We start from the raw sequence: 108,951 nt of genomic DNA, 5'->3' as shown, positions 1-108,951 counted from the left end.
CCGCGCGCCTGCCGATGATGGGCTGGTGGCGGCAGGCGGCCCCGCTCGGCCTGCGCAGTTCGGCGGTGCGACGAGGCGCTCGCGTTCCTGACCGCCCGCTGCTAGTCTGACCGGGTTCTCCGCTCGGGGGCGGGGACGGGCAAAGGATTTCGGTTCTCGGGGGTTCCTGAGGCATACTGGGAGGACCTTGCCCGATCAGGTGCGTTACGAATCTGCTCCCTGGGTCGGGTATCCTCTACGGGGCTGGGTCCGTACCGGCCCAAAGGCGGAGTAGCTCAGTCAGGCAGAGCAAACGGCTCATAATCGTTGTGTCGCCGGTTCAAGTCCGGCCTCCGCTACTGCCCAATCCCAGGTCGACCGACCTGGGCATGGGCGTGTCCATGTCCCGAACGTAGAAAGGCACTCCCAAGTGGCTGCCACCGACGTTAGGCCGAAGATCACGCTGGCCTGCCAGGAGTGCAAGCACCGCAACTACATCACGCGGAAGAACCGGCGCAATGACCCGGATCGGCTTGAGCTGAAGAAGTACTGCCCCAACTGCCGCACGCATCGCGCGCACCGCGAGACCCGATAGCGCTCTGGGCAACTTCTCCATCCTGCATATCGCACAACCGGCGTCCTCGACTGGGCGCCGGTTCGTCGTGTCCGGCCCCTCGTAAAAACCCGGCCATCACCGGCGACAGCCGAACCTTGTTCTGTTACCGTCTGCGTCAGCAGCGCTCGGACGAAGGACATTTGCGAGGGAGCACTGATGGCCTTGAACCGTGACTTCGTGGGCAGGAACTACCCGCCCAGCGCCCCCTACGAGGTCAGCCGGGTGAAGATCAGAGAGTTCGCGGCCGCGATCGGCGACAGCAACCCGGTCTACCGCGACAAGGAGGCCGCCCAGGCCGCCGGATACCCCGACGTGATCGCGCCGCCGACGTTCCCCATCGTGTTCAGTCTGCAGAGCGGCGGCGAGGCGCTGGTCGATCCCGACCTGGGGCTGAACTTCGCCATGGTGGTCCACGGCGAGCAGCGTTTCGAGTACGTACGCCCCATCCACGCCGGCGACCAGCTGGTCACCACTGCCACCATCACCGACATCCGGACCGCCGGGCGCAACGAGCTGCTGACCGTGCGCAGCGAGGTCGCCACCGTCGAGGGCGAGCCGGTCTGCGTCACCTACAACACGATCGTCGAGCGCGGAGGGGCCGGCTGATGGGCGCCACGGTGAAGTACGACGACGTCGAGGTCGGGCAGGAGATCCCGGCCGTCGACTACAACGTGCGCAGGCTCAACCTGGTGATGTACGCCGGGGCCTCCGGGGACTTCAACCAGATCCACTGGAACGAGCGGTTCGCCAAGATGGTCGGCCTGCCCGACGTGATCGCGCACGGCATGTACACGATGGCGCAGGCCGGGCGGTTCGTCACCGACTGGGCGGGGGATCCCGGGGCCGTGGTGGACTTCGGGGTGCGGTTCTCGTCCATGGTGGTCGTGCCCGATGACGATCAGGGGGCGACGATCTCGGTGATGGGGGTCGTGGAGGAGAAACTCGAGGACAAGCGGGTGGTCATCGGGCTGACGGCCAGATCGGGCGAGGCCAGGGTGCTGTCCAAGGCGCGGGCGGTCGTCCAGCTGGCCTGACGGGTCATGATATGTCGGGCGGCTCTCGGGTACCCGTGTGCCTATGAGCGAAGCTGCGCGACAGGCATGGCCAACGGTCCGGTCGATTCCCGTGTCCGCGGTGACCGACGCCAAGTCTCCGGGCCGGCTGCGGCCGGCCCGGCTGGAGCAGGTGGCGGGCGGCTCCGGGACCGGACGTGACACGGCGGGCGGCGCCGCGGCCGGTGAGGCGGGCCGGGCCCGCAGGGACGGCGTGGCGACCGGCGTGGGAACGGCGGGGGCCAAGCCGTCCGGCACGCACGCGCGCCCCAATCCCGCCGCCGAGCTGGGTTTCTCCGGCGACCCGGGCCAGCGCGGCGATCCGGGCTCCGACATGCTGCACGCCCAGCGCGCGTGGGACGCCACTTTGGCCACGAACCGCCTCGACGACCTCGGTGTCAACATCGAGCGGCAACGCGTGGAGATCAGGGACGTCACGGCCGCCGTGGGGCTGCTCGTGGACGGCTGGCCCGCGGACGTCCGCGCGTGCGTGCAGTCGGTGATGGACCACACAGGAGCGAACGTGCTCGCGCTCGATCTGGGCGACATCGACGGCGTCGGCGACGTGCTGGACCGGCTGGCGGAGCAGTACCCGGACCGGATCGCCGTCTGGCACGTGATCGAGCGGCCGCACTGGCGTGGGGGCACGGCGACCTGGGGTGAGAGCCGGGCCAAGCTGCTGCGCCTGGACGAGTCGGACGTGCACGTGCTGATGGAGACTTCCGTCATGTTGCGCGGCGACGCGCTGACGCCGTTGGTCGCCGCCGTCGCGGAAGGGGCGGTGGCGGCCGGGTGGCGGGGCGCGGAGCCGTCCGGCGGAGGCGTCCACGAGGCGGGTCCCGGGCGGGTGCGGGCGCTGACCGGTGAACTCATGGCGGTACGCAGGTCGGCGGCGCTCGGCGCGCTGCCCGAGGACGCCCACTACGGCCGCAACGCCGACCTGGAGCTGTCGCTCGGTCTGCGTGGCGAGCTGGTCGTGCCTCCTGGACCGCTGCCGGTGGAGCGGCTGGGCGCCCATGACGTTCCCGCCGACTACCTGGAGCGGGAGTCGCGGCGCAACTATGACGGTGTGCGGCGCATCCTGGGTGCCTCCTAAGCTAGATGCCCATGGAGATGCTCGCCCCGTATACCACGCTGCGCTTGGGCGGTCCCGCCCGCGAATTCGCCGAGGCGACCACGGCGGAGCAGCTCGTGTCGCTGATCGCCGAGGCCGACAAGAAAGCGGTGCCCACGCTGGTGCTCGGCGGGGGCAGCAACGTCGTGGTGGCCGATGAGGGATTCGACGGGCTCGTCGTCAAGGTGGCGACCTCGGGCGTCGCCGTCTCGCGCGATGGCGAGCAGGCGGTGGTCACGGTCGAGGCGGGCGAGGACTGGGATCCGCTGGTGGCCCGGGCGGTGGCGGAGGGCTGGTCGGGCATCGAGTGCATGTCCGGCGTTCCGGGTCAGGTGGGGTCTACGCCCATCCAGAACGTCGGGGCGTACGGGCAGGAGGTCTCCCAGACCATCAGGTGCGTGCGGGCCTACGACCGGCTTACCCGGCATGTGGTCGATCTGGAGGCACGGCAGTGCGGGTTCTCCTACCGGAACAGCGCGTTCAAGCGTGATCTGGCGCGGTATGTGGTGCTGGCGGTGACGTACGCGCTAGATATTTCCGACATGTCAGGACCCGTGGCGTACCAGGAACTGGCCGGAAGGCTCGGAGCCGAGCTCGGCGGCCGGGTGCCCCTGGCGCAGGCCCGTGAGGCCGTCCTGGGGCTGCGGCGCGGCAAGGGCATGGTGCTCGACCCGGACGATCCCGACACCCGCAGCGCCGGCTCGTTCTTCACCAACCCGGTGCTCACGGCGGAGGAGGCGGCGGAGCTGGCGACCCGCGCGCCCGATCATCCGCGCTGGGAGACGCCCGACGGGTCGCTCAAGGTGCCGGCCGCGTGGCTGATCGAGCAGGCGGGCTTCCCGAAGGGATACGAGCGCGGACCCGTGCGCATCTCCACCAAGCACACCCTCGCCCTGACCAACCCCACCGGCACCGCCGCGACCGCCGACCTGCTGACGCTGGCGCGTGAGGTGCGGGACGGGGTGCGCGAGAAGTTCGGCGTCACGCTCGTCAACGAGCCGGTCCTGGTCGGCTGCGCCCTGGACGACTAGTCGTGCGCGGCCGGCGTCCGCTGAACCGGTCATTCGCAGCGCGGCGGCGCACCTGCTGCCGGCCGCGCTGATCCGCTTCGGCCGCCGCCATCCGAAGATGACCGTCGACGTGCGCGTCGTGCCCGACCTCGGCAGGGGGATCGCCGGGGAGGTGCTCGACGGCCGCGCCGACGTCGGCATGGTCACCCTGCCCGTCCGGCTGCCCGGGCTGGTGACCAGGGAGCTTTTCACCGAGCCGTACGTGTTGGTGCATCCGGCGGGCCACCCCGACCCCCGGGCACTGCCGATGATCGCCTGGCACGAGAACTGCTCCACGCAGACGCGGCGCCGGCTGGCCGCTCAGGACTGGATCCCGCCCGGGGACATGACGGTCCAGGACGATAGCGTGGTGCTCTCGATGATCGGGCACGGGCTGGGCGCGGCGATCGTCCCCCGCCTGACGGTGGCCGGCGCGGGCGGCAAGGTGGCCTTTGCCGACCTGGGAGCGGATGCGCCGATGCGGCGCGTGGGCAGCGTGACGACACCCGAGACGGCCGCCTCCGCGGTCGTGCGCGACCTGATCGCCGACCTGGCCTCGGTCAGGCCTTCCTTCTCAGGTTCGGGCTCGCGGGGCGATTCACCCATGAAGGCTCGCGGGGCGATTCACCCATGAAGTACGTGGAATAGGCGCCCGGTCCGGGCTGTTATGGTGGCTTGGAATACCCGAAGGGGAGTAGTCCCAATCGTGTGATCGACATACTGGCGCGACATCGCGCCCGGTCACATGGGCCTTCACGGGCGGACGAGACCTTCGGCCTGGTAGTGATGTCGACAAGACGCTGCCGGGCCGAAGCCGTGCCCGAAACTCCCCGGGTTCCTGCTTCCGGCCCGGCTGCGCGGAAGAGGACCGTTGGAAGCGTTCTGGATCAGCCTCGCCGTCATCTTCGTGGCCGAGCTCGGCGACAAGAGTCAGCTGATGGCGATGACGTTCGCGACCCGTTTCAAGATCTGGCCCGTGCTCCTGGGCATCACGATCGCCACGACCGTCGTGCACCTGGTGAGCGTGGCGCTCGGCGGTCTCATCGGGGACGCGTTGCCGATGACGGCGATCTCGGTGGTGGCCGGGCTGGCGTTTCTCGGGTTCGCCCTGTGGACGCTGCGCGGCGACGAGCTGAGCGAGGAGGAGTCGCGCAAGGCCCAGCGCGTCACCAGGAGCGCCCTGATCGCGGTGACCGTGGCGTTCTTCCTGAGCGAGCTGGGCGACAAGACGATGCTGGCCACCATCACCCTGGCCACGCAGCACGGCTGGGTCGGCACCTGGATCGGATCGACGGTCGGCATGGTGGCGGCGGACGCCCTGGCCATCCTCGTGGGGCGGCTGCTGGGCAGGCACCTGCCGGAGAAGGTCATCCGGTACGGTGCCGCCGCGGCGTTCGCGATCTTCGGCGTGGTGTTGCTCGCGGAAGCGATCTATCGGTGATAGCGATCTGTCGGTGATGACGCCGGATCGTTGGTCACCATGGAGTCATGGAAATCTGGATCAACCCTCGCTGCTCCAAGTGCCGGTCGGCACTCTCGATCCTGGACGCCGAGTCCGCCCAGTACACCGTGCGCCGTTACCTCGACGATCCGCCGACCGAGGACGAGCTCCGCGAGGTCCTGGGGCGGCTGGGCCTGGAGCCGTGGGACATCACCAGGACGGACGAGAACGTGGCCAAGGAACTGGGCATGGACACCTGGCCTCGCGACCGAGCCGCTCGGGAGCGCTGGATCGCCGCTCTGGCCGAGCACCCGATCCTCATCCAGCGCCCGATCATCACCGCGGACGACGGGTCCGCGGTGATGGGGCGCACCGAGGAGGCGGTGCGCTCCGTGCTGCCCTGAAGGACTACGAGATCAAGGAGAGACGGTGGGCGGCGGCGGCCGCCTCGCCGCGGGTCGTGACGCCGAGCTTGGCCAGGATGTTGGACACGTGCACGCTGACCGTCTTGGCGGAGATGAACAGCTCGGTGGCGATGTCCCGGTTGGTCCTGCCCAGCGTGACCAGGCGGAGGACCTCCACCTCGCGGGGCGTCAGCAGTTCCGACGTCTCCTGCGCCTGCTGGGCGCCGCCGCCCACGCGCCGCGACAGCGTCTCGATCTCCTCGATCAGCGGGGTGGCCCGCAGTTCCTGGGCGAGCGGCAGGGCCGCCTTCAGCCGGGTCGCCGCCCCCTCGCGGTCGCCGCTCCGCGCCGCCGCCATGGCGGCCCGCAGGAGGGCCTTGGCCTGGTTGTGCGGGCGCTTGAGCCGCTCCCAGCCGGCTGCCGCGGCGTCGAAGTCGCCGATGTAGAACAGGCGGTACGCCTCCACGACCGGCCCGATGACCGACAGCTCGGACGCCACCTCGGCGGCGTGCGCGCGTACCGCGGCGGCGCGCTCCGGCTCGGTGGCCTCGGCGGCGTCGCAGACACCGCGGAGCAGGGCCAGCAGCCGCCAGCCCAGCATGGCCTTGCTCGACTGCCGTGGACGCGCGAGCACGCGCTCGGCCACCGCCAGGGCGTCGCCGGGCTCGCCCCTGAGCAGGTGCCAGCCGATGCGCAGGCGCGCGTTGCTGGTGATGTCCTGGACCCAGTCCTCCGCGCGGTCCTTCAGCACCCCGATCTCGGACAGGATGCTCTCGACCAGCTGCAGCTCGCCCCTCGCCAGCGCGATGTCGGCGCGGACGCGCAGCAGGGCGTATCTGGTCTTCAGGTGGGGGCCGTGGTTGAGCGCGGTGTCGACGATCTCGATGGCCGCGTCCCAGCGGCCGAGCGATTCCAGCGCCTCGGCCCAGTTGTTCATGATGAACAGGCCGCTGCCGCGGAGCCTGCCGTATTTCTTGGCGATCTCCCAGCCCTGCTCGGACAGGCGCTCGGCCTCTTCCGAACGGCCTATGTCGATCAGCGCGTCGATGTTGTTGCCGATGGCCCGAGTCATGATGCGCCCGGAGCCCTCCTGCCGGCCGATCTCCAGCGCCTGCTCGTTCACCATGATCGTGGATTCGAGCTCGCCGCTGAGGGAGTGGCCGAGCGCCAGGTTCAGCAGCAGGTCGGCCTCCAGGCACCGGTCGCCGTGCTCCCTGGCCAGTCTCAGCCCCTCGGCGATGATCTCGCCGGCCTCCTCGATCTCGCCGCGCAGCATGAGGTGGCGGCTCAGCGGGGTGAGGACCTCGGCCCGGTCGAGGCTGTCCTCGGGGACGAGCCGGAGGGCGTGCCTGAGGTCATCGGTGACGTTCGTATGGCCCTTGGACGTCTTGAACCCGGCTCGCCGCACGATCAGTTGCGCGACGCGTCCCGGCTCCCTGGTTTCGTCCAGCTCAGACAGGGCGGCCTTGACGAACTTCATGCCCTTGTCGACCTCGCCGCCGGCGTTCGCGGCCTCGGCCGCCCGCTCGAGCACGCCGGTGTGGTCGGCGCCGATGCGCTCGGCGGCGTCGGGCACCCGGTCCCAGAGCATGAGCACGCGTTCGAGCAGCGGCACGGCCTCGGTGTAGGCGAACGCCTTGAACGACTTCCGCGCCGCCTCCCACGCGGATATCAGCGCCCACAGGTCGTTGCGGGCCCCGTACCAGTGGTGCGCCAGCTCGACGGGGGCGCGGCCCATCGGGACGAGCTTGCGGTCCTTGGAGATCTCCTCGGCGTACCTGGCGTGCAGGCGCTGGTGCTCGCCGGGCAGCAGTTCCTCGTGCACGGCCTCGCGGATGAGGGAGTGCCGGAAGACGTACGCGCGGTTGTCGGCGACCTGCAGGACGTTTCCCGCGATGGCCGGGCGTAACGCGGTCTCCAGCTCGACGTCGGACAGGCCGCTCACGGCGGCCAGCAGCGCGTGGCCGACTCGGATGCCGCCGGCCGCGGCCATGCGCAGCACCCGCTGGGTCTCTTCGGGCAGCCGCTCGACGGAGTTCAGGATGAGGTCCTGCATGGATTCGGGGAACGCGCAATCGACGCCGGACTCCAGGATGGCCTCGACGAACAGCGGGATGCCCTCGCTGCGCTCGTAGACTTTCGCGGCGCTGCCGTATTCGGGGACCCTGCCGAGGATCCCGGTCATCTGCTGGGCCACCTCGTCGCGCGACAGGCGGGGCAGGTCGAGCCGGTGCACACCGTTGACCCTGCCCAGCTCGGCCAGCACGGGCCGGAGCGGGTGCTGCCGGTGCAGGTCGTCGGAGCGGTACGTCATGACGATCAGCACCTGCGGGATGTGCAGGTTGCGGCTGAGGAAGGCGATGAGGTCGCGGCTGGACCGGTCGGCCCAGTGGATGTCCTCGATGACGAGGACAGTGGGGCGGCTGTCGGACAGTCGCTCCAGCAGGGTGAGGAACTGCTCGAAGAGCCGGGCGCGGCCGGTGTCGGTCTCGCCGTCGCCGCTGGGCTCGCCGAACTCGGGCAGCAGCCGGGCCAGATCGCGCTCGGCGCCCTCAGGGAGGAGCGCGGTGACCGCGGCCGGGCCCTGCTCCCTGACGAGCTGCCGCAGTGCCGCGGTGAAAGGCGCGTACGCCAGGCCCTCGGTGGACAGCTCGACGCACGCGCCCAACAGCACATGAGCGCCGTCGGCGGCGCATCGTTCGGTGAAGCGCTGCACGAGCCTGGTCTTGCCGACGCCGGCCTCGCCCCCGAGCAGGACGGCTGTCACTTTGCCTTTTCGCGCCTCGTCGAAGCTTTCCGAGAGGGCCGCCAGCTCCTCTTCCCGCCCGACGAAGACGGGACTGACATAACGTCCCCGCATGTCATCCAGCATGTCATGCCTCATTGATTGCTTTCGACGCATTTAGCGGCTATTTGGCGGGCTCTATGGGGGCATGGAGGCCCGGCCACGAGGGAGGTAGTGGCCGGGCTCTCGTGGGGCGCTCATGAGGAACGGCGCTTGCCGAAGATCGAGCGGCGCTCGGACTTGTTGCCCTTCTCCGCCTCGCGTACGCGCCGGTGGTCGGCCGCGGCCTTGCGCAGCTCGCTCGCGTTGTTCTTCATGAGTTCGTATTCGATCTCGGGATGCATCGCATGTCTCCTGATATTTCGTGCGTCTTCCTGACACCTTTAAGACTCCTCCTAAGGCCCCGTACGCCACATCGGATGGATGCCTTATCTCTGGGCGCCGGTAAGGCCCGGCATACCTAGGACCTGCGGCGCGAGCGCTCTAGGACCCCCTAGGGCGGTCCGGTTTGGAGGACATGGCCCTGGTCGGCGATGCTGTGATGGTGTCAACTATGACGACTTCGCTCGCGGAGGTCGCCGCCTCAGGCGCGACACTGCGGGCATTCCTGCACGGCCTGCCCGGTGTCGACCGGGTCGGCGCGGACCAGCGGGCGGCGACGCTCGGCACCCGATCGATCAAGACCACCGCCAAGGCCAAGGCCATCGACCTGGCCATTTCCATGGTCGACCTGACCACGCTGGAGGGCGCCGACACGGCCGGCAAGGTGCGCGCGATGTGCACCAAGGCCGTGCGCCCCGGCGGCGACGCACCGAGGGTGGCGGCCGTCTGCGTCTATCCCGACCTGGTCGCCGTGGCCGCCGAGGCGCTGCGCGGATCGGGGGTGAAGGTGGCCTCGGTGGCGACCGCGTTCCCGAGCGGGCGCTCGTCGCTGGAGGTCAAGGTGAGCGACACCGCGCTGGCCGTCGCCGCGGGCGCCGACGAGATCGACATGGTGATCGACCGCGGAGCGTTCCTGTCCGGCGACTACCTGAAGGTCTTCGAGGAGATCGTCGCGGTCAAGGCCGCGTGCGGCGCGGCGCACCTGAAGGTGATCCTGGAGACCGGCGAGCTGGCGACCTACGACAACGTGCGGCGGGCGTCGTGGCTGGCGATGCTGGCGGGCGCCGACTTCATCAAGACCTCGACGGGCAAGGTGTCCCCGGCCGCGACGCTGCCGGTGACGCTCATCATGCTGGAGGCGGTACGGGACTTCCGCGACGCGACGGGACGGCAGGTGGGGGTCAAGCCGGCCGGCGGCATCCGTACGACCAAAGACGCGATCAAGAACCTGGTGCTGGTCAACGAGACCGCCGGGGACGACTGGCTGACGCCCGAGTGGTTCAGGCTCGGCGCGTCCTCGCTGGTCAACGACCTGCTGATGCAGCGGCAGAAGCTGGCCACCGGACGGTACGCCGGCCCCGACTACTTCACCCTGGACTGATGATGGCGATCTTCGAGTACGCACCCGCGCCCGAGTCACGCGACGTCGTCGACATCAAGCCGTCGTACGGGCTGTTCATCAACGGCGAGTTCACAGACGGCTCCGGTCCCTCCTTCAAGACGATCAACCCGGCGACCGAGGAGCCCCTGGCCGAGATCGCCGCTGCCACGTCCGACGACGTGGACCGGGCCGTGCAGGCCGCGCGCAAGGCGTTCGGGGTCTGGAGCGCGCTGCCCGGCGCCGAGCGGGCGAAATACCTGTTCAGGATCGCGCGCATCATCCAGGAGCGGGCCCGCGAGCTGGCCGTGCTGGAGTCGCTGGACAACGGCAAGCCCATCCGCGAGTCGCGCGACGTGGACCTGCCGCTGGTCGCGGCGCACTTCTTCTACTACGCGGGATGGGCGGACAAACTGGCCTATGCCGGGTTCGGCCGGAGGACGACCAATGGGCAGGGCGGTGCCAAGGCGCTGGGCGTGGCCGGGCAGGTCATCCCGTGGAACTTCCCGCTGCTCATGCTGGCCTGGAAGATCGCGCCCGCGCTGGCCTGCGGCAACACGGTGGTGCTCAAGCCGGCCGAGACGACGCCGCTGACCGCGCTGCTGTTCGCCGACATCTGCCGGCAGGCCGACCTGCCGCCGGGCGTGGTCAACATCGTGACCGGCGCGGGCGAGACCGGCGCGGCCGTGGTCGCGCACCCCGACGTGAACAAGGTGGCCTTCACCGGCTCCACCGAGGTCGGCCGGATCATCGCGCGCTCGGTGGCGGGCACCGACAAGAAGCTGACGCTGGAGCTGGGCGGCAAGGCCGCGAACATCGTGTTCGAGGACGCCGCCATCGACCAGGCCGTCGAGGGCATCGTCAACGGGATCTTCTTCAACCAGGGCCACGTCTGCTGCGCGGGCTCGCGGCTGCTGGTGCAGGAGTCCATCCGCGACGAGCTGCTGGAGGCGCTCAAGCGCCGGATGGGCACGCTGCGCGTGGGCGACCCGCTGGACAAGAACACCGACGTCGGCGCGATCAACTCCGCCGACCAGCTCGCCAAGATCCGGGAGCTGTCGGAGATCGGCGAGTCGGAGGGGGCCGAGCGCTGGTCACCGGCGTGTGAGCTGCCCGAGCGCGGGTTCTGGTTCCCGCCGACGCTCTTCACCGGCGTCGCGCAGTCGCACACGATCGCCAGGGACGAGATCTTCGGCCCGGTGCTGTCCGTGCTGACCTTCCGCACCCCGGCCGAGGCCGTCGAGAAGGCCAACAACACCCCGTACGGGCTGTCGGCCGGGATCTGGACGGAGAAGGGCTCGCGCATCCTGTGGATGGCCGACAAGCTCCGGGCCGGCGTGGTCTGGGCCAATACGTTCAACAAGTTCGACCCCGCCTCACCCTTCGGCGGCTACAAGGAGTCCGGGTACGGCCGCGAGGGCGGGTTGCTCGGGTTGGAGGCCTACCTTGACGTGTGAACACCGCCGCCCGCGACGGAGCAAACGGCGGGCGCAGGCCACCCGCGGCCATGCCTTCGCCCGGGCCGGGCGTCCCGTACGCACCGGCTGGTTCGCCCACCGCTGCGGCGTGAGCCGGTGCGGCCAGGTCTTCGTGCCGGTCCAGATGTCGCAGGAGTCCACGTGGAGAGGTCGGGGCGATGAGTAGGTTGTCCGTCAGAAAGACCTACAAGCTGTACATCGGAGGGGCGTTCCCGCGCTCTGAGAGTGGGAGGTCCTACCCCGTGACCTCGCCGAAGGGCGAATTCCTCGCCAATGCCTCGCAGGCCTCGCGCAAGGACGCCCGCGACGCCGTGGTGGCCGCGCGCAAGACGTTCCCCGGCTGGTCGGGGGCCACCCCGTACAACCGGGGGCAGATCCTCTACCGGGTCGCCGAGATGCTGGAGGGGCGGCGCGCGCAGTTCGCCGAGGAACTCGCCCCGGCTGGACAGGGCGGCAAGAAGGCGGCGCTGGAGGCCGTGGACGCCGCGGTGGACCGGCTGGTCTGGTACGCGGGCTGGTCCGACAAGATCGCCTCGGTGCACGGGGCGGCCAACCCCGTCGCGGGTCCGTACTTCAACCTGTCCTCACCCGAGCCGACCGGCGTGGTCGCGATCGTCGCGCCCGCCGATCCGCTGCTCGGGCTGGTGTCGGTGGTCGCGCCGGTGATCGCCACCGGCAACACCTGCGTCGTCGTGGCCTCCGAGCCGGCGCCGCTGGCCGCGATCACCCTGGCCGAGGTGCTGGCCACCTCCGACCTGCCCGGCGGCGTCGTCAACGTGCTGACCGGGCGGCAGGCCGAGATCGCGCCCTGGCTGGCGGCGCACATGGACGTCAACGGGCTCGACCTGACCGGCGTCGCCGACGCCGACCTGGCGCTGACGTGCGAGCAGGCGGCGGCGGAGAACCTCAAGCGGGTCCTGCGCCCCGCCCAGGAGGACTGGGCGGCCGATCCGGGGATCGGGCGGATGACGCGGTTCCTGGAGACCAAGACCGTCTGGCATCCGGTCGGCATCTGAACGCGCGCCCGAGGCTTCAGCCGGCCGGCAGGCCTCGGGCGCGCAGATCGGACATGTGTCCTGACTATCCGATCACTGCGCGGGAGGGATGTTGTGGTTCAGGCGGAACGTGTTCCGCGGGTCCCACTCGGCCTTGAGCCGCCTCAGGCGTTCGTAGTCCTCCGGTTCGTACGCCTTGCGCACCTGATCTGGTGCGGCGTTGTCGCCGTACAGGAAGTTGAGCACCTGCCCACCCGTCGCCCACGGCTGCAGCGCACGCGCGACGCGGTCGTGAGCCGGGCGTAGAGCGCTGGTGTCCGTGCCCGGGGCCAGACCGGGCGACAAGGCGGCGGCGAAGTAGGCCGCGTCCCGGTTGCCGACCGAGTTGGGGTGGCCCTGCTGCTTGGCCAGCGCGCCGCCGAGGTGGCGAACCTCGACCACGAGGTCGCGGGCGTCGAGCAGGCCGTCCGGAGAGGGGGGCTCGCGGAGGAGCGTGTGCGTGGCGAAGTACCCGGCCGGGCCGGTGGGGTCGTTGTGGATCGAGTCCGAGGCCGTGTACGGCAGCTCGCCGACCGCGTCCACCAGCCGTGGGCCGGCCGCGCGCAGGGGGCGCAGCAGTTCCTCGCCCTCCTCGGCGCCGCCCGTGTACGCGACGCGGACGTGGGCCACGCGCCGGCCGCGGAACGGCGGCGGGGCCTGCGGGACGTCGGGGAACGGGATGATCGCGATCGACGAGGTCATCTCGTCGGGCAGCGAGCCCGTCCAGTCCAGCCACGTCCGCAGGACGGCTTCGAGGTGGTCGGTGTCGTACCAGAGTGCTCCGCCGTACAGCGTGGTGACCGGGACGAGGCCGATCTCCATGGCCGTCACGACGCCGAAGTTGCCGCGCCCGCCGGCCAGGGCCCAGAAGAGGTCGTCGTCCGGAGTGACGTGGCGCGACTCGCCGTCGGCGGTCACCACGTCGACGGCGCGGACCTGGTCGGCCGCGTACCCGTAGCGCCTGGCCATGAGGCCGATGCCGCCGCCCAGCGTGTAGGAGACGGCGCCGACGTTCGGGGACGAGCCGGACAGCGGGGCCAGCCCGTGGCGGGCGGCCTCCTCGATGACCCGCTCCCACTTCGCGCCGGCCTCGACGTGGGCCGTGGCGGTGACCGGGTCGACGCGGACGCCGTTCATCCGGCCGGTGGTGATCAGGAGTCCGCCGGTGGCCGCGACGGGGAGGCCGTGGCCGGTGGCCTGCACGGCGACGGGCAGGTCCGCGGCCGCGGCGCGGGCCACGGCCTGCCGGACGTCGTCGGGGTCGGTGGCGGGGACGATCAGGTCGGGCTCATGCGTGACCAGGAGCTGGAAGCCGCTCCGCTCCGCGTCGTACGCGGCATCGTTCCGCTCGATTATGGATTTCATGGGTTTTGTCCCTTTTTTGACGTCTCCTTACCAGGATGATGAGACGAAACCCAGAAGTCCAAGAGATAGATCGACTGACAGCCAGAAGCCTCAGTTATAGCCGGGTGGCCGCACGTAAGGGTGGGCCGCCTGGAGCTGCGCGGCCAGACCGAGGAGAAGCGGCTCGCCGCCGGGCGGCGCGACGAGCTGGACGCCGATCGGCAGGCCGCTGGAGTGCGTGGCCATGGACACGGTGATCGCCGGCCAGCCGCACATGTTCCAGGGGCCCGTGGCGGGGGCGAACCTGACGTTGGCCAGCGTGTTGCGGAGGAACCCGCGATCGCCCCACCGCTCGGCCCTGGGCGGAATGGTGCCCAGCGCGGGAGTGATCAGCACGTCCGCCTCGCCGAACCACTGATCGGCCCGGTAGCCGCTCCACCGCTCGCGGCCGCGTACACCGTCCAGCTTCAGCTTGCCCAGCATCCGGCCCGCGCGAGCCAGCGACCGGGTGCGCCGCTCCAGGCTCCGCCGGTCCAGGTCGTCCGCCGTGGCGGCGGCCTGGACGAGCCAGGTGGCGATCGTGGCGGGGCCGAGCCAGAACGGCAGCCTGCCGCCGTGCTCCACCACCGTGTGCCCGGCCACGCGCAACGTCTCGGCCGACGCCCGCACCGCGGCCTGGAACTCCTTGTCCACGGGCAGGCCGACCGGCAGCGGCTGGGGCGCGTACGCCACCCGCAGGTCGAACGGCTCCGGGCTGTCGTGCGGCGGCTGCGGCTCCCACACCTCGTCGTCGTCGGCCCACACCGAGCGCAGCATGGACGGCCGCGGCTCGACCCGCCGTCCGCCCCGCCACGCCTCCGCCAGCGCCGGGTCCGCGGCCAGCACGGACAACGCCAGCGACAGGTCGGCCGCGGTCGTGGCCAGCGGGCCGCTCTCGGTCAGCCGGTCCCAGTCCTCGGACGGCGCGGGCACCAGGCCGTGGCCCGGCTTGATGGCCAGCACGCCGCAGGCCGCCGCCGGGATGCGCAACGAGCCCATGCCGTCGGTGCCGAGCGCGATCGGCACCATGCCGGCCGCCACGGCGGCGGCGCTGCCCGACGACGAGCCGCCCGGCGTGCGCTCCGGGTTCCACGGGTTGCGCACGATGCCGTACGCGCTGTCGCCGAACGCGGCCAGCCCCAGCTCGGGCATGTTGGTCAAGCCGACGATCACCGCGCCCGCCGCCCGCAGCCGCGCGACCGTCTCGTGGTCCTCGACCGCGGGCGCGTCGGAGGTCCCGGCCGACCCGCCGCGGGTGGACTCCCCGGCGACCTCCAGGTTGTCCTTGACGGCCACCGGCACGCCGGCGAGCGGCAGCTCCGCCAGGTCCCGGCGTTTGTGCACGGCCCGGGCCTCATCAACGGCCTGCCCCCTGACCAGCCGGAACGCCCCCACCTGGGGATCCCGTTGGGAGATGGTGTGAAGGTGCTCCTCGACGACCGTCGTGGCCGAGACATCGCCGTGCCGGACGGCCGTCGCGATCTCGATGGCGGTTCTGCCTGCCCACAACATGACTAGAGTGTGCAGCTTTTCGCACCGCGTGGCGAGAACAGCGTGGTAACGCCTCTAGCCCTTCAGCCACACGCGCATCTCCCAGGCGGCCGGCGCGGTGATGGTCATCTGCGCGTCCGGTTCGTGGGGATGGCCGTCAGCGGATCTTCCGGCCACGGGTGTTTCGGGTAGCGGCCGCGGAGTTCCGCGCGTACGGAACGGTAGGCGTCGCGCCAGAACGACGCCAGGTCCGCGGTGACCGCGACCGGGCGGCCCGCGGGGGAGAGCAGGTGCACCAGGACGGGCACGCCGGCGATCCTGGGCGTCTCCTGCCAGCCGAACAACTCCTGCAGCTTCACCGCCAGCACCGGCTGCTCGCCCGTGTAGTCGACGCGGACACGGGAGCCGCTCGGCACCTCGATGCGCTCCGGGGCCGTCTCGTCCAGGCGTTCGCTCCACGGGATCAGGCGTTTCAGCGCCTGGGCGACGTCGATGCGCTCCAGGTCGGCGCGGCGGCGGGCCCTCGACAGCTCGGGCTCCAGCCACCGGTCGGCCAGGTCGATGAGATCGTCCATGGACGGCCACGGGTCGCCGATCGCGCGATGGCAGAAGGCCAGGCGCTCCTTGAGGTCTTTGGCCTGTTTTGTCCAGGTCAGGACGTCTTCCGTGCGGAGGCCGTACAAGATGGCCGCGCGGACGTCGGCGTCCTTGAGCGGGGTGGACGACAGCTCGATGGCGCCCAGGCGCTCGACCGTGCGGGCGGACACGTCTCCGCGACGCTCGCCCGGCGGGACCCGCCATTCGACCTCGTCCTCGAGGGTCGTGGGGTGGGCCAGCCTGGCGATGTCCTCGTCGATCACGACCGCCTGCCGGACGCGGGCCGACGCCGATCCGGTGGGGCGGTCGGCGACCGCGATGGCCAGCCACTGCGCGCTCTGCAGCCTTGAGCCCTCGGGGAGCTGGGCCTGGGTGCCGGAGGCCATGAGGTACCCGCCGCCCCTGCGCCGCGCCACCCGCTCGGGAAACGCCAGCGCCACGGCCATCCCGGCCAGCACGTCATCCGGCACGTCCGGTGCGGGCATGGTGGTGTCCTGATATGCCTGGCTTGCCGTTCGCCGCAGGCGCTGGGCCTCCTGGCGCCAGCGGGCGGCGAAGCCGGTGCCGCCGCGGCGGGCCGTACGCCAGATTTCCGCCAGGTCGTCGCCCGCGTCGCGGGGCAACTGCTCGGACAGGAGCGCCACCACCTCGGCGGCGCGCGGGCCGAGGTCGAGCAGGGCCCTGGCCAGGCGCGGGTGCACGCCGGCGAGCGCCATCCGCCGGCCACGCCCCGTCACCCTCGCGTCCTCCCCGAGCGCGCCGAGCTCACCCAGCGTGCGGGTGGCGGCGGACATCGCGGCCGCCGGAGGCGGATCCAGGAGCGCCAAGCCGGAGGCGTCGGGATCGCCCCAGCAGGCCGCCTGCAACGCGAACCCGGTCAGGTCCGCGAGCGCGATCTCCGGGCGCGGGTGGTCGGCGAGCCGCTCGTGCTCGGCCGCCGCCCAGCACCGGTACACCGTGCCGGGGGCCTCACGGCCGGCCCGCCCCGCGCGCTGGCCGGCCGCCGCCTTCGAAGCCCGGACCGTGGTGAGGGATCCGAGGCCGCGGGCATGGTCGGTACGCGGCTCGCGGGCCAGCCCGGAGTCCACGACCACCCGGACACCGGGAACGGTCAGGCTCGACTCGGCGACGGACGTGGCCAGCACCACGCGGCGGGTCACGCCGGGGGACAGGATGGCGTCCTGGACGTGCGCCGGAGCCTGACCGTGCACCTGGAGGACGTCCGTGGAGACGCCGGCCAGCATCGCCGCCACCTTGGCGATCTCGCCCACGCCCGGCAGGAAGCACAGCACGTCACCCTCACGCTCGGCCAGGGCGCGGCGTACCACCGAGGCCACGTGGGACAGGAACGCGGGATCGACGCGCAGGCCGTGCGGCGGCGCCACCGGGCGCGGGGGCGGGGCCCAGACGGTCTCGACCGGGTGCGTGGTGCCGGTCGCCGCCACGACCGGGCCGCCGAGGAGGCGGGACCACGGGGCGGCGTCGGCGGTGGCGGAGGTGGCGATGAGACGCAGGTCGGGGCGGAGCGTCTCGCGCACGTCGAGCAGGAACGCCAGCGCCGTGTCCGCGTCCAGGTGCCGCTCGTGGCACTCGTCCAGCATGACCGCGTCCACCCCGGCCAGTTCCTGGTCCCGCTGGAGCCGCTGGAGCAGCACCCCGGTCGTGACCACCTCGACCATCGGATTCGCTCCGGTGTGACGCTCGCCGCGGATCGTGTAGCTCACGCCCATCCGCCTGGCCGCCGCCCGTACGGCCAGCCGCCGCGGCTCGGCCACCAGCACCCGCATCCCGGCCGCGGCCAGCGCCAGCGGCACGACGGTCGTTTTGCCGGTGCCCGGCGGGGCGGTCAGCACAGCGGCGCCGTGCCGGTCGAGCACGGCGAGCAGTTCGGACAGGACATGCCGGATGGGCAGCGCGTCGGGACGGGACATGGGCGTGTTGTCCGGTTCAGTGCCGGTCGCCGGTCAAGGCGGGATGCAGTGTCGCGCGCAGGATCGAGTCGAGCAGGCCCGGGAAGCGGGCGTCCAGGTCGGCGCGGCGCAGGCTCATGTACTTGAGCCGGCCCACCTGCTTGGTCAGGACCACGCCCGCCTCGCGCAGCGTCCGGTAGTGGTGCGAGGCGGTCGATTTGTGCACCCCGAGGTCGTCACCGGCGACGGTGCAGGTCATCTCGCCGGCCACGGACAGCCGGGCGACGATCTCCAGCCGGACGGGGTCGGCCAGCGCCCGCAGGACCTCGGTGAGCTCGATGTCCTCGGTGGCGGGATGCGGTAGCAGGCGCATGGGTGAAACCCTACCTCCGTCTTATTGTTTGACAACGATCCAACTATAAGACAATTTGATGGGCATCCAACCTTTCTGGAGGCTTCATGAGGTCGCGGCTCTACCCCTTGGCTGTCGGAAATTTCGCGATCGGTACGGGCATGTTCGTGACCGCCGGGCTGCTGCCGCCCATCTCGGCGGATCTGGCGATCTCATTGCCGGCGGCCGGGCAGCTGATGACGGTGTTCGCGCTGGCGTACGCGGTGCTGTCGCCTCTCCTGGCCGCCCTGACCGCGCGCCTGTCGCGCAAGCGGTTGTTGCTGCTGGCCATGGGGATCTTCGTGCTGGGCAACGTGCTGACCGCGCTCGCCCCGACGTACCCGCTGGTTCTGGCCACCCGGGTGATCGCCGCGGCGGGGGCGGCGATGTTCACGCCGACCGCGTCGGGCGTGGCGACCGCGCTCACCGCGCCCGAGCGTCGCGGCCGCGCGCTGGCGCTGGTGATGGGCGGGCTGAGCGTGTCCTCCGCGATCGGCGTGCCGCTCGGCACCTGGCTGGGGACGGCCATGAGCTGGCGGGCCACGCTCTGGCTGGTGGTGGGGCTCGGGGTGGTCGGGCTCGCCTGGGTGGCGGCCGTGGTGCCCGACGCCCGGATCCCGGTGTCGGGCCGGCTGAAGGAGCGTTTCACGCCGCTGGGCGACCGGCGGGTGCTGGCGGTGCTGGCGACGCAGTTGCTGATGTTCGCGGCGGGGTTCACCGCGTACACCTACATAGGGTCGCTGTTCGATCTGCCGTTGCCCGCCGTGTTGTGGGCGTGGGGACTCGGCGGCATCGTGGGCAATCAGCTCGGCGGGCGCCTCACCGACGCGTACGGCCCCCGCAGGATGATCCTGGCAAGCCTGGCCGCGTCCACCCTCTTCATGGCCCTCATCCCCGTCGCGAACCTGGCGTTGCCCGTCGCGCTCGGCTGGGCGTTCCTGTGGGGCGCGCTCGGCTGGCTGATGGCGCCCGCCCAGCAGTTCAGGACCGTCGCCGCGGTGCCGGACAACGTGTCGATCGGGCTGGGCCTGCTGTCGTCCGCGCAGTACCTCGGGCTGTTCGTGGCGGGGCTGGCCGGCGGCGCGGCACTCGACTGGTACGGCCGGGCGGGCGTGATCGTGCTGGCCACCGGGCTCGGGCTGGCGGCGCTGCTGTTCACGGTGGCGACCTACCGCGAGGCGGCGATCTCCTCCAGGGAGAGCGTGCCCGTCAGGTAACGCTCGAGATTCGGCGCGATGGCGGCGGCGAGCACGTCGGCGGGCATCGAGGCCGGCGGCTCGACGGCCTGGTCCTGCCGGGCGTCGCGGCGGGTGCCGTCCAGAGTGACCTTCGCCACATTTCGCAAGGCGCATCCCTCGCGCTGTGGGCCATCGCGTTCTCACCGACTACTAGGTGACCCCACGTCGAGGCCATCGATGCCACCCGAACGCAAAAAATGGTATATTTAAGACTTTAAGCGGACAAACTACCCTGGAGGTTCCGTGAGCAGACTGGTGACTCTGGCCGCGTCGGTCGATGGTCGGCCGACGCTCGCCCAGGTGGATGAGATGCTGGCCGAACTGCGGCAGATGCCCCGGGATCAGGCCGTCGCCACTCTGATCGACGATCTGCTGGAATACCGGTCGATGTTGCCCATCTGATCCCGAGTCGTCATCCTGGCGGCCGGGGCCGGCCGCCTCACCCCCAGAGGCGCCCGCCCGATGCACTGGCCAGGGACGTGTGCGATATCGACCGCATCTGTCTCACCTGACCAGCGCATCGTCTTATCTCCTACGGGCTCGCGGCGTTACTGGGCGCCCCCGAACGGCTGACCGCCCTGCTGCTGTGTGCCCTGCTGGCCCGTCCCCCCCATGGGCGTGCCGAACTGCTGCCCCTGCGGCGTGCCTCCGACGCCGACGAGTTCGAGCAGTCGCGTCTCGACGTACCGCGTGGAGTGGTGCGACTTGTCGGCGATCCGCTCGATCAGATCGTTGACGTTGCGGGCGAAGTCGAGGTCCACTCGGCTGACCTCCGCGAACTGGTCCAGAATCCGGTATCGGATCTGCTGCCAGTTCTGCCGCAACTGCTGCTCGACCTGCTGGGCTTGCTGCTGCTCCATGAGCCGTCCTTTCTAGTTGGAACCGTCGTGAACCTACCCTCCGTATCCAGTCGGTCACTCATTGTATTGATAAGGACCTCTTAGATCATTTCGGTCCGGCCGCTCGCCGGGCGCAATCGGTCCTGTGTCCCAGCTGCCTAGTGGTCCAGCAGGCGCTGGATGTCCTCCAGGAGTTTCGCGTCGGCGGCCAGGTGGGCCTCGGCGTTCTCGAACAGGGCGTCGGCCGGCGGCGACAGCCCCGCCTTGGCCTCCCGTCCGGCGGCGATCGCCGTCCGCCGGGCCTCCAGCGCCCGGGACGAGGTCGTCACCAGGTCGCGGGCCTCGCCGGACTCCAGCAGCGCGTGCCAGCGAAGCCCCAGAGCGAAGTCGGACCTGGTGGAGTGCGGGGGCGCGGACAGTGCCCTGCGGGCCGGCCGTGACCGTCCCGCCGCGTGATCTTCTCCACCCAGCAGTGGACACGCGGTCGTCCCGCAGGCGGACGACGGCGCGGACGGCCGCCGCTTACCGTCAGCTCATGTTGAAAGACCAGGTGACCTTCCGCCGTGTCACAGCGGGCGTCCTGCTGATCGTGGCCCCGCTGCTCCAGGCCGTCGCCGTCGCCGTCGACCCGGGCACCTGGGGGGACGACCGCGAGGCCGTGAGCTTCGGCGACAATCCCGCGCTCGCCCAGACCCAGTCCGTCCTCTACCACTGGAGCTGGATGCTCATGGCCGTCGCCGTGCTCGGCCTGGTGCATCTGACCAGGCGCCGGGCCACGGCACTAGGCCACGTGGCGGGCGGGCTGACGATCATCGGCTATCTCTCCCTGTCGGCCCTCCTCATGGGGGATCCCGTGGAGTGGTGGCTGGGACAGCGCTACTCCGCCGAGCAGGCGACGAAGATCTTCGACGAGATGATGGGCCTGCCCGGCGTGGTCTTCGGCTTCCAGCTCCCGTGGATGTTCTTCGGGCTCTTCGGGTTGCCGGTGCTCATGGTCGTGGTGTGGCGGGCCGGGTTCGTGCACTGGTGGGTGCCGCTCGTCGTGGCCGCCGGCTATCTCGGGTCCTTCGCGGTCCCGTACGGCCCCGCGACCGTGCCGTTCTGGGCCGCCCCCGTCGTCGCCCTCGGCTGGACGGGGCTGAAGATCCTCAGGATGGGCGACGAGGCGTGGGCGGCGTACTACCCCAGCGGCGGGATCCAGCCGGCCGTGACCGCGAGTATGACGAAGAACCCGAGCGCGATCCGGTAGATCACGAAGCCGGTGAAGCGGTGGGTGCTGATGTACCGGAGGAACCAGGCCACCGCCAGGTAACCGACGATGAACGAGATGATCGTGGCGAGGATGGTCGGCCCCCACGCCGGCGCAGCCTCTTCGCCGATCTCGCTCAGCTCGAACAGTCCTGAGGCCAGGACGGCCGGGATGGCCAGCAGGAACGAGTATTTGGCGGCGTCCTCCCGGCGGTAGTCGAGCAGCAGGCCCGCGGTCGTGGTGCCGCCCGAGCGGGACACGCCGGGGATCAGGGCGAGCGCCTGGGCGAAGCCGTACACGATGGCGTGGGTGAAGCTGAGGTGCTTCTCCAGGGTGAGCTTGTTGCGGGCGGTGCGGTCGGCGAACCACAGGATCAGGGCGAAGACGATCAGCGTGGTGCCCACCACGCGCAGGTCACGGAAGACGGTCTCGATCTGGTCCTTCAGCACCAGGCCCAGCACGCCGATCGGGAGCGTGCCGACGATGACGTACCAGCCCATGCGGGCCGCCCAGTGGCTGCGCAGCTCCTTGTTCCACAAGGATCTGGTCCAGGTGGAGATGATCTCCCAGATCTCCTTGCGGAAGTAGATGATCACGGCCGTCTCCGTGCCGATCTGGATCACCGCCGTGAACGCCGCCCCAGGGTCCTGCCATCCGGCGAAAGCGGAGACCACGCGGATGTGGGCGCTGGAGGAGATCGGCAGGAACTCCGTGAGCCCCTGGACCAACCCCAGCACCACCGCTTCCAGCCAGCCGATCACGAGCACACCTTTCGAGAACGCGGGAGTGACCAGGGTGAGGCTAGCGGAATCTGGGACCGAGCAGTTGTTCGCGGAGCGCGCTCAGCTGGTGTGAGTGCTCGACCGAGCGGGACTCGTCGAGCGAGTCGAGGGCCAGCAGCAGCGCGTCGGCCACGATGATGCCGGTCAGCGGCTCGGCCGTGATGCCGGTGGGCGTGTGCGGGGCCGCCAGGACCGCGTTGACGCGCTCGGCGAACTCGCCGCCGAGCTCGTCGGAGATCAGCACGATGCCCGCGCCCACCGCGTGGGCCCGGTCGATCAGCACGGTGATCTCCTTGAGCCTGCGGCCGGGCTGGAAGATGACCAGCACCTCGCCGTGGCCCAGCCAGAGCAGGTCGTCGGCCAGCGAGAAGCCCGTCGCCGCGGTGGCGCGCACGCGATGCCCGCGGCGGCCCAGTTTCAGAGCCAGGTGGCGGGCGGCCGGCTCCGAGGCGCCGGTGCCGAACACCAGCGCCGCGGGCGCGTTGACCAGCAGCTCCACCGCCTTCTTGAACGCCTCCGCGTCGATCAGCCGCCGGCAGTGGTCGACCCGCTCGCGGGCCTCGTCGAAGACCCGCTCCCAGATGCCCGTCAGGTCCTGGCCGACATGGCTGATGCGCTGCCGCAGGCGCACGTCCGGGGCCACCGCCGAGGTGAACTCGGCCGCCAGCGCCCGCTTCAGCCCCGGCAGGCCGCCGAAGCCCAGCCGCTGCATCGTGCGCACCACGGTGGCGTTGCTGGTGCCCGTCGCGTTGCCCAGCTCCTGGGCACTGGCGAAGAGGATCTGCTCGGGCGAGGCGGAGATCAAATAGTGACACACGGCCCGCTCAGCGGGCGACAACTCCTCCCACAGCTGCCGGACCATGGCCCTGAGCTGCTCGATCGGACTGTGTGAATTTTCCATTACGCTTCTTGACTCCTCTGTAGCGCTCATTACTCTTGCTTGGAAACGACCGCTACAAGACTCGCCGCCTCCCGAAACGAACGTTACAGGGCCCCGGCCGGTCCAAGGAGCACCATTGAGCCTCACATCCCTGCCTCTCGTCGAGATCTCCGGTTCCCCGCGCGAGCGCGGGCGTCAATACGGTGAGCAGGCCCGCGACCGCGTCCAGCGCGCGCTGGCCTACTACGCCGAGGCGTTCGCGCACTCCAGCGGCCTGACCTGGGAGCAGGTCGCCGGGCGCGCGGCCGGCTGGGTGGAGCCCAGCAAGGCGTTCGCACCGGAGCTGGTGGAGGAGATGGAGGGCATCGCGGAGGGCGCGGGCGTCGGGTTCCTGGACGTCCTCGCGCTCAACGCCCGGGGCGAGATCATCTACGACACCACGTTCAGCACCATGGAGCCGGAGGGGTGCACGTCCTTCGCGCTGATGGGGGAGGCCTCCGGCGACGGCCACGTGTACGCGGGCCAGAACTGGGACTGGCGCGACGGCGTGTCGGACACGCTGATGGTGCTCAGGGTCGTCCAGCCCGGCAAGCCGACGGTGATCATGCATGTGGAGGCGGGGCAGGTCGGGCGGCAGGGGGCCAACTCGGCAGGCATCGCGCTCAACGCCAACGGGCTCGGCGGCCGCTTCGACGACGCCGTCGGCGTGCCGCAGACGCTGATCAGGCGCCGGGTGCTCGACAGCGACAACCTCAACGCCGCGCTGGAGGCGCTGACCAAGTCCCGGGCCCACATCGCCAGCAACGCGCTGATCACCCACCGCGAAGGGTTCGCGATCGACCTGGAGACCACGCCGGGCGCGGTCGGGTGGATGTATCCGACCGGGGGCCTGCTCGTCCACGGCAACCATTACCAGGCGTTCGTGCCGCCGCAACTCGCCGCGACCTACCGCCCCGGCTCCGCTGACTCGCTGTTCCGCGTGCCGAGGGCCGAGGGCGGGCTGCGGGCCGTACGCGAGGCGTCCGGGACCGACGAGGCCCGCAAGCGGATCAAGCTCGCCATGTCCGACCACCTGGGCTACCCCGAGTCCCTCTGCACCCATCCCGATCTCACCCAGCCCGCCGTCAAGCGGTGGGCGACCCTGCTGTCGAGCTGCGTCGACCTCACCTCGGGCGACTACTTGATCGCGGCCGGCACGCCCTGCGACCACGAGTACGAGCGCGTGCCATGGAACCTCTACGACGGGCCCCATGGAGAAGTGACCCCTTGACATCCTCCCCCTCGGCAAATGAGGGGGATTCCCACCCATCCACTCAAGCTGAGAGGAGGACAGGTTGAGGTTCGCGGTGCACCGGCCCGGCAACCCATGGCCCTTCCCGCGCAGACACGGCATGCCCTGCCGCCTGTTCGATGTTGCCGGCCGCGTTCACATCGGCGTTGCAGGCATATCCGCAGGACCGACAGCGGAAGACGGCTTGGCTCTCGCGCGCCTCCCGATCCACGATCCCGCACGCCGAGCACCGCTGACTCGTGTACGCAGCATGGACCTTCACGACCCGGCCAGGAGCTTTGTGCTCCAGTCGCTCGACGAGCCGGCCCCAACCAGACGCCAGGATTCCCCGGTTGAGACCGGCCTTCTGCCGGACGTTCCGGCCGGGTTCGGCACGGGTGCCCCTCGCCGACCGCGTCATGTTCCGGATCTTCAAATCTTCCACGGCGATCACATCGAAGCGGCGGGCCAGATCGGTGGAGGTCTTTTCCACCCAGTCCTTGCGCCGGTCCGTCTCACGTCCCCGCAGGCGGGCGATGGCCCGCTTGACCCTGGCACGACGGATCGATCCACGCTTGGCCCTGGCCGGCTTGCGCAGCAGCCGCGCCAGACGCCGCCTCTCCGTCTCGCGCAGGGTGGGAGCGTTCAACATCTCGCCTGTGGACAGCGCCGCGCTGACCGCCACGCCCCGGTCCACCCCGACCACCGCGCCTGTGCCCGGCGCCGGGATCGGGTCAGGGATGGCGGCGAAGGCCACATGCCAGCGACCGGCCGGGTCGCGGGTGATCCGGAACGACTTGACGCCTTCGGGGACAGCGCGGGACCAGCGGAACCGCACCCATCCCACCTTGGGGATCCTCACCTCGCCCACGTTGCGGGAGACGCGGCGCACATCCCAATGCAGGCCTCGTTTGCCGACGATGCGAAATCCGTCCCCTTGCCCTCGCTTGCGCCATGTCGGCTTGCGGTGGGTGCCGGCGAAGAAGTTGGCCATCGCCTGGGCGAAGTCCTTCAGCGCCTGCTGCTGGACGGTGATCGACCCTGCCCGCAGCCAGGCGAACTGCGCCCGCGCTTCGGTCAGCTGGCGGCATTGCTCGGCGAACCCGGGCGCGCTTTTTCGGCCCGGCCGCCAATACTCATGCTGCTCCACCGCCAGATTCCAGATGAACCGGGCGTGCCCGCAGTGCTCGGCCAGCGCCGCTTCCTGAGCGAGTGTGGGCTGCAGCCGGTAACGGGACATGACCAGAAGATTACCCACCGCCACTGACACTATTGGGAGTTTCAAGTGACCCACCGTTTCGCGTTTCCTCCCCGCTCCGATGGACGGGGCGTCCACGCTGTAGGTGACCGGTGAAGAAGACACTCGCCCTCGCAGGGCTGATCGGGCTCACCGCGGCCTGCGGCGGGCCGGCCGCCACCACCAAGGCCCCCGACCCGGCCAAGCTCACGCTGGTCGACCGCACCGCCAAGGCCGCCGGCCCGCTCGACAGCGCTGTCTGGATGCTCGACGAGGAGCCCGGCACTCTCGACCTGGACGCCGACGGCGGCACCAACAACCGCACGATCCTGGCCAACGTCTGCGAGCGCCTCATGCAGACCCAGCCCGACATGACGGTCAAGCCGTGGCTGGCGGAGAAGGCCGAGCAGCCCGACCCCAAGACCATGGTGCTCACGCTGCGCCAGGACGCCACGTTCCACGACGGCTCCCCGGTGACGGCCGACGACGTGGTGTGGAGCCTGAAGCGGCACGCGGGCGAGGGCATGGACGAGTCCGACGAGTTCGAGGACGTCGAATCCGTCACCAAGACCGGCGACCAGCAGGTCACGATCGCGTTCAAGAAGCCCAACGCGCTGTTCGTCCAGGCCCTCGCCGGCGGCGCGGGCATCGTGCTCGACAAGGAGACCGTGGAGAAGTTCGGCAAGGAGTACGGCACGCCGGGGCACGAGGACGCCTGCAGCGGGCCCTACCGGCTCAAGGAGTGGACGTCCGGCAGCCGGATCACCATCGAGCGCTACGACGCGTACTGGAACAAGGACGTCAAGCCGCTCACCAAGAGCGTCACGTTCCGGTGGGCGGAGGAGACGGCACTGGTCAACAGCCTGGTGACGGGGGAGGCGCAGGGGGCGTACCTCTCAGAGACCGGGCCGGCCGCCGCGCTGCAGTCCAACCCGGCGGTCACCGTCGCCTACGGCCCGACCACGCGGGTGTTCGTGCTGCTGCCGACCGATCGGGGGCTGATGAAGGACCCGAAGATCCGCCGGGCGCTGTCGCTGGCCGTGGACCGGGCCGGGATCGCGAAGTCCGGGTTCGCCGGGCTGGCCAGGCCGTGGAAGGTGCCGGTCGGGGCCGGGGCGTGGTCGTACGAGAAGCAGGCCTTCCAGGCGGCCTACGACGAGCTCCAGGGCGCGCCCGAGTCGCCGCGGCTGGAGGAGGCCAAGAAGCTCGTGCAGGAGGCCGGGTCACCGAAGGAGCCGATCATCGTGGCGACCAACGGCGAGCAGGCCCGCACGGTCATCGCCAACGCGGTGGTCGACGCGGCCAAGAAGATCGGGCTGACGGCACAGATCAAGACCGTCCCGGCGTCGGAGTTCGGCAGCTTTTATACCGACAAATCGGTGCGCGCCCAGGTCGATCTCGTGCCCGATGACTGGTACATCACCAAGTCCGACCCGATCGGCTTCTACGACAACGGCCTGACCGGCTCGTCCAACAACTGGGTCGGCTACAGCTCGCCCGACTACGACAAGCTCGTGGCCAAGGCACTGGAGACGACCGACGACGCCGCCCGCGCCAAGGACGTCATCGAGCTGCAGAAGATGTTCACCGCCGACATGGTGTGGATCTCGCTGGTCGAGGTGCCCAACGCGGTCGTGCTCGGCGGCAAGGTGACCGGCCCGCCCGCCTCTCAGGTGCACATGGGCTACCCGTGGGCGGTCGACCTCGGGGCCAAGGGCTGAGCCGTGATCCGCAAGCTGGCCGGGCTGCTCGCCACGTTGCTCGCCACCTCGTTCGTGATCTTCGGGGCGTCGTACGCGGCCCCCGGTGACCCGGTCACGTTCCTGGCGGGCGGCAAGGAGAACCTCACGCCCGAATACCTCGCCGCGATCCGCGCCCAATACCACCTCGACGACCCCTTCCTGGTGCAGTACGGCCGGTGGCTGGGCGACGCGGTGACCGGGAACCTCGGCCGGTCGTTGCAGTACAACGATCAGGTCGCCGACCTGATGATGGCCCGGCTGCCGAACACGCTCGTCCTGGTGGCGTACGCGTCGGTGTTGTTCGTGGTGTTCGGTGTCGCCCTCGGGGTGCTGGCGGCGGTGCGCGGCGGGCGCACGGACGCGGCGGTGGTGGCGGGCACGACGTTCGCCACCTCCGTGCCGCCGTTCGTGGTCGCCACCGCGCTGATCTCGCTGTTCGGCGTGCAGCTCGGATGGTTTCCCGTCATGGGCGGCGGGTCGCTGTGGCACCTGACGCTGCCCGCCGTGACGCTGGCGCTGGGCGCGCTGGCCATCATCAGCCGTGTCACCCGGCAGTCCATGGTCGAGCAGCGCGAGCTCGACCACGTGACCGTGGCCCGCGCGTCCGGGCTGTCCGAGCGCTCGATCGTGGTCAGACACGTGTTCAGGGGCGCGCTCGGGCCGATCGTGACCATGTGCGGGCTGGTCACGGCGGGCATGCTGGCCGGGACGGTGACCGTGGAGACCGCTTTCGGGCTCAACGGCATCGGCTCGCTGCTGGTCAACGCCATCAACACGCACGACTTCCCGGTGACGCAGGCGGTGCTGCTGCTCATGGTCGCCGCGTACGTCGCCGTGACCACGCTGGTCGACCTGCTGCAACCGTTGATCGACCCCAGAGTGAGGAGGCGGGCATGACGGCCGTCGCGACGCTGTCCCCGAGGGCGGCCAGCCCGTTCGGCTACCGGCTGGCCGCCGCGTTCCTCGGGCTGGTCGTGGCCGGGGCGGCGCTGGCGCCGCTGGTGACGCCGTACGAGCCGGACGCGGTCGACTTCGCCGCCACGCTGGCGCCGATGTCCCCGGAGCACCTGCTCGGCGCCGACCAGTCCGGTCGCGACCTGCTCACCAGGGTCCTGTACGGCGCCCGCACGTCGCTGATCGGCCCGCTGGCGCTGCTGGCCATCGCCTCGGTGCTCGGGGTGGCCCTGGGCACGCTGGCCGCCTGGCACCGGGGCTGGGTGGACGCCGTCGTCTCCCGGGTGACTGACGTCATGTACGCCTTCCCCGGGCTGCTGTTCGTGGTGCTGATCGTGGCCGTGTTCGGCAACGGCATGACGACGGCGGTCATCGCGCTGGGCCTGGCCTACGCGCCGACGATCGCCAAATACACCAGGAGCGTCGCGCTCGGCGAGTGCGCCAAGCCGTACATCGACGCCTACCGCGTCCAGGGCATGGGCGGCCTGACGATCTGCGTACGGCACCTGGTGCCGAACATGGCGCGATCGATCGTCGGCTACCTGGTCGTGCTGTTCGGCGAGGGGCTGATGAGCCTGGCCACGCTGAGCTTCCTCGGCTTCGGCGCGCAACCGCCGTCGTCCGACTGGGGGCTCATGGTCAAGGAGGGGCAGCCTGCGATCGTGCAGGGCGCGTTCCTGCCCGTGCTGGTGCCGGGCGCGGCCATCGCGCTGGTGGTCGTGTCGTTCAACGTGATCGGCGTGCGCCTCGCCGACCGCATGGGCGTGAGGGGGTCGTGATGCTGCTGTCCGTCGAAGGGCTGACGATCGAGGCGGGCGGCCGGCGGCCGATCCTGCACGAGGTGTCGCTCACCGTCGGCAAGGGCGAGATCGTGGGCCTGGTCGGCGAGTCCGGCTCGGGCAAGTCCACGATCGCCCGCTCGGTGCTGCGCCTGCTGCCGGAGGAATCCCGGATGTCCGGGCGCGTGCTGGTCTCCGGCGAGGACGTGCTCACCATGGGCCCGGCCGCGCTCAGGGACCTGCGGGCGTCGCAGGTGTCGATGATCTACCAGGATCCGCGCTCGTCGCTCAACCCGGTCCGCAGGATCGGCGACTTCCTGACCGAGCGCATGGTGCTCACGCTGGGCCGGCCCAAGGCGGAGGCCCGCGCGCGGGCGCTGGAGCTGCTGGCGGCGGTCGGCATGCACGATCCCGAGTTGCGGATGCGGCAGTACCCGCACGAGTTGTCCGGCGGCATGCTGCAGCGCGTGGTCATCGCCGCCGCGCTGGCCGCCGACCCCGCGCTGCTGCTGGCCGACGAGGCGACGAGCGCGCTCGACGTGACCACGCAGGCCGAGACGCTCGCCCTGCTGCGCCGTATCCAGGCCGAGCGGGAGCTCGGCATGTTGTTCATCACCCACGACCTGCACCTGGCCGCCGCGTTCTGCGATCGGGTGCACGTGCTGTACGCCGGGACGGTGGTGGAGTCGCGGCCGGCCAAGGAGTTGTTCGACGATCCGCGGCATCCGTACACGGCGGGGTTGCTGGCCTGCACTCCAGAGCTGACCGACCCCCGGCCGATCCGGCCCATTCCGGGGCGGCCGCCGTCGCTGGACGACGCGTTCGACGGATGCCCGTTCGCGCCGCGGTGTCCACAGGCTGTGGACGCGTGCGCTGAATGGCGGCCGGAGCCCATTGCCGTGTCGGGCGGGTTCGCCGCCTGCTTGGAGGTCTGATGCTGGCCGTAGACGATCTGTGCAAGTCCTTCCACGGGACCGTGGCGGCCGACCGGGTCTCCTTCGAGCTGCCCTCCGGCGGCTCGCTCGGCCTGGTGGGCGAGTCGGGGTCGGGCAAGACGACCATCGCCCGCATGCTCGTCGGCCTCGTCACCCCGGACTCGGGCACGATCACCGTGGACGGGCGGGTGCGGGGCCCTCGCGAGCGGGGCAAGGAGGCGCGGCTGCGCCGCGCCAGGGAGATCCAGATGGTCTTCCAGGACCCGTACGTATCGCTCGACCCCCGGCTCACCGCGGCCGAATGCCTGCACACCGCGCTCCGGCTGCACGGCGGGGACCGTTCACGCGCCGCCGAGCTGCTGGACCAGGTCGGGCTCGGCACACGTGAGGCCGGGGCGCGGCCGCACCAGCTCAGCGGCGGCCAGCGCCAGCGCCTGGCCATCGCGCGGGCGCTGGCGGTGGAGCCGTCGGTGCTCGTGCTGGACGAGGCGGTGGCCGCGCTCGACGTGTCGATCCAGGCGCAGATCCTGGAACTGCTCGCCCAGGTGCGCCGGGACTCGGGGGTCGCCCTGCTGTTCGTCAGCCACGATCTGGCCGTGGTGCGGCATCTGTGCGAGCAGACGCTGGTGCTGCATCGGGGCGTGGTGGTCGAGCGGGGGCCGGTGGAGCGGGTGCTGGCCGAGCCTGAGCATTCCTACACCCGGCTGCTGCTGGATTCGGTGCCGCGGCCCGGGTGGGATCCGGCGAAAGTGGTCCGGGCCGGCTGACATATGTCACGTCGGCCCGGCTGACGTACGGCACTACAGCTGGGACCATGCCCTCGGCCAGACGTGGCCGAGTCCCGCGGCCGGCTCTGATCATTCAGCCCAGATCTTGGCGTTGGCCCTGGCGAAGTCGGCGAAGTCCCGGGCAGGGCGGCCGATCGCCTGCTGTACGCCGTCGGCCACACTGGCGTTGCGGCCGTCGAGGATCTCGGTGAACATCGCGGACAGGTTCTCTGCCTCATCCTTCGTGGCCCCCTGCGCGGCGGCGGCGGCGACGAACTCCTCACGTGTCACGCGGACGAACGTGATCCGCCTGCCGGTCGCCTCCGACAACTCCTCGGCCACCTGCGCGAACGTCAGCAGCCGCGGCCCCGTCAGCTCGTACAGCTTGCCCGCGTGGCCGTCCCGGCTGAGCGCGACCGTCGCCACGTCGGCGATGTCCTCCACGTCCAGGAACGGCTCCGGCACGTCTGCGGCGGGCAGTGCGATGACGCCCTCGCGGACCGCGCCCAGGAGGAAGTCCTCGCTGAAGTTCTGCATGAACCAGCTGCAGCGGAGGATCGTCCACTCCGCGCCCGACTCCCGCACCGTGCGCTCGCTCGCCAGCGCCCCCTCCTCGCCGCGGCCCGACAGCAGCACCAGCCGCCGGACGCCGCCGCGTACCGCGAGCTCGGTGAACGCCCTGATGTCCTCGTACGCGCCGGGGAAGGTCAGGTCGGGGTAGTAGGCGAGGTACGCGGCCGTGACGCCGTCGAGCGCGGCCGGCCAGGTGGAGCGGTCGTTCCAGTCGAAGGGCGGGGTGGAGGAGCGGGACCCGATCCGCACGGGCAGGCCGAGAGCGGTGAGCCGGTCAGCGATGCGGCGGCCGGTCTTGCCCGTGCCGCTCGTAATCAGAATCGTCATGCGTCCAGTAAGCCGCCATACCCATCAGACTCTCCATGGTTGAGAGGCGCATTCCCATATGCGATCGTCTACGCCATGGACCAACTCGCGGCACTGCTCGACGGCCCGCGCGCCCGCGGCGCCTTCCTGCTCCGCAGCATCCTGGATTCGCCGTGGTCGATGCGCATCCAGGACGAGTCCCCGCTGGCGTTGACGGCGGTGGTGCGCGGGGGCGCGTGGATCCTGCCCGGGAAGGGCGAGCCCGTGCGGCTGCGGCCGGGCGATGTGGTGATCAACCGGGGGCCGGATCCGTACGTCGTGGCCGACGACCCCGCCACCGAGCCGCAGATCGTCATCCACCCCGGCCAGCACTGCACCACACTCGACGGCGAGTCCCTCTACGAGGCCATGGACCTGGGCGTGCGGACGTGGGGCAACAACCCGGACGGCGACACCGTGCTGTTGACCGGCGCGTACTCGATGGAGGGCGAGGTCAGCCGGCGGCTGCTGGAGGCGCTGCCCCCGATGATCGTCCAGCCCGGCGGGCTGCTCATCTCGCTGCTCGGAGCCGAGATCGTCAAGGACGAGCCGGGGCAGGAGGCGGTCCTGGACCGGCTGCTCGACCTGCTGCTCATCGCGGTCCTGCGATCGTGGTTCGCCACCCATGAGGCGCCGGGCTGGTACCGCGCCATGGGCGACCCCGTGGTCGGCAAGGCCATGCGCATGCTGCACAACAACCCCGCCCACCCGTGGACGGTCGCCTCGCTGGCCGCCGAGGTGGGCGTCTCCAGGGCGTCGCTCGCCAGGCGCTTCACCGAGCTGGTCGGCGAGCCGCCGATGGCCTTCCTCACCGACTGGCGGCTGGCGCTGGCCGCCGACCTGCTGCGCGAGCCCGACGCCACGGTCGGCTCGGTGGCCAGGAAGGTCGGGTACGGCAGCCCGTTCGCGCTCAGCGCGGCCTTCAAGCGGGTGCGGGGGATCAGCCCGCAGAAATTCCGCGCCGGAGCCGCCCCGTGAAGCCGCTGCTGCTGCTCGACGTGGACGGCGTCCTCAACCCGATGGGCCGGCCCACGCCCGACTACCGGCGCTATCGGTGCACGATCGCCGGCGAGGTCTACACCGTGCACCTCAACCCCCGGCACGGCCGCCGGCTCCTGGAGCTGGCCGAGGCCACCGGCGCCGAGCTGGTCTGGGCGACCACCTGGGAGCACCACGCCAACGACTGGATCGCCCCCAGGATCGGCCTGCCCTCGCTGCCCGTCATCCCCGTCAGCACCGACGTCCTCAGCGAACGCGGGGAGATGTTCAAGACCCCGCACGTGGCGGCGTACGCGGGGCGGCGGCCGTTCGTCTGGTTCGACGACCAGGTGTGGGCCGAGGACGAGGAGTACCTCAGGGTGCATCAGGGTCTCGACGATTTCCTGCTCGTGCACGTGGACCCCACACGCGGACTGACCAGCCATCATCTGGGCATGGCACATGAATGGCTGACCCTTACAGGGTTTTCTCAGGGTTCCTGACGGGAGTCCTGCGGCCTTGCTGTCCGTTTTTGAGGTAGGTCGAAAAACGGAGGGAACATCATGTACCGCTCACGAGAGCACAGGATCATAGCCGGGGTATGCGGGGGCCTCGCCGACAAGATGGGCCTGCCGCCCACGCTCGTCCGGATCCTCTGGCTGCTCCTGTCGCTCATTCCTGGGCCGCTGTGGGTCGTCTACGTCGTCATGTGGATCCTCATCCCGGAGGAGCCGAAGGAATACCGCGCCGCGTAGCTTCTCCTGGACCGGCCCCCGGCGCGTGTGGCCGATCCTCGCATCGGCCACCACCCGGGCCTCGCCCGAGCTGCCCGCGGCGGCAGACGTCACCGACGCCGCCGCGTGTGCCGATGGCCGGTGTGAGGTCCGGGTCGGCGCCTCGGCGCGAACCCTAGGAGAGGAACTCAGCGATGATCTTCACGAACCGGTCGGGGGCGTCGAGCCAGGGGTAGTGGCCCGCCTCGGGCTGGACGACCAGTGTGGCGTTGGGGAACAGCGTGGCGAATTCGGCCATGACAGCCGGCGGGGCGGCGATGTCCAGTTCTCCGGCAAGCACCAGGACCGGCGCGCCGAACGCGGCCAGCGCCGCCCGCGTGACGTCCGGGTCGAAGGCGCCCTCGGCGGCGAAGCCGGCCGCGGCCTCGCGGTTCTGATCTTCGCCCTCGGCCACATGGTGGGCCTGCGCCGCCGAGTCCCATCGGCCGTACGTGAACGGCGTGATGGCCGTCCAATCCGCCTCGGTGGCCCGGCCCGCCCCGATGGCCTCCAGGGCGGCGAATGCCGCCGGGAACCAGGGCTCGCCGGCACGCAGCCGCGCGACCGCGCGTCGCAGCTCCCCGCTGATCGGGATGTCGACGGCCTTGGTGCTCGGCGTGACCAGGGCGAGTCTGGAGACGCGGGCGGGATGGCGGGCCGCGTACTGCACCGCCAGGTTCGCTCCGCCGCAGTGCGCGAGCAGATCCATGCGCTCGAGACCGAGATGCGCGCGGAGGGCTTCCACGTCCTCGACCATGCGGTCGCAGCGATAGGAGGTGACGTCGTCCGGCCTCGCGGACCCGCCGGTGCCCCGAAGATCCAGCGCGATCATCCGCCGGTGTGCGGGAAGGCCGCCGAGGTCGCCGAGATAGGCCACCCGCGTCGGGCCGCCCGGCAGGCAGATCACCGGAGGTCCGTCGCCGTACGCGTGGTAGGCGAGTTCGGTCCCGTCGGGCGCGGAGAAGGTGGGCATGCCCGGGATCCTGACAGCATCGTTCCGGCCGGGCAACGGGGTTTCCGCGCCCTTCGTCCCCGTCGGCAGGGTGAAGGGGCACCGCTCGCAGGTCGTGCGCCTGCGGCTCGGGACGCGGCTTATCCTCGAAAGCATGAGGGCAAGGCTGCTGACACTCATTCAGGACGATCTCGTCGAGTACGACACGGCGATGGAGCGCATGACCGACCTCGTCGGGCAGCGCCAGCGGGACGAGCGGCCCGACACGCTCTGGCTGCTCAGCCACCCGTCCGTCTACACCGTCGGCCGCCGCACGCCGATGACCCACCTGCCGGACCCGTCACGCGGCATCCCCGTGGTCGAGACGGGCCGCGGCGGCCAGCTCACCTACCACGGGCCGGGCCAGCTCGTCGGCTACCTGATCGTCAAGCTGGACGAGGACCAGGGCATCGTCGACTACGTACGCGAGGTGGAGCTGCGGCTGGTGGAGGCGCTGGGCAAGCTGGGGTTGCCGGCCGAGCGGCGCGACACGCCACCGGGTTCCGAATTGCTCACCGGCGTCTGGACCGTGGAGACCGGACGCAAGATCGTCTCGATCGGCATGCGGCAGAGCCGGGGCGTCACCAGCCACGGCTTCGCGCTCAACGTGGACGGCGACCTGACACCGTGGAACTGGGCGGTCGCCTGCGGGATGCCGGACGTGGACATGACCTCGCTCAAGCGTGAGCTGGGCTCCATCGCCATGAGCGAGGTGCGGGCGGCCGTGGCCGCCGCCTTCGAGGCCTCCTGACCGCCGGGTCAGCTGTGCGGAAACAGCTGCACGTCGGCGTTGTGAGCGCGAGCAGCCTGCAAGCAGATGGGTACGGCTCGCGCGGAGCCGTACCCATGTGCGAAGGCGTCAGGCCGACGGGACCTCGTCGACGGTGCGGCGCGGGCCGGTGAACCAGTGCTTGGCCGACAGGGTCCACCACAGGGCGATGCCGATCAGGACGACGCCGACCGCGATCGGCGCGTAGTTGACCGACGTCCAGGCGAAGTCCTTGTTGCCGGGCACGCCGGCCGGGGAGAACGGCATGATGAAGTAGATCGAGACGATCACGATCTCGATGCAGGCGATCCAGCACAAAACCCGATATTTCCGGCCGAGGGTCCACGGGCCGGGCTCGAACTTGTCGCCCATGCGCAGCCGTAGCCAGATCGGGATGAGGAACGCCAGGTAGAGGCCGATGACCGCGATCGACACGACGGCGTAGAAGGCGACCGGGGTGGTCAGTCCGGGAGGGGCGTACAGGGCAGGCAGGGTGATCAGGGCGGCCACCACGCATCCCATGAGGATCGCGTTGACCGGGGTGCGGTTGCGGTCCACCTTGGACCACAGTCGCCAGCCGGGAATGGCGCCGTCACGCGAGAACGCGTACGTCATCCGCGACATCGACGTCACGCAGCTCATTCCGCAGAAGAACTGCCCGATCGTGGAGATCGCGAAGATCGCCGTGGCCAGCGGCGAGGAGAGCGCGGTCTCGAAGATGGTCCCGACGAACCCGCCGCCCTTGTTGATCGCGTCCACGTCCGTCGCCGCGAACAGGAACGCCAGCAGCAGGATCCAGCCGCCGATCGCCGAGTAGAAGATCGACTGCCACAGGCCGCGCGCCGCCGACTTGGCCGCGCCCTGGGTCTCTTCCGACACGTGGGCGCAGGCGTCGAAGCCGGTGATCGTGTACTGGGTGAGCAGGAAGCCGAGCGGCAGCACGTACAGCCAGAAGGGGAGCCCCTCGGAGCCGTCGCCGAAGCCGGAGGTGTTGTTGGTGCCGAAGAAGACGAAGTCGGCCGACTGGTGCTGGCTGGGTGCGAAGACCAGGATGGCGACGATGATCACGGCGCCCGCGACGTGCCACCAGACCGAGACGTTCTGCAGCAGTGAGATGAGCTTGTGGCTGTAGATGTTGATCAGGGCGTGCAGCGCCAGGATGATCACGAACAGCAGGAACGCCTGGGGGAGCGTGGCCTCCCACGCGCCGCCGGTCAGCCGGTTGAGGGTGATGTTGAGGAACGTCGCGCAGCCGTAGTCGACCGACGCGGTGACGGCGATGAGGCCGATGAGGTTGAGCCAGCCGGTGAACCAGCCGTGGATCGGCTTGCCCATCTTGGCGGCCCACCAGTAGATGCCGCCCGCCGTCGGGTACGCGGACACCAGTTCCGACATGCAGAAGCCGATGATCAGGATGAACAAGGAGATGATCGGCCAGCCCCATGAGATGGCGACGGGGCCGCCGTTGTTCCAGGCCTGTCCGAAGGTCGTGAAGCAGCCGGCGAGGATCGAGATGATGGAGAAGGAGATGGCGAAGTTCGAGAATCCACTCCAGGTGCGGGCCAGCTCCTGCTTGTAGCCGAGCTCGGCAAGTCGCCTGGAATCCTCGTCAATGGTCATGAGGTCTCCTTGGGGGGCGCGGAGGACGCTCCAATTGGACTACATCTAGACCATTTCCTGTCGGGTGACAAGGTGTTACAGGCGAGTTTCGTTGCCGTCATGACACCCGTGGCCCGGAGGCCACGGGTGTGATCTCACTGGCCGAACGCGTCGGTCGCCGCCTGGCAGAACGCCTTGAGGTCGTCCGGCTTGCGGCTGGTCACCAGCGTGTTCGGGCCGGCCGTGCATACCACGACCTCCTCATCCACCCAGGTGGCCCCGGCGTTGCGGAGGTCCGTCCGGAGGCTGGGCCAGGACGTGAGCGTACGTCCGCGCACCACGTCCGCCTCGACCAGGGTCCAGGGGGCGTGGCAGATGGCCGCCACCGGCTTGCCCGCGTCGAAGAAGGCGTGGACGAACCGCACGGCCTGCGGCACCGTACGCAGGAAGTCGGGGTTCGCGACACCCCCGGGGAGCACGAGGCCGTCGAAGGAGGCCGGATCGGCGCCGTCCACCGTGTCGTCCACGGCGAAGGTGTCCGCCTTGTCGAGGTGACTGAACGCCTGGATCTGGCCGGAGCCGGTGGAGACGAGCGTCGGCGTCCCACCTGCCTGCTTGACCGCCTTCCACGGTTCGGTGAGCTCCACCTGCTCGACTCCCTCGGGAGCGACCAGGAACGCGATGGTCTTGCCGTTCAGCATGTGAACCCTCCCTCTCACGTGTTTTCCTCCACCTATCCGGCCGGGTCCAATGTATGCGCCTTTACCCCTATGGGGTATATGATGGGCGTCATGACTGTGACGACGTTCCACGTTGAGGGCATGACCTGCGGCCACTGCGTCAACTCCGTGACCGAGGAGGTCGGCAAGGTGGCCGGGGTCCACGGAGTCGAGGTGGACCTGGCGTCCGGGGCCGTGACCGTGACGACTTCGGCGCCGCTGGACTGGGCGCTGGTGGACGCCGCCGTGACCGAGGCCGGCTACACGCTGGTCGGCACGGCTGAACTCCTGCCGCAGGCCGGCGGGTCGTGCTGCGGCTCCGGCGGTTGCCACTGACGATGTGCTCTCAGGCCTCCGCCGGCTTCGCCGTGAGCCGGCGGAGGCCCATCAATGTGTAACCCACGGCGGCGCCCTACTCGCCCAGATGATCGAGCAGGGTCCGGCTGATCTCCTCCAGCTGGCGCAACTGCTCCGGGCTGAGCGCGTCGATCAGGTGGGCGCGCACGCTGGTGACGTGCCGGGGAGCCGCCGCCCGCAGGGCCTCCAGACCCTCGTCCGTGAGCACGGCCAGCCATCCGCGCCGGTCCTCGGTGTAGTGCTCACGCCGGATCCAGCCGGCCTGCTCCAGTTTGTTGACCGCGTGCGAGATGCGGCTCGGTTTGGACCTGGTCCACCGCGCCAGCTCCGCCATCCGCAACGTCCCGTCCGGCGCCTCCGACAGCATGACCAGCAACTCGTAGTAGGTGAGCGGCATGCCCGCGGCCTGCAGATCGCGATCGAGGCGCTCGTTGAGCAGACGGGTCGCCGTCCCGAACGCCCGCCAGGCCTGCTGCTCCTCCTCGCTGAGCCACTTCATGGACCCGCAACCTATCAAATGTTGCGCGCTGAAATACCTCCATGTATTGTCGCGCCGGATCTTTCAGTGCTGAACTGAAAAAGATGCTGAGCGATGATCAACCTGGTCGAGGGCGTCCGGGCGGTCGCCGCCTGAGCCAGAGCGTGTGCGCGGCCCACGCGGCGGCCGCGCCCACCGCGTACCAGAGCAGGTCGGGAGCGTTGAACGTGCTGCCCAGCACCGGCCGAAGCACCGCCGGGATGTCCCCGAGCTGAGCGAACTCGATCGCCCAGCTCAGGCCGGCGGCGAGCAGCGCCGCTACCCGCGGTCGTACGCTGGGTCGGGCGAGCAGGACGAGCGTGTAGATCAGCACGGTGTAGAGCGCGTCCCCGGCGTACTTCGGGACCGGTCCGTCCCACAGCAGCCGCGCCCCCAGCCCGGCCGCCACGGTGAGGGCGGCGGCGACAAGGACGGGCAGGCGGGGCACCAGCTCACGGTAGTCCCAAGCGCACTGAAAATTTACACCGCCAAAGGAAACGAAGATGAAACAATTTTCCGGAGCGCGTTGACACGCGGTCTTCGTATGGTGTGCCTTTCTCTACACAGGAACCCCCTGCCTGAAGGTGAGGCACTCATGAGGAAATGGTTCGCGCGCCTGGCGACGCTGGGCGTAGCGCTCTTAGTGGCAGGTCAGGGCACCACAGCGGCCCTTGCCCAGGACCCGGCGGCGGGGAAGAAGACGGTACGGGTCGGCGCGACGCAGTCCATGGACTCGATGAACCCGTTCCTGGCCGTCCGCCTGGTCTCGACGTCGATCCACCGCTGGATGTACGGCTACCTCACGGTTCCCGACTCCAAGACCCTCCAGCCCAGCGCCGACCTGGCCGAGTCGTGGGACACGTCCGAGGACGGGCTGACGTGGACGTTCAAGATCCGCGCCGCCAAGTGGTCGGACGGCAAGCCGATCACGGCCGAGGACGCGGCCTGGACGTTCAACAAGATGATGACGGACGAGGCCGCCAAGACGGCCAACGGCCCGGCGGTGGAGAACTTCGAGAGCGTCACGGCCAGCGGCCAGGACCTGACGATCAAGCTCAAGTCCCCGCAGGCGTCCATGCTGGAGAACCCGGTCCCGATCATGCCCAAGCATGTCTGGGAGTCGGTGACCGACATGGCCAACTACGACGCCGAGAAGTACCCGAGCGTGAGCAGCGGCCCGTACATCGCCGTCGAGCACAAGAAGGACCAGCACGTCAAGCTGCAGGCCAACCCCAACTACTGGCGGGGCAAGCCGAAGATCGACGAGCTGCAGGTCATCTTCTACGACAACCCGCAGGCCGCCATCGCGGGCCTGCAGAAGGGTGACATCGACCTGATCGGCCGCCTGCAGCCGCCCGAGTTCGAGGCCATCCAGAACAACGCGAACATCGAGGCGTGGAACACCCAGGGCCGGCGCGCGGCGTACCTGCAGATCAACCACGGCGCCACCACCACCGACGACAAGCCCGTCGGCGACGGCCACCCGGCGCTGAAGGACGTCAAGGTCCGCCAGGCACTGCACCACGCCATCGACAAGCAGAAGCTGGTCGACGAGGTCCAGAACGGCCTGGCCAAGCCGGCCGACGGCTCGATCGTGCCGCCGATGTACAAGGACTTCTTCTGGGAGGCCTCCGGCGACACCAAGGTCACCTACGACCCCGCCAAGGCGAACCAGATCCTCGACGACGCCGGCTACAAGAAGGGCGCCGACGGTGTCCGCACGATGCCCGACGGCGAGCGCAAGCTGGAGTTCCGCTTCACCATCCACACCGACACGCCGATCGAGGACAAGCTCGCCGAATATCTGGCCGGCTTCTTCAAGGAGGTCGGCATCACGCTGACCACCGTGAAGCTCGACTCCAGCAAGTTCAGCGAGCAGACCGGCATCGCCGGCACGTTCGACATCGCCATCAGCGGCTGGTCGGTCAACCCCGACCCCGAAGAGGTCATGGCCACGCACCTGTGCAGCCGCAGGCCGGCCCCGAACGGCGAGGGCGGCGGCACCGAGTCGTTCTTCTGCGACAAGACCTTCGAGAAGCTCTACCAGGATCAGCTGAAGGAGCTCGACCGGCCCAAGCGCGCCGAGATCCTCAAGCAGATGCAGGAGCGGCTCTACACCCAGGCCCCGATCATCGCCATCTACTACCCGAACGACCTCGAGGGCTACCGCAAGGACCGCATCACCAGCATCACCCCGATCCCCGAGGACAAGGGCCTCCTGTACGGCGGCAGCGGCTACTGGCCCTTCTACACCGTGGACGTCAAGGCCACGGCGGCGGGCGGCGGCGCGGCCGGCGGCGGCTCCAACACCGGCCTCATCGCCGGGATCGTCGGCGGCGTGGTGGCCGTGGGCCTGGTGGCCTTCCTCGCGACCAGGCGGCGCAAGGGTGCCGCGGACGAGCGCGAATGACAACACCGCTAGAAGCAGCAGAGCCCGCCGTCCAGGCGGCGGGCCCTGGTGATGAGCGCCCCACCCACCGCGGCACGCTGCAGTACGCGCTGTCGAAGGCCGGTGGGGCGCTGTTCAGCATCGCCATGGTGATCGTCGGCACGTTCTTCCTGTTCCGGCTGCTTCCCGGCGATCCCGTACGCAACCTCGCGCAGGGCCGCAACATGACCCCCGCGCAGCTTGACCTGGAACGGCGACGGCTCGGCCTGGACAAGCCGCTGATCGAGCAGTTCTTCGACTTCGTCGGCAAGACGCTCCGCCTGGACCTCGGCACGTCGTACGAGTACAAGCGGCCGGTGCTCGACCTGATCGGCGAGCGGATCGGCCCGACGCTGCTGCTGGCCGGCACGGGCCTGGTCATCGCGGTCAGCCTCGGCATCTGGCAGGGCACGCGGGCCGGGTGGCGGCACGGCAGCAGGTTCGACCGCTTCTCCACCGGCGCGTCGCTGCTGCTGTGGTCGGTGCCGACGTTCTGGCTCGGGCTGCTGCTGATGATGGTGTTCGGGGTCGGCATCGGGCCGATCCCCGGCCTGTTCCCGTTCAGAGGCATCGAGAGCGTGGACGCGCCCGACGGGTTCGCGTACGTGCTGGACGTGGCCTCCCACATGGTGCTGCCGTGCCTGACGCTGGTGGCCGTGGTGTACGCGCAGTACCTCCTCGTCATGCGGTCGTCGCTGCTGGAGGAGGTCAGCCAGGACTACGTCACCGTGGCCCGCGCCAAAGGGCTGCGCGACGACGAGGTACGCCGCCGGCACGCGGTGCCCAACGCGCTGCTGCCCACGGTGACACTGGTCTTCCTGCGCATCGGCTTCGTGGTCGGAGGCGCGGTCACCGTCGAGACGATCTACACCTGGCCAGGGCTCGGCCAGCTGTTCTACGAGGCGGTCCGGGTGCCTGACTTCACGCTCATGCAGGGCACGTTCTTGCTGATCACCGTGGCGGTGGTCGTCATGAACACGCTGGCGGACGTGGTCTACCACGTGCTCGACCCGAGGGTGAGGTCGGCATGACGAGCGTCGCCGCCGCCCGCAGGCGGCTCGCGATGAGCCGCTTCTGGGCCGAGTTCCGCCGCCACCGGGGCGGCATGATCGGCTTGGTGACGCTCGTCGTCGCCGTGGCACTCGCCCTCTTGGCACCGCTGTTCATCGGCGAGGACGTGACCAGCGTCGTGCGCGGAACCGGGCAGAAGTGGGCGTCACCGAGCCTCAGCGAGCCCTTCGGCACCGACGAGTCGGGCCGCTCGATCCTGCTCATGGTGTGGTGGGGCTCGCGCACGTCGCTGCTCATCGGCTTCCTCGCCGCGCTGCTCAGCGTCGTGATCGGGCTGCTCGTCGGCGTCGCGGCAGGCCATTTCCGCGGCTGGCTCGGCGGCACGCTCATGCGGGTGACCGACTGGTTCCTGGTGCTCCCGTCCCTGGTCACGGCGCTGGTGCTGGCGGCCATCCTGGGCGGCAGCACATTCACGATCATCATGGCGATCGGGATCACGACGTGGCCCGCGACGGCCCGCCTGATCAGAGCGCAGACGCTCGCCGTCGAGGCGCGGCCGTACATCGAGCGGTCGAAGGCGCTCGGCGCCGGACACTGGCACATCACGACCAGGCACGTGCTGCCCAACGTGGCGCCGCTGCTGCTGGCCAGCACCACGCTGGAGGTCGCCAGCGCGATCGTGACCGAGTCCACGCTGGCCTTTCTCGGTGCCAGCGCGAACAAGACCTCCTGGGGGACCATGCTGCGCGCCTCCTACGACTTCGGCGCGGCCACGAAGGGCGCGTGGTGGTACATCCTCATCCCCGGTCTGGCCATCCTCGCCGTCGTCATGGCGTTCACCCTGGTGGGACGGGCACTGGAGGCCGTGCTCAACCCACGGCTCAGGAGGGTCACGTGAGCGAGCGAAGCGAGAGAACAATTAGATACAGCAGTTTCAAACTCATGCGAGCGACGGAGTCGGTCGCATGAGTTTGCTCGAACTCGACGACGTGTCGGTGACGTACCGCATAGCCTCGGGCGAGGTCCCCGCGGTGCGGGGCGTGTCGCTGAGCCTCGGCTCCGGAGCGGCACTCGGAGTCGCCGGCGAGTCGGGATCCGGCAAGTCGACGCTGGCCATGGCGCTGCTCCGGCTTCTGCCCCGGGACGCGCGCGTCGGCGGCCGGATCCTGCTCGACGGTGAGGACGTCCTCACCATGAAGTGGGGCCGCATGCGGGCGGTGCGCTGGGCGGAGGCCTCGATCGTGTTCCAGGGCGCCCAGCACGGGCTCAACCCGGTACGCAGGATCGGGGAGCAGATCGCCGAGCCGCTGCTCGTCCACAACCTGGCCAAGCCGGACAGCGCCCGCAAGCGCGCGGCCGAGCTGCTCGAACAGGTCGGCCTGCCGGCCTGGCGGGCCCGCAGCTACCCGCACGAGCTGTCGGGAGGGCAGCGGCAGCGCGTGATGATCGCGATGGCGCTGGCCTGCTCGCCGCGGCTGATCATCGCCGACGAGCCGACCACGGCGCTCGACGTGATGGTGCAGGCCCAGGTCCTGACGCTGATCAAGGAGCTGGTGGCCGAGCACGACATCTCGCTGATCATGATCTCGCACGACCTGTCGGTGCTCGCCGACGTCTGCGACCAGCTCGCGGTCATGTACGCCGGCCGCGTCGTCGAACACGGCCCCTCTCACGAGGTGTTCCACGACGCCAAGCACCCCTACAGCCGGGCGCTGGCGGCGGCGTTCCCCACGGTGGGCGACCCGGCCTCGCGGCTGGCGCCCAAGGGGCTCGGCGGCGACCCGCCCGACCCGATGGAGCTCCCGGCAGGTTGCTCGTTCCACCCGCGTTGCCCGGTCGCGCTGGACGGGTGCGCGACCATGGACGTGGAGCTGTGGCCGGCCGGCAAGGGCCGTACGGCTGCGTGCGTGCATGTACAGGAGGCCTCTTGACCGAGACCCAGACCGCCGCTGAGGCGGTCTCGACAACCCGGCCGACCCTGCTGGAGGCCCGCGACCTGCACGTGGAGTTCGCCTCGCGCGGCCGCCGCGCCCGTGCCGTGGACGGCGTGAACCTGGCCATCGGCGAGGGCGAGATCGTCGCGCTGGTGGGCGAGTCCGGCTGCGGCAAGACCACGCTGGCCCGCACGCTGCTCGGCCTCGAACGCCCCACCTCCGGCGAGGTGCGCTACGCCGGCGCCGCGCTGGACTACCGCAGCAAGGCGCTCAAGGCCTACCGCAGGGAGGTGCAGCTCGTCCTGCAGGACCCGACGGGCTCGCTCAACCCCCGGCACACGGTGTACGAGGCCGTCGCCGAAGGGCCGCGCATCCACGGCCTGCCGGACGAGCGGGAGGTCGTGGCCTCGGCCCTGTCCAGAGCGGGCCTGCGGCCGCCGGACCGGTTCTTCCTGCGGTACCCGCACGAGCTGTCCGGCGGGCAGCGGCAGCGCGTGGTGATCGCCGGCGCGCTGGCGCTCGACCCGAAGGTGCTGATCGCCGACGAGCCGGTGGCCTCTCTCGACGCCTCCGTACGCGGCGAGATCCTGGCGCTGCTGCTCAAGCTCAGGGAGGAGTTGGGGCTGTCGGCCCTGGTCGTCACCCACGACCTGGGGCTGGCCTGGAACATCGCGGACCGGGTGGCCGTGATGTACCTGGGCAGGATCGTCGAGTCCGGGCCGGTCGAGCAGGTGCTGACCGCGCCGCGGCATCCCTACACGCAGGCGCTCATGTCGGTGCTGCCGGAGTCTCCGGAGCGGGTGGTGCTGACCGGCGAGCCGCCGGACCCGACGCGGATCCCCGGCGGGTGCCGCTTCCACGCTCGCTGCCAGGTGCTCGCCTCCGGCCGGGCGGCAGAGGTGGGGGTGGACGCCAAGTGCCGCGCGCAGCCGCTGGCCATCCTGCCCGCGGTGCCCGAGGCGCAGGCGGCCTGCTATTACGCCGACACGGCCGGTGAGGCCTGACTTCAGTACGGGTGATGGTCGGGCTTGTTCGCCCAAGCCGCGTACGCTTCGGCGCCGAGCTCGGGATGAATCTGATCCAGCTCGATCTTGCGCTGGTCGTAGGGTTTCGTGAAGTCTTCGTACTGGAAGGCGTCGTCGAAACCTATCTTCCGGGTCGCCTCCAGGTCCGCGCTGAAGTGCACGGCGTCGATCCTCGACCAGTAAATGGCGCTCATGCACATCGGGCACGGATAGCCGCTCGTGTAGAGGGAACAGCCCATGAGCATCCTGGCCCGCTCGGGCAGCGGGTCGGGCGACCCTTCTGGGCGCGGTACGAGCTCGAGCGTCGACTCGTTCTGGTGTTCCTCCGGGACGGAGGGCGCCTCCGGATTCAGGACCTGAATGGCCTTGCGGATCGCCTCGACTTCGCCGTGCGCGGTCGGATCGCCGGTGAGAAGGACGCGATTCTGCCCGCGGGCCAGAATTTCTCCGTCCTTGACGATGACCGCGCCGAACGGACCGCCCCAGCCATGCGTCACCGATTCGGTGGCGAGCCGTACAGCTTCGGCCATGAAATCCTTGGGCGTCATTTGATGACCTCCGGCAGGTAAAAGGCGGCTGAAAATTTGACGTGATCAACCGTTGTGGACGATTCGTCGCCGCATTTCTTCCCTGAGTGCTCTGGACTACACTTGCCCAGGTGAAGCCTCATGTGCACCGCGGACCCGGAGGTGGCGTCGCCACCGTGGTGATCTCCTCGAAAGTCCGCGAAGGCCGCGAGGAGGACTATCGGCGGTGGCAGCAGAAAATAAATGACACCATGCGCTCCTTTGCCGGTTTCGAGGGCTCGGAAGTTTATCCGCCAATTTCTGGTGAGCAGCATGCCTGGGTGGTCGTGTTCCGCTTCTCGAGTACCGATGAATTGACGCGATGGCTCGACTCGGAAACGCGAAGAAGACTGCTCGACGAGGTTCGCCCGCTGTTGGAGGAGCCGTCGGAACTGGAGGTCCTGGCAGGGGAACGGCCGGCCCGGGAGGCGGTCACGGCAGTGATCTCCCATAACGTGCGGCCGGGCCGTGAGCGTGATTTCCTGCGATGGCAGGACAAGGCGCGCAAGGCGCAGGAGAGGTTTCCCGGATTCCTGGGGTTCGAAGCGTTCGAACCCGTGCCGGGTGTTCAGGAGCACTGGGTCGTCATGTTCCGCTACGACACCCGCGAGCACCTCGACGACTGGCTGGGGTCCGGCACCCGTAAGAAACTCCTGGACGAGGGGCACGACTACTTCGCCGACTACGACGTGCGTACGGTCAAGTCGGCGTTCAGCGGCTGGTTCCGGTTCGACGGCGGGAGGACGGCGCGAGAACCCCCGCCCAACTGGAAGCAGGCCATGTCCGTGCTGCTGAGCCTCTATCCCACGGTGATGATCCTGAATTTGACGATCGGCCGCGCGTTCGAGGCGGCACGCCTGCCCGGATACCTCGCCATGTTCATGAGCAACGTATTGAGCGTCGCCCTCCTCACGTGGGTGATGATGCCTCTCGTCAACAGAATCTTCGCGTCCTGGCTGTCGCCCGGCGGGCGCGGCTCGGTCTTCACGAATCTGGCGGGCGCCTTGGTGATGGTGCTGTGCTTCGCGCTGTTCATCGCCGCCTTCGGCCTGATCGCCGGCTGGACGTGAGCGTGGGTGACGGTGATGCCGGCGTCGATCAGGGTGCTGACCGACCGGCATCGCGGTCAGCCCAGGTCGGCGTCGTGGACCAGGATGGCCGCCTGGACCCGGTTGGCCAGGCCCAGCTTGGCCAGCACGCGGCTGACGTGCGCCTTCACCGTGGCCTCCGTCAGGCGTAGCTCGCGGCCGATCTCGGCGTTGGACAGGCCGCGGGCGAGCGCCCTGATCACGTCCTCCTCCCGGCCGGTGAGCCCGGCCAGCTGCCTGCGGGCGGCCTCGGCGCGGGAGGGGGCGCGGTTCGCGTATGAGGCGATCAGGCGCTTGGTGACCGAAGGGGAGAGCATGGCCTGGCCGTCCGCGACCGTGCGGACGGCGGCGGCCAGCTCCCTGGGCGGGGTGTCCTTGAGCAGGAACCCGACCGCGCCCAGACGGAGCGCCTCGTGCACGTACTCGTCCAGGTCGAACGTCGTCAGCATCACCAGCTTGGGCGCGCCGGGGCGGGACAGCAGGCGCGCGGCGGCGGTCAGGCCGTCCATGCCCGGCATGCGCACGTCCATCAGCACGACCTCGGGCCGCAGCCGGTCCGCCGCCGACACCGCTTCCGCCCCGTCGCGGGCCTCGCCGACGACCACGATGTCGCCGGCCGCCTCCAGGATCAGCCGCAGCCCCGACCGCACGAGCTCCTCGTCGTCGACCACGAGCACCCTGATCATGCCGGCCGCCGGTCGCCGGTCACCGGGAGCGCCGCCCCGCTCGCCGGGATCCTCGCGCTGACCAGGAAGCCGCCGCCGTCCTGGGCGCTGGTGCGCAACGTGCCGCCGAGCAGCTCGACCCGCTCGCGCAGTCCCACGAGCCCCCAGCCCGCGCCCGGAAGCTCCTGGCGCGGCGACCGCGACGCCTGGTTGCGCACCTCCACCTCCAACTCGCCGGCGCCGTAGCGGATGCGCACGTCCGTGCGGGCGTCCCCGGCGTGCTTGTGCACGTTGGTGAGCGCCTCCTGGACAACCCGGTACGCGGTCCGCTCCACCGCCGGCTCCATGGCCCGCTCCTCACCCTCGTCGTGCCTGGTCACGGCGATGCCGAGCGCTCTGGACTGGTCGAGCAGCCGGTCGAGGTCCGCGAGCGTGGGCGGCGGCTCGGTGTCCGTCGCGGACGAGCGCAGCACGCCGAGCACGTCACGCAGGTTGGCCAGCGCCTCCCGCCCGATCCCACCGATCATGGCGGCCGTCCGCACGGTCTCCTCGTCGGCCGCCCGCACCTCCAGGGCGCCGGCGTGCAGCACGATCAAGGAGACCCGGTGCGCGACGACGTCGTGCATCTCCCTGGCGATCCTGGCCCGCTCCTGTGCCCTGGCCTGTTCGGCCCGCATGACCTGCTCGCGTTCCGCGCGCCGCTGGACCTCGACGCGGGCGCGTACCCAGAGGCCGAGCGCGAACGGCAGCCCGATCACGGCCAGCGCCATGAACACCGCGTTGCCCAAGCCCGCGGTCAGGACCTCCTGCAGGCCGTCCTGCCACTCGCCGACCAGCGCGGAGATCCCCCACACCACGAGGCAGCCGCCGAGGTAGGCGGCGATGTGGCGCCTCCCGCTCAACGAGCGGCCGGCGTAGTAAGAGGCGACCAGCAGCGGCGGCCACATCACCAGCCACGCGTACGTGACGGCGCCCACGGCGGCCAGCGGCCACCAGGACCGCCGTGCCCACCAGGCGGCCAGCCCAGCCGCCGTGGCGACGGTCACCAGCACCGGGAGGGGGAGACTCGACGGTACCCCGGCCTGCCCGTGCAGGACGGGCAGCGAGAGAGCGAACACACCCGCGCCGAGAAGAACGAACCGCATGGGCCCAGCGTATGGGTCCGACCGGAAAGGGCTTTACGACGAAAGTAGTAAGCGCTGATCGACGATCGGAGCGGACGGCCGGGAGTCGCGGGCCGCCAGCCTGGGACCCATGCTCAAGATTCTCACCACGTCATTGATCGTCCTCAGCACGCCGGCCGCGCCGGCGACCGATCTCGCCCTTCCGGAGCCGACCGGCCCGAAGCCCGTCGGCATGACCAGCCTGCACCTGATCGACTCCAGTCGCCCCGACCCCTGGAACCCCGAGGCGGACAAGCGAGAACTCATGGTCACGCTCTGGTACCCGGCTCTGAAGGCCGGCGGGAAGCGGGCGCCGTACCTGACCCCGCAGGAGTCGGCCGCGGTCCTCAAGTCCTACCCTGACGTCGCCCCGGACGCGCTCACCAAGGTCAGGACGCACGCCGGGCTCGACGCCCCCGTGCGGAAGGGCCGCCTGCCGCTCGTCGTGATGTCGCCCGGATTCAGCTTCCCGCGCGCCACCCTGACCTCGCTGGCGGAGGATTTCGCCAGCAGGGGGTACCTGGTCGCGGCTGTGGAGCACACCTACGAGTCGGTCGGCACCACGTTCCCCGACGGCCGGACCACCACCTGCCTGGCCTGCGTGAAGGGCCAGGACGGCGCAAAGGTCGCGGCGAGCCGGGTGACCGACGTGCGGTTCGTGCTGGACGAGCTGGTCAAGGGCCGTTGGGGCCGGTCGATCGACCGGTCGCGCATCGCCATGGTCGGCCACTCGATGGGCGGCAACAGCGCCGCCCACGCCATGGCGGCGGACACGCGGATCAAGGCCGGCGTCAACCTGGACGGCACGTTCCAGCCGCTCGTGGAGCGGCTGGAACGACCGTTCCTGCTCATCGGGGCCCCGAAGTCGCACGCCCCCGACGGGACCGACGATTCGTGGAAGAAGTCCTGGGCCGGGATGACCGGCTGGAAGCGCTGGATCACGGTGACGGGGAGCGATCATTCGGCCTTCGTCGACTACGCCGTGCTCAGGCGGCCGCTCGGCATCCCCTCGCAGGAGCTCGACGGCGCGCGGGCGCTGGAGATCACCCGCGCTCACCTGTCGAGCTTCCTCGACCGGCACCTGCGGGGCAGGAACACACCGGTCGAGGACTTCCCCGAGGTCACCGATCACTCGCGGAACGCGTCGGCGTTCTCCGCCGCCCACTGAGCGAAGCCGCGCGCCTCCCGGCCGGTGATCTCCTTCACGGTCGGGAGCACGGTGTAACCGATTTCGGGCGTGTTGCCGAGCGCGTCGACGAGGAACTCGACGGTCTCCTCGCCCATGCCGTCCGCGAGCCACTTGGCTCGCGCCTCGTCCACGGTCAGCTCCACGAACCGCACGTCCCTGCCGATGGCCGCGGCCAGGATCGCGACCTTCTCCTTGAGCGTGATCGCCTCCGGCCCGGTCAGCGGGAGCGTCTCCCCGTGGTGTCCCCCCTCGACCAGCACCGTCGCGGCCACGGCGGCGATGTCGCGTTCGTGCACCAGCGAGCTCAGCCGGTCGGCGAACGGCTCCCTGATGACGCCTTCCTTCTTGATCGTCTGCGCCCACCAGCGCAGCGTGTTGGACATGAACTCGCCCGGCTGGAGCAGTGTCCACTCGATGCCCGCGGCGTCCAGCGCCTGCTCCAGCTCGCCCTCGGCGCGCCCGCCGAGCACCGTGATCCTGCGCACGCCCGCCTCGGCGACCAGCTTCACCAGGCCGGCGCCGTCCGGCAGGGGCGAGTAGTCGTCGCCCGCGAAGTTGATGAGGTGCGCGGCCTCGACGCCGTCGAAGACGCCGTCCAGTGAGTCGAGCCGGGCGAGGTCGCCGGCGACGACCTCGACACCCTCGGGAAGTGCGGCCTTGGCGGGGGTCCTGGTCAGGGCGCGCACCTGCTGCCCGGCTGCGAGAAGCTCCTCGACGACGAGACGGCCGACGGTCCCGGTGGCACCGGTGACGAGGAAGGTCATGACGAACCCCTTTGCTATGCGGAACGGAATGTTCTGATCTAAGAGTATCAGAACGGAACGGTTCATTCCACATAATTCTTGAGCGAGATGGCGTTCGCGGCCCGATGGATCGGCCCGGCGATCCGCTCGACCATCCGATCCCGGCCCGGCAGGTGCGGAATCAGCTTGATCGCCTTGATCTGGAACCAGAGGGCGATCCGCGACGGGATCACCATGCCCTTGAGGTTGGCCTCCGCGAGTGCCTGGTTGGCCGCTGCGAACTCGCGCATCTCCCGCTCGTAACCGTCCGCCCCGCCGCCGGAGGCCAGCTCGCCGGCCAGCACGTACGCCCCCACGACCGCCAGACTCGTGCCCTGCCCCGAGGCCGGCGAGGCGCAGTACGCCGCGTCGCCCACGAGCACGACCCGACCCTTCGACCAGTGATCCATGTGGATCTGGCCGACCGAGTCGAAGTAGAAGTCCTCGGCGTCCCGTACGGCGTCGAGCAGCCCGGGCACCTCCCAGCCCACTCCGGCCATGGCACGCGTCAGCAGTTCCTTCTGCTCGGCCACGTTCCGGTGGTCGTAGGCCAGCGGCTGCGACGACCACATGAACAGCGCCTTGGCGCCCATGTCCTGGCGAGTGCTGTAGACGTTCGCGGTCCTGCCTGGGGCGGCGTGGACGGCCTCCTCGCGGTCCAGGCCCAGGGTGTTGGGCACCGTGCAGATCGAGATGTAGTGGCCGAGGTGGCGGGCGAAGCGCGACTCCTCCCCGAAGACCAGCCCGCGGGTGTTGGAGTGGGCGCCGTCGGCTCCGATGACCAGGTCGAACGTCCGTGACGGCGAGCGCTCGAACGTCACCGTGCCGTCCTCGGCGATGCCGGTGATCGAGTCGTCGAAGATGTACTCGACCTCGTCGCGGGTCAGGTCGTACAGCAGCTCGTTGAGGTCGCCGCGCATGATTTCGACGTCGTCGCCCGTGCGCCCGCCGAAGAGGGCGGCGTCCATGGTCGCGACCGGTTTGCCGGCGGTGTCGTAGTGGGTGGCGACCCGCATGTCCGTGCTCCTGGCGCGGACGGCGTCCATGAGCCCCATGCGATCGATCACCTGGAGCGCCGCGCCGCGGATGTCCACCTTGTAACCGCCCTCGCGGATGGCGGGGGCCCGCTCCACCACGGTGACGGTGAAGCCGTGCTCGCGCAGCCAGTAGGCCGTCGACGTGCCGGCGATGCTGGCGCCGGAGATCAGGATGTTCGTCATGCCGATGACGGTACATACGTCTCAGACACTTGTCTAGTACAGAATTCTCAGACAGTTGTGCTATTCTCTGGGCATGGGAAACAGAGAAGATCTGCTGGCGGGGGCGAAGCGGTGCCTGATCGAAAAGGGCTATTCACGCACCACGGCGCGGGACATCGCCAACGCGTCCGGCGTGAGCCTGGCGGGCATCGGCTACCACTTCAAGTCGAAGGAAGCGCTGATGAACGAGGCGCTGTTCGAGGCGATGCGGGAGTGGGGGGACGAACTGGCCGCGACCCTGGCGGGTGACGTCGAGCCGGACATGACGCCGCTGGAGCGGTTCGCGGCGGCCTGGGATCGGGTGGCGGAGTCGTTCGCGAGGTTGCGGCCGCTGTGGGTCACGCAGTTCGAGCTGCTCGGGCAGATCGACCATGTGCCGGATGTGCGTGAGCAACTCGTGCGGGGGATCGAGGAGGGGCGGCTGGGGCTCGCCGCGTTGTTCGAGGGCATCGAGCCGGGAGAAGATCCCGAGCGGGAGCGGTTGGCCGGGACGCTCTACCAGGCTCTGTTGACCGGATTCCTGTCCCAGTGGCTGCTCGACCCGGACAGCGCGCTGTCGGGCCGCGAGGTGGTGGAGGCCCTCCGGATGGTCGCCTCCTGACGACGTCGAGCAGGCCCGGCCGCATGATCGGCGACCGGGCGGATCTGTCCTAGAAGGCGCTTATGGTGGCCGGGGCCCGCTCGGCCCGGCTCAGCGTGCGGATGACCGCCGTCGCCCCGTGCCGGTGCACGGCCAGCCGCGCCAGCAGTTCGACCACGGGCTCGATGACCGACTCCGGCAGGGCGGGCGTCTCGACGCCCACGCTGGCGGCCAGGTCGTCGGAGTGCACGACCAGCTCCACCAGCCGGGTGAGCAGGAAGTCGTCCAGCATGAGCGGCCAGTCGGCCCACGGCAGGTGCACGACCCGGTCGGCGGGCTCGGCGGGCAGCGTGGTGGTCAGCAGGTCGAGCAGCACCTGCGTACGCTCCACCAGCGTGGCCGGCCCGTCGGCGGCGGCCGCCTCCCCGCCCCGCCGGACGAACACGTTGCTCTCGTGCTCGAGGCCTGCCTGCACCCACGGCGACCTCGAAAAGTGCTCCAGGAGGTCGATCGGCTCCTGGACGGCTCCGTTGTCGGCCGCCAGCGCGTCGCGGACCCTGACGATCTGGTGGGCCAGGTGCCCGGCCAGCCCGCCGACGCTGAACTCCGTGAGCGCGCTCGGCTTGTCCCATGCCGCGGCCACGGCCGGGTCGCGCAGGAGCGACACCGCCGACGCCGCAGCCACCAGATAGGACTGCCTGCTCTCCCCCATTTGTCGCCCTTCCGCTGGTTCAGGTGGTAACTCGCGCCAACAGTATCCCGCCGACAATGAGAGCGAGTGCGGCCATTCTGCCCACTGAGACGGGGTCGTCGTTGAGCACGATGCCCAGGGTGATCGCGCCGGCCGCGCCGATGCCGGTGAAGACCGCAGGACCAGCCGGCTCATCGGGCCGCCTCCTTCAGCGCGGCCGCCAGGGACTCCTCGTGCCGGTCGCGCAGATGCGCCAGCGCCGGGTCGAGGCGGGCGTTGACCAGCTCCGCGTGGATGAACGTCACGTCCTCGACGCGGAGGTGGCCCTTGAAGAAGTCGCGCAGGTAACGCTCCTGGTGGTCGTACGGCTCGCGGGGCGTGCCCGGGCCGTACGCGCCGCCGCGCGCGCTGGTCACCACGAACGAGCGGCCCTCCAGCGACATCTTGGGGAACGTGATCTGGTCGAGCCAGGCCTTGAGCGACGACGGGATCGAGTAGTTGTACATCGGCGTGCCGATCAGGACCACCTCGGCGGCCACCACCTCGTCCAGCAGCGGCTCCACGATGGCCCACGCCTGGCGCTGGGCGGGGGAGCGGACCGCCTCCCGATACCGCGAAATATCGGTTATCTCGTGCTCGAGGATGTGGTCGCACAACTCCGTCCAGGCCTCGCCGATGTGCGGCACGGGGTTCGCGGCCAGGTCACGGTAGACGTACCCGGCGCGTGGACGGGCCGCCCGCCACGTTTCGGCGTACACGTTCGACAACCTCCGCGAGAACGACGCCCGCCGGGCACTGGCGTCCAGGTGCAGCAGCATGATCTCTCCTCAACGCGATATGTGGACATGCTGTCCACTTAACTATAACCGGACGATATGTCCACATACAATGAAGCGCATGGAGAGAGCCGACGCCGCCCGCAACCGCGCCAGGATCCTGGAGGCGGCCGCCCTGCTCTTCGCCGAGAAGGCGCCGCAGGACGTGACGATGGACGACATCGCGAAGAAGGCCGGGGTGGGCCGGGGCACGCTCTACCGTCGTTACCCGGACCGGGCCTCGATCGCCGTCGCGCTGCTCGACGAGCACGAGCGGGAGCTGCAGGAGAAGCTGCTGCGCGGCCGGCCGCCGCTGGGTCCGGGCGCGCCGCCCGCCGAGAGGCTGGCCGCCTTCTACGCGGCCATGGTGCGCCTGCTGGAAGATCACCGGCACCTGGTGCTCGGCTCGGAGGTGGGCCGCTCGCGCTTCGAGACCGGCGCGTACGGCTTCTGGCGCGCCCATGTGCGCGCGCTGCTGGTCGCGGCCGGCACGCCCGGCCCGGACGCGCTCGTCGACGTCCTGCTCGCCCCGTTGGCCCCCGAGGTGTACGGCTACCAGCGCTCGGTGCTCGGCCTGACCCCCGGCCAGATCGCCGAGGCGCTGGCCAGGCTCACGGCGACGCTGGCCCCAGCGTCCTCGTGATCGTGTTCCTGATGAACGCGCGGGCCAGCTTGGCCCTCCTGAACCGGCTCAGCACCGGCGCCGGCGTGCCGTACCTGCGGGCCCGCACGTCGGCCACCACGTTCGGGGGCGCGCCGAGCTCGTGCAGCACGTCGAGGGCCTCCCGCTTGCTGATCAACCGCCCGTCCCGCAACGTGACCGTGGCCCTGGCGACCGTCACCGTGCCCAGGTCCACCCAGATGTCGCGCAACCACCGCCGCCGCCCCCGCGTCATGACGAGCCAGAAGTCGCGAAGGTCCGCGCGTACGAACTCGGCCAGCTCCTCGTCCGACACCGGCGGCAGCAGCCCGGCGGGCGGCGGCCCGTACAACTCCAGGGCCCTGGTGTGCAGCTCGCGCCGGGTGACGGCGGTGACGGGGCGGCGGAAGATGCGCTCGTGCGCCCACGTCACGTGCTCCGCGGAGAGGTCCGCCAGCTCTTGCCGGGCCATGTACGAGCAGTGCAGCTTGTCCGCCAGCGGCAGGTCGATGCCCCGGTGCATCCTCTTGATCCGCCGCCACTGCTCCATCGTCACCGGCTCATCGAGGATGGCGATGAGGTCCAGGTCGCTGCGGCCAGGCTGGTAGTCGTCCGTCGCCAGCGATCCGTGGGCCCATAACGCCACGAGGGGGACGGTCGGCTGCGCTGCCTCCAGAAAATGCCTTAGCAGGCGGTCCGTCGCTGCGTGCATGATGGCCACTATGATCGATACACGGCTGGCTGGAAAGGTTGCGTTGATCACTGGCGCCAATCAGGGCATCGGCGCCGCGACCGCGATCGCGCTGGCGGCCGAGGGGGTCTCGGTCTTTCTCACCTGCAAACGGCTCGCCCCGCTCAACCATCCGGCCTACCCGGAAACCTACGATCGTGTGCGCGCGGCCGGGACCGATGACGTGGTGCGCCGCATTCGCCAGGCCGGCGGCGCGGCCGGGTCCGCCGAGGCCGACCTGGCCGACCCCGCGGCCCCGAAGGCCCTGTTCGACCAGGCGGAGAAGGCGTTCGGCCCGGTCGAGATCCTGGTCAACAACGCCAGCGGCTGGCTCAGCGACACGTTCGCGCCGAGCGAGCACGACAGTTTCGGCCGGCCGCTCCGGCCGGTGGACGCCGAGACGCACGACCGTCAGTTCGCGGTTGACGTGCGCGCGCCGGCGCTGCTGATCGCCGAGTTCGCCAGGCGGCACGTGGAGCGCGGCGCAAGCTGGGGCCGCATCATCGGCCTGACCTCCGGCGGCCCGCAGGGCTTCCCGACCGAGGTCTCGTACGGCGCGGCGAAAGCGGCCCAGGAGAACTACACGATGTCGGCCGCGCACGAGCTGGGCCCCTACGGCGTCACGGCCAACATGGTCCACCCGCCCATGACGGACACCGGCTGGATCAACGAGGAAGTGGAGAAGGCGGCCCGCGGCTACGGGCCGCTGCGGTCCGTCGGGCAGCCGGAGGACGTGGCCGAAGTGATCACTTTCCTGGCCTCCCACCAGGGACGACGCGTGACGGCGCAGGTCGTCAAGATGTACTGAACAGGGCGCTCACCGACTCGCCGTCGTGGATGCGGCGCATGGCCTCGGCCAGGGCGGGCGCGATCGACAGCACGGTCAGCTTGTCCCCGGCCTTGGGCGGCGGCACGGTGTTCGTGCACACGATCTCCTCGACCTCCGGAAGCGCGCTCAGCCGCTCCACCGCACCGCTGGAGAACAGCCCGTGCGTGCAGGCCACGCGCACTGAGCGCACGCGGAGCTCGCGCAGCCGGTCGAGCAGCTCGATGACCGTGCTGCCCTTGGCGATCTCGTCGTCCAGGATGATCACGTCCTTGCCGGTCACCTCGCCGATGACCGAGCTGATCACCACGCGGTCGTCGCTGAAGCGCTGCTTGGCGCCCATCGCGACGCCGGTGCCGAGCAGGCGGGCGAAGTGGGCGGCCTCCTTGGCGTTGCCGAGGTCGGGGGAGACGACGACCGTGTTCGACAGGTCGTACTGGCGGAAATACGCCGCCAGCTCCCGCAGCGCGTGCAGGTGGTCGACCGGCACGCTGAAGAAGCCGTGCACCTGCGGCGAGTGCAGCGTCATCGCCAGCACCCGGTTGGCGCCCGCGGCCACCATCAGGTCGGCGACCAGCCGCGCGCCGATGGAGATGCGCGGGGCGTCCTTCTTGTCGCTGCGGGCGTAGGCGTAATGGGGGAGGACCACCGTAGTCCTGGCGGCCGAGGCGCCGCGGGCCGCGTCGAGCATGAGCAGCAGCTCGACCAGGTGCTCCTGCACGGGCGGTACCAGGGGCTGGATGAGGAAGACGTCACGCTCGCGGCAGTTGGCCTGCAGCTGCACCTCGAGCGCGTCGTTCGCGAACCGGCTGATCTGGACCGGGTGCAGGGGCGTGCCCAGGTGGGCACAGATCTCCTTGGCCAGCTCGGGGTGGGCGGAGCCGCTGAAAACCGTGATGTCTCGCACGATTCCCAGAGCATAGCCACCGGGTGCGTCAGGTCACGAGAGCAGGTCGGGCGTGAGCGCGTCGAGATTCGGCAGCACCCGCCAGGCCAGCGCCAGCGCGTCCGGCGCGGGCGGGTAGCGGGGGTGGGGTATGGCGATCACCCGCATGCCGGCCGCGTGCGCGGACCGCAGCCCGTTGCTCGAATCCTCGACCGCCACGCAGCCGCGCGGATCCAGCTCCATGCGCCGCGCCGCCTCCAGATACCCGTCGGGGGCCGGTTTGCCACGCTCGACCTCCTCGGTCGACACCGTGGCCGCGAAGCACTCCTTCAGCTCGGCCGCATCCAGCACCACGTCGATCAGCCGCCGCGGCGACGAGCTGGCCAGCCCGAGCGTGAGGTGCCCGGACAGGCGCCGCACGGCCTCCACCGCACCCGGCATGAGCGGCACGTCGTCGCGGTAGCGCGCCGCCATCTGGTCCACCACGCCGCGGGCGATCTGGCCGGGTGCCGGCCGCACCCCCAGCTCGTGCAGGTAGGCGGCCCACTCGGCGGTGCTCATGCCCATGAGCCTGGACTGGGTGTCCGGCTGCCACGTGCCGCCGTGGCCGGCGACGAACGCCCGCCGCACCTCCTCCCACACCGGCTCGGAGTCCACCAGAACGCCATCGAGGTCGAACACGCACGCTTCCACGCCCAACATCATTGCATGTCCTTATTGCCCGAGATTCATCCTCTTGGGGGCGTTTGTTGGGCTATCTGGGGCCGATTCCCGGGCATGCGGCTAGGCATGGCAGATCTTCCCTTTCACGACAGGGGCGACTTCGCGAACGCGGACCGCGGGTTCATCGCCAAGCTCAGCCCCGGTGTGATCAAGACGGCGGACGGCAGGGTCATCTGGGACAACGACTCCTATGACTTCCTCCAGGGGGAGTGCCCCGAGACGGCCCATCCCAGCCTGTGGCGACAGTCCCAGCTGTGCGCCAGGCAAGGTCTGTACGAGGTCGCCGACGGTGTCTACCAGGTACGCGGCCTGGACCTGTCCAACATGACGCTGGTCGAGGGCGACGCCGGCGTGATCGTGATCGACCCCCTGATCTCCACCGAGTGCGCCGCCGCCGCGCTGAAGCTCTACCACGCCCACCGCGGCCGGCGCCCCGTCACCGGCGTGATCTACACGAACTCCCACGCCGACCACTTCGGGGGCGTACGCGGCGTCACCCGCGGCGGCGTGCCCGTCCTGGCGCCCGCCGGGTTCATGGAGCACGTCGTGTCGGAGAGCGTGTACGCGGGCCCGGCGACGACTCGCCGTGCCGTCTACATGTACAGCCCCGGCCTGCCCCGCTCGCCCGAGGGCCAGATCGGCTGCGGCCTCGGCATGACGGTCTCGACGGGCACCCTGTCGCTCATCCCGCCCACGGTCGATGTCACCGGCACCGGCCAGGAGGAGACGGTCGACGGCGTACACATGGTGTTCCTGCCCGGCACGGGCGCCGAGATGACCTTCCTCCTGCCCGAACGCCGCGCGCTGTGCCTGGCCGAGAGCGCCACCCACGGTCAGCACACCGTCCTGCCCCTGCGCGGCGCCATGGTCGGCGACGCCCGGGCCTGGGCGCGCAGCCTCGACGAGGTCGTCTCCCGGTTCGGGGACCGGGCCGACGTCGCCTTCGCCTCGCACCACTGGCCCATCTGGGGCAGTGACGACATCGCCCGCCTCCTCACGCAGCAGCGCGACATGTACGCCTACCTGCACGACCAGACCCTCCGCCTGCTCAACAAGGGCCTGACGGCCACCGAGATCGCCGAGGCCGTACGACTGCCACCCGAACTGGAGCGGTCCTGGCACGCGCGCGGCTACCACGGCTCGACCAGCCACAACGTGAAGGCCATCTACCAGCGGTACCTCGGCTGGTTCGACGGCAACCCGGCGCGCCTGTGGGAGCACCCGCCGCGGGAGAGCGCGATCCGGTACGTCGAGTGCCTGGGCGGCGGCGCGGCCGTCGTCGCCTTCGCCCGGCGCTACGTGGCCGAGAACGACCTGCGTTTCGCCGCCCAGCTGCTCAACCACGCCGTCTTCGCCGACGAGGGCAACAAGGAGGCCCGCGACCTGCTCGCCGAGGTCTACACGAGGCTCGGTCACGGCGCCGAGAACGCCACGTGGCGCAACTTCTACCTCACGGGCGCGCTGGAGCTGGCCGACGGCATCGTGCCCGCCGCCGCGGACACCGCCGTGCCGGACCTGATCGCCGCGCTGACCGTGGAGCAGATCTTCGACTCGCTCGCCGTGCGTGTCGACGGGCCGCGGGCGTGGCACGAGCGACTCGCCATCGACTGGCACCTCACCGACCTGGGGGAGCGGCACCGTACGACGTTGTCCAACGGGGCGCTCATCCACCGGGCCGACCCGCCCGGCGAGACCGCGGACCTGACGCTGCGGCTGACGAAGGCGCAGCTCCTCGGCCTGCTGTCGGGCCGGGGGGTGGAAGGGGTGGAGCGGGAGGGGGACGCGACGGTGCTGCGGCGGCTGGTGGCGGTGCTGGACCGGCCGGTGCCCGACTTCGCGATCGTGACGGCCTGATCCGGGGAAGGGCTATCGGGGGCGCCGGTCGGCCTCGGCGCGCAGAGCCCGGCAGGCCAGGGCCAGCAGCGTGACCATCACGGCCGCGACGCCCGGCCCCAGCACCAGCGGCACCGTCAACCCGCCCGCGTGCCAGGCCGCCGCCAGGATCGCCACCGACGTCAGCGCGCCCACCCCGAACATCGCCGCCCACAACGGCAGCACCCGCGGGTACGCGAACAGCAGCGGGAACGCCAGCCACACGAACGGCGGCGCCACCACGGCCAGCACCAACCAGCCCGCCGTCACCAGCGCCAGCCACACCCGCCCCGGCATCGGCCCGCGCTCGACAACCGGGCCGACGGCGTACACCAGCCCGAGCAGCACACCGCCGGCGGCCTCGGCCGTCCGGCCCTCGCGCAGCACCGCGACCACGGCGATCAGCAGCAGCCCGCAGGCCGTGACGTGCACCGCCCAGCCCAGCAGTCGCAACGGAAGGTCACTTATCACTTACCAACAGTAACCGCAGGGACGGCAACGCGACGAACCGGACGTCAGACGACGCGGCGCGGCCGGACGAACAATGTGATCAGGTAGTAGAGCAGCCCCGCCAGCACGAGCGCGATGACCACCCCGATGTTCGCCGCCCCGAACGTGCTCCCCTTCAGCTCCTCGCTCATCAGGAACCCGACGACGGTGGCGATGTTCTGGTCGGTGGACGTGATCAGCCCCAGCCCGGCCACCGAGGCCACGGCCAGCGACACCACACCCGGCCAGTTGACGCCGGGCGCCCCGGCCCGCAGCAGCCGCTCGTCGTAGGCCCGGCCGCCCGCACGCAGCCGCCACATGTCCACGAGGAAGATCGCCGCCCAGGCCGCCATCACCACGCCGATGATCGCCAGGAACGCCTGGAAGGTGCCGAGGAAGCTGCTGGAGACGAACAGCAGGTAATACCCGCCGAGCACCATGAGCAGCCCGTCGATCAGCACCGCGTAGTGCCGCCTGATCGGCACGCCGAGCGCCAGCATCGACAGCCCTGACGAGTAAATGTCCATGATGGCCCCGGCCAGGAAACCGCCGATGGCGGTCAGCAGATACGGCAGCAGGAACCACGTCGGCAACGCGCCCGCCAGCGCCCCCACCGGATCGCCACCCGCCGCCTCGGCCAGCTTCGGGTCGCCGCCCGCCAGCAGCACGCCGAACACGAGCAGCACCATCGGCGGCAGCGCGCCGCCGAGCATCGTCCACAGCGCCACCGAACGCGGCCTGGAATCCGACGGCAGGTAGCGCGAGTAGTCCGCGCCGCAGTTGACCCACCCCAGGCCCAGCAGCGTCATCGCGAAGATGATCCCGCCCAGCCAGCCGCCGGGCCCCGCCGTGGTCTCCAGCGACGAGCCGAGCCTCGGCGCCATGAGGATCATGTAGACCACGGTCAGCACGACGAACGCGTACGTCAGGTACCGCTGCACCACCATGATCATGGCGTGGCCGTACACGCCGACCGCGATCACCACCACGGCCGCGACCGCGAAGCAGACCCCGGTGGCCGTCGTGGCCGGGATGCCGGGCGCGAGCCGCGCGAGGATCGCCGCGCCGCTCTGCGCGGCCAGCGTGACCAGAACGATCTCCCAGCCGACGTTCGAAATGTAGGAAAACGCCGCGGGCAGCTTGTTGCCCTGGTACCCGAACGGCGCCCGTCCCAGCGTCATCGTCGGCACGCCCGACCGGGTGCCGCCGATCGCGACCAGGCCGACCAGCAGGAACGACAGCACGTAGCCGATGGCGCCGGTGATGACGGCGGGCACGACGCCGAGGCCGAGGCCCACGATGTACACGCCGAACGCGACCCCGAACAGGGAGAGGTTGGAGCCGGCCCACGGCCAGAAAAGGTCTCCCGGCCGGCCGCGCCGCTCCGCCTCGGGAACCGCGTTGATGCCGTTCTGCTCGACGGTCATCGTCTCCATGATCGGACGGTACCTGCCTTATCCGGAGAAGCCCATCCCTGCGGAGTCACAAAAGATCCACCCCGTGGTGGCGGGCCATGAGGACCACGTGGCACAGTACGTCGGCCGTCAGGTCCACTCCGCGAAGTCTAGGACCCGCCCTCGTACAGCGGGAGGACGGCCACGAAGCGGGCGCCGGGCCAGTGGTCGGCGACGGTCAGGGTGCCGTTGTGGGCCGTGGCGATCTCTCGGGACAGGGGGAGGCCGAGGCCGCTGCCGCCCTTGTCCTTGGCCCGGGCGTTCTCCAGGCGGGTGAAACGCTCGAAGACGCGCTCCCGGTCCTGCGGCGGGATGCCGTCGCCGTCGTCGGTCACCGTCACGACCACCTTGTCGCCCTCCACCACGACGGAGAGGTCGATCCTGCTGGCGGCGTGCCTGGTGGCGTTGTCCAGGAGGTTCGTCAGGAGGCGGTCGAGCTGCATGGGCGAGCCGTGGACGGGAGCCGGCTCGCACGGGTCGAGGACGATGGGGACTCGGGCGCCCTCGCGGCGGCGTACCTGGTCTTCGGCCATGCGGCACAGGTCCACCACGCGGCGCTGCGTGACCGCGCCGGCGTCCAGCCTGGCCAGCATCAGCAGCTCGTCGATGATGCCGGTGAGGCGCTCGGCGGCGGCCAGGGCGCGGGCGCCGGTGGCCGGCCAGTCCGTCTCGTCTGGGTACGCGTTGGCGACCTCCAGCTGGGCGCGCATCGCCGAGATGGGGCTGCGGAGCTCGTGCGAGGCGTCGCCGATGAAGCGGCGCTGGGTTTCGGCGGAGCGTTCGAGGCGGTCGAGGGTGTGGTTCGTGGTGATGGCCAGATTGGCGATCTCGTCGCCGCTGTCAGGTACGGGCACGCGCCTGCTGAGGTCCTGGCCGGTGATCTCGGCCAGCTCGGTGCGGATGCGCTCGACGGGGCGGAGGGCGAACCCGACCACCGCCCACGTCGTGCCCCCGACGATCAGCAGGACCAGCGGGGTGCCCAGGAACACCAGGATGTAGAGCCAGACCAGGGAGCGGTGCACCTCTTCGAGCGAGGCGGCGCCGTACACGGTGACGGGCCCGTCGGGCGTGTGCGCGAGGACGGACACGACGAGGTGCCGTTCCTCGTCGGTGCCCCTGATGCCGGGCAGGGTGCGCTCGGTGGTGTACATCTTGTCGGGTTTGTTCGGCTGGATCTTGGCGATGCGAGGACCGCCGAGCAGGTCGGGGGTGGCCGCAAGCACCTCGCCGTCCTGAGAGACCACCTGCAGGAGGTGTACGTGCGACGCCGTCTCCAGCTCCGCCGGGAGCTGACCGGTGGCGGCCTGGCTCGCGACCCTGCGTACGGCCAGCTCCACCCTGGTCTGCACCAGTCCACGCAGGTTGCTCGGCACGGTCGCGAGGGTGATGGTGGACGTGGCGGTGAAGACCAGCGCGGCGACCAAAGTCGCGATCATGGTCAGGCGCGCCCGGATCGAGCGCGGAAAGAACGTTTTCACCAGCCCATCCCCCGAATCACTGTCTGTGACAAATACCCAGGGATGGCGTTCGCAATATCACAGCCGTTGAACTGGTCCTATGGAGATCGAGATTCGGTAAGCGGGGCACCAAGAGGGGTGTTTCGCCACGCTCCGTATATCTGTTGGTTTCATGATCGAGGTGTTGGCGAGTGACGCGGGGGTGGGCGAACTTGGTGTGGGTGCGGGGAGTCGAGGTGCTCGTCGATGCCGATCCGCTCGGTGGCTCCGGGCTCACCGTACGCGTGCCCGGTGAGCCCGAGCCCGGAGCGGGGTCGGCCGCGGCTTCCCGACGTTCTGACCCCCTCGTCGAGTACGACGAGGACGAACTGGTCGATCCGGGCGGGTGCGAGTTCTGAGCGGAAGCGCGGCGCGCTTCCGCTTGTGGCGATTCCGCTGATGGCGTGGACGGCTTCCCGCGTGCGGGTGCCTCGGTCAGAGTGGGCGCCATGAGAGTTCTGGTGCTGGGTGGTACGGAGTTCGTGGGGCGGGCCGTCGTCGAAGAGGCGCTGGCTCTCGGGTGGGATGTGACGGTGTTCAACCGGGGCAGTCATGAGCCGCCCGCGGGCGTGACGGCGTTACGCGGTGACCGGTCGGCGGCCGGCGGTCTCGCGGCGCTGGAGCGCGGCGAGTGGGACGTCGTGGTCGACACCTGGTCGTGGGCGGCCTCGGCGGTCAGAGACACAGCGTCGCTGCTGGCCAGGAGGGCCGGGCACTACGTCTACGTGTCCAGCAGGTCCGTGTACGCCGACCCGGTGCCTTTCGGAGCGGACGAGAGCGCGCCGGTCGTGGCGGCGTCCGCCGACGATGAGGACGCCTCCGACTACGCCAGGAACAAGGCGGGGGCAGAGCTGGGAGCCGTCGCCGCGTTCGGGGAGCGGGCGCTGCTGGCGCGGGCCGGGACGATCCTCGGACCCTACGAGAACATCGGGCGCCTGCCGTGGTGGCTCAGCAGGATCGCGCGTGGCGGGCCGGTGCTCGCGCCCGGGCCTCGTGATCTGGGGTTGCAGTACATCGACGCGCGCGACCTGGCCGTGTGGTGCCTGCGGGCCGCCGAGCGCGGCGTCGGCGGGGCGTTCAACGTGGTGAGTCCTCCCGGGTTCGTGACGATGCGGGAGCTGCTCGAGACCTGCGTGAAGGTGACCGGGTCCGATGCCGGGCTGCGGTGGGTCGACGCGGAGCCGATCCTGGCGGCTGGGGTGGCGCCGTGGACGGACCTGCCGATCTGGCTGGTGGGCGAGGACCACGCATTCATGCACGGGGGTGATGTGTCCAAGGCCCTGGCCGAGGGGCTGCGGTGCCGGCCTGTCGAGGAGACCGCGGCCGATACGTGGGCGTGGTTGCGGAGCATCGGCGGCGAGGCTCCGACGCGACCGGATCGGCCGCGGGTGGGGCTCGATCCGGCGGTGGAGGCCAGGCTGCTGGGAGCTTGACGGGCCGGCTCGGGATTACCGCGGCACGATGGCCGCGAAAAGTCGGAGCCACCGATCCGGATCCGCTGCGCCACCCCCGTGAACAGGCATCACACTGTTGTTCGCGGCCATCACGTGCTCCTCTTCGTCCCCGGACGAGCCCCTCCAAGGATCGCGTGCTGGCCGTCATCGTTCATGGAACGCTCAGCGGGGACGGAAGAGGTGAGTTGCGCTTTTCCGGTTCACCGGTCGAAGAGTCGGGAGAGGAGCATGCTCTGGCCTGACTGCAGCACATGGCCGTGTTCGACCGGGATCCAGAAGCATTCGAACCGGATCGGCTCCCCGTCCCCGTCGTTGTCCTCCTGGCCGGCCCAGCGCTCAGGAGTCTCCTCGTGAAGCGCCAGCTGGAAGACGTGACAGCGGTGGATCTCGGCACGGTACGGAGTGATGTCGTACTCATACGTGCCGAGTTTCCTGACGACCGTGAGCTCGTGGAGCCCGGTTTCCTCCCGTGCCTCCCGCAGGGCGGCCTGCTCGGGGTCCTCTCCCGGCTTGACGGTGCCACCGGGGACCTGGATGCCGACCTCCTCGAAACTGTAGTCCACGTGCCGGAAGACCAGCAGGCGCCCGTCCCGGACTATGTAACAGAGGGCCTTGTCGCGGATCGGCTTGCCGGCAGCCATGACCGTCTCCTTGAGGCGAGAGGAGACGCGATCATAGCGATCACGGCGCCGAATGTGCGCCTCCTCGAGGACCTGCTGATCACCTTCCGGACGAAGCGAACCGCACGGACGGAAAACGGGTCCGCCCCAACCGTGAGGGGCGGACCCGTGGGGTGTGTGCGCGGGGTCAGCCGACCGCGGTGATGCGGTTGGTCGCGGGCGGGGCGACGGGGCTGTTCGTGCCGAGGTAGTCGACGAAGGCGTCGATGTCCAGCGGCCCGCTCCACAGCTCCGTCCCGTCCCGGAAGGCGAGGAACGCGTCGCCGCCGCCGACCAGGAAGTTGTTCGCCGCGACCCGGACGGTCTGCGTGTCCGTCACCGGCACCCCGTCGATCTTCATGTCCGACACCTTGGAGCCCCAGGCGGCGCTCCGGTTGTAGGTGTAGGTGAAGTTCGCCGAGGGCTGCAGGATCTTGGTGAACGCCTGGTTGTTGGGCCCGCCGGTGAACTGCTGCTCCAGCAGCGTCTTCAGCTGGGCGCCGGTCAGGGTCACGACCTGCATGAGGTTGTTGAACGGTTGCACGGCGAACGCCTCGCCGTACGTCACCACGCCGTCGCCCTCGCCCGCCGGCGAGCTCGCGTACCCCAGCGACGCCCGTACGCCGCCCGGGTTCATCAGGGCGATCTGGGCGTTGCCGCCGGTCTTGGTGGCGGCCAGCTGAGCGTCGGCGATGAGGTTGCCGAGAGCGGACTCGCCGGACGGGACGGCGGTGTTCGTGATGTCGGCGGTGATCGTACCTTCCGCCCTGTTGGCGACAGGCGCGACGCGATCCTTCCAAGTCTGCACGAAGGCCGAAATTTCAGGATCGGCCTGGACCGTCCGCGTGACGACATGGTTGTCCGCCACGACCGAGGCGCGGTCGATGTCGCGGGTCCGTACGTCCACGTTGAGGTCGACCTGCGTGATGACGCGCCCGAACGAGCCGCCCTGCGAGTAGAGGCGGTCCCTGCCCGCCGGGTCCTTGACCCGGCACAGGTACGCCTGGTGCGAGTGCCCGCTGAGCACGATGTCGACCTCGGGGTCGACCTGCGTCGCGATGCGGTTGCCCAACCCCGGGATGGCGCTGCACGCGTCGGGCGACTGGCCGGCGTTCACCTGGTCGCCCTCGTGCACGAGCACGACCTGCGCCTTGACGCCCACGAGCTTGAGGATCTTGGAGGCGACGTTCGCGGCCTTGACCTCGTCCACGAACTTGAGGTCCTTGATGCCCTCGCTCGTGACGATGCTCGGCGTGGTCTGTGTGACCAGCCCGATGAAGCCGACCGGCACGCCGTTCATCCACTTGACGCTGACCGGCGGCAGCGCGGGCACGCCCCAATCAGCCAGCAGCTTCCTGGCCCGCTCCTGCTGGGCGCCGAGCGCGGCGAGCGCGTCGGTCTTCTCGTTGGGGTTCTTGAACAGCACGTTCGCGCCGACGTAGTCGAACTTCGCGCCCTTCCATTCGCCGGCCGGCGAGCAGCCGTCGACCGGGTGGCAGCCGCCGTTCATGATCCGCCGCAGCTCGGCGTACCCTTCGTCGAACTCGTGGTTGCCCACCGCGGCCACCTTGAGCCCCAACTTGTCCATGAACTCGATGGACGGCTCGTCGTGGTACGCGGCCGAGATCAGCGGCGTCGCCCCGATGAGGTCGCCCTGGGCCACGGCGATGGTGTTCTCGTCGGCCAGGGCCTTCATGTGCGTGGCCACGTACGCCGCGCCGCCCGCGTCGACGGTGTGGCCGTGCTCGTCCACCATGCGGCCGGACGAACCGGCCGGGGGTTCGAGGTGGCCGTGGAAGTCATTGAGCGCGAGCAGCCGTACGGGGACCGTACGCCTGGCCTTGCTCGCGTCCGCCGGGAGGGTGGCGAGGAGGACCGCCCCCGAGGCGACGGCTCCGGCCAGCGCCAGCCGGAGGAGGGATCGAGACGTCATGGCCTAAGACGTTACGGCTGGAATCCATGCGGCCAATGGCGCAAAGGTAACGATTTACCCGGCCACCGCATGGCGTTATTTGCCAGGTGTACGCCTAGAGTTCTGGTGTGAGTGCGCGCGTGAAGATCAGAGAACGGCTTGGCGATGCGGAGATCGCCGAGGTGCTCGGCCTGGTGGAGGCGGCGACGGAGGCCGACGGCGTCCGCCCGCTCAACGAGCACGTGATGCTCCATATGCGGTACGGCGGCGATCCCCAGGCACGCTCGCTCCTGCTGTACGACGACGCCGCCCTGGCGGGTTACGCCCACGTGGACCCGACGGACGAGGTCGAGGGCCCGAGCACCGAGCTGGTCATCCACCCGGCGCACCGCCACCGGGGCCACGGCGCCCACCTCCTGCGCTCCGTGCTGGAGCTGACCGACGGCAGACTGCGCCTGTGGGCGCACGGCGATCATGCGGGCGCCGAGGCGCTGGCGGCGCGGTTCGGCTTCGAGCGCGTCCGCTCGCTCTGGCAGATGCGCCGCTCCCTGTTCGCCCCCGTGGACCCGGAAACCCTGCCGGACGGCGTACGGTTGCGGACGTTCGTGCCCGGCGAGGACGAGGAGGCCTGGCTCAAGGTCAACGCCGCCGCCTTCGCCCACCACCCGGAGCAGGGCGCGTGGACGTTGGACGACCTGCTGCGGCGCGAGCGGGAGCCCTGGTTCGACCCGGAGGGCTTCTTCCTGGCCTTCCGCGGCGACAAGCTCGCCGGCTTCCACTGGACGAAGATCCACGGCTCCTCGGAGCACGGACACGAGCCGCTCGGCGAGGTGTACGTCGTCGGCGTGGACCCCTCACAGCAGGGCACCGGCCTGGGCAGGACCCTCACCCTGACCGGCCTGAGCCATCTGCGCACGCGGGGCCTCGCCCAGGCGATGCTGTACGTGGACGAGGCCAACACGGCGGCGATCAGGCTGTATGAGTCCCTGGGCTTCGCCCGCTGGGACGTGGACGTGATGTACGCGATCGTGTAGTCGGGGTCGTTACTCGATGATCGCGTGGAGGAGGTAGTAGGTGAGGGCGGCCACCAGGGCGGCGGCCGGAATGGTCAGGATCCAGGCGGTGATGATGTTGCCGGCCACACCCCACCGCACGGCGCTGAGCCGCTTGGTCGCGCCCACACCCATGATCGCCGAGGTGATCGTGTGCGTGGTGGAGATCGGCGCGCCGAACCCCATGGCCGCCACGTAGAGGACGGTCGACGCCGCCGTCTCCGCCGCGAAGCCCTGCGGCGGGTCGAGGGCGATGATGCGCCGTCCCAGCGTGCGCATGATGCGCCAGCCGCCGGCGTACGTGCCGAGGGAGATCGCACCCGCGGCCGCCAGGATGACCCACTGCGGAATGGGATCGTCCGGCGCGACGTAGCCGCCGACGACGAGAGCCAGGAAGATCACACCCATCGTCTTCTGCGCGTCCTGCAGGCCGTGCCCGAGCGCCATGGCGGCGGCCGAGACGGTCTGCGAGTAGCGGAAGCCGCGGTTGGTCTTGCCGGGCTGACTGTTGCGGAAGATCCAATAAATTGCGATCATGATCAAGGCGGCGAGGCTGAACCCGATCGTCGGCGAGAGGATCATCGGGATGACGACCTTCTCGAAGACGCCGTCCCAGTGCACCACGCTGGCCGAGGCCAGCGCGGCACCCACCAGGCCGCCGATCAGCGCGTGACTGGAGGAGGAGGGCAGGCCGAAATACCAGGTGACCAGGTTCCAGGCGATCGCGCCGATGAGTGCCGCGGCCACGATGACCAGGCCGTGTGAGCCGTCCGGCGCGTCGATGATGCCCTTGCCGACCGTCGAGGCGACCTGGGTGCCCAGGTGGGCGCCGATGAAGTTCATGGCCGCGGCCATGAACAACGCGGCCCTGGGGGTGAGGGCCCGGGTCGAGACAGAGGTCGCGATGGCGTTCGCCGCGTCGTGGAACCCGTTGGTGTAGTCGAAGGCCAGAGCGATGACGACCACGCCGATGACGAGGGCGAGCGTGAGGTCCACGGGTCCTAGCTTTCCTTGACCGCGATCGACTCGACCGTGTTGGCCACGTGCTCGAAGGCGTCGGCCGCCTCCTCCAGGGAATCGACGACCTCCTTCATCTTCATGACCGTGAGCGCGTCGTACTCGCCGCTGAACAGCTTGGCCAGCAGCCTCCTGTAGACGTGGTCACCCTGGTTCTCCAGGCGGTTGACCTCGATCCAGTACTCGTTGAGGTTCTTCATCGACCGCAGTCGCGGCATGGCCTCGGCCGTCAGCTCCGCGGCCCGCTCCAGCACCTCGACCTGCCGGACGACGTCCTTCGGAAGGTGATCGATCTGATACAGCACGATCAGATCGGAGGCCGCCTCCATGGCGTCCATCACATCGTCGAGGTTGGACGCGAGGCGGTAGATGTCCTCGCGGTCGAACGGAGTGATGAAGCTCTCGTTGAGCCGGTTCATGATCGCATGGGTGCGTTCATCGCCGGCATGTTCGCAGGCGCGCATCTTCTCGGCCAGGGCTTCTCTGTCCGAGCCCTCGCTGATGATCTCCACCAGCAGTCGCGATGCCGTGACCAGGTTGTTCGCCGAGTCGGCGAACAGGTCGTAGTAGCTGTCCTCACGTGGCGTGAGACGCAGGCGCACGTCGTTCTCCAGATGTGCGGGGATGGTCCGTGAAGAGGGTATGGCCTACCAGGCGAAATGCGAACTTCATGTCCCCTTCGCCTAATGGCTACCCGTCGTATGTTGTGCAACACCGAGATTGAGGGTACTTCTAAGGGTTTCTTGCAGCTTGCACCCCTCTCGACCAGTCCGTATGCATCCGCCCGGCCGTGAGGAATCGCCTCCCCGATTACCTCAATGTTCCCCCGTCGTTCACCTGATGTTCATCTTGTTCATATCTTCGTGCGATGGAAGTTCCGGTACGACCTGGACGGCGTGGGCCCGCGCTGACCCTGGTACCGCGAGCCGTACTTGGCCGACCCGTACGGATGCTCGGCCGGCGAGCTCAGCTTGAACACGCACAACTGCCCGATCTTCATCCCCGGCCACAACTTGATCGGCAGCGTCGCCACGTTGGACAACTCGAGTGTCACGTGCCCGCTGAACCCCGGATCGATGAACCCGGCCGTCGAATGCGTCAACAACCCGAGCCGCCCCAGCGAACTCTTCCCCTCCAGCCGCGACGCCAGATCGTCGGGCAACGTGATCACCTCGTACGTGGAGGCCAGCACGAACTCGCCCGGATGCAAGATGAACGGCTCGTCGCCATCCGGCTCCACCATCCGCGTCAGATCCGGTTGCTCCACCGCCGGATCGATGTGCGGATACCGATGGTTCTCGAACACCCGAAAGAACCGGTCGAGCCGCACGTCGATGCTGGAGGGCTGGATCATGTCCCGGTGGAAGGGGTCGAGCATGAGCCGGCCGGCGTCGAGCTCGGCGAGGATGTCACGGTCAGATAGCAGCACGCAGAGCAACTTACCGTTCGGGTCGGAAGTCCGGGGGGCCGGGATTGCTGTTGTGGGCCAAGTTTCCGGTACAGTGAGGGACGCGACGTTCGGGTCGTGCGCGGGTGTAGTTCAATGGCAGAACATCAGCTTCCCAAGCTGACAGCGCGGGTTCGATTCCCGTCACCCGCTCTCATTGTGAAAGCCCAGGTAGACCGATGGATTCGGTACCTGGGCTTCGTTGTTTCCTAGAGCTGTTGATCTCTGCGTGCCATTAGCGTGCCATTAGGGCTTGTGGTCACCCGGCGGGAACCAGCAGGCCGGGCGGGCCGTCCTCGTCATCGTCGCGTGCCCGTTCGTGCCCGATGAGGTGCTTGTCGATGGCTTCGGTGATCAGCTTGTCGGCTCCCCGGACGGCGTGCTGATAGATCATTGCAGCGCGGACGTTGTCGTGTCCCATGCGTGTCATGAGGTCCTTGAGGCCCGCGCCAGAGTCCGCAGCAATCATGTTTCCCGTGTGGCGGAGATCATGGAAGTGCAGCCCCGAAACGCCGATCGCCCGAGCGGCCTCCATCCATCCGGCGAGCTTGTTGAACCCGCTCCGCCGCATAGGGCCGCCCTTGACCCCGGTGAAGATCAGCGCTCCCTCTTCGGGCTTCACATACAGCTGCAGGTGCTCCTTGATAGCCGGGATGATCGCCTGTGGGATGCCGACGATCCGCCTGCCTGCCTTGGACTTCGGCGGACCAAGGACAAGCTCTCCAGTGGAGCGTTCCACATAAGTCAGACGCACGCGGACTGTTCCCGCGTCGATGTCGAGATCGGCTCTTGTGAGTGCGGTGATCTCGCCCCAGCGCAGGCTTGCGAAGGTGGCCAGCAGACGAAGGCCCGATAACGGCGATCGTGCGTGCAGTCGGCCTGTCCGGTGTCGATCATCCGCCACAGCGCCCGCTCGGCCTCGGCCCGTGTCGGGAAGACCTCTGGAAAGGTACGCATCTCGCCGTGCCTTTGGAAGCGCACGCGGTACCCCTCCCCTCTCTTGAGGCCCCGGATGCTCCCCACGGGACGACGCCCGATCTTGTCCGCCAACTCGAAGACCTGGCCCACGGAGAGAACCGGTCGCTCCTCGGCGTGCTCGTCGCCGGCCCCGCGGATGCGGCACGGGTTGCGCGAGATGATCCGGTCCTCTTCAGCCGCCGTCATCAGCACGGCACGCAGCAGTCGGTACGCCTTGGCCGCCATGCTCACGGAGACGCCCTTGCCGAGCAGGTCCGCCCGCCACTGCCGAATCATCGCCGTCAAGCGGCGGCGCGGCGCGCCGCCGTACCCCGGCCCTCCGCCCGCCCGCCGTCCGGGCGTGCGGCCTGGGGGCCGGTCCCGGACGGCGGCGAGACACCGGGCCGCGCACCGCACGCCGCCCCCGCCGCACCGACCGAACGCACCGAGCGCGGTTGCCACGCCGCCTCCTGGCATCTTCCGCGACAATCAGCACCGTGATCGATCATTACCGCAACCTCTTCGACCGGCACCAGTGGTTAGAGCACGCGCTCTGCTGGACTGTTGTGCAACCCCTGGACGAAGAGATCACAATGGACGACCTCCTGCGGCAGCTGAACGGAGGCCGCGAGCCCCAACAACGCACCATGGAATATCCCACGGAAGAGGCCTATACGGAGGACCAGCCGGTACTCTTCGCCTTCGAGGGCGAAAGAACCTACGGCTTCCTGGAGTTCAGCTACGGCTACGCCACACCCGATCACATCCTCATCGAACTCAGCAAGACGTCACGGGTATGGATGACGACCTGGCACACCTTCGGGGGATACACGATCCTCTACGCAGCCGACGGCGAGATCAAGGCACGGATGGGCTCCTTCATCTTCGCCGAGCACCGCATCCAGGAGGGCGACCCCAACATCCACGCCGATTTCCTGCCGATGCTCGACAGCCTCGACCCGGAGGACTACCGCGGCAAGCTCAGCGCGGCATTTGCCTTCATCGAGGCATCCACCGGCATGCACCTGGAAAGCGAATGGCTGGATGTAGAAGAGGCACCCGTCATCATCCTCGACAACTGGAATGAAGAGTGAACGCAGCCGACCGGACATAGCGCCGGTGACCCTAAAACGCATGCCTCCGGCGGGGGCGCTCCGGCTCCGGGATGATCGCCGCGTCAGCTGTCTGGGCCGTAGGTGGCGGAGGCGGAAGCCTGATCATCCCGCCCACCATCGACCCGGGACAAGCCGAGCGGGCCAGGGCCACGGGGCCAAGGTCGTTCGTCCGGTGGGGCGCTCCACCTTGACCCCGTGGCCCTGGCCCGCTTCCCCTTCGGGCGGGTCGACGGCAGACGGGATGATCAGGCGGGCAGGGGTGTGCGCGCCGCGCAGGAAACACCAGGTCGCGGGCTGATCGTCGTGCCATTAGCGTGCCATTAAGGGCGGTAACGAGGGGTCAACCACGGTCACTCACGACCGACCTCAGTCGCAGGTCAGCGCCCCTACGAGCCGAGATCACTGCAATTCCCAAGCTGACAGCGCGGGTTCGATTCCCGTCACCCGCTCTCAGCGTGATAGTCCAGGTCGGATGCGAAACCCGGGACTTGGGCTTTCTTGATCGCCTTAGCCCAGATCGTGGTGAAAGCGCTCCTCCTGAACTGGCCCCGTGCTCGCTTACCAAGCCAACCCGTCAGTCATCGGACATGTGACGGCGCTCCCAGTTGCCGGCCTTCCTGCCCTTCACCCATACAGGCGGCGACCACATGCACGGTTCCTCCTCTTCTCCGATGGTGCTCACCGCGATCTCTGCCTCATCTTGCGGCGAGACCTCGAAGTAACCGTCATAGAACGGTTCGGCGAAGTCGCAGGCAATCGACTCCGCGAGCCACGACGCGAAGGTGATGTCCTGAGGGAAGAGCGCATGATCCAAGCAACACAGATTGGGGTCCCATCCCCACATCGCGCCCCCGGGATCGCGGCAATCCAGCAGTGACGCGATTGCACACCCCCAGTCCAACAACTGGATCATGCCCGCGCATCGTCCGTAGGACTCGGTTCGAAACGCCAAAGCCGATTCAGTGATGTCCGCGAAGATGTCGCTTTTCCAGAAGTCATAGCCCTGTACACCGATGATGCCACCGCGAGGACCGAAACCTCCGTTCCCCACCTCCAGATACAACCGCCGTAGCAGCGAAGGAAGCGGGTAACCGATGGCCTCTTCAGCCTCAGCGACCGCCTCGGACGAGGCCACCGGTAGTACATCGGGCCCGGGGTCTGACCGTATCGCTTCGAAGATCTCATCCTCGGTCATGATCTGCACTCCGCGTACTGGGACCGCTGGAGGAAGAGCCAGAAGTCGTCCACGTCCATAAGACTGCATGCTGCCAGCTTCGACCGACAATGCCACAACACAGAGGCGCCGACCGCGTGCCAGATCCGTGCCAGAACGAGCGGCAATCAGCGGTGAATCACGGGGACTCAGGGTCACTCGACCAGCCTCGACCTGCACCCCCGTTTTCCCAGCTCAGCAGGGCAAGATCAGTAGATGGTTCCCAAGCTGACAGCGCGGGTTCGATTCCCGTCACCCGCTCTCAGTGCGAAAGCCAGGTCAGGGATACTTGCCGACCTAGGCCTTTCAATCTTGTGTAAGAACATCGACGCTACTCAACCGCTGTGTCCGAGCAAGCGCCTGAGCCAAATCGCCTACTCCTCAAACCAGGCCACCAAACGGACCGCCTCGTCTCCATGAACGTGCGCGAGGGCGCGCATGACTGTCCACACCGCATGCCAGAGACCGTCAGGTGGTACGAGATGGCGGCGCGTGGCACGTTCGACGCGGAAGACGGTGTCCCCGGCCCTCCACTCGGTACCTTCATCCCACAGCACAGGAATCTGTTCAGGATCAACCGTCAAGGTGTCCACGCCGCTGACGCGAGCGAATCTGCGGCTCCATACCGAGCGGTAAACGAGTTCCAGCGTTCGATCGGGAAGCTTCCGGTACTGGGCTATGTCAGTCGGATGGAGAGCCGGTTCATCCCAATCGATCGCGGTGACCTCGTCCCAGCTCAACCAGGTGACGCCGAATGCAGCCTCGCCCCATTCCGCCAATTCCGCTCTGGCGGTCTCCGACGCATCCAGGGGCAGCCCGCGATCGGCCGCAATCGGTCGCCAGTTGCCTGAGCTGCGTACCCCGAAGAGGCAATCGAAGGCGTCATAGTCTCTGGTTACTCCCAACATCGACAGGGAGATGGCAGCGCACCAAGCTCGCTCATCAATGTCGAGCCCGCGAGTCCACGTGCGGCACTCGACAAACCCGTGGATGGAGGTTCCCATGCGTAAATGGTCTTGCCCGTGCAGCGGCGCTGTCCAGCAACTTGGATGATCAGGAGGTGTCCTCCGCGGGGGCGCTGCGACTTCGGGTGATCGCCATGCCCGTATGGACGGGTGAAGTCCGTATGTTGGCCGGGGTGAACGCCTGGGCAGGCGGGTAGGAGTGGGTGCGGTGCGCCAGGCCATGCCCGCTGCGTGCCCGTTCGTACAGCGATCAACGGGGAGTCGCGGGGACTCACGGTCACTCGACCGGCATCGGCCCAGGTCAGCGTTTCCCCTGCTCAGAGAGCATGATCTTGAAAGGGTTCCCAGGCTGACAGCGCGGGTTCGATTCCCGTCACCCGCTCCAACTGTGAAAGCCCAGGTAGACCGATGGATTCGGCATCTGGGCTTGGATCTTGTCTAAGATATTTGATCTCTGCGTGCCATTTGGCACGTGATCATCCTGTGGGTACCAGCAGGCCGGGTGGGTCGTCCGCGTCATCGCCGCGTGCCCGTTCGTGCCCGATGAGGTGCTTGTCGATCGCCTCCGTGATCAGCTTGTCGGCTCCCCGGATGGCGTGCTGAGAGATCATCGCGGCCCGGACGTTGTCGTGTCCCATGCGCGCCATGAGGTCCTTGAGGCCCGCGCCAGAGTCCGTTTCCCGTGTGGCGAAGATCATGGAAGTGCAGGCCCGGAACACCGATGGCCCTTGCGGCCTCTGTCCATCCGGCGAGCTTGTTGAACCCGCTCCTTCGTATCGGGCGGCCCTTGATCCCAGTGAAGATCAGCGCTCCCGCCTCGGGCTTCACGTAGAGCCGCAGGTGCTCCTTGAGAGCCGGAATGATCGCCTGTGGGATGCCGACGATCCGCTTGCCCGCCTTGGACTTGGGCGGGCCAAGGACCAACTCGCCTGTGGAGCCTTCCACATAAGCCAGACGCACGCGGACCGGAGAGGCGCGACGGTGCTCGCGATGACGAAGGCGATCAGTGCTGACTCACGGATGCGGACGTGCCGCCCGACCTTCACGAACTCGATGCGGCGTTCGGCAATCAGTCGGCGGACGAAGCGAACCGAGGTGTAAAGCAATTCGGCCGCTTCCGGGACGGTGAACAGTTGGTCCAAGATCTCCTCCTCTCAGGTTGCCTGCGGATTTGCCGAAAGACTCTGCTCTTCAAACGGCGGCCCGGCGCGCCGCCGCTTGCCCGGCCCTCCGCCCGCCCGCCGTCCGGGCGCGCGGCCTGGGGCCGGTCCCGGACGGCGGGGGACACCGGGCCGGGTGCCGCACGCCTGCCCCGCCGTACCGACCGAACGCACCGGCCGGGGTTGCCGCGCCGCCGCACAGATGCATCTCACGATCGCCACTGCGTGACCACTGCACGCGCTTGGGCGATCGACGATCCACGCAGCATTCTCACCGCAGCTCACTGGAGGAGCCGAGGGCTGTTTCACTCCTGGCAGCTTCCGCGACAATCATCACGTGATCGATCACTACCGCAATCTCTTCAACCAACAGCAGTGGTTTGAGAGCGCCCTCTGCTGGACCGTCGTGCAACCCCTCGACGAAGAGATCACAGTGGACGATCTCCTGCGGCGGCTGAACGGAGGCCGTGATCCCGAGGAACGCACCATGGCGTACCCCAGAGAGGATGCCGGCGAGGAGGACTTGCCCGTGCTCTTCGTCTACCAAGGCGAAGGAGCCTGGGGTTTCCTCGAGTTCTCCCAGGGCTTCGCCACGCCCGATCACATCCTCACCGAACTCAGCACGGAGTCACGCGTGTGGATGACGACCTGGCACTTCAACGGGGGATACACGATCCTCTACGCAGCCGACGGCAAGATCAGGGCACGGATGCGCAATTTCATCTTCGCCGAGCACACCCTCCAAGAGGGTGATCCGAGCATCCTGGCCGAGTTCCGCGCCATGCTCCACAGCCTCGACCCGGAGGATTACCGCGGCAAGCTCAGCGCGGCGTTCGCCTTCATCGAGGCGTCCACCGGCATGGGTATTGAAGCCGAATGGCTGGACGTGGAAGAGGCGCCCGTCATCATCCTCGACAACTGGAATGAGGCCTGAACCGCAGCGCTCGACTCTAGCGCTGGCGAGTGTCAACCCCAGGCCTCCGGCGGGGGCGCTCTGGCTCCGGGCTGATCGTCGTGCCATTAGCGTGCCGTTAAGGGCGGCGACGAGGGGCCAACCACGGTCACTCACGACCGGGCTCAGCCGCAGGCCAACGCCTCTACGAGCCAAGGTTCCTGCAATTCCCAAGCTGACAGCGCGGTAACGATTCCCGTCACCCGCTCCAACTGGTGAAAGCCCAGGTAGACCGATGGATTCGGTACCTGGGCTTTGATCTTGTAAGGGGCGTCTTCTCACCCCCGGTCGGGCGTAGCCACCCCGAAGGACACCCAATAGGCTCCTGCCCTCGTTCGCTCGATAAGAAAAGGCCCGGTGAGCATGACGTCCGACCGCGTGCATGAACTCTGCATGGAGATCGGACGGGCCGTGAAGGGCGGCGCCCCGGACAACTGGCAACATGTCCAGGTCCATCGTTGCCAGCTCGGCACCTTCAGCACAACCGAGATCAGTTACGAGATGGCGGACGGGGTTCGGCGGACTCAACACATCGAGGGTTTCGACGACCTTTTCCACCAGTTGAAGGCGGCCGCGTACAAGCCGGGCGAGGGGACGTGGTTCGTCTGCCAGCTCGATTACAGCCCGCACGGAAAGTCATACAACTCCATGCTGCACACGTTCGCCGTCGAGTGGCCTTTCGCCCAGGACGTCGAAGTGCCCGCTTCGGCCTACGTGGAGGAACTGATCATGTTCCCGCGCAGGCCGGACCTCACGCCGCCGTGGATGACCGCAGCATGGCCCGAAGGCGTGCCCTTTCCTGAAGCCGGGTCTCCCCCGCCCCTGTCGGCCGGCGCCGACGAGGAGAGCGACCGCACGTGGCCGCCCCTCAGGGACATGGTCGTGCGGGCCGTCGGCCGGGACGACGACTCGGAGACGATCACATTCGGCATGGCCGAGTACGAGGACGGCACCGGGAATGCCTTGATCTTCATGATGTCCGCGGAGGAGCCGGACCAGCAGGAGATCGGACTGGGCATGGACACGTACTGCATCGTGCGGGAGGACCAGAGCGGCACCACCTACGGCGGCGTGACCCACTGCGATCTCGCTTACGGGCGCCTGACGCTTCACTTCACCGAGAAGGCCGCGCAGGAACTGGGTGTAGAGCTGGTTCTCCGGCTCGACCTCCAGGTCGATGACGACAGCATCGAACTCCTCAAAAACAGCCTGCGAGAGATCTTGCTGTCTGGTCGTCACGACCAGCGTCCTCACTCCGTACATCTCTGATCGCCGTGCAATTAGCGTGCAATTAGACAGGGTGACGAGGGGTCAACCACGGTCACTCACGACCGGCCCGAAGCCCAGGTCAGCGCCCCCACGAGCCGTTATCGGTGCAGTTCCCAAGCTGAGAGCGCGGATTCGATTCCCGTCACCCGCTCCAAGGACGAAAAGCCAGATAAGGATGGTTTCCGACCTGGCGTTGATCGTTTATAGAGCTCTTTTCGATCTTCTATGCCCGTTATGTGCATGACCCAGGCGAACGGGCATGCCAAGGGAGTGAGCGTGCGCCTACGGCAGGCTCTCACGTTTCCGCTATTCAGACGTTTCCGCAGAGGTTTTCATTTGTTCCGCGCTGGGCGTGCGCCGCGGAGGGAAGGCAGGCCAGGACTTGCCACGTAAGACAAAGCGTCTTACAGTGGCTGCATGGCTGACACCATCACCATCCGCAGCGACTCGGAGACCGAGCACGCACTGGATGTCCTTACCCAGGACGGCAGCTCGCGCTCGGCGGCTATCCGCCAAGCCGTGCTGGAAGCCGCCCTTCGTAAGGAGCGCGCTGCCGCTATGCGTCGCGCTGTCCTGCGTATGCCGCTCGGCGAACCGGACGGCATCGACATCGCCGCGGAGATCGCCCACAGCCGCGAGGACGGACGCTGATGATCTATCTCGACTCGGCCGCCGTCGTGAAACTCGTCCACGCCGAGGCCGAGTCGCAGGCATTGCGCGACTGGCTCGACGAACGGGCGGAGACCGGATGGACGAGTTCGGTTCTGCTGGAGATCGAGTCATCACGGGCCCTAGCACGCTACGCCCCAGAAGCCGTTGCCCGACTTCACCTGGTCCTCGACCTGATCGAGTTGGTGGAACTGGACGCCGGCATTCGCATCCTGGCCCAGACTGTGAGACCGGTGACCGTACGGAGCCTGGACGCTATCCATCTGGCAACTGCTCTCCGCATCCGCCCCCAGCTCACTTCATTCGTCACGTACGACAAGCGACTGGCCGATGCTGCCCAGACAGCCGGACTGACCATCGACATGCCTGCCTGAGACATCTCTCCACCACCGGGAGCTCCTGACAGGGCTCCTGGCCGCGGATACCTGTGACGTCGCGCGAGCAAAGCGGCACCGACAAGACTGGCCGTCTCGAGAACAAGCGCGAAAAACTAGCTGCACGCGATCTTCCGGAAGCCGATCGACCAGTGCATGCAGTTCTTCACGCATCGCGCTCATGCTCGCAGTGTGAACGGCCTGACGCCCCCATGAGGACTCACACCTTTGGTGAAGGTGGAGCAGGGATGATCACGTACCTGATTGTTGAGTACCGGCGGGTGGTATAGATCATCCAGGTAGTCTGGCACGGCTGACCGAGCTCAGAAGCAACCGGTCGTCTGCCCGTACTCCGGCGCGCATCCCCATGCATGCGCCGATGCGATCAAGGTAGTTCACCGACCGGTGCGACGGTATGCGTCCCATCGCCGGTGCACCGCCAAACGGCCGTCCCATGTTCGTATCCGGCGTGCAGGCCGTGATCGTGCGTGGCGCAGACAGGCCAGACCTTCCAAATCAACTCCATGATCGTTTCTTGGACAGCATCGGCGACATCCGCGAGCGCCCCTTGAGCGCTACTGCCTGCGATGGGTTCGATGCCGTTGCCGTGATAACCACCCTGGAACTCCACCCAGGCGAGACCTCTGCTGTCCCAGTCGTAAGTGACCAAGCGGAGCGTGCCGTTGATTCCTCTGGTGCGAACGTCGCGCTCCACGACCTCTAGCGCATGCTCCAGCGTCGCCCACAGACGAGGTTCGAGGGCGAAGGTCGGCTCGAAGTTGGTCTCGCTGAGAAGGCTCTCGCCCAGGCGGGTCAGGTCGGCCGTGGTCAGATGGGCGGCGGGGCGTTCGAGGAGCTCTTGCGTTGCCGGAGTGCTCGTACCCCCTTCCTCCAGTGAGAAGGCAAGTTCGAGGACGGATTCGGCGTCGAGGCCGCCGTCGCGCAATGCCGTGTAGATGCGGCCCATCAACTCGTCTTCCACCTGCTCGGCTTGCTCTTCGGAGTGCACGCTGCAGTGTTGCCTACTGCATTAACCCAGGCAAGCAAGATCTTCCGTGCGGGATCGAGGATGTACGACGGATCCGGGTCACCCTGGCCCCCTTCCCCTGCGGGCGTGCCGACAGCAGGCGGGATGATCTCAGTGCAGGCGACTGTGCGCGGGTGCGCAACACTGTGATCTCGTGCAGGCACACGAACTGATCGCCGTCGTGAACCAGTGTTGGAGCAGTCATCGTGGAACGCTTGGAAGCTGAACGTCCAACTCCGGAGGTCCAAATACCAGGCCCAGGAGTGACCCTCATCAGGCTCGCGCAGTGCGAGCGGCCACACGACGACGCCTTGATGCTCTTCCTTGCTCAGGCCGAGTCAGCTGGGCTTCACGCCGAGGTAGCCGTGGAGACCATCATGGGAGACGGCCTCGCCGACTTCCTCGAGAATCTGGTAACCGACTTCAAAGGGTGGCCCGGAACACGGACATGGACGTCCTATAGCGCTGATCTTCAGCTGGAAGCCATCCACTCAGGTCACTGGGTAGATCTCCGCTGGACCCTCCGTTTTCCGAATCCGAGCGAAGATCCGGACGACATGTGGACCGCCACCGTTCGTACCCCGATTCTCCCTGGAGAGCCCTTGATCAATCTCGCACGAGAGGTTCGCAGCTTCCTCTACGACGAGTGAGCTACGCATGCCGGCTCTTCGAAGTTAAGCGGGTTGGGGACCTCAGTGCGTGTGCTGAGTCAGAAAGCTCAGCGAGACCGCTGACACGGGCCGTCGCGAACGCGCTGGCGCGTCGCCGCCGCGATGCTCGCACGGGAATTCGAGTCGCCAGGTTCCTCGATCTCGCTGGCCGCGGCATCTACTGTGGTCACTTGGCCCCCTTTAGGTCACTTCGGTGACCTTGGACAGCAGTTCCGTGGATCCCCCTTGCACGGGATTTCTGGCACATCCCATCCACGCGGACACCGTGGCAGACCACGAGGGGGCGGGCGATGAATAGACAGTCCATGGCTGTGACAGGGATTGCCGTCGCGCAGGGGGCGGGCGCACAGAACCGCGGGGCATCGAAACAAGGGTCGTCGGCCGGGCCGTGATGGCCGTGATCACGGCTGCCATCACGGTCGTGACGGTCATGGGTGTGGCGGCGCTGCCGACCGGGGCGGTGGTCCCCGGCCAGAACGGCAAGATCACCTTTACTAGCACCCGGGACGGCATCAACGAGATCTATTCGATGAACGCCGACGGTAGCGGGCAAACCCGTCTCACCAGCAACCCCGCCATCGACCGCGAGCCCGACTAAGCCGTCGCGGTAACCGCCCGCAAGATCAAGAGTCGCATAGCCCAGACTCACGGCCACGGCCAGAGCCACGGCCAGAATCAGAGCCAGAGCCAGAGCCAGAAGATCCATATCAAATGCCGGGATCGCAGGGGTGGCCGCTGCCGAGTCCCGGTTGGGTAGTCGTCTTGGCGTTCCAGTGCACGCCGGGCCGACGGCCGCCCGTCAGGGCGGGCGCGCGGTCGGGGGCAGGTGGGCATCGGGCACAAGCCATGGACAGTCCGCAGGCAGATCATCCCTGAGTCACCGGGCGACCTGAACCCGTACCAGCGGGCCCTACAAGCGTGACACTGAGATCAGCCCGTCCGCCGTCGTCGTCCGCACTGTCGCCAGGGGCCATTGCCCACAGCGCTAGCTCTGCCTCCGCCCTTGTCAGGAAGACCTCGAGATGTGCGCATCTTTCCGTGACGCTGAAACCGCAGCTGGTAGACCCCGTCCTTGACCTTGCGCACGTTGCCGAAAGGACGACGGCCGAGGCGGTCAGCCAGTTCGAAGACCTAAGGCGGGGACGCAACCGGGCCGGGGGCCCGGTAGGGGTACGGTGGCCGACCCGCTGTGGCTGGTTCACGCATACTCCTCGGACGATTCAGCACAAGAACGCCACGAAGCCAAGCGGGTGAACGTTTCAGCCGTCAACGAGTCAGGCGCAAAGCCGGCCCGGGAACCTGGCGCCGACGTACCAAGACATCGTTACGCTCTAGATCCGGTGACGAATGGGAGCGCTCCGCATGGGTTTGGAGATCAGGTTCCTCGGTCCGTGGGAGATCACGACGGGTGACCACGCGGTCAAGCTGGCCGGGCAGCGGCGGATCGGGGTCCTCGCCAGGCTCGCTCTGGACACAGGACAGGCCGTCCACGCCGACCGCATCCTCGCCGACGTGTGGGCGGGCAGTTCGGCGGCGACCGCGGCCAAGCAGCTCCACATCGTGATCTCCAAGCTCCGAGAGACGCTTGTTCCTCACGGCGGTGAGGACATCATCGAGACCGTGCCCGGCGCTTACCGGCTCACCCTCGACCGTGACCGCGTCGATGCGCACCTGTTCACCCGGCTGGCCCTGCGGGCGCGCACCGCCCGCGCCCAGAACACGACGGCGACCGCCGACGCGCTGTTCCGCCAGGCGCTCGGGCTTTGGCGAGGGCCGGCGCTGGCCGAGGTGGACGCGCCATGGGCGAGGATCGAGGCCGGCCGATTGGAGGAGGAACGGCTCGCCGTTCTGGAAGAGCACGTCGATCTACGGCTCGCCGCCGGGGACCACCACGCCGTGGCCGCCGAACTCGCCGCGCACGTCAAGGCGCACCCGCTGCGCGAGCGGCCCGCCGCCCAGCTCATGCTCGCCCTGTACCGCGACGCGCGATCTTCCGAGGCGCTGGCCGTCTACCAGGACACCCGCAGGGTCATGGTGGAGGAGCTGGGCATCGAACCCAGCAACGAGCTGCGCCGCCTCCACCAGGCCATCCTCGTCCGCGACCCGGTGCTCGACCTCAGCGCCCCGGCGCAGGAGGTCACGCTGGCCGAGCCGGTCGTGCCCGCCGAGCTTCCCGCCGACACGCAGGCGTTCACCGCCCGGGCCGCCGAGATCGAGCGGCTGCGAGCCGCCCTCGTCACGGACGGCGGTTCCACGATCGCGGTGATCGACGGTCCCGGCGGCATCGGCAAGTCCGCGCTCGCCGTACACGTCGCGCATGCCGTCAGCGGCCGCTTCACCGACGGCGTTGTCTACGTCAACCTGCACGGCGCTACCGCCGGGCTTGCCCCGCTGACGTCCATCGAAGCGCTCCGTCACCTGCTGCGCTCGCTGGGCCTCGACGGCAGTGCCGTACCCGTCGACCCCGGTGAGGCCGCCGCCCGCTACCGCTCGCTCACCGCGACGTGCAACCTGCTGGTGATCCTCGACAACGCCCGCGACGTACGTCAGGTCCGCCCTCTCATCCCAGGCGGGGCCGGCTGCCGGGTCCTCATCACCAGCCGCGACCCGCTGGCCGTCCTGGACAACGCCCACCACCTGCACCTCGGCACGCTCGACGACTCCGACGCGGCCGCGCTGCTCACCCACGTCGTCGGCGCCGACCGGGTACGCGCTGAGCCGGAGGCGACGGCGGAGATCGTACGGCTCTGCGGTGGTTTCCCGCTCGCGCTCCGGATCGCGGGCGCCCGGCTGGCGGCCCGCCCCGTCTGGGCGATTTCCGATCTGGCGGTACGACTCGCGGACGCCACCCGGCGCCTGGATCTGCTGGAGTACGCCGACCTGGCCGTGCGCGCCGGTATCGCGGTCAGCCACCAGCAACTGCGCGAGGAGCCGGCCGGACGGGACGCCGCTCACCTACTGGCCCTGCTCGGCATGCTTGAACTGCCCACGCACACCCCCGCCGCCACCGCCGCCCTGGCCGGCTGGCCGGAACACCGCGCAGAGGCCGCCCTGGAACGCCTCCTGGACGCCCGGCTCCTCGAACCGGCAGGGCCCGGCCGGTTCCAGTTCCACGACCTGGTCCGCCTCTACGCCCGGGAACAGGAACTTGCCGCAGAGGAGCGGGCAAGCGCGATCCGCCGCGCTCTGCACCACTACCTGGCCACGGCGAGGCAGGCCGACAGACTGGCGGCGGCCGGCACCACGGACTTCGAATACTTCCATTGCGAGCAGACCGGGGAGGAGATCACCACCCTGGAGGCCGCGAACCAGTGGGTCGAGCGCGAACGCGACAACCTGCTGGCCGCGGTCCGCCAAGCGGCCCGTGACTCCACCGATCGGACGGCGGCCGTTCTCGCGAACGTCACCCAGTGGCTGTTCGACCGGCGGGGTTGGTTCTCCGAGCTTGTCGAGGTGAGCGAGGAGGCTCTGCGAGGTGCCGGAGAGCTGGAGGACTGGGGCTCCATGGCGCCCCTGCACCAGGGGCTCGCCTCCATACACCAGCAACTCGGACGTTTCCAGGAGTCCCTGGACCACCTGGAGGAGGGGCTGGCCTGCTGGGACCGGGCCGGACTGCCGGACCGCAAGGCGGGGATGTACAACGACCTCGGGACCGTCTACGCGATGATGGGCCGCTACGACGACGCCCTGGCCGCGCTGGAGCGTGCGCTCGTCATCGTCGAGCGTATCGGCCGCAGGGACCACGAGTCCTACGTCCGCAACAACCGGGTGCACGTCTACTACCGTCAGGGGAGATTCGGGGAAGCCGTCGAGGAGGCACGGCACGTCCTGGCCATGACGGAGGAACTGGACGACACCGGGAGCCTCGGCATCGCCCACGACACCCTGGGCGATGCCTACCGGGCCAACGGCATGCTCGCCGAGGCCGCAGCGGAATACCGCCACGCCATCAAGCTCCAACGTGAGGTCGGCTTCACGCTCTACTCCGCCGTGTCCTGCTGGTGGCTCGGCCACACTCTGCACGACCTGGGACGACGGGAGGAGGCGCGGGCCTCCTGGCGGGAATCGCTCGACCTGCTTCGCCAGGCCCGTCTCCTGACCCCCGTCGAGGTGGCGGCCTACCTGGCGCAGCCTGTCCCGGACACGCCGGAACCCATCAAGAACCAGCTGTGAGCGCTACTTCCCGGCTAGTGTGAGAGCGACGTAAGACTCCCACGCCACGACCCGGACAGCGCGGTGCTCAGCCGATGATCGCTGGAAAGTGTGAGTGAGGCTCCCAGTCGTCCTCGACACCCGAATCCACAGGGTCTCCAGTCGTCCCACCCGTCGAGTTCCTGGCGGTCGCTCGTGTTGACTCCGACTCCGGCATCGGTGAACTGGGTGCGGACCCGTTCGGTCATCTTCTCCGACATGTAATGGTGGTGCAGGTCGAGCCGGTCCAGGTTGCGGAAGATCGGGGTGTCCACGCTCGCCTGCAGCTGGGCGGAACGGTGCCGTCGTGGCTGTGCGGCGGAAAGGTCACCAAGGACCTCGGGGAGCACTTCGAGGTCGGCTACAACGCGCTGCACCACCGTCTCGGATACGACGACATTCCCTACGCCACGCGATGGGTCGAGCAGAACCGCCCCGTCGGGGTGTCCCACTTCCTGGGCTGGGAGACCCTCACCCACGCCCAGAACCCGCACTACGCCGGGATGGGCGCATCGGCCACGCCGGACTTCAACGCCGACGGCGTGGGCAACCTCTTCTCAGCCGCCTCCGGGACGCTGACCGTCTGGAACGGCAAGGGCGGCAACCGGTTCGGCCCGGCTGCCGCGATCAGTCCCGGCTGGACACCGTACTTCTGAGAGATTCCCGGCCCGGACGACGACCACAGGCAGTTCCCCGCCCCGGCTGCCCGATTCTTCGGCGGCGCAGATCCTTGGCGGCTATCGGGAGCGGGGAGAGGAAGGGGCGAGGCGGTCGTGAACCAAGCGCCGGCGTTCCGCCGAAAGACCGCGAGCAGTCATGGCCCTATCCAGAAGATCAGCATCGAACCCCTGCGCTGCCATGTGGTCGAGGAGAGGTTCGTATCGATCCGAACGATCACGCAAGAGTTCTGTGGCCAACCGCAGTTCCAGGCGAACCGCAGGAACACGATACGAGCCACACGTGATCAAGACGTAGTGCTGCCACGGGCCACGGCCAACGCACTCCATCCCATCGGAGTCGGTCTCGCGCTCAACCGTGCTGATCTCCAAATGGACCCCGTTCACCTCGTACCTAGCAAAATACTGGGAACTCTCGGGAAGCCAAGATGCCGCATATAGACAAGGAAAGGACGAAAGGGCGGCAGCGAACGCGTCCACGTCCTCCCGCCGAGCCACCAAGAGGTCGACATCCCCGACAGGAAGCTGAACACCTTGCAGCAGAGCGGCACCTGTGCCACCCACGCGGTACATCGGGTCGGCCCCCACAGCCCTCAGGGCGGTGAGAGTCGTCTCTAACGCCGACGCTACGTCCTCCAGCCGCAGAGACGCCTCACCAGCTCCCATGACGATCAGCGTACCAATCACGAACCCGAGGTCACCGGAGGCCGGTCGTCGCAGTTCCCAAGCGGAGAGCGCGGGTACCGGCGACAGAGCACATGCCGGGCAACCTTCTGGAGGATCTCAGTGCTGACCTATGAAGATCTGACCGCATGGGCTGGAGCCGACCACGTCATCCGAGCCGAGCCAGATGCTGTGGCCGGTTGGCGGATCCCCGACTATCAAAAGGCCATCCTTGTGAATGTCGGAGTTCCTGTCGTCGAGCAACTCATCGAGTACGTCACGTTCCAGACCGATCCGGAGCCAGCGCTCGAGACCTCATCAGGAGGTAGGCTCTACCGGCTCACCCAGCACCACCACGGTGGCATCCGGCCTGACCTCAGATGGGCCTTCGGCGCCGAACCGGACACCGGCCAGGTCTACTACGTCCTGCCTGACGGCCAACCGTGGTTCGCCAACTCCTCAATCACGCTCTGGCTGCGAACACTGCACCACTATGGCCTCCATGTGACCCACTCGCCGACTCTCGGCGATCCCGACGAGCACGAAGAGGAAGCGCTGGCCGAACTTCGTGAGCTCGCGGAGGTACTCAAGAAGATCGACCCACCCGCCTTCGACGGCTACCACGGATACATGTGGGCGGAGTTCCTCGAACGCTGGCTCTGGTGACCGCCGTCCCCGGCATGGCACCAAGATGAATGATGCGTAGAGGATCAGTGAAGCCGCGTGCCCGTTGCGTGCCCGTTCCGTCTCATCGCGTGCCCGTTCGCGCCCGGCAATCAGACAGAGCAGTGTGAGAAGCACAGCTCAGACTTTGATGACGATGACGCGTCCGCCGCACAGGGCGGCGAGGTCCTCGGGGTCGGAGGTGAGGACCGTGACGGGACCTGGGGCAGCGAGGGCGGTGGCGCTGAGCATGGCATCGATGGCGTACTTGTGCCCGTGCAGGCCGGCGTCGGACAAGAGCGTGGCGGCGTGGCGGGCGACTGGTTCGGTGACCGGCTCGACGACAAGGCGGAACAGCGTCCACTCCAGGGCCGGCCGGTTGACGCGGGGGTGGACCACCTCGACGAGGGTGGCGGCAGAGGTGATGACGCGGAGGTCGTCGGCGCGGGCGAGAGCGAGCCATGCGGTGACCGTGCGGTCGCGCAGGACGGCCTTGGCCAGTCCCTCGCTGTCGAGGACGAGGGTGCCGCCGGGAGTGGCGGGAGAACAGGTCACGCGGCGTCCGCTCCACCGTTGGCCTGTCCCCGTCGGGCCTGGTGGAGTTGGTCGCGCAGTGCCTGGACCTCGTCGTCGGTGATGGGGCCGTGCTCGGCCTCGGCGACCTGGATGAGCTCGCTGAGGTTGTCGCGCTCGATCTGGCGGGCGACAGCGGCGGCGACGTAAGCGGACAGACCGGAAGGACCGCTCCGGGACCGGGCGGCCTCGGCGATGTCACGCGGCATGGTGATCGAATATTTGCCAGTAGGCTCGCTCATGCTCTCTATCCTACCTCTCATCCTCCCTGTGGCTTCGCGACCGCCTTGATGGCGGCCGCTCGCGGGGATGATCTGCCGGCGCTCTCTGTGAGGCTTACGGGTGATCGTCCTGTGAAAAGCGCCGCCACGCCGACCGCCGTCCCCAGCGCCACGCCGCCGCACGAGTACAGTCCTCCGATCGCCCCGTGTGACCTCGCCCCCGTAGATGGCCGGGGGCGATCGACGATCTGGTGCTGCGTACGTACCGCTGGAGAACCCGGCGATCAGCCCCAGTGCGGCTTCGCCTCAACCGAGGGGGCTAACCTGCTCATCGTCGACGAGCAGCGCCGCAAACTGGATCTGGTCGCGACCACCGCAGGCCAGGTCTGGGCTGATCGGCCCTGGCCGGCTCACGCGCTTCCAAGGAGACGACACTGCGAAGAGACGACCTGCGGCGGCCGATGCCGATCATCGCGTTCGTGCTGGGCCTGACCTTGTTGACCGGCTGCGCCATCGACAAGGGCACGGCACTCGCCGCGGATTTCGAGGAAGACTGGGCCGGTGCGCCGGACGTCGCGAAAATCCACACCACCAAAGACAACACGCTGCCCTTCCTCGGCAAGTCGACCGGCACACTGATCCTCAAGGACGGCACTTCGGCCGACAGCGTGACCAAGCTGGGGAACGAGTTGGGGGACTATGTCACCCGTCACGACAAGGTCACCGGCAGGATCACGGCGGATGACATCACCTTCACCGTTGTCGTGGAGGAGAGGCGCACCCGCGAAGTACTGGCGCTGTGGCGGTCGCTGACGGCCGACGACCAGGTGGTGAACGGCGACATCGACGACAGGCCCTGGAAAGGGACCGACCGCTGGCAAATCGAGGTCACCACGGTCGATGCCACCGGCGCCATGGCGGTGTTCAAGGACATGGTCGCCGATGGCGACCGGCACAGGCCACTCTCGAACGTGACATCCCTGGAGGTCGGCACGGAGCACGGGGTACGGCCCCGGCTCTCCGTCGCGACCGGCTTCGACGGCGGTGTCCCTGCCGAGGCGATCGCCGCGTACGAGGCGGTGGTCGCTCAGTACTCGGTCGTCCACGCGTCTCTGCAACCCGATCGTGTGGGCATCGTCGTGGCGGAGAGCGCGGATCGGGACCGTGCCGGCGAACTCGCCAGGAGGGCGGCGCCGAACCTCGGTGCCGCCGTCGAGGTCACCAGCGACAGCGGCGACTGATCTCTGGCTGGGGCTGGGCGCGACGTTCAGGAATTTGCTGCCTCGCCTGTGTCGGACAACGCCGCAGCGGGGAGCGACTCGGCGGACCGAAGGTCATCGTGCCGGTATCACGTCGGCGGTGACCGGCACGTCGGGCATGTCGGTATTGGTCACTACGGCGAGTTCGTGCCCATGGCGGGTCGGGCGCCATTGGCCGCCGATCAGCGGAACGAGGGCGATGTTCGGGGTGGGGCCGCTCGTCCAGTCGAGAAGCCCCGCCATGGTGTGGATGCGGGTGCGAGCGATCGCCTGGACGATCGTTCCGCGGTCGGTGGGGTCGGCGGCGGAGGCCAGGGCGTGGTGGGCGACCTCGATGAGGGCATGAGCCAGGCCAAGGGGCTGGAGCCAGCGTTTGCCCGTGCTGTGCTGGTATGTCGCAGCCAGCTCGGCGGCGGTGGTGCCGTCCAGGGAGGAACGGTAGGGATGGCTCGGCGTCCAGTAAACGAGCGTGGCCACGCGTGCTTGGGCCAGCTCTTCGCAGGCGTCGCGGGCATGAGGGATGCCGTGGTGCGGGTAGGCCAGCCATCGTGAGCAGGTGATCAGCCGCGGACGCCACCTGGCCTCGCGGGCTTGGCGGTGGAACAGCGCCAGATCGGTGGTGGTGGCCGCGCTGGTCAAGATGTCGGCACCGTGGCGGCGCAGGTGGTCGACGTGGATGCGGAGGTCCGTGGCCGGTTCGCGGTAACCGCCGAAGTCGATCAAGGTATGGCCGCGTTCGGTCGCCACCGGCGCGAAACCGCGGCGCAGCAACTGTCCCTGCAGGTCATCGTTCCACAGGCAACCGACCGTTTGCGTGGAGCCGAGACGCTCCCACATCTCGGCGAACACGATGGCGATGTCGTCGAGTCCCCAGGCGAAGTGATATGTCCACTGGAATCGGTGCCGGGTGTCGGTGGCGCCTCGATATACGTACGCCTGCCAGGGGAAGGTGGTCGACACGCATGGCACCTGGAGCTCCTCGCAGGTGTCGGTCACCGCGGGCAGCACCTTGGTGCCGGCCATGGTGATCACGATGTGGGCGCGTTCCTGTTCCAGCAGTTCTCGTACGGCCTGGCGGGCCTGAGCTGGGTCGGATCGGCTGTCTCGGGTCGCGATACGCAGCGTGTAACGGCGATTTCCGTTACGCACCTGACTCAGGTGCGGCGCCAGCGTTCGGAGCAGGAAGGACAGCGGATCGCCGAGCCGGGCCAGCCGCCCGGTTTCCGGGATCACGGCGCCGATGCACAGCTGCGGATCTGATCCCATCGTCACCTTCTGTGGACAACCGTCGTGGGACTGGTTGGGGCCTGGGGGCGCCAGGCCCCAATCGTGTGATCGGCTTACCGGTCCACGGTGATGCAGGTGGTGCGGCTCAGGAGCGAGAGGGTTTCGTTGCCGCAGTTGTTGCTGTGGCCCGAAGCGTTGCGGGCGAACAGCAGGTTGGACAGGATGCCGCCGCTGGAGCCGGATGAGTCTCCGGCATCCCCGGGGGCGTGCTCGTTTATCGTGACGCAGGTACGCTCCTTGAGAAGCGAGAGCTTGCCCGTGCCACAGAGATTGGCGTGGCCGGATGAGTTCCTTCCGGAGATGTTGGACAGCAGGCCGCCCGTGCCGCCGTCGTCGTCGCCGGCATGAGCACCGGCCGTGGCGATCCCCACGGGAGTGATCATGATTCCGGCTACTGCCGCCGCTACCACGGCGATCCTTCGTATCGTCCGCATTACCTCTGCCTTGGATTTTGCGCCCTCGGCCGCGCCCTGCGACCGGCAATGCGAATGGTAACAGGACAACTACTGAGAGTTACAAGTGAAGACTGGATCGCCGACATCTGAGCGGCCGCTGCTGGACTTGCTTGGGACGGATCGCCTCTTCGGCGAGCCTGCCGTCAGTGCTGCTGCCTGACGAGGGTTGAGCCCCATTCAGTTCAGCGAGTGGCCGAATCCAATGTCCTGTTGTAATCGCGGGCCTTCGCCGTGTCGCAGCCCACTCGGCGATTTCCGTGTGTTGCGGGCTTCTGCAGCCGAATTCTCGCCGGAGTCGGCGAGTGGGTCGCAGAGGGGATTTCAGCAGGCTCAGGGCTGCGAGCCGGCGCGGAGACCGTGGCGGGAGATCCTTGCTGCTCGTGGGGCCGATGTCCAGTACGGCAGCCGGAGATCGGGACCTGCGGCTGGTGACCTTCCAGCGCGTAAAAGGGGATGAATCCTCTCCGGGCGCGGTGCAAGGCTGGGCTCGTGATCGACACGCGAACCGTGGTCCTGGTCGAGGGAGTCAGCGATAAGTCGGCCATCGAAGCGTTGGCCGAGCGCCGTGGCCGGAACCTGGCGGCCGAAGGCATCTCCCTTGTGGCGATGGGCGGCGCCACGAACATCGGGACGTATATCGGCAGGTTTGGCCCTCCCGGTCGCAATCTCCGGCTGGCCGGTCTGTGCGACGTCGGGGAGGAAGGCGACTTCCGGAGGGTTCTTGAGCGCGCCGGCCTTGGATCCAACCTCAGCCGAAGCGATCTGGAGGCGCTCGGATTCTTCGTGTGCGTCGCCGACCTGGAAGACGAGCTGATCCGCGCCCTCGGCACCGCCACGGTTGAGCGCGTTGTCGATGCCGAGGGCGAGCTCAGCTCATTTCGCACGCTCCAGAAGCAACCCGCATGGCGCGGGCGCACCACTCACGACCAGCTGCGCCGGTTCATGGGATCAGGCAGTGGCCGCAAGATCCGCTACTCTGGCCCGCTCGTCGCGGCACTCGATCTCGATCGCGTACCTCGGCCGCTGGACATGCTGCTGGCCCACCTATGAGGCAGCCGGAGATGGTGATTTCGTCATTGCCGGGTGAGGCGGATTCGTTCCACTAAAGTACCTCCGTCCCCTACACGCGCCTGTGACCCCGCCCGACGGCGCATGCCGACCCTGCCCACGGGTCCCCGACCGAGGAGCAACCGTGACCGACCTGGCGTCTACGTCCCTGCAGCAGGAGATCGCCCGGGATCTGCAAGTGAGCGCGTCCTTCGATGTACGACAGGAGATCGAGCGCCGGGTGGCCTTCCTCACCGACCAGCTGATCTCCACGGGCCTGCGCTCGTTGGTGCTGGGCATCAGCGGCGGTGTGGACTCCATGACCGCGGGCCGGCTGTGCCAGCTCGCGGTAGAGCGGGTCCGTGCCGCCGGGCGGGAATCGACGTTCTTCGCGATGCGGCTTCCGTACGGCGCCCAGGCTGACGAGAAGGACGCGCAGCTGGCGCTGGAGTTCATCCGGCCCGACCGGGTCCTGACCGTCGATGTGAAGCCCGCCAGTGACGCCGCGATGGAGGCGGTGCTGGCCGCAGGCACGGTCTTCCGCGACGCGCACCACCAGGACTTCGCGCACGGCAACATCAAGGCCCGGCAGCGCATGATCGCTCAGTACGCGGTGGCGAACGCGCACGAAGGCCTGGTCGTGGGCACCGACCACGCTGCCGAGGCGGTCTCCGGCTTCTTCACCAAGTTCGGCGATGGCGCGGCCGATGTGGTTCCGCTCACCGGCCTCACCAAGCGGCGCGTACGGGCCATGTCGCAGGCTCTGGGTGCGCCGTCCGCGCTGATTGGGAAGACCCCGACCGCGGACCTGGAGACACTGAACCCGGGCAGGCCCGACGAGGAGGCGCTCGGCGTCACCTACGACGACATCGACGACCTCCTGGAAGGCAAGCCGGTCGATGAGGCCGCTTTCGTGGCGATGGCCCGCCGCTACCGGCTCACCGAGCACAAGCGACAGCTGCCGATCGCCCCCTGAGCTGGTCCCTCGTCAGCCGGGTCTCGAGCCGGATGGCCTCGTCTTCCACGGAAATCTCTACCGAGACGCTACTGCTCGGCCGGTTCACCGTGTCGTGGTTGTCGCGCCTCCCATTCACGCCGCTGCGCCGCTCGCTCGGCTTTCACCCGTTCATGAAGTGCTCGATCCAAGTCTCTGGCACTCGGTTGGCAATGCCGCAAGACGGAGACCTCCGTCGCGTGTCAGATCCGTGCCAGAACAGGCGGGCAGCAGGGGTCTCTCACGGTGGCCCACGGTCCGGCGGCCCATGCTGACCCGCCTCCCCGTTCCCCAACTCGCGAGGGTGCGATTCCCGTCACCCGCTTCCCCTGTGAAGGGCCAGGTCAGGAGTCGAATCCTCGCCCGGGCCCTGGTCATTTTCGGCGAGATTGCCGATCTATGTCGCGAGCGTTCTCCTGCGCGGCACATACTGGAGGAGATGAAGCCAGCCAGCGGCGCGTCCCGTCGCCACCTGCCCACAAGTCCCTTCAAACCTCCGCCCCCCACCCCACCTGCCGAGCGGTTCAGCGTGGACGACCAGGTAACCCATGATCGATATGGCCTGGGCGTCGTCATCCGTGTAGAAGACGAGATCGCCGTGTTCGTCGACTTCGGATCGCGGCAGGAACGAATCACGACACCCTTCAACAAGCTCTACAAACTCTGAACCTGCTGCCCCGCGGGGAAGCACACAGCGCGAGCACATCCACGCCGGCGGTCTAGCTCGGCCAGGCCAGCGTGGAGCGTGTGGGAGCCTTGCTTCCTCGAGCCCGCCAAACGAGCACGGGTATGCCACGAGGTAGCAAAGCCATGCCCTCCCCGTGCCCGTTGCGTGCTCGTTCGTCGAGTGATCAGCGGGACAGCGGCGACTGTACGGTCTGTTCATGGTGGATTGGATACGCCTTCAACTGGACGTGGACGGGTTCGACGACGAGGCGTTCGAGCCGTACCTGCGCCGGGCGTGCGCGTCAGGCATCACGTTCACGACGATGGCCGATGCCGGCGACACAGCGGATCATCGGCGTGCGCTCTATGACCTCAACAGGGCGTGCTCGGCCGACATCCCAGATCGGGGCGAGTTCTACACGTACGAGGAATACGTCGCACAGCGCATCGACGTGCCGACCTTCCACCCGGATGGCGTCATCCTCGCGATCTGCGACGGCGCGTGGATCGGAATGTCGACGACCTCCTTGCACGCGACCAAGGGCTACGCGTTCAGCGAGATGACCGGCGTGCTCGCGCCCTACCGGGGGCGAGGTCTGTCTCTGGCGTTGAAACTGCTGGCGATCCGATTCGTCCGGTCGTCGGGCTATCGGTGGCTCGCGACGTTCCACCATCCGCGTAACGCGTCCGCGATCGCGATGAACCGGCGGCTCGGCTTCGTCGATCAGGCGGGCGAGTAACCGCCGGCGAAGCTCCAAGATCAAGAGATCGTGCTGGATCCGCACGTGTTCCGACGAACCCGCCGGCCATCGGGGCACCTCCGCTACAGCTCGTCTTGCTCCGTCCATGGCCTCGCGGTGTGCTGCTCGGTCATCCGATCCATGCGTGCCTGCTGGGCAGCCTCACGCGCGACGGCAGACGGGATGGGCAGGGAAGCGGGCGCGGGGTCGCCGCGCCCGCCCACACCTCCTTCGCCCGCTCATCCGACCACCTTGTCCAGGAAGGAATGCAGGTTGGCCCGGGTACGGGCGACCTTCTCCTCCTGGGTGAGTGACTCATCGATGACTCCGCCCCCCGCGGCCTCCTTCTTCCCTCGTGTGTAGAGGGAGCAGGCGAGGTCGGTGCACAGGTATTGCCCGACCGAGTTGCCCTGGCGGCCGGCTTCGCCGGTTCGGCGCGCGGTCATCAGCGCCACGCCGCCGTTGGTGTGCGTGGTCAGGCACAGCGAGCACATGCTGCGTGAGGTGAAGCCGCGCGACGCGCCGGATGTCACCCGGAGCGCGATTCCGATGAGGGGGCCGTCGCGCTCGGCGAGCACGTAGGCACGTTCAGGCGCACCCGGATCTCGCCATCCGAGGAAATCCAGGTCTTCCCAGGGGAGGTCTGCGAGGTCTTTGGGGAGGTTGAGGCGCTTGGCCTCTCCCTTGGAACAGTTGATGAAGGCCGCGCGGATGTCGCGTTCGATGATTGGTCTCATGGACGGGGAGGCTAGCTTCCCTAGGCATACTAAGCAAATACTTAAAGCCTGTAAGTAGGCGAGAAGGGTGGCACATGGCACGCGCGGGAGTGACCGCGGAACGCCTGACCCGGGCGGCAGCGGACCTGGCCGACGAGATCGGCTTCCAGAACGTGACCGTCTCGGCGCTCGCACGCAGATTCGGTGTCAAGCCCGCAGCCCTGTACTCCCACATCAAGGACGCGCAGGACCTGAGGGTCAGGGTGGCGGCGCTGGCCCTGACGGAGCTCGCCGACAGGGCCGGCGCCGCCCTGACCGGCCGCGCGGGCAAGGACGCGCTGGTGGCCTTCGCCAACGCCTACAGGGACTACGCGAAAGAACATCCGGGCAGGTACGCCGCGGCGCAGATCGGGCTTGACCCGGAGACGGCGGCCGCCGGCCCGGCGAGGCGGCACGCGGAGATGACGCGGGCGATACTGCGCGGATATGAACTGCCCGAGCCCGACCAGACGGACGCGGTACGCATGCTGGGAGGCATGTTCCACGGGTACGTGAGTCTGGAGACGGCGGGCGGGTTCCGCCACCACCCGCGCGAGGTGGACGCCTCGTGGTACAGAGTCCTGGACGCCCTCGACGCCGTTCTCAGAAACTGGCCGCCGGCCTGACGCCCGCGGTAGAACGCCGGTCATCGCCCCTTTTCAGGCGGTCCCGCCCGTGTGGAGCGAAGGGCCCCGGATCATGCGCCAGATGAGCCACGACTGCAGCAAGCCCGCGACAGTGAGGGCCACGATGAGCAGCACGGGGTCCGCTGTCCCGGGTGGCAGGAAATCCCATCCCCACCAGATCAGCCATCCGAGAGGGAAGGTGACGGCCGCGAGGGCGACGCCGGTCAGCAGGATCGGATCCTGCACGGTCAACAGGATCACCAGCGAGACGACGCCGAGAACGAGCACCAGAATGGCGTAGGCGCCGGCGAGAACAGCCGCGACCGTGCCGCGCCGGTAACGGCGCATATGGTCACGCTCCTTTGGGCAGGGGAAAGCCAGAGTTTACCGGCTATTGTGTCACGGACCGAGGGCTCATGCCTAAGTGTCAGACGCGCCGGGGTTCCGAAGTCTCATGGATAATCGGCCCGCATAAGCATTGCAGGGCGGTTCTCCTCCGGTCATATGTTTGTTGAAGATTTCTGTTCGGCGGTAAACGCGCCCGGTGTGCCGTGTAGATCTTTCCAGAATGAACGGCCCCAAGAGAAAGGGCCGCATTATCTCGGCGAACCGTGGAATAACGAGACAAAGATTCATGCGCCCGCGCCGTGCCAGGGGGAGTTCACATTGACCAAGCAGCAGGAGCACCTTGTCAGCGAGGCTCCGACCGTGCCCGAAGCGCCCGTGGCCGAGCGGTACGAGCGCTATGTCGGCGGCACCCCCGAGGTCGAGCGGGAGATCTTCGAGAAACTCGCCCACGACCTCATGCGGGTCCAGCTGAAAATCCGGAAACGCGGCGGCGCCGCCGGCATCGAGCGGACCTTTCACGCGAAGGCGATCCTGGGCGTCGAGAACGCCCGGCTGAGGTTCCGCTCGGACCTTCCCGAGGACCTGCGGACCGGCTTCGTCCAGCCCGGTGCCGAATACCCGGTCATCGTCCGGCTGTCCAACGCGAGCGGCGTCCGCCAACCGGACCACGCCCCCGATCTGCGCGGCGCGGCACTGCGGATCCAGGTGGGGCCGGACGAGGCCCATGACCTGCTCATGACGAACCATCCGGTGTCCCACGCGCGGAACGCACGCGAGTTCGTCAAGTTCGCGCAGGCCATGGCGGGCGCGGACTCGACCCTGCGCAAGGGCATCGCGGTGTTCGTCAAGCTGCCGTGGGCGGTGGGCTGGTCCACCGCCGCGCGCATGCGGCGGAACGTGACCGCGGGAACCGGGCGCGAGGTACGCAGCCTCGCACTCGAGACGTACTGGAGCCGCGGCGCGATCCTGTGGGGGCACGCCGGGCCGGTTCGCTACCGGCTCCGCCCCGTCTCGGGCGCGACCCCGGCGCCCCAGCCGTCGCGGAGCGATCCCGACTACCTCAGCCGCGAGATCTCAACGCGGCTGGCCGGCGAGGACGTCGTCTTCGAGCTGTGCGTACAGCGCTACGAGGACCCCAGGAGCACGCCCATCGAGGACGGCGCGGCCGACTGGCGGGAGGAGGACGCGCCCGTCGTACCGGTGGCCAGGCTGACGATCCCGCGCCAGGATCTCGACACCGCGGACGCGCGCGCCTGCGCGCTCCGCGTCGACCAGCTCGCCTTCGACCCGTGGAACACCACCGAAGAGTTCCGCCCCCTCGGCAACCTGAACCGCGCTCGCAAGGCCGCCTACGAGGCCTCCAGCGCCCATCGCCGGGGATACCGCTTCATCACGCCGGCGCCCAGGCGCAATGTCGTCGTCGGCGGACTGCTGCGGCCCGGATTCAGGGTGGCCAACCGGTTCGTCCCCTGGCACAAGCTGCCGACCTGGATCGGGCTCCTCAACATCGAAGCCCTCCGGCAGGAGTTGCGCCGTGACAACCTCATCGACACCGAGGTACGTGAGGCCGTGCCCAAGGCCCATCCGGTGCCGCCGCCCATCGACGAGCACCTGCGGGTCAGGCGCACCTACAACGGCACCTGCAACGACCTGTCCGCCCCGGCGATGGGGGCGCTCGGCTCGGTCTTCGGCCGCAATCTCCCGCCCGTCTACCAGCCCGACCTCTTCGACACGCCCAATCCGTTGATCGTCAGCAGTGAGCTGCTCCATCGCGACACCTTCATCCCGGCGCGGTCGCTGAACATCCTCGCCGCCGCCTGGATCCAGTTCCAGGTGCACGACTGGGTCGACCACAAGCGCCACCCGGCCGGGGCGAAGAGCGTCGAGGTGCCGCTGCCGTCCGGCATGACCTGGGTCAACACCCCGGGGGGAGCGCCCGAGACGGTGATGCGGTTCGCCGAGGACGAGGACATGCGCCCGGCCGGCAGCACGGGGCCGCCGATCCTTTCCGCCAACGCCGCCTCCCACTGGTGGGACGGCTCGGAGGTCTACGGCGGCGACGAGACCGTCGCGAAGTCCCTGCGCGAGCCGGACGGCGGCGCGGCGCTGCACCTGGAGGAGGGCCACCTGCCGGCCGGCCCGGACGGCATCCCCATCACCGGGTTCAGGAACAACTGGTGGCTGGGTCTCAGCGTCATGCACACCCTCTTCGCGCGCGAGCACAACGCCGTGTGCGAGGCGCTGCGGAGCGAGTATCCCCGCATGGACGAGGACACCGTGTACCACACGGCGCGGCTGGTCGTCTCCGCCCTCATCGCCAAGATCCACACAGTGGAGTGGACGCCTGCCATCCTCGCCACCGAGCTGATCGACATCGGGCTGACGGCCAACTGGTCGGGGCCGCCGAAGAACTGGCTGACCCAGCTGGGGTTGTGGCTGGTCGACGCGCACGCGCTCACCGGCATCCCCGAGACCCTGCCCGACCACCACGCCGCGCCGTACTCGCTCACCGAGGACTTCGTCACCGTCTACCGGATGCACCCGCTGATCCCGGACGACTACGAACTCGCCGACCACAGGTCCGGCCGGACGCTCGGCACCCTGGGGTTCAACGACGTGCAGGGCTCGGCCACGGAGGCCGTCCTGCGCGAGGCCGGTCTCGCGAACTCGCTCTACTCGCTGGGCATCGCGCACCCGGGGGCGATCACGCTGTACAACTACCCGCGCGCGCTCCAGGCGTTCGAGCGGGACGGCGAGATCATCGACCTGTCCGTGGTCGACCTGGTCCGTACGCGCCGCCGCGGCGTGCCGCGCTACAACGACTTCCGCGCAGGCCTGCGCCGGCCGCGCCTGCGGCGCTTCGAGGACCTCACCTCCGATCCGGACACGCTGGCCCGGCTCAAGGACGTCTACCGCACGGTCGACGACATCGACACGATGGTCGGCCTCTACGCGGAGAACCCGCCCGAGCGCTTCGGCTTCAGCGACACGGCGTTCCGCATCTTCATCCTCATGGCCAGCCGGCGGCTGCAGAGCGACCGCTTCCTCACCGTCGACTTCAGGCCCGAGATCTACACCCCGCTGGGGCTGGACTGGATCGAGCGCAACGGCATGAAGAGCGTCATCCTGCGGCACTGCCCGGACCTGGCGGGCTTCCTGCCGCGAACGGCGAGCGCGTTCGCGCCATGGCGCCCGGCCATGACCATAGGGCGTGACCGGGCATGAAGCAGGCGATCAGGCAGGAAGGGCTGGAAGACCTCCTCTCCCGGCCGCTGCTGGACACCATCTGGAGGCGGCGTACCCATCGGGTCAGCCGCGGCGCGTCCGTTCCGGCCGGTTCGATGAGCTACCGGTCGCCGCACGCTCCGATGCCGCTGACGGAGCTGGAGGAGGCGGTGCTCATCGCGCTCACCGGCTGCTCCGGCCTCACCATGCCGGACCGGCCGTTCGAGGACCCGCGCAACGGCGACCCGATCATGGCCAAGCCGAATCTCAACACGGCCGGCCGCACGGCGGGCAGCCCCGACAACGCCCAGGGCACCCACTTCTTCATGATCAACGACACCGGCACGTACTACCTGAGGAAGTTGCCGCCCGCCCCGGACCTGCCCTTCGACGCCGGCACGCTGGTCGAACGGGCCCGCCAGGCCAAGGTGAGGGTCCTGCCCGAACGGCTCGACGTCGCCGAGGGGATGCGGGATTTCCCCGCGTACCTGGACTCCAACCGCTTCCTGTCCAATCTGCCCGGCACCACGGTCTTCCTGCCCGTGGTCGACCTCTCCCACCAGTACATCAACGGGCTGATGTACCTGCTCACCCAGCCGGAGGGGGCCAGGCCGACGCTCGTCGACGACCGCAACTTCTACCGCCCGGCGGGCGTGCGGAAATGGGTGAAGAACGGCTTCCTGAACGCCGAGCTCAAACTGCCGCTCGGGGCCCTGGGGCCGATGCGCACCCAGGTCGAGGCGGATCTGCTGCTGCAGAACATGATGCTGGTCGCGGACGGCATGGGACTCGGCGCCTGGATCCACGCCACGATCCACCCGCAGATCATGCTGGGCGACCCGAAGTTCTCCCGGGTGTACGGCCGGATGCTCGGCTTCGACTTCGTCGTTCCGCGCTTCCGCCTCGCCGACCTCCTGCGCTGGCACGTGCCGCTGCCGAAGTACCGGGCCCTGCGTTCTCATCCGGTCGGGCTCCGGGCCGGCGGCGAGCACCTGATCAAGGCCGCCTGCCCGCCCAACCACCCGTCGATGGAGGCGGCCGTCGAGAGCGTCGTACGGGCGAAGTTCGGGCCGGGCGGCATCTACTCCGACGCGCAGACCTTCGCCCGCGTCTACAAGGACGACTACGGACAGCGCTACCTGGCCGAGGCGGGCGAGTACGACCAGCAGGTGATCGACTGCGTACGAGACGTCTGCGTGTACATCCACGCGACGCACGGCCGGTTCCCCGCGCACACCGACGCCGTCCACGTGCCCGGCATCTGGCTGCAGACCCACCACGTCGAGCCGGAGTACTACGAGCGGTTCTTCGTGAACGGAGCGACCGATGCGCACACGCGGCACATAGCGAGGTGGCACACGCCATGAAGGTTTACGAGGCCATCGTCGAAGGGCTGGAAGACATCGGGGTGGAGGCCGCCTTCGGCGGCGCCGGTGAGAACGCCGCCGGCCTGATGCTGGCGCTGAAGCATGCGCGGCGGATCCGGCCGATCATCACCCGGCACGAGCAGGCCGCGTCGTTCATGGCGTGCGGGTACGCGATGTACACGGGCAAGCTGGGCTTCTGCTTCGCCACGGCCGGACCCGGGGCGTTCAACCTGTTCTCCGGGCTGGCCATGGCGATGTCCGACTCCTACCCGGTCCTTGCCGTCTCGGGGTACGCGTCGAGGAAATGGCAGGGATGGGGCTCGCTCAACGAGACCTCGGGCCTGAACGGGACACCCGACTCGCAGGCCATGTTCGCGGCCACGACCAAGAAGTCCTTCCTGCTCACCGACGCCGCGGACACGTTCGACGTCCTCGAGGAAGCGGTCAACGTCGCGTTCGAGGGCCGGCCGGGGCCTGTCCACATCCACGTTCCCGAGGACCTGACCGAGCGCGGCGTCGAGGTCGGGGGCGTGCGGTCCATCCGGCTCGACGTCGCGCCGGTTCTGCCCGACCCGGAACGCGTGGCGGAGATCGCCTCGGTGCTGGCTGACGCCATCGCGCGGCGCAAGCGGGTCGTGGCGCTCGCCGGCTTCGGCGCCGTACGGAGCGGGGCGGGGCCGGAGATCAAGCGGTTGATCGAGCGATTCCAGATCCCGCTGCTGACCACGCTCGACGGCAAGGGCATCGTCTCCGAGAGGCACCCGCTCGCCGTGGGCGTCTTCGCCGACAGCGGTCACGCGAGCGCCTGGAAGGCCTTCCGCGAGGCCGACGTGGTGCTGTGCATCGGGAACTCCCTCAACCAGCACGCCACGTTCAACTACCGCGAGGACCTGTTCGACGACAAGCTGCTCATCCACGTCAACATCTCCGACACCGAGTTCCGCAAGGCGTACAAGCCCGACCACGCGCTCCTGTCGGACGCCCGCCCGGCCGTGGCGGCCCTGGTCGACGCGCTGGAGCAGCGGGTCGGCGAGGTGCCGGCCGTCGAGATCGACGGCAAGGACTACGAGGCCAGGCACATCACCCACCTGACCGGGAAGATCCACCCGGGCGAGCTCGCGCAGGCGATCGGGCGGATGCTGCCGGAGCGTGGTGTCCTCCTCGCCGACGCCGGTGCGCACCTGGCCTGGCTGGGCTACTACGTGGAACTCGAGGAAGGCCAGAACTTCCGCAAGGCCGGCTCGTTCGGGCCGATGGCCGGGCACGTCAACGGCGCCATCGGGCTGAAGGTCGCGCAACCGGAGCGGACGGTCGTGGTCGGCTGCGGCGACGGGTGCTACTCGCTGTCCGGGTTCGAGCTGATGACCGCCGTCGAGCATGGCATCCCGGTCATCTGGGTCATCTTCGACGACCGGGAATTCAAGTTGATCAAGCTCTATCAGCTGGTGACGTACGCGGAGAGCGCGCTGGTCGAGTTCGAGAATCCGGACTTCGCCGCGTATGCGCTGGCCTGCGGCGCTGATGGCTACCGGGTGGAGACGCTCGAGGAGTTCGAAGACGCCTTCCGCCGGGCGCTGGCCTCCGGCCGTCCCACGGTCATCGACGCCGCGATCACTCGATGGGCCGTGCCCCACTACAGCCCTTCGCCCGATGGCGTGATCGCCGGCCTGATCGAGACCCTCGAAGACCGTCTTCGCGGTCGCTGACCCTTGCGGAAATCCGGTTGACCGGCACACCGCCCGATGATCAGACTCCACGGGTGCATATCGAATTTTCCAGGATCTCCGCCGGTGACGGCGAGGCGCTCGCCGACTTCCTGACCGGCGAGGAATGGCCGTACCACGCGGGGACGCAGGAGCGCGAGACCGTCGCGCGCCGGCACGCCGAGGGCCGCTACGACAACGAGGAGGAGCGCACCTTCTGGGTGCTCGCCGACGGCGAGCGCGCGGGGCTGGTCAGGCTGCAGGATCTCGCCGACGACACCCCCATGTTCGACCTGCGGATCCGCAAGGCGTGGCGAGGGCGCGGCCTCGGCACGGAGGCGGTCGCCTGGCTGACCCGCTACCTCTTCACCGAGCTGCCCGACGTGCTGCGCATCGAGGGCCACACCCGCGTGGACAACGGCGCGATGCGGGCGATCTTCCGCAAGAGCGGATACGCGAAGGAGGCGCACTACCGGGACGCCTGGCCGGCTCCGGACGGCGTGCGCCACGACGCGACCGCCTACGCGATCCTGCGCCGGGACTGGTTGTCCGGGACCGTCACCCGGCCCGCCTGGGACGACGAGCCCGTCACCTGAGCTCGGAGCCGAGCAGGCCCATCATCAGGTAGTCGTGCAGTTTGCCCTGCCTGCGGAACGACTCCCTGCGCCTGCCCTCCTCCACGAAGCCGACCTTGGTGTACACACGCACGGCCGCCGCGTTGTCCGCGACCACCCACAGCGTCAGCCGGTGCAGGCCGATCTCCTCGAAGGCGTACCGGCAGAGCACCCGCAGGGCGTCGGTCGCGTGGCCGCCGCCCCAGCGGTCGCGGTCGCCGATGGCGATGCTCTGCACCGTGGCGTCGCCGTTGCGGAAGTCGGTGTCGCCGAGCGCGACGTACCCGATCAGTTTCCCGTCGTCGAGCGCCTCGATGCCGAGCACCATCTGCTCGAAGGTGTTGCGTGGCCGGTTCTGCCCCTTCTCCATGTTCTGGGCCAGGGAGATGGGCGGCGCCTCGTCCATCCACCGGCCCACCTCGGGATCGTGGTACCACCGCCACAGGGCCTCACTGTCGGCCGGCTCGAGGGCTCGCAGGCGTACGCGTTCTCCGGTCAGCATGGCGGCAATATCTACCAGGGGCGCCGATCGGCAGGCAAAGGGATTTCCGGCTCCCTGGGCATGCGTGGAGGAAGTAGTAATCGGACTGGTACACGCACCGAAAGGCTGCGCGGCGTCGGCCGCCGAAAAGCTGAGACTTACAGGCGCCGCCGCGAGCGTTTCAGCGACCACTACAACGGGTAAGGCCGTCGTTAATTTCTGAGCTGCCTGATATTCAGGAGCCACAGATGTCCCCTCTCACGCTCACGCCCGCGGCCCGTGAAGCGCTGCGCGACGGCGAAGTGGTCTTCTTCGACTGGCACGTGACCGGCCTCTGCTGCGCGGACGCCGGCGAGTTCTCCGTCAGGCCGCTGCGTCGTTCCCGGCTTCCCAAGCGGGCGCGGAGCCTCGGAACCGATCTGGTGTACGCGCATCCGACCGCCTGGGTGCATCTGGCCGAGCTGCCGGTGACGATCGACTGCCGTCCGCTGTGGCGCTGGCGGCGCTTCACCACCGATCTGCCGCCGGACGCCGGACTGCGCTGCTGCCTCGGGCGCCCGCTGTACGGCCCGCTCAATGGGAGGTAACCGGTGAAGCCGCGCTCCGTCATCATCTGGACGCTCGTCGCCGTCGTGGGGGCCACTGGATGGGCGGTGCTCGCCCTGTCCAGAGGTGAGAACGTCAACGCGGTGTGGCTGCTGTGCGCCGCGCTCGGCTCGTACGCCATCGCCTACCGGTTCTACGCCCGGTTCATCGTGCGCAAGGTGCTGCGGGCCGACGACCGCCGGGCCACCCCGGCCGAGCGGCTCGACAACGGCATCGACTACCAGCCGACGGATCGGCGGATCCTGTTCGGGCACCACTTCGCCGCCATCGCCGGGGCGGGGCCGCTGGTCGGGCCCGTGCTGGCGGCCCAGATGGGCTACCTCCCCGGCACCATCTGGATCATCGCGGGCGTGATCTTCGCCGGAGCCGTGCAGGACATGGTGATCCTGTTCTTCTCGATGCGGCGCAACGGCCGCAGCCTCGGCCAGATGGCGCGCGAGGAGATCGGGCCGGTCGGCGGGGTGGCGGCGCTCATCGCGGTCTTCGCCATCATGATCATCCTGCTGGCCGTGCTGGCGCTCGTCGTGGTCAACGCGCTCGCGCAGTCGCCGTGGGGCGTCTTCTCCATCGCGATGACGATCCCGATCGCCCTGTTCATGGGCTTCTACCTGCGAGTGATCCGGCCCGGCAAGGTCGTCGAGACCAGCCTGATCGGGGTCGCGCTGCTGGTCCTGGCGATCGTGGCGGGCGGCTGGGTGCAGGAGTCCAGCTGGGCGCCGATCTTCACGCTGACCCCGTCGGCGCTGGCGCTGTGGCTGATCGCGTACGGCTTCGTCGCCGCCGTGCTGCCGGTGTGGATGCTGCTCGCGCCGCGCGACTATCTGTCGACGTTCATGAAAATCGGCACCATCGTGCTGATCGCGATCGGCATCGCCGTCACGCTGCCGCCGCTGCAGGCCACCGCGTTCACCGACTTCGCCTTCAACGGCAAGGGGCCGGTCTTCGCGGGCTCGCTGTTCCCGTTCGTGTTCATCATCATCGCCTGCGGGGCGCTGTCGGGATTCCATTCGCTGATCTCCTCCGGCACGACGCCCAAGATGATCCAGAAGGAGACCCAGGTCCGCATGATCGGCTACGGCTCCATGCTCATGGAGTCGTTCGTCGCCGTCATGGCCATCACGGCGGCCTGCGTGCTGACCCCGGGTCTCTACTTCGCGATGAACTCGCCGGCCGGTGTGGTCGGGACCACCGTCCAGACCGCCGCCCAGGCGGTCACGAACATGGGCTTCGTGATCACGCCTGAGCAGTTGCAGGCCGCGGCGGCGGCCGTACAGGAGGAGACGCTGATCGCCCGGACGGGCGGCGCGCCCACGCTGGCCGTGGGCATCTCGCAGATCTTCTCCGGGTTCCTCGGCGGGGCGGGGCTGCAGGCGTTCTGGTACCACTTCGCGATCATGTTCGAGGCGCTGTTCATCCTGACCACCGTGGACGCGGGCACGCGGGTGGGCCGGTTCATGCTCCAGGACACGATCGGCAACCTGTGGAAGCCGATGGCGCGGGTGAGCTGGTGGCCTGGGCTGGTGGCGGCCAGCGCGGTGGTCGTGGCGGCCTGGGGATACTTCCTCTACCAGGGCGTCAACGACCCGCTCGGCGGCATCAACCAGCTGTTCCCGCTCTTCGGCATCGCCAACCAGCTGCTCGCGGCGGTGGCGCTGACCGTGGCCACGACCCTGCTGATCAAGAGCGGCCGGCTGAAATGGGCCTGGGTGACGGCGGTGCCGCTGGCCTGGGACGTGGCCGTCACGCTGACGGCCAGCTACCAGAAGGTCTTCTCGCCCGACCCGGGGCTCGGCTTCTTCGCGCAGCGTGACCGTTATCAGGCCGCCCTCGACCAGGGGCAACTGCTGGCGCCGGCCAAGTCCATGGACGCGATGCGGCAGGTCGTGATCAACTCCACCGTGGACGGCGTCCTGGCGGCGATCTTCGCTCTCATGATCATTATCGTCATCCTGGACGCGGCCAGGGTGTGGGTGAAGGCGATCAGGACAAGGGAGCCGCTGCCGAGTACCGAGGCGCCGTTCGAGGAGTCGAAGATCCTCGCGCCGTCCGGCCTCATCCCCACCCCCGAGGAGAAGGAGATGATCGCCAAGGCCGGATCATCCGGCTAGAAAGCGCCGATGATGCGGGTCAGCGTGGCGTTCAGCTCGGCGAGGCCGTCCTCGCCGAGCAGCGCCGCCACCCGGCGCTCCACGTCGTCGATCGTGGTGTAGCCGATCTTCAGCGCCTCCTCGCCACGCTCGGTGAACACGATGAGCTTGGCCCGGCGGTCGGCCGGGTCCGGAACCCGGCGCAGGTAGCCGAGCCGCTCCAGGTCGTCCACCAGAGCGCCCATCGCCTGCGGGGTCATCTGGGCCTTCTCGGCGAGCCTGCTCAGCCGGATGCCGTCGTGCTCCATGTGGAAGAACACCGCCGAGTGCGCGGGCCGGATGTCCGCGTCGTACGCCCGGGCCGCCTCCAGCACGACCCCCTGGAGGCGCAGGTACGCCTCGTAGAGCAACGCCACGATGTGCGGTGGATGGGTAGGCGCCACGGGTCTTCTCCAATTGCTAAGCCTGCCTTATATTAAGGCAACCTTAGCAAATGGGGAGAGGTGGGCGATGGACCAGGAAGAGATCTGGGCTGCCCTCGAAACCGAGCGGCGCGGGCTGGCCGACCTGCTCGACTCGCTGCCGGTGGACGCGTGGGAGCAGCCGTCGTTGTGCGAGGGCTGGCGGGTGCGCGACGTTGCCGCCCACCTGGCGATCGCCACCCGGGTGACGCTCCCGTGGGCGCTGGCCGAGTTCGTGCGAGCACGCGGCGACTTCAACCGCATGGTGCGCGACAGCGCGGTGCGGTACGCCGCCGGGCGGCCGATCGGCGAGATCGCCGGGCAGGTACGCGAATCGGCCACGTCACGCCGCCGGGCCCCGACGACCAAGCCGCTCGACCCGCTCTTCGACGCGCTCGTCCACGGCCAGGACATCGCCGTGCCCCTCGGCGTCGAGCGCGCCATGCCGCTCGACGCGGCCCGCGCCTGCGCCACCCACTGCTGGGAGCGGGGCTTCCCCTTCTACCCGCAGCGGCGGCTGCGCGGTCTCCGGCTCGTCGCCACCGACGTGGACTGGGCGGTCGGGGACGGCGACGTGGTGGAAGGTCCGATCCAGGCGCTGCTCCTGCTGCTGAGCGGGCGTCCGGCCGCCCTGCCGAGTCTCGGCGGCGCGGGCGCGGCGGCGCTGGTTACGCGCATGGCGTAGCGCTCAGGGACTCAATCCCGCAATTCGGGCGGGAAACCCGTCCAGCGCAGCTCGGCGGGCAGGTGTCCCATGTCGTTGTAGTACAGGACGGAAGGGGGCCGCTCGGGCGCGTACCGGATGACGGTCAGGGCGGCGTTGGAGTGGTTGAACCCGAGCCAGCGCCACTTCGGGGCGTCCACGGCGGCGCGGACGAGCCAGCCGATGAGGAAGTTGTGCGTGACGACCAGTTCGTGGCGGGTTCCCTCCGCCACCGGGCCCGTGAACGCGCGCATGGCCTCGGCGGCGAGGCCGTCACCTCCGTCCGCGGGGAACTGCTCGACGAAGCGGAGGAGCCGGCCGGCGTGCTCCGGAGGCAATTCGTCCTTCGCCGGCCGGTAGGGGATGTAGTCCCCGGCGGCCTCGGAGGCGTGCAGCGGCACGCCGGGGAGGTGTGCGCCGATCAGGTGGGCGGTCTGCGTCGCCCGGGGGAGCGGGCCGTGATGGATGGCGGAGAGCGGGACGTCCTTGAGCCGCTCGCCGAGCAACGCGGCCTGGCGGCGGCCGTTCTCGGTGAGGGCGGTTTCGTCCGGGGTGGCCTCGCCGTGGCGCGTCAGGTACAGGTAACGAGTCATGATCTAGCCCATTGTTCCGGATATCGTAGGCGGGGTGACCGCCGATGAGACGCGCGACGGGGTGGCTCTGACCAACCTCGACCAGCCGCTGTTCGACGGCGCGGGCGCGACCAAGCGCGACCTGGTCGACTACCTCGACGCCGTCAGCGACCGCATCGTCCCGGTCCTGCGCGACCGCGCGCTGTCGGTCATGCGGGTACGCCCGGGCCAGGAGCCCTTCATGCAGAAGAATCTGCCGAAATACGCCCCCGACTGGATGGAGACCCTGTCCGTCTGGGCGGAGGCGTCGCGCCGGCAGGTCACGTACGCGGTGTGCAACGACCGGCGGACGCTGCTGTGGTTCGCCAACCAGCGGGCCGTGGAATACCACCCGGCGCTGTACGCCGGCGACCGCTGGACGCACATGGTGCTCGACCTCGACCCGCCCGGCGACGACTTCCAGCTGGCCGTGCAGGGGGCCTTCCTGGTGCGGCAGGCGCTGGAGGACTGCGGGCTGGCGGGCGCGGTCAAGACCAGCGGGGCCAAGGGCGTGCACGTGTTCGTGCCCGTGGCGGCGGGGACCGCCGTGGAGGACCTCGCCGCGGCCACCCGTGCGGTGGGCGCCCGCGCCGAGCGGGTGGATCCGGCGATCGCCACCACGGCGTTCATCCGCGAGGACCGTGCGGGCAAGGTGTTCATCGACTCGACCCGGGCGGGCGGCGCCACGGTCGTGGCCGCCTACAGCCCGCGTGTGCGGCCCGGCGTACCGGTGTCCTTCCCCGTGGCGTGGTCGGACCTCGATCGTGTGTCGCCGCGCGACTTCACCTTGCACACGGCGGTCGGGCTGCTCAAGGACGCCGACCCGTGGGCGGAGGCCATGCCCGCGCCGCAGCGGCTGCCGGCCGACCTCGTCGAGGAGGGGCACACGATCCCGATCGCCCGCGTCCAGGCGATGCACGAGGGCAAGCGCCGTGCCAGGGCACGCCGCGACGCGGAGTAAATATCCCAATTTGCCGCATTAGTGGGTCTTTTCAGCGGTGCGGGGTCGCGTTAGGTTGCGTTCGGCGAGGCTCGGGGGAAGTGCCTCGCCTTCCTGTTCCAAGCAGGGGGAAACTGTATGCGCAGAATCGTTGTCGCACTCATCACCGCACTCGCCTTACCGCTCGCCACGGCGGCGCCGGCCAACGCCGGCGGGCTGGACGACGCGTTCGCCAAGCTGCTCGTCAAGCAGGTCAAGGGCACGAA

At 68.9% G+C, this 108,951-nt stretch carries 114 protein-coding genes and 2 tRNA genes; 65 read left to right on the top strand and 51 right to left on the bottom strand.

Translation table 11 applies throughout. The annotated features are described in order from the left end of the window. The first annotated feature begins 264 nt into the window (after positions 1-264). From ACIBX3_RS47165 to ACIBX3_RS47125, 9 genes are all read left to right on the top strand, one after another. Positions 265-338, top strand: a tRNA-Met gene (locus tag ACIBX3_RS47165). A gap of 71 nt (positions 339-409) precedes the next feature. After that, on the top strand, positions 410-574 hold the full coding sequence (gene rpmG / locus ACIBX3_RS47160) for a 50S ribosomal protein L33 (RefSeq protein WP_101786011.1): 165 nt from the start codon (positions 410-412) through the stop codon (positions 572-574). A 177-nt stretch (positions 575-751) separates the two neighbouring features. Beyond that, a complete protein-coding gene (locus tag ACIBX3_RS47155) occupies positions 752-1,201 on the top strand; it encodes a MaoC family dehydratase N-terminal domain-containing protein (RefSeq protein ID WP_397127228.1) in 450 nt (149 codons plus the stop codon). Next, a complete protein-coding gene (locus ACIBX3_RS47150; protein WP_397127227.1) occupies positions 1,201-1,629 on the top strand; it encodes a MaoC family dehydratase in 429 nt (142 codons plus the stop codon). The genes ACIBX3_RS47155 and ACIBX3_RS47150 overlap by 1 nt, the downstream gene beginning before the upstream one ends. A gap of 100 nt (positions 1,630-1,729) precedes the next feature. Then, on the top strand, positions 1,730-2,743 hold the full coding sequence (locus tag ACIBX3_RS47145; RefSeq protein WP_397127226.1) for a hypothetical protein: 1,014 nt from the start codon (positions 1,730-1,732) through the stop codon (positions 2,741-2,743). An 11-nt stretch (positions 2,744-2,754) separates the two neighbouring features. Then, entirely contained in the window at positions 2,755-3,792 is a 1,038-nt protein-coding gene (locus tag ACIBX3_RS47140) for a UDP-N-acetylmuramate dehydrogenase (RefSeq protein ID WP_397127225.1), read from the top strand. Then, positions 3,707-4,444, top strand: a complete 738-nt coding sequence (locus ACIBX3_RS47135; protein ID WP_397127224.1) for a substrate-binding domain-containing protein — start codon at positions 3,707-3,709, stop codon at positions 4,442-4,444. The genes ACIBX3_RS47140 and ACIBX3_RS47135 overlap by 86 nt, the downstream gene beginning before the upstream one ends. Positions 4,445-4,681: 237 nt before the next feature. Further along, complete coding sequence (locus tag ACIBX3_RS47130) at positions 4,682-5,251, top strand: TMEM165/GDT1 family protein (protein WP_397127222.1); 570 nt, start codon at positions 4,682-4,684, stop codon at positions 5,249-5,251. Positions 5,252-5,298: 47 nt separating this feature from the next. Continuing rightward, on the top strand, positions 5,299-5,655 hold the full coding sequence (locus tag ACIBX3_RS47125; protein WP_397127221.1) for an arsenate reductase family protein: 357 nt from the start codon (positions 5,299-5,301) through the stop codon (positions 5,653-5,655). Between the two features lie 4 nt (positions 5,656-5,659). Here the strand turns inward: ACIBX3_RS47125 and ACIBX3_RS47120 are convergent, their stop codons facing one another. Together ACIBX3_RS47120 and ACIBX3_RS47115 are read right to left on the bottom strand one after the other, a co-directional pair. Then, positions 5,660-8,515, bottom strand: a complete 2,856-nt coding sequence (locus ACIBX3_RS47120; protein WP_397127220.1) for an ATP-binding protein — start codon at positions 8,513-8,515, stop codon at positions 5,660-5,662. A 122-nt stretch (positions 8,516-8,637) separates the two neighbouring features. Further along, positions 8,638-8,784: a hypothetical protein gene (locus ACIBX3_RS47115; protein ID WP_397127219.1), complete on the bottom strand. Its 147-nt coding sequence runs from the start codon at positions 8,782-8,784 to the stop codon at positions 8,638-8,640. 209 nt (positions 8,785-8,993) lie between these two features. Between ACIBX3_RS47115 and deoC the strand changes: the two genes are divergently transcribed. The 3 genes from deoC (at position 8,994) to ACIBX3_RS47100 (ending at position 12,414) form a co-directional block, all read left to right on the top strand. Beyond that, positions 8,994-9,923: a deoxyribose-phosphate aldolase gene (deoC, locus tag ACIBX3_RS47110; protein ID WP_397127218.1), complete on the top strand. Its 930-nt coding sequence runs from the start codon at positions 8,994-8,996 to the stop codon at positions 9,921-9,923. A 2-nt stretch (positions 9,924-9,925) separates the two neighbouring features. After that, positions 9,926-11,377: an aldehyde dehydrogenase family protein gene (locus ACIBX3_RS47105; protein ID WP_397127299.1), complete on the top strand. Its 1,452-nt coding sequence runs from the start codon at positions 9,926-9,928 to the stop codon at positions 11,375-11,377. 179 nt (positions 11,378-11,556) lie between these two features. Continuing rightward, complete coding sequence (locus tag ACIBX3_RS47100) at positions 11,557-12,414, top strand: aldehyde dehydrogenase family protein (RefSeq protein WP_397127217.1); 858 nt, start codon at positions 11,557-11,559, stop codon at positions 12,412-12,414. A gap of 72 nt (positions 12,415-12,486) precedes the next feature. Here the strand turns inward: ACIBX3_RS47100 and ACIBX3_RS47095 are convergent, their stop codons facing one another. From ACIBX3_RS47095 to ACIBX3_RS47080, 4 genes are all read right to left on the bottom strand, one after another. Further along, the gene (locus ACIBX3_RS47095) at positions 12,487-13,797 is read right to left on the bottom strand and encodes an FAD-binding oxidoreductase (protein ID WP_397127216.1); all 1,311 of its coding nucleotides are present in this window, start codon (positions 13,795-13,797) and stop codon (positions 12,487-12,489) included. Between the two features lie 90 nt (positions 13,798-13,887). Beyond that, positions 13,888-15,327, bottom strand: a complete 1,440-nt coding sequence (locus tag ACIBX3_RS47090; RefSeq protein WP_397127215.1) for an amidase — start codon at positions 15,325-15,327, stop codon at positions 13,888-13,890. Positions 15,328-15,431: 104 nt separating this feature from the next. Next, positions 15,432-17,834: an ATP-dependent helicase HrpB gene (gene hrpB / locus ACIBX3_RS47085; RefSeq protein WP_397127214.1), complete on the bottom strand. Its 2,403-nt coding sequence runs from the start codon at positions 17,832-17,834 to the stop codon at positions 15,432-15,434. 16 nt (positions 17,835-17,850) lie between these two features. Further along, positions 17,851-18,186: an ArsR/SmtB family transcription factor gene (locus ACIBX3_RS47080; protein WP_397127213.1), complete on the bottom strand. Its 336-nt coding sequence runs from the start codon at positions 18,184-18,186 to the stop codon at positions 17,851-17,853. Positions 18,187-18,272: 86 nt separating this feature from the next. Here ACIBX3_RS47080 and ACIBX3_RS47075 point away from each other — a divergent pair, with 86 nt between their 5' ends. Beyond that, positions 18,273-19,421, top strand: coding sequence for an MFS transporter (locus ACIBX3_RS47075; RefSeq protein ID WP_397127212.1), 1,149 nt, complete (start codon positions 18,273-18,275; stop codon positions 19,419-19,421). On the opposite strand, the gene ACIBX3_RS47070 is transcribed toward ACIBX3_RS47075, so the two are convergent. Continuing rightward, positions 19,373-19,540 carry a hypothetical protein gene (locus ACIBX3_RS47070; RefSeq protein ID WP_397127211.1) on the bottom strand — a complete coding sequence of 56 codons (168 nt, stop codon included), beginning with the start codon at positions 19,538-19,540 and terminating at the stop codon, positions 19,373-19,375. The two genes, ACIBX3_RS47075 and ACIBX3_RS47070, sit on opposite strands and share 49 nt — an antisense overlap. 145 nt (positions 19,541-19,685) lie before the next feature. Here ACIBX3_RS47070 and ACIBX3_RS47065 point away from each other — a divergent pair, with 145 nt between their 5' ends. Next, positions 19,686-19,844 (top strand): hypothetical protein, encoded by a 159-nt coding sequence (locus ACIBX3_RS47065; RefSeq protein WP_397127210.1) that lies wholly within the window; start codon positions 19,686-19,688, stop codon positions 19,842-19,844. A 146-nt stretch (positions 19,845-19,990) separates the two neighbouring features. Here the strand turns inward: ACIBX3_RS47065 and ACIBX3_RS47060 are convergent, their stop codons facing one another. Both ACIBX3_RS47060 and ACIBX3_RS47055 read right to left on the bottom strand, forming a co-directional pair. Continuing rightward, entirely contained in the window at positions 19,991-20,302 is a 312-nt protein-coding gene (locus tag ACIBX3_RS47060) for a hypothetical protein (RefSeq protein ID WP_397127209.1), read from the bottom strand. Between the two features lie 137 nt (positions 20,303-20,439). Then, positions 20,440-20,610, bottom strand: coding sequence for a hypothetical protein (locus ACIBX3_RS47055; RefSeq protein WP_397127208.1), 171 nt, complete (start codon positions 20,608-20,610; stop codon positions 20,440-20,442). 206 nt (positions 20,611-20,816) lie between these two features. Between ACIBX3_RS47055 and ACIBX3_RS47050 the strand changes: the two genes are divergently transcribed. After that, positions 20,817-21,530, top strand: a complete 714-nt coding sequence (locus ACIBX3_RS47050) for a hypothetical protein (protein WP_397127207.1) — start codon at positions 20,817-20,819, stop codon at positions 21,528-21,530. On the opposite strand, the gene ACIBX3_RS47045 is transcribed toward ACIBX3_RS47050, so the two are convergent. After that, complete coding sequence (locus tag ACIBX3_RS47045) at positions 21,461-22,291, bottom strand: undecaprenyl-diphosphate phosphatase (protein WP_397127206.1); 831 nt, start codon at positions 22,289-22,291, stop codon at positions 21,461-21,463. The genes ACIBX3_RS47050 and ACIBX3_RS47045 overlap by 70 nt on opposite strands. Positions 22,292-22,331: 40 nt before the next feature. Next, the gene (locus tag ACIBX3_RS47040; RefSeq protein WP_397127205.1) at positions 22,332-23,213 is read right to left on the bottom strand and encodes a MurR/RpiR family transcriptional regulator; all 882 of its coding nucleotides are present in this window, start codon (positions 23,211-23,213) and stop codon (positions 22,332-22,334) included. A 115-nt stretch (positions 23,214-23,328) separates the two neighbouring features. On the opposite strand from ACIBX3_RS47040, the gene ACIBX3_RS47035 reads away from it, so the two are divergent. After that, positions 23,329-24,462, top strand: coding sequence for a C45 family autoproteolytic acyltransferase/hydolase (locus ACIBX3_RS47035; RefSeq protein ID WP_397127204.1), 1,134 nt, complete (start codon positions 23,329-23,331; stop codon positions 24,460-24,462). Positions 24,463-24,505: 43 nt separating this feature from the next. Here the strand turns inward: ACIBX3_RS47035 and ACIBX3_RS47030 are convergent, their stop codons facing one another. Then, positions 24,506-25,798, bottom strand: a complete 1,293-nt coding sequence (locus tag ACIBX3_RS47030; protein ID WP_397127203.1) for an RNA-guided endonuclease InsQ/TnpB family protein — start codon at positions 25,796-25,798, stop codon at positions 24,506-24,508. A gap of 14 nt (positions 25,799-25,812) precedes the next feature. On the opposite strand from ACIBX3_RS47030, the gene ACIBX3_RS47025 reads away from it, so the two are divergent. From ACIBX3_RS47025 to ACIBX3_RS47005, 5 genes are read left to right on the top strand one after another with little or no spacing between them, the layout of a single operon-like run. Then, entirely contained in the window at positions 25,813-27,420 is a 1,608-nt protein-coding gene (locus ACIBX3_RS47025) for an ABC transporter substrate-binding protein (RefSeq protein WP_397127202.1), read from the top strand. A gap of 3 nt (positions 27,421-27,423) precedes the next feature. Beyond that, positions 27,424-28,338, top strand: a complete 915-nt coding sequence (locus ACIBX3_RS47020; RefSeq protein ID WP_397127201.1) for an ABC transporter permease — start codon at positions 27,424-27,426, stop codon at positions 28,336-28,338. Then, a complete protein-coding gene (locus ACIBX3_RS47015; RefSeq protein ID WP_397127200.1) occupies positions 28,335-29,174 on the top strand; it encodes an ABC transporter permease in 840 nt (279 codons plus the stop codon). The genes ACIBX3_RS47020 and ACIBX3_RS47015 overlap by 4 nt, the downstream gene beginning before the upstream one ends. Next, complete coding sequence (locus tag ACIBX3_RS47010) at positions 29,174-30,109, top strand: ABC transporter ATP-binding protein (RefSeq protein WP_397127199.1); 936 nt, start codon at positions 29,174-29,176, stop codon at positions 30,107-30,109. The genes ACIBX3_RS47015 and ACIBX3_RS47010 overlap by 1 nt, the downstream gene beginning before the upstream one ends. Next, a complete protein-coding gene (locus ACIBX3_RS47005; protein WP_397127197.1) occupies positions 30,109-30,876 on the top strand; it encodes an ABC transporter ATP-binding protein in 768 nt (255 codons plus the stop codon). Before ACIBX3_RS47010 ends, ACIBX3_RS47005 begins: the two co-directional genes overlap by 1 nt. A gap of 90 nt (positions 30,877-30,966) precedes the next feature. On the opposite strand, the gene ACIBX3_RS47000 is transcribed toward ACIBX3_RS47005, so the two are convergent. Further along, on the bottom strand, positions 30,967-31,776 hold the full coding sequence (locus ACIBX3_RS47000) for an NmrA family NAD(P)-binding protein (RefSeq protein WP_397127196.1): 810 nt from the start codon (positions 31,774-31,776) through the stop codon (positions 30,967-30,969). Positions 31,777-31,851: 75 nt separating this feature from the next. On the opposite strand from ACIBX3_RS47000, the gene ACIBX3_RS46995 reads away from it, so the two are divergent. From ACIBX3_RS46995 to ACIBX3_RS46985, 3 genes are read left to right on the top strand one after another with little or no spacing between them, the layout of a single operon-like run. Then, the gene (locus ACIBX3_RS46995) at positions 31,852-32,772 is read left to right on the top strand and encodes an AraC family transcriptional regulator (protein ID WP_397127195.1); all 921 of its coding nucleotides are present in this window, start codon (positions 31,852-31,854) and stop codon (positions 32,770-32,772) included. After that, on the top strand, positions 32,769-33,275 hold the full coding sequence (locus tag ACIBX3_RS46990) for an HAD domain-containing protein (protein WP_397127194.1): 507 nt from the start codon (positions 32,769-32,771) through the stop codon (positions 33,273-33,275). Before ACIBX3_RS46995 ends, ACIBX3_RS46990 begins: the two co-directional genes overlap by 4 nt. 60 nt (positions 33,276-33,335) lie before the next feature. Beyond that, complete coding sequence (locus ACIBX3_RS46985) at positions 33,336-33,527, top strand: PspC domain-containing protein (protein ID WP_397127193.1); 192 nt, start codon at positions 33,336-33,338, stop codon at positions 33,525-33,527. Positions 33,528-33,681: 154 nt separating this feature from the next. On the opposite strand, the gene ACIBX3_RS46980 is transcribed toward ACIBX3_RS46985, so the two are convergent. Further along, complete coding sequence (locus ACIBX3_RS46980; protein ID WP_397127192.1) at positions 33,682-34,518, bottom strand: alpha/beta fold hydrolase; 837 nt, start codon at positions 34,516-34,518, stop codon at positions 33,682-33,684. A gap of 133 nt (positions 34,519-34,651) precedes the next feature. On the opposite strand from ACIBX3_RS46980, the gene lipB reads away from it, so the two are divergent. After that, positions 34,652-35,287, top strand: coding sequence for a lipoyl(octanoyl) transferase LipB (lipB, locus tag ACIBX3_RS46975; RefSeq protein ID WP_397127191.1), 636 nt, complete (start codon positions 34,652-34,654; stop codon positions 35,285-35,287). Between the two features lie 108 nt (positions 35,288-35,395). Here the strand turns inward: lipB and ACIBX3_RS46970 are convergent, their stop codons facing one another. Both ACIBX3_RS46970 and ACIBX3_RS46965 read right to left on the bottom strand, forming a co-directional pair. Then, positions 35,396-36,925 (bottom strand): amino acid permease, encoded by a 1,530-nt coding sequence (locus ACIBX3_RS46970; protein ID WP_397127190.1) that lies wholly within the window; start codon positions 36,923-36,925, stop codon positions 35,396-35,398. Positions 36,926-37,059: 134 nt separating this feature from the next. After that, positions 37,060-37,605 carry a type 1 glutamine amidotransferase domain-containing protein gene (locus tag ACIBX3_RS46965; RefSeq protein WP_397127189.1) on the bottom strand — a complete coding sequence of 182 codons (546 nt, stop codon included), beginning with the start codon at positions 37,603-37,605 and terminating at the stop codon, positions 37,060-37,062. Positions 37,606-37,695: 90 nt separating this feature from the next. Between ACIBX3_RS46965 and ACIBX3_RS46960 the strand changes: the two genes are divergently transcribed. Beyond that, positions 37,696-37,959, top strand: a complete 264-nt coding sequence (locus ACIBX3_RS46960; RefSeq protein WP_397127188.1) for a heavy-metal-associated domain-containing protein — start codon at positions 37,696-37,698, stop codon at positions 37,957-37,959. Between the two features lie 76 nt (positions 37,960-38,035). On the opposite strand, the gene ACIBX3_RS46955 is transcribed toward ACIBX3_RS46960, so the two are convergent. Next, entirely contained in the window at positions 38,036-38,479 is a 444-nt protein-coding gene (locus ACIBX3_RS46955) for a MarR family winged helix-turn-helix transcriptional regulator (protein ID WP_397127186.1), read from the bottom strand. Positions 38,480-38,576: 97 nt separating this feature from the next. Further along, entirely contained in the window at positions 38,577-38,945 is a 369-nt protein-coding gene (locus ACIBX3_RS46950) for a DUF2809 domain-containing protein (protein ID WP_397127185.1), read from the bottom strand. Between the two features lie 147 nt (positions 38,946-39,092). Here ACIBX3_RS46950 and ACIBX3_RS46945 point away from each other — a divergent pair, with 147 nt between their 5' ends. The 5 genes from ACIBX3_RS46945 (at position 39,093) to ACIBX3_RS46925 (ending at position 44,874) form a co-directional block, all read left to right on the top strand. After that, positions 39,093-40,907, top strand: a complete 1,815-nt coding sequence (locus ACIBX3_RS46945) for an ABC transporter substrate-binding protein (RefSeq protein WP_397127184.1) — start codon at positions 39,093-39,095, stop codon at positions 40,905-40,907. Continuing rightward, on the top strand, positions 40,904-41,956 hold the full coding sequence (locus ACIBX3_RS46940) for an ABC transporter permease (RefSeq protein WP_397127183.1): 1,053 nt from the start codon (positions 40,904-40,906) through the stop codon (positions 41,954-41,956). Before ACIBX3_RS46945 ends, ACIBX3_RS46940 begins: the two co-directional genes overlap by 4 nt. Beyond that, on the top strand, positions 41,953-42,834 hold the full coding sequence (locus ACIBX3_RS46935; protein ID WP_397127182.1) for an ABC transporter permease: 882 nt from the start codon (positions 41,953-41,955) through the stop codon (positions 42,832-42,834). The genes ACIBX3_RS46940 and ACIBX3_RS46935 overlap by 4 nt, the downstream gene beginning before the upstream one ends. Before the next feature lie 67 nt (positions 42,835-42,901). Then, a complete protein-coding gene (locus tag ACIBX3_RS46930; protein WP_397127180.1) occupies positions 42,902-43,867 on the top strand; it encodes an ABC transporter ATP-binding protein in 966 nt (321 codons plus the stop codon). After that, positions 43,864-44,874, top strand: a complete 1,011-nt coding sequence (locus ACIBX3_RS46925) for an ABC transporter ATP-binding protein (protein WP_397127179.1) — start codon at positions 43,864-43,866, stop codon at positions 44,872-44,874. The genes ACIBX3_RS46930 and ACIBX3_RS46925 overlap by 4 nt, the downstream gene beginning before the upstream one ends. Positions 44,875-44,876: 2 nt before the next feature. Here the strand turns inward: ACIBX3_RS46925 and ACIBX3_RS46920 are convergent, their stop codons facing one another. After that, positions 44,877-45,443: a nucleoside deaminase gene (locus ACIBX3_RS46920; protein WP_397127178.1), complete on the bottom strand. Its 567-nt coding sequence runs from the start codon at positions 45,441-45,443 to the stop codon at positions 44,877-44,879. A gap of 110 nt (positions 45,444-45,553) precedes the next feature. Between ACIBX3_RS46920 and ACIBX3_RS46915 the strand changes: the two genes are divergently transcribed. Continuing rightward, on the top strand, positions 45,554-46,531 hold the full coding sequence (locus tag ACIBX3_RS46915; protein WP_397127177.1) for an antibiotic biosynthesis monooxygenase: 978 nt from the start codon (positions 45,554-45,556) through the stop codon (positions 46,529-46,531). 56 nt (positions 46,532-46,587) lie between these two features. On the opposite strand, the gene ACIBX3_RS46910 is transcribed toward ACIBX3_RS46915, so the two are convergent. Together ACIBX3_RS46910 and ACIBX3_RS46905 are read right to left on the bottom strand one after the other, a co-directional pair. Then, positions 46,588-47,235, bottom strand: a complete 648-nt coding sequence (locus ACIBX3_RS46910; protein WP_397127176.1) for a response regulator — start codon at positions 47,233-47,235, stop codon at positions 46,588-46,590. Beyond that, positions 47,232-48,359 carry a sensor histidine kinase gene (locus ACIBX3_RS46905; RefSeq protein WP_397127175.1) on the bottom strand — a complete coding sequence of 376 codons (1,128 nt, stop codon included), beginning with the start codon at positions 48,357-48,359 and terminating at the stop codon, positions 47,232-47,234. The genes ACIBX3_RS46910 and ACIBX3_RS46905 overlap by 4 nt, the downstream gene beginning before the upstream one ends. Positions 48,360-48,468: 109 nt before the next feature. On the opposite strand from ACIBX3_RS46905, the gene ACIBX3_RS46900 reads away from it, so the two are divergent. Then, a complete protein-coding gene (locus ACIBX3_RS46900; RefSeq protein ID WP_397127174.1) occupies positions 48,469-49,545 on the top strand; it encodes an alpha/beta hydrolase family protein in 1,077 nt (358 codons plus the stop codon). Here the strand turns inward: ACIBX3_RS46900 and ACIBX3_RS46895 are convergent. Beyond that, positions 49,506-50,330, bottom strand: coding sequence for an NmrA family NAD(P)-binding protein (locus tag ACIBX3_RS46895; protein WP_397127173.1), 825 nt, complete (start codon positions 50,328-50,330; stop codon positions 49,506-49,508). The two genes, ACIBX3_RS46900 and ACIBX3_RS46895, sit on opposite strands and share 40 nt — an antisense overlap. 62 nt (positions 50,331-50,392) lie before the next feature. Next, positions 50,393-51,568: an FAD-dependent monooxygenase gene (locus tag ACIBX3_RS46890; RefSeq protein ID WP_397127172.1), complete on the bottom strand. Its 1,176-nt coding sequence runs from the start codon at positions 51,566-51,568 to the stop codon at positions 50,393-50,395. A gap of 73 nt (positions 51,569-51,641) precedes the next feature. Between ACIBX3_RS46890 and ACIBX3_RS46885 the strand changes: the two genes are divergently transcribed. Further along, positions 51,642-52,208 (top strand): TetR/AcrR family transcriptional regulator, encoded by a 567-nt coding sequence (locus tag ACIBX3_RS46885; RefSeq protein WP_397127170.1) that lies wholly within the window; start codon positions 51,642-51,644, stop codon positions 52,206-52,208. A gap of 49 nt (positions 52,209-52,257) precedes the next feature. Here ACIBX3_RS46885 and ACIBX3_RS46880 read toward each other — a convergent pair whose 3' ends face one another. Continuing rightward, the gene (locus ACIBX3_RS46880; protein WP_397127168.1) at positions 52,258-52,899 is read right to left on the bottom strand and encodes a maleylpyruvate isomerase N-terminal domain-containing protein; all 642 of its coding nucleotides are present in this window, start codon (positions 52,897-52,899) and stop codon (positions 52,258-52,260) included. 170 nt (positions 52,900-53,069) lie between these two features. After that, a complete protein-coding gene (locus tag ACIBX3_RS46875; RefSeq protein ID WP_397127167.1) occupies positions 53,070-53,696 on the bottom strand; it encodes an FMN-dependent NADH-azoreductase in 627 nt (208 codons plus the stop codon). 79 nt (positions 53,697-53,775) lie between these two features. Between ACIBX3_RS46875 and ACIBX3_RS46870 the strand changes: the two genes are divergently transcribed. After that, complete coding sequence (locus tag ACIBX3_RS46870) at positions 53,776-54,336, top strand: TetR/AcrR family transcriptional regulator (RefSeq protein WP_397127166.1); 561 nt, start codon at positions 53,776-53,778, stop codon at positions 54,334-54,336. Here the strand turns inward: ACIBX3_RS46870 and ACIBX3_RS46865 are convergent. Further along, positions 54,305-55,045, bottom strand: a complete 741-nt coding sequence (locus ACIBX3_RS46865; protein WP_397127165.1) for a nucleotidyltransferase domain-containing protein — start codon at positions 55,043-55,045, stop codon at positions 54,305-54,307. The two genes, ACIBX3_RS46870 and ACIBX3_RS46865, sit on opposite strands and share 32 nt — an antisense overlap. A gap of 10 nt (positions 55,046-55,055) precedes the next feature. Here ACIBX3_RS46865 and ACIBX3_RS46860 point away from each other — a divergent pair, with 10 nt between their 5' ends. Beyond that, positions 55,056-55,871: an SDR family NAD(P)-dependent oxidoreductase gene (locus ACIBX3_RS46860; protein ID WP_397127164.1), complete on the top strand. Its 816-nt coding sequence runs from the start codon at positions 55,056-55,058 to the stop codon at positions 55,869-55,871. Here the strand turns inward: ACIBX3_RS46860 and ACIBX3_RS46855 are convergent. Beyond that, on the bottom strand, positions 55,858-56,796 hold the full coding sequence (locus ACIBX3_RS46855) for a ribose-phosphate diphosphokinase (protein ID WP_397127163.1): 939 nt from the start codon (positions 56,794-56,796) through the stop codon (positions 55,858-55,860). The two genes, ACIBX3_RS46860 and ACIBX3_RS46855, sit on opposite strands and share 14 nt — an antisense overlap. A 33-nt stretch (positions 56,797-56,829) precedes the next feature. After that, complete coding sequence (locus tag ACIBX3_RS46850; RefSeq protein WP_397127162.1) at positions 56,830-57,456, bottom strand: HAD family hydrolase; 627 nt, start codon at positions 57,454-57,456, stop codon at positions 56,830-56,832. Between the two features lie 108 nt (positions 57,457-57,564). Between ACIBX3_RS46850 and ACIBX3_RS46845 the strand changes: the two genes are divergently transcribed. Beyond that, positions 57,565-59,352: an alkyl/aryl-sulfatase gene (locus ACIBX3_RS46845; protein WP_397127160.1), complete on the top strand. Its 1,788-nt coding sequence runs from the start codon at positions 57,565-57,567 to the stop codon at positions 59,350-59,352. A gap of 12 nt (positions 59,353-59,364) precedes the next feature. On the opposite strand, the gene ACIBX3_RS46840 is transcribed toward ACIBX3_RS46845, so the two are convergent. From ACIBX3_RS46840 to ACIBX3_RS46830, 3 genes are all read right to left on the bottom strand, one after another. Further along, complete coding sequence (locus ACIBX3_RS46840) at positions 59,365-59,841, bottom strand: hypothetical protein (RefSeq protein ID WP_397127159.1); 477 nt, start codon at positions 59,839-59,841, stop codon at positions 59,365-59,367. Positions 59,842-59,885: 44 nt separating this feature from the next. After that, the gene (locus ACIBX3_RS46835; protein ID WP_397127158.1) at positions 59,886-61,295 is read right to left on the bottom strand and encodes a purine-cytosine permease family protein; all 1,410 of its coding nucleotides are present in this window, start codon (positions 61,293-61,295) and stop codon (positions 59,886-59,888) included. Positions 61,296-61,423: 128 nt separating this feature from the next. Beyond that, positions 61,424-62,791, bottom strand: a complete 1,368-nt coding sequence (locus ACIBX3_RS46830) for a sensor histidine kinase (RefSeq protein ID WP_397127157.1) — start codon at positions 62,789-62,791, stop codon at positions 61,424-61,426. A 170-nt stretch (positions 62,792-62,961) separates the two neighbouring features. Between ACIBX3_RS46830 and ACIBX3_RS46825 the strand changes: the two genes are divergently transcribed. Together ACIBX3_RS46825 and ACIBX3_RS46820 are read left to right on the top strand one after the other, a co-directional pair. Continuing rightward, positions 62,962-63,168: a hypothetical protein gene (locus ACIBX3_RS46825; RefSeq protein ID WP_397127156.1), complete on the top strand. Its 207-nt coding sequence runs from the start codon at positions 62,962-62,964 to the stop codon at positions 63,166-63,168. Positions 63,169-63,258: 90 nt separating this feature from the next. Further along, on the top strand, positions 63,259-64,242 hold the full coding sequence (locus tag ACIBX3_RS46820; RefSeq protein ID WP_397127155.1) for an NAD-dependent epimerase/dehydratase family protein: 984 nt from the start codon (positions 63,259-63,261) through the stop codon (positions 64,240-64,242). Between the two features lie 221 nt (positions 64,243-64,463). On the opposite strand, the gene ACIBX3_RS46815 is transcribed toward ACIBX3_RS46820, so the two are convergent. Next, positions 64,464-64,904: an NUDIX domain-containing protein gene (locus ACIBX3_RS46815; RefSeq protein WP_397127154.1), complete on the bottom strand. Its 441-nt coding sequence runs from the start codon at positions 64,902-64,904 to the stop codon at positions 64,464-64,466. Between the two features lie 166 nt (positions 64,905-65,070). After that, positions 65,071-66,855, bottom strand: a complete 1,785-nt coding sequence (locus tag ACIBX3_RS46810) for a bifunctional metallophosphatase/5'-nucleotidase (RefSeq protein ID WP_397127153.1) — start codon at positions 66,853-66,855, stop codon at positions 65,071-65,073. A 107-nt stretch (positions 66,856-66,962) separates the two neighbouring features. On the opposite strand from ACIBX3_RS46810, the gene mshD reads away from it, so the two are divergent. Continuing rightward, positions 66,963-67,868: a mycothiol synthase gene (mshD, locus tag ACIBX3_RS46805; protein ID WP_397127152.1), complete on the top strand. Its 906-nt coding sequence runs from the start codon at positions 66,963-66,965 to the stop codon at positions 67,866-67,868. 9 nt (positions 67,869-67,877) lie between these two features. On the opposite strand, the gene ACIBX3_RS46800 is transcribed toward mshD, so the two are convergent. The 3 genes from ACIBX3_RS46800 to dcd form a co-directional block, all read right to left on the bottom strand. After that, positions 67,878-68,882 carry an anion permease gene (locus ACIBX3_RS46800; RefSeq protein ID WP_397127151.1) on the bottom strand — a complete coding sequence of 335 codons (1,005 nt, stop codon included), beginning with the start codon at positions 68,880-68,882 and terminating at the stop codon, positions 67,878-67,880. 5 nt (positions 68,883-68,887) lie between these two features. Beyond that, entirely contained in the window at positions 68,888-69,505 is a 618-nt protein-coding gene (locus ACIBX3_RS46795; protein WP_397127150.1) for a DUF47 domain-containing protein, read from the bottom strand. A 251-nt stretch (positions 69,506-69,756) separates the two neighbouring features. Continuing rightward, entirely contained in the window at positions 69,757-70,332 is a 576-nt protein-coding gene (gene dcd, locus ACIBX3_RS46790) for a dCTP deaminase (protein WP_397127149.1), read from the bottom strand. A gap of 100 nt (positions 70,333-70,432) precedes the next feature. On the opposite strand from dcd, the gene ACIBX3_RS46785 reads away from it, so the two are divergent. Beyond that, positions 70,433-70,503: transfer RNA gene (locus tag ACIBX3_RS46785), tRNA-Gly, on the top strand. Positions 70,504-70,609: 106 nt separating this feature from the next. Here ACIBX3_RS46785 and ACIBX3_RS46780 read toward each other — a convergent pair. Then, positions 70,610-71,254 carry a tyrosine-type recombinase/integrase gene (locus tag ACIBX3_RS46780; RefSeq protein WP_397127148.1) on the bottom strand — a complete coding sequence of 215 codons (645 nt, stop codon included), beginning with the start codon at positions 71,252-71,254 and terminating at the stop codon, positions 70,610-70,612. A 550-nt stretch (positions 71,255-71,804) separates the two neighbouring features. On the opposite strand from ACIBX3_RS46780, the gene ACIBX3_RS46775 reads away from it, so the two are divergent. Beyond that, on the top strand, positions 71,805-72,401 hold the full coding sequence (locus ACIBX3_RS46775) for a hypothetical protein (protein ID WP_397127147.1): 597 nt from the start codon (positions 71,805-71,807) through the stop codon (positions 72,399-72,401). A 595-nt stretch (positions 72,402-72,996) separates the two neighbouring features. Here ACIBX3_RS46775 and ACIBX3_RS46770 read toward each other — a convergent pair. The 4 genes from ACIBX3_RS46770 to ACIBX3_RS46755 form a co-directional block, all read right to left on the bottom strand. Continuing rightward, the gene (locus tag ACIBX3_RS46770) at positions 72,997-73,617 is read right to left on the bottom strand and encodes an SMI1/KNR4 family protein (RefSeq protein WP_397127146.1); all 621 of its coding nucleotides are present in this window, start codon (positions 73,615-73,617) and stop codon (positions 72,997-72,999) included. 392 nt (positions 73,618-74,009) lie between these two features. Beyond that, positions 74,010-74,639, bottom strand: a complete 630-nt coding sequence (locus tag ACIBX3_RS46765) for a hypothetical protein (protein WP_397127145.1) — start codon at positions 74,637-74,639, stop codon at positions 74,010-74,012. Positions 74,640-75,076: 437 nt separating this feature from the next. Next, positions 75,077-75,238 (bottom strand): hypothetical protein, encoded by a 162-nt coding sequence (locus tag ACIBX3_RS46760; RefSeq protein WP_397127144.1) that lies wholly within the window; start codon positions 75,236-75,238, stop codon positions 75,077-75,079. A 186-nt stretch (positions 75,239-75,424) separates the two neighbouring features. Further along, on the bottom strand, positions 75,425-75,742 hold the full coding sequence (locus ACIBX3_RS46755; RefSeq protein ID WP_397127143.1) for an excisionase family DNA-binding protein: 318 nt from the start codon (positions 75,740-75,742) through the stop codon (positions 75,425-75,427). Between the two features lie 355 nt (positions 75,743-76,097). On the opposite strand from ACIBX3_RS46755, the gene ACIBX3_RS46750 reads away from it, so the two are divergent. The 4 genes from ACIBX3_RS46750 to ACIBX3_RS46735 all read left to right on the top strand — a co-directional run bounded on the left by ACIBX3_RS46750 (position 76,098) and on the right by ACIBX3_RS46735 (position 79,024). Continuing rightward, positions 76,098-76,694, top strand: a complete 597-nt coding sequence (locus tag ACIBX3_RS46750) for a hypothetical protein (protein ID WP_397127142.1) — start codon at positions 76,098-76,100, stop codon at positions 76,692-76,694. A gap of 381 nt (positions 76,695-77,075) precedes the next feature. Continuing rightward, entirely contained in the window at positions 77,076-77,981 is a 906-nt protein-coding gene (locus tag ACIBX3_RS46745; RefSeq protein WP_397127141.1) for an Imm10 family immunity protein, read from the top strand. Between the two features lie 417 nt (positions 77,982-78,398). Then, positions 78,399-78,632, top strand: coding sequence for a hypothetical protein (locus ACIBX3_RS46740; RefSeq protein WP_397127140.1), 234 nt, complete (start codon positions 78,399-78,401; stop codon positions 78,630-78,632). Beyond that, a complete protein-coding gene (locus ACIBX3_RS46735) occupies positions 78,632-79,024 on the top strand; it encodes a type II toxin-antitoxin system VapC family toxin (RefSeq protein ID WP_397127139.1) in 393 nt (130 codons plus the stop codon). Before ACIBX3_RS46740 ends, ACIBX3_RS46735 begins: the two co-directional genes overlap by 1 nt. Before the next feature lie 385 nt (positions 79,025-79,409). On the opposite strand, the gene ACIBX3_RS46730 is transcribed toward ACIBX3_RS46735, so the two are convergent. Beyond that, positions 79,410-80,033, bottom strand: coding sequence for a hypothetical protein (locus tag ACIBX3_RS46730; protein ID WP_397127138.1), 624 nt, complete (start codon positions 80,031-80,033; stop codon positions 79,410-79,412). Positions 80,034-80,314: 281 nt separating this feature from the next. Between ACIBX3_RS46730 and ACIBX3_RS46725 the strand changes: the two genes are divergently transcribed. The 5 genes from ACIBX3_RS46725 to ACIBX3_RS46705 all read left to right on the top strand — a co-directional run bounded on the left by ACIBX3_RS46725 (position 80,315) and on the right by ACIBX3_RS46705 (position 86,919). Further along, entirely contained in the window at positions 80,315-80,701 is a 387-nt protein-coding gene (locus tag ACIBX3_RS46725) for a DUF6228 family protein (protein WP_397127137.1), read from the top strand. A 418-nt stretch (positions 80,702-81,119) separates the two neighbouring features. After that, entirely contained in the window at positions 81,120-81,320 is a 201-nt protein-coding gene (locus ACIBX3_RS46720; RefSeq protein WP_397127136.1) for a hypothetical protein, read from the top strand. A gap of 764 nt (positions 81,321-82,084) precedes the next feature. Then, the gene (locus tag ACIBX3_RS46715) at positions 82,085-84,895 is read left to right on the top strand and encodes a BTAD domain-containing putative transcriptional regulator (RefSeq protein ID WP_397127135.1); all 2,811 of its coding nucleotides are present in this window, start codon (positions 82,085-82,087) and stop codon (positions 84,893-84,895) included. A gap of 242 nt (positions 84,896-85,137) precedes the next feature. Next, the gene (locus ACIBX3_RS46710; RefSeq protein ID WP_397127134.1) at positions 85,138-85,569 is read left to right on the top strand and encodes a hypothetical protein; all 432 of its coding nucleotides are present in this window, start codon (positions 85,138-85,140) and stop codon (positions 85,567-85,569) included. Between the two features lie 807 nt (positions 85,570-86,376). Further along, complete coding sequence (locus ACIBX3_RS46705) at positions 86,377-86,919, top strand: SUKH-4 family immunity protein (protein WP_397127133.1); 543 nt, start codon at positions 86,377-86,379, stop codon at positions 86,917-86,919. A gap of 138 nt (positions 86,920-87,057) precedes the next feature. On the opposite strand, the gene ACIBX3_RS46700 is transcribed toward ACIBX3_RS46705, so the two are convergent. Together ACIBX3_RS46700 and ACIBX3_RS46695 are read right to left on the bottom strand one after the other, a co-directional pair. Continuing rightward, positions 87,058-87,471 carry a DNA-binding protein gene (locus ACIBX3_RS46700; RefSeq protein WP_397127132.1) on the bottom strand — a complete coding sequence of 138 codons (414 nt, stop codon included), beginning with the start codon at positions 87,469-87,471 and terminating at the stop codon, positions 87,058-87,060. After that, positions 87,468-87,731, bottom strand: a complete 264-nt coding sequence (locus ACIBX3_RS46695; RefSeq protein WP_138672236.1) for a CopG family transcriptional regulator — start codon at positions 87,729-87,731, stop codon at positions 87,468-87,470. The genes ACIBX3_RS46700 and ACIBX3_RS46695 overlap by 4 nt, the downstream gene beginning before the upstream one ends. 440 nt (positions 87,732-88,171) lie before the next feature. On the opposite strand from ACIBX3_RS46695, the gene ACIBX3_RS46690 reads away from it, so the two are divergent. Next, positions 88,172-88,951 carry a hypothetical protein gene (locus ACIBX3_RS46690; RefSeq protein WP_397127131.1) on the top strand — a complete coding sequence of 260 codons (780 nt, stop codon included), beginning with the start codon at positions 88,172-88,174 and terminating at the stop codon, positions 88,949-88,951. A 93-nt stretch (positions 88,952-89,044) separates the two neighbouring features. Here ACIBX3_RS46690 and ACIBX3_RS46685 read toward each other — a convergent pair whose 3' ends face one another. Then, complete coding sequence (locus ACIBX3_RS46685) at positions 89,045-90,235, bottom strand: ABC transporter substrate-binding protein (RefSeq protein WP_397127130.1); 1,191 nt, start codon at positions 90,233-90,235, stop codon at positions 89,045-89,047. Positions 90,236-90,309: 74 nt separating this feature from the next. Then, a complete protein-coding gene (locus tag ACIBX3_RS46680; RefSeq protein ID WP_397127129.1) occupies positions 90,310-90,627 on the bottom strand; it encodes a hypothetical protein in 318 nt (105 codons plus the stop codon). Between the two features lie 573 nt (positions 90,628-91,200). Here ACIBX3_RS46680 and ACIBX3_RS46675 point away from each other — a divergent pair. The 4 genes from ACIBX3_RS46675 (at position 91,201) to ACIBX3_RS46660 (ending at position 94,158) form a co-directional block, all read left to right on the top strand. Continuing rightward, positions 91,201-91,761 carry a TOPRIM nucleotidyl transferase/hydrolase domain-containing protein gene (locus ACIBX3_RS46675; RefSeq protein ID WP_397127128.1) on the top strand — a complete coding sequence of 187 codons (561 nt, stop codon included), beginning with the start codon at positions 91,201-91,203 and terminating at the stop codon, positions 91,759-91,761. A 142-nt stretch (positions 91,762-91,903) separates the two neighbouring features. Next, the gene (gene nadE / locus ACIBX3_RS46670; RefSeq protein ID WP_397127127.1) at positions 91,904-92,734 is read left to right on the top strand and encodes an ammonia-dependent NAD(+) synthetase; all 831 of its coding nucleotides are present in this window, start codon (positions 91,904-91,906) and stop codon (positions 92,732-92,734) included. A gap of 349 nt (positions 92,735-93,083) precedes the next feature. Then, entirely contained in the window at positions 93,084-93,419 is a 336-nt protein-coding gene (locus ACIBX3_RS46665; protein ID WP_397127126.1) for a hypothetical protein, read from the top strand. A gap of 217 nt (positions 93,420-93,636) precedes the next feature. Continuing rightward, a complete protein-coding gene (locus tag ACIBX3_RS46660; RefSeq protein WP_397127125.1) occupies positions 93,637-94,158 on the top strand; it encodes a GNAT family N-acetyltransferase in 522 nt (173 codons plus the stop codon). A 239-nt stretch (positions 94,159-94,397) separates the two neighbouring features. On the opposite strand, the gene ACIBX3_RS46655 is transcribed toward ACIBX3_RS46660, so the two are convergent. Continuing rightward, positions 94,398-94,895, bottom strand: a complete 498-nt coding sequence (locus ACIBX3_RS46655) for an FBP domain-containing protein (protein WP_397127124.1) — start codon at positions 94,893-94,895, stop codon at positions 94,398-94,400. A 74-nt stretch (positions 94,896-94,969) separates the two neighbouring features. On the opposite strand from ACIBX3_RS46655, the gene ACIBX3_RS46650 reads away from it, so the two are divergent. After that, positions 94,970-95,539 carry a TetR/AcrR family transcriptional regulator gene (locus tag ACIBX3_RS46650; protein WP_397127123.1) on the top strand — a complete coding sequence of 190 codons (570 nt, stop codon included), beginning with the start codon at positions 94,970-94,972 and terminating at the stop codon, positions 95,537-95,539. Between the two features lie 33 nt (positions 95,540-95,572). On the opposite strand, the gene ACIBX3_RS46645 is transcribed toward ACIBX3_RS46650, so the two are convergent. After that, positions 95,573-95,887, bottom strand: a complete 315-nt coding sequence (locus ACIBX3_RS46645; RefSeq protein ID WP_397127122.1) for an SCO4225 family membrane protein — start codon at positions 95,885-95,887, stop codon at positions 95,573-95,575. 318 nt (positions 95,888-96,205) lie between these two features. On the opposite strand from ACIBX3_RS46645, the gene ACIBX3_RS46640 reads away from it, so the two are divergent. Genes ACIBX3_RS46640 through ACIBX3_RS46625 form a run of 4 tightly spaced genes read left to right on the top strand, consistent with a single transcriptional unit; the run spans position 96,206 to position 102,778 of the window. Continuing rightward, positions 96,206-99,112 (top strand): peroxidase family protein, encoded by a 2,907-nt coding sequence (locus ACIBX3_RS46640; protein ID WP_397127121.1) that lies wholly within the window; start codon positions 96,206-96,208, stop codon positions 99,110-99,112. Next, on the top strand, positions 99,109-100,479 hold the full coding sequence (locus ACIBX3_RS46635; RefSeq protein ID WP_397127120.1) for a hypothetical protein: 1,371 nt from the start codon (positions 99,109-99,111) through the stop codon (positions 100,477-100,479). The genes ACIBX3_RS46640 and ACIBX3_RS46635 overlap by 4 nt, the downstream gene beginning before the upstream one ends. Then, a complete protein-coding gene (locus tag ACIBX3_RS46630; RefSeq protein ID WP_397127119.1) occupies positions 100,476-102,185 on the top strand; it encodes a thiamine pyrophosphate-binding protein in 1,710 nt (569 codons plus the stop codon). Before ACIBX3_RS46635 ends, ACIBX3_RS46630 begins: the two co-directional genes overlap by 4 nt. A gap of 53 nt (positions 102,186-102,238) precedes the next feature. After that, positions 102,239-102,778 carry a GNAT family N-acetyltransferase gene (locus tag ACIBX3_RS46625; RefSeq protein WP_397127118.1) on the top strand — a complete coding sequence of 180 codons (540 nt, stop codon included), beginning with the start codon at positions 102,239-102,241 and terminating at the stop codon, positions 102,776-102,778. On the opposite strand, the gene ACIBX3_RS46620 is transcribed toward ACIBX3_RS46625, so the two are convergent. Next, positions 102,771-103,298 (bottom strand): GNAT family N-acetyltransferase, encoded by a 528-nt coding sequence (locus ACIBX3_RS46620; RefSeq protein WP_397127117.1) that lies wholly within the window; start codon positions 103,296-103,298, stop codon positions 102,771-102,773. The two genes, ACIBX3_RS46625 and ACIBX3_RS46620, sit on opposite strands and share 8 nt — an antisense overlap. Before the next feature lie 227 nt (positions 103,299-103,525). On the opposite strand from ACIBX3_RS46620, the gene ACIBX3_RS46615 reads away from it, so the two are divergent. Next, the gene (locus ACIBX3_RS46615; RefSeq protein WP_397127116.1) at positions 103,526-103,864 is read left to right on the top strand and encodes a hypothetical protein; all 339 of its coding nucleotides are present in this window, start codon (positions 103,526-103,528) and stop codon (positions 103,862-103,864) included. A gap of 3 nt (positions 103,865-103,867) precedes the next feature. Continuing rightward, positions 103,868-105,991: a carbon starvation CstA family protein gene (locus ACIBX3_RS46610; protein WP_397127115.1), complete on the top strand. Its 2,124-nt coding sequence runs from the start codon at positions 103,868-103,870 to the stop codon at positions 105,989-105,991. Here ACIBX3_RS46610 and ACIBX3_RS46605 read toward each other — a convergent pair. Beyond that, a complete protein-coding gene (locus ACIBX3_RS46605) occupies positions 105,988-106,413 on the bottom strand; it encodes a MarR family winged helix-turn-helix transcriptional regulator (protein WP_397127114.1) in 426 nt (141 codons plus the stop codon). The two genes, ACIBX3_RS46610 and ACIBX3_RS46605, sit on opposite strands and share 4 nt — an antisense overlap. 67 nt (positions 106,414-106,480) lie before the next feature. Between ACIBX3_RS46605 and ACIBX3_RS46600 the strand changes: the two genes are divergently transcribed. Continuing rightward, positions 106,481-107,116, top strand: a complete 636-nt coding sequence (locus ACIBX3_RS46600) for a maleylpyruvate isomerase family mycothiol-dependent enzyme (protein WP_397127113.1) — start codon at positions 106,481-106,483, stop codon at positions 107,114-107,116. Between the two features lie 11 nt (positions 107,117-107,127). Here ACIBX3_RS46600 and ACIBX3_RS46595 read toward each other — a convergent pair whose 3' ends face one another. Beyond that, positions 107,128-107,727, bottom strand: a complete 600-nt coding sequence (locus tag ACIBX3_RS46595; protein ID WP_397127112.1) for a histidine phosphatase family protein — start codon at positions 107,725-107,727, stop codon at positions 107,128-107,130. A gap of 34 nt (positions 107,728-107,761) precedes the next feature. On the opposite strand from ACIBX3_RS46595, the gene ACIBX3_RS46590 reads away from it, so the two are divergent. Next, positions 107,762-108,706 carry a DNA polymerase domain-containing protein gene (locus ACIBX3_RS46590; protein ID WP_397127111.1) on the top strand — a complete coding sequence of 315 codons (945 nt, stop codon included), beginning with the start codon at positions 107,762-107,764 and terminating at the stop codon, positions 108,704-108,706. The last annotated feature ends 245 nt before the right edge of the window (positions 108,707-108,951 follow it).

This window comes from Nonomuraea sp. NPDC049480, assembly GCF_044465905.1.
Classification (GTDB): Bacteria; Actinomycetota; Actinomycetes; order Streptosporangiales; family Streptosporangiaceae; genus Nonomuraea.
This window is presented reverse-complemented; position numbering and strand designations above follow the sequence as displayed.

What these genes read in the sequence shown, in the direction of transcription:
- ACIBX3_RS46660 (WP_397127125.1), top strand. Translation starts at nt 93,637, where the DNA reads ATGGTGGATTGGATACGCCTTCAACTGGACGTGGACGGGTTCGACGAC.
- ACIBX3_RS47140 (WP_397127225.1), top strand. Translation starts at nt 2,755, where the DNA reads ATGGAGATGCTCGCCCCGTATACCACGCTGCGCTTGGGCGGTCCCGCC.
- ACIBX3_RS46890 (WP_397127172.1), bottom strand. Translation starts at nt 51,568, where the DNA reads ATGACGAACATCCTGATCTCCGGCGCCAGCATCGCCGGCACGTCGACG.
- ACIBX3_RS46895 (WP_397127173.1), bottom strand. Translation starts at nt 50,330, where the DNA reads ATGACCTTCCTCGTCACCGGTGCCACCGGGACCGTCGGCCGTCTCGTC.
- ACIBX3_RS46810 (WP_397127153.1), bottom strand. Translation starts at nt 66,855, where the DNA reads ATGACGTCTCGATCCCTCCTCCGGCTGGCGCTGGCCGGAGCCGTCGCC.
- ACIBX3_RS46740 (WP_397127140.1), top strand. Translation starts at nt 78,399, where the DNA reads ATGGCTGACACCATCACCATCCGCAGCGACTCGGAGACCGAGCACGCA.
- ACIBX3_RS46835 (WP_397127158.1), bottom strand. Translation starts at nt 61,295, where the DNA reads ATGGAGACGATGACCGTCGAGCAGAACGGCATCAACGCGGTTCCCGAG.
- ACIBX3_RS46600 (WP_397127113.1), top strand. Translation starts at nt 106,481, where the DNA reads ATGGACCAGGAAGAGATCTGGGCTGCCCTCGAAACCGAGCGGCGCGGG.
- ACIBX3_RS46960 (WP_397127188.1), top strand. Translation starts at nt 37,696, where the DNA reads ATGACTGTGACGACGTTCCACGTTGAGGGCATGACCTGCGGCCACTGC.
- ACIBX3_RS46860 (WP_397127164.1), top strand. Translation starts at nt 55,056, where the DNA reads ATGATCGATACACGGCTGGCTGGAAAGGTTGCGTTGATCACTGGCGCC.
- ACIBX3_RS46765 (WP_397127145.1), bottom strand. Translation starts at nt 74,639, where the DNA reads ATGGGAACCTCCATCCACGGGTTTGTCGAGTGCCGCACGTGGACTCGC.
- ACIBX3_RS46995 (WP_397127195.1), top strand. Translation starts at nt 31,852, where the DNA reads ATGGACCAACTCGCGGCACTGCTCGACGGCCCGCGCGCCCGCGGCGCC.
- ACIBX3_RS46945 (WP_397127184.1), top strand. Translation starts at nt 39,093, where the DNA reads ATGAGGAAATGGTTCGCGCGCCTGGCGACGCTGGGCGTAGCGCTCTTA.
- ACIBX3_RS46645 (WP_397127122.1), bottom strand. Translation starts at nt 95,887, where the DNA reads ATGCGCCGTTACCGGCGCGGCACGGTCGCGGCTGTTCTCGCCGGCGCC.
- ACIBX3_RS46710 (WP_397127134.1), top strand. Translation starts at nt 85,138, where the DNA reads ATGGTGGTGCAGGTCGAGCCGGTCCAGGTTGCGGAAGATCGGGGTGTC.
- ACIBX3_RS46760 (WP_397127144.1), bottom strand. Translation starts at nt 75,238, where the DNA reads ATGGGACACGACAACGTCCGGGCCGCGATGATCTCTCAGCACGCCATC.
- ACIBX3_RS46735 (WP_397127139.1), top strand. Translation starts at nt 78,632, where the DNA reads ATGATCTATCTCGACTCGGCCGCCGTCGTGAAACTCGTCCACGCCGAG.
- ACIBX3_RS46690 (WP_397127131.1), top strand. Translation starts at nt 88,172, where the DNA reads ATGCCGATCATCGCGTTCGTGCTGGGCCTGACCTTGTTGACCGGCTGC.
- ACIBX3_RS46770 (WP_397127146.1), bottom strand. Translation starts at nt 73,617, where the DNA reads ATGACCGAGGATGAGATCTTCGAAGCGATACGGTCAGACCCCGGGCCC.
- ACIBX3_RS46980 (WP_397127192.1), bottom strand. Translation starts at nt 34,518, where the DNA reads ATGCCCACCTTCTCCGCGCCCGACGGGACCGAACTCGCCTACCACGCG.
- ACIBX3_RS47040 (WP_397127205.1), bottom strand. Translation starts at nt 23,213, where the DNA reads ATGGAAAATTCACACAGTCCGATCGAGCAGCTCAGGGCCATGGTCCGG.
- ACIBX3_RS46630 (WP_397127119.1), top strand. Translation starts at nt 100,476, where the DNA reads ATGAAGGTTTACGAGGCCATCGTCGAAGGGCTGGAAGACATCGGGGTG.
- ACIBX3_RS46650 (WP_397127123.1), top strand. Translation starts at nt 94,970, where the DNA reads ATGGCACGCGCGGGAGTGACCGCGGAACGCCTGACCCGGGCGGCAGCG.
- ACIBX3_RS47105 (WP_397127299.1), top strand. Translation starts at nt 9,926, where the DNA reads ATGGCGATCTTCGAGTACGCACCCGCGCCCGAGTCACGCGACGTCGTC.
- ACIBX3_RS47000 (WP_397127196.1), bottom strand. Translation starts at nt 31,776, where the DNA reads ATGACGATTCTGATTACGAGCGGCACGGGCAAGACCGGCCGCCGCATC.
- ACIBX3_RS46870 (WP_397127166.1), top strand. Translation starts at nt 53,776, where the DNA reads ATGGAGAGAGCCGACGCCGCCCGCAACCGCGCCAGGATCCTGGAGGCG.
- ACIBX3_RS46885 (WP_397127170.1), top strand. Translation starts at nt 51,642, where the DNA reads ATGGGAAACAGAGAAGATCTGCTGGCGGGGGCGAAGCGGTGCCTGATC.
- ACIBX3_RS47100 (WP_397127217.1), top strand. Translation starts at nt 11,557, where the DNA reads ATGAGTAGGTTGTCCGTCAGAAAGACCTACAAGCTGTACATCGGAGGG.
- ACIBX3_RS46635 (WP_397127120.1), top strand. Translation starts at nt 99,109, where the DNA reads ATGAAGCAGGCGATCAGGCAGGAAGGGCTGGAAGACCTCCTCTCCCGG.
- ACIBX3_RS47115 (WP_397127219.1), bottom strand. Translation starts at nt 8,784, where the DNA reads ATGCATCCCGAGATCGAATACGAACTCATGAAGAACAACGCGAGCGAG.
- ACIBX3_RS46655 (WP_397127124.1), bottom strand. Translation starts at nt 94,895, where the DNA reads ATGAGACCAATCATCGAACGCGACATCCGCGCGGCCTTCATCAACTGT.
- ACIBX3_RS46715 (WP_397127135.1), top strand. Translation starts at nt 82,085, where the DNA reads ATGGGTTTGGAGATCAGGTTCCTCGGTCCGTGGGAGATCACGACGGGT.
- ACIBX3_RS46815 (WP_397127154.1), bottom strand. Translation starts at nt 64,904, where the DNA reads ATGGCTGCCGGCAAGCCGATCCGCGACAAGGCCCTCTGTTACATAGTC.
- ACIBX3_RS46865 (WP_397127165.1), bottom strand. Translation starts at nt 55,045, where the DNA reads ATGCACGCAGCGACGGACCGCCTGCTAAGGCATTTTCTGGAGGCAGCG.
- ACIBX3_RS46905 (WP_397127175.1), bottom strand. Translation starts at nt 48,359, where the DNA reads ATGCGGTTCGTTCTTCTCGGCGCGGGTGTGTTCGCTCTCTCGCTGCCC.
- ACIBX3_RS46620 (WP_397127117.1), bottom strand. Translation starts at nt 103,298, where the DNA reads ATGCTGACCGGAGAACGCGTACGCCTGCGAGCCCTCGAGCCGGCCGAC.
- ACIBX3_RS47090 (WP_397127215.1), bottom strand. Translation starts at nt 15,327, where the DNA reads ATGTTGTGGGCAGGCAGAACCGCCATCGAGATCGCGACGGCCGTCCGG.
- ACIBX3_RS46935 (WP_397127182.1), top strand. Translation starts at nt 41,953, where the DNA reads ATGACGAGCGTCGCCGCCGCCCGCAGGCGGCTCGCGATGAGCCGCTTC.
- lipB (WP_397127191.1), top strand. Translation starts at nt 34,652, where the DNA reads ATGAGGGCAAGGCTGCTGACACTCATTCAGGACGATCTCGTCGAGTAC.
- ACIBX3_RS47075 (WP_397127212.1), top strand. Translation starts at nt 18,273, where the DNA reads ATGAGGTCGCGGCTCTACCCCTTGGCTGTCGGAAATTTCGCGATCGGT.
- hrpB (WP_397127214.1), bottom strand. Translation starts at nt 17,834, where the DNA reads ATGTCCCGTCCCGACGCGCTGCCCATCCGGCATGTCCTGTCCGAACTG.
- ACIBX3_RS46695 (WP_138672236.1), bottom strand. Translation starts at nt 87,731, where the DNA reads ATGAGCGAGCCTACTGGCAAATATTCGATCACCATGCCGCGTGACATC.
- ACIBX3_RS46880 (WP_397127168.1), bottom strand. Translation starts at nt 52,899, where the DNA reads ATGGGGGAGAGCAGGCAGTCCTATCTGGTGGCTGCGGCGTCGGCGGTG.
- ACIBX3_RS46875 (WP_397127167.1), bottom strand. Translation starts at nt 53,696, where the DNA reads ATGCTGCTGCACCTGGACGCCAGTGCCCGGCGGGCGTCGTTCTCGCGG.
- ACIBX3_RS46910 (WP_397127176.1), bottom strand. Translation starts at nt 47,235, where the DNA reads ATGATCAGGGTGCTCGTGGTCGACGACGAGGAGCTCGTGCGGTCGGGG.
- ACIBX3_RS46970 (WP_397127190.1), bottom strand. Translation starts at nt 36,925, where the DNA reads ATGACCATTGACGAGGATTCCAGGCGACTTGCCGAGCTCGGCTACAAG.
- ACIBX3_RS46820 (WP_397127155.1), top strand. Translation starts at nt 63,259, where the DNA reads ATGAGAGTTCTGGTGCTGGGTGGTACGGAGTTCGTGGGGCGGGCCGTC.
- ACIBX3_RS47005 (WP_397127197.1), top strand. Translation starts at nt 30,109, where the DNA reads ATGCTGGCCGTAGACGATCTGTGCAAGTCCTTCCACGGGACCGTGGCG.
- ACIBX3_RS46940 (WP_397127183.1), top strand. Translation starts at nt 40,904, where the DNA reads ATGACAACACCGCTAGAAGCAGCAGAGCCCGCCGTCCAGGCGGCGGGC.
- ACIBX3_RS46955 (WP_397127186.1), bottom strand. Translation starts at nt 38,479, where the DNA reads ATGAAGTGGCTCAGCGAGGAGGAGCAGCAGGCCTGGCGGGCGTTCGGG.
- ACIBX3_RS46920 (WP_397127178.1), bottom strand. Translation starts at nt 45,443, where the DNA reads ATGACGCCCAAGGATTTCATGGCCGAAGCTGTACGGCTCGCCACCGAA.
- ACIBX3_RS47150 (WP_397127227.1), top strand. Translation starts at nt 1,201, where the DNA reads ATGGGCGCCACGGTGAAGTACGACGACGTCGAGGTCGGGCAGGAGATC.
- ACIBX3_RS46745 (WP_397127141.1), top strand. Translation starts at nt 77,076, where the DNA reads ATGACGTCCGACCGCGTGCATGAACTCTGCATGGAGATCGGACGGGCC.
- ACIBX3_RS46965 (WP_397127189.1), bottom strand. Translation starts at nt 37,605, where the DNA reads ATGCTGAACGGCAAGACCATCGCGTTCCTGGTCGCTCCCGAGGGAGTC.
- ACIBX3_RS46615 (WP_397127116.1), top strand. Translation starts at nt 103,526, where the DNA reads ATGTCCCCTCTCACGCTCACGCCCGCGGCCCGTGAAGCGCTGCGCGAC.
- ACIBX3_RS46595 (WP_397127112.1), bottom strand. Translation starts at nt 107,727, where the DNA reads ATGACTCGTTACCTGTACCTGACGCGCCACGGCGAGGCCACCCCGGAC.
- ACIBX3_RS47155 (WP_397127228.1), top strand. Translation starts at nt 752, where the DNA reads ATGGCCTTGAACCGTGACTTCGTGGGCAGGAACTACCCGCCCAGCGCC.
- ACIBX3_RS47120 (WP_397127220.1), bottom strand. Translation starts at nt 8,515, where the DNA reads ATGCGGGGACGTTATGTCAGTCCCGTCTTCGTCGGGCGGGAAGAGGAG.
- ACIBX3_RS47060 (WP_397127209.1), bottom strand. Translation starts at nt 20,302, where the DNA reads ATGGAGCAGCAGCAAGCCCAGCAGGTCGAGCAGCAGTTGCGGCAGAAC.
- ACIBX3_RS47010 (WP_397127199.1), top strand. Translation starts at nt 29,174, where the DNA reads ATGCTGCTGTCCGTCGAAGGGCTGACGATCGAGGCGGGCGGCCGGCGG.
- ACIBX3_RS46900 (WP_397127174.1), top strand. Translation starts at nt 48,469, where the DNA reads ATGCTCAAGATTCTCACCACGTCATTGATCGTCCTCAGCACGCCGGCC.
- ACIBX3_RS47125 (WP_397127221.1), top strand. Translation starts at nt 5,299, where the DNA reads ATGGAAATCTGGATCAACCCTCGCTGCTCCAAGTGCCGGTCGGCACTC.
- ACIBX3_RS47095 (WP_397127216.1), bottom strand. Translation starts at nt 13,797, where the DNA reads ATGAAATCCATAATCGAGCGGAACGATGCCGCGTACGACGCGGAGCGG.
- deoC (WP_397127218.1), top strand. Translation starts at nt 8,994, where the DNA reads ATGACGACTTCGCTCGCGGAGGTCGCCGCCTCAGGCGCGACACTGCGG.
- ACIBX3_RS47015 (WP_397127200.1), top strand. Translation starts at nt 28,335, where the DNA reads ATGACGGCCGTCGCGACGCTGTCCCCGAGGGCGGCCAGCCCGTTCGGC.
- ACIBX3_RS46685 (WP_397127130.1), bottom strand. Translation starts at nt 90,235, where the DNA reads ATGGGATCAGATCCGCAGCTGTGCATCGGCGCCGTGATCCCGGAAACC.
- ACIBX3_RS47080 (WP_397127213.1), bottom strand. Translation starts at nt 18,186, where the DNA reads ATGCGCCTGCTACCGCATCCCGCCACCGAGGACATCGAGCTCACCGAG.
- ACIBX3_RS46930 (WP_397127180.1), top strand. Translation starts at nt 42,902, where the DNA reads ATGAGTTTGCTCGAACTCGACGACGTGTCGGTGACGTACCGCATAGCC.
- ACIBX3_RS46985 (WP_397127193.1), top strand. Translation starts at nt 33,336, where the DNA reads ATGTACCGCTCACGAGAGCACAGGATCATAGCCGGGGTATGCGGGGGC.
- ACIBX3_RS46845 (WP_397127160.1), top strand. Translation starts at nt 57,565, where the DNA reads ATGGCAGATCTTCCCTTTCACGACAGGGGCGACTTCGCGAACGCGGAC.
- ACIBX3_RS47050 (WP_397127207.1), top strand. Translation starts at nt 20,817, where the DNA reads ATGTTGAAAGACCAGGTGACCTTCCGCCGTGTCACAGCGGGCGTCCTG.